Raw genomic sequence first — 113,594 nt, forward strand, 5'->3', positions numbered from 1 at the left:
CTCGGCGTCGCTGTCGGCGACCGTCTGTTCGATCTGCAACCGGTAGTACCCGGCCAGCCGCACGTATTCGGTGGCCAGTGCGGGTGGCAGTTCCTCGCCGTTGACGAGTGTCGCGCCCAGCGCGGTCACCCGGCTCGCGGCCTCCAGGCTGCGCAGCACCTGTTCGGCTTCGGTGAGTTCGGCCGCGGTCGCGGCATCGGGTGCGGTCTGCTCCGCGATCCGGACCCCGGCGAGCACCAATTCGGGCATGCCGCTGTAGAACTGGTAGGCATCGATCATGGGCAGCGTGCCCGCGTCCACGCCCGCGCGAATGGTGGCCAGCTGCCGGCCCAGCCCGCCCAGCGCCTGGCTGCTCTCCTTCATCGACTGCGGACCCAGATCCGAGAGCCGGTTCTGTGCGGGGGCGAGCGCGCGCAGCGCGTCGTCGACCCGCGCCCGCGCCTTGGTCAGCTCGCGCAGATCGGTGTCCATACCGGCGCTGCGCCACAGCGTGATCCGCCGTTCCAGCTGGACCGCGGTGATCATCTCCCGGGTCGGGCCGATCCCGTCGCGCAGTTCGTCGGCCCAGGTCCGGGCGGCACTGGAGTGATCGACGAGCACACCGGTAGCGCTGATTCCGACGACGACCAGGGCCAGGCTCGGCACGAGCGCGATGGCCAGAATTCGTGTCCGCACACCGAGCCGCGGTCTGAGCATTGCTCGAAGCTAGCCATCACCGACCGGCACGCGCGCGACGAGTCCTTTTGAGCAGGACGGCATTTGACCTTCGGAACGGCGGTTCGGTAAGCGGCAACAGCGGCGGAGAAACGAAGTCCCGCCCGCAACCCCTCAGGTACGGGCGGGATTCCGGGTTCTCAGCCGGCCGACATGGCCGAGGCATACCAGCCGAACGAATGCCCCTTGCTGGTGCAGGAGAAGCTGCCGTGGAAGCCCACGGCGCACTTCGCCCCTGCGTGCTCCACCCACGGTCCCCACGTATCGCTTCCGGTCGCCACCTGATCGATGCTCGGATTCCCGCCCGCCATGGTGTACGCCCCGGGTGTGAAACCGGGATGTCCCGGGGCCCAGGGCACGTCGATGACGACCTGGTTCACCTGGAACGGTAGCGGGATGTCGACCTGGCCGACCCTCATCGTCAGCCAAGCGGGGGAGCCGAGATCGCAGCCGACGGTGCCGTCGGAGGCGATGGAGCAGCTGAAGGTGCCGGCCCGGAAATACAGCGGGGCCGGATCTTCGGCCTGGGCCGCGCCCGCGAGGGGAACGGTTGCCAGAGCTGCGGCCGCGGCGAGTGCCGCGACCCGATACGTGGAGCCGTGCATGGATAACAATCCCTTCCGAACGATGAACTCGATGGTTGCTATTCGGTGGTACTGCTGGGGGTTTCTTCGTTACCGGCGGGCCGGTGGTTACAGATCAATTTCGAAACCGGGCAAACCGGTCGGGTCGCCCACCTGTGCGGGACCGACATTTTCGGCCGGAAACCCGATCCGACCGGCCCGAGTCGGGCAGTCGGCGACGTCCGGGTCCACACCGGGGTAGATTTATCCGTACCTGCAAGTAACTTGTAATCAGGAGGCGACGATGCCCGTCCCGGCACCCGCGGTGTTCGAACGTCTGCGCACGTTCGCAGCGGTGGATACGACCCAGGATCGCGAGAACCGAGCGATCACCGAGGTGTTCACCGGGCAGAAGCTGGGCACCGTGCCGGTCGGCACCGCCGAGGACGTCGCCAACGCCATGACGAAAGCGCGTGCGGCGCAGGTCGAATGGGCCGCGCGGTCGGCCAAGGAGCGCGCCGAGGTGCTCGATCGGTATCGGGCGCTGGTAGTGGAGAACCGCGAATTCCTGATGGACATCGTCCAGGCCGAGACCGGCAAGGCGCGGTGGGCGGCGCAGGAAGAGATCATGGGGCTGATGTTCGCGGCCCGGTACTTCACACGTGTCGCTCCGGAGTTGCTGGCCTCGCACAGCGTGGCGGGGGCGTTCCCGGTGCTGAACCGGGCAGCCGTGCGGCATGTGCCCAAGGGCGTGGTCGGGGTGATCGCGCCGTGGAACTATCCGATGCTGCTCTCGGTCGGTGATTCGATTCCGGCGCTGCTCGCGGGCAATGCGGTCGTGGTGAAGCCGGACAGCCAGACCCCGTATTCGTCGCTGGCCAATGCCGAACTGCTGGCGCGCGCCGGACTGCCGCGGGATCTGTTCGCGGTGGTGACCGGGCCGGGCACCGTGGTCGGCACCGCCATCGTCGACACCTGCGACTACCTCATGTTCACCGGCTCCTCGGAGACCGGGCGCACCCTCGCCCAGCAGTGCGGTGCGCGGCTGATCGGGTTCTCCGCCGAGCTGGGCGGCAAGAATCCGATGATCGTCACCAAGGGCGCGAAGCTGGACAAGGCCGCCAAAGCCGCGGTGCGGGCGTGCTTCTCGAATGCCGGGCAGCTGTGCATCTCGATCGAGCGGCTGTACGTGGAGAAGTCGGTGGCCGCCGAATTCACCGAGAAGTTCGTGGCGGCGGTCAAGGCCACGAAACTCGGTGTGGCCTACGACTATTCGACCGATATCGGCAGCCTGATCTCCAACGCGCAGCTCGAGACGGTCACCAAGCATGTCGCCGACGCGGTCTCCAAGGGTGCGAAGGTCCTCGCGGGCGGCAACGCCCGGCCCGATCTCGGCCCGCTGTTCTACGAGCCGACCGTGCTCGCCGACGTCACCGACGAAATGGAGTGCGGCCGCAACGAGACCTTCGGCCCGCTGGTCTCCATCTACCCGGTCGACGACGTCGAAGAGGCCATCGCCCGCGCCAACGACACCGCCTACGGTCTGAACGCCAGCGTCTGGGCCGAGAGCAAGGCCGCGGGCGAGCGCATCGCCGAACGCCTGCACGCCGGAACCGTCTGCGTCGACGAGGGATACGCTCCCGCCTGGGGCACCACCGGCGCTCCGATGGGCGGCATGGGCATCTCCGGCGTGGGCCGCCGCCACGGCCCCGACGGCCTCCTCAAATTCACCGAACCCCAGACCGTCGTGGTCACCCGCTTCCTCAATCTCGATGCGCCCCCGCTGGTTTCGCAAGACAAGTGGCAGCCTTTCCTGATGAGCATCGCCCGCGCGATCCGCTTCCTCCCGGGCCGCTAGGCCATCCCTTTCGACCGCCCCGCCCCTGCGTAGGCTGGGGCGGTCGAAAGGAATGCCGATGCCGGACAACCCCCTCGCCGCCCCCGCACCCTGGGACGACATCGCCGACGGCTACGACGAGGTGATGACCGACCTGATGCGCCCCTTCGCCGTCGAGGCCCTACGCCTGGCCGCCCCGACCCGTTCCGCCCGCATCATCGACATCGCCACCGGCCCCGGCACCCTCGCCCTCCTCGCCGCCCCCATGGTGAAAGAGGTAGTAGCAGTCGACTTCTCCGAAGCCATGATCCGCCGCCTCCGCCACGCCGTCATGCGCTCGGCCACCACCAACCTCCTCACCGGAGTAGGCGACGGCCAAGCCCTCCGCTACCCCTCATCCCACTTCGACGCCGCCTTCTCCATCTTCGGCCTCATGTTCTTCCCCGACCGCCCCCGCGGCTTCGCCGAACTCCGCCGCATCCTCCGCCCCGGCGGCACCGCCGTAGTCTCCAGCTGGGCCCCCATAGCCGACTCCACCCTCATGACCCGCCTCTACGAAGCAGTCCAGGCCGGCAACCCCAATTTCTCCATGCCCCAACCCAACCCCGCAAACCTCGAAAACCCCGAAGTCTTCGAAAACGAACTCCGCACAGCCGGTTTCACCGACGTAACCGTCCGCCCCCACACCGAATCCTTCGCCTACGTCTCAGCCCAGCAAATGTGGGACAAACTCACCCGAGGCAGCGCCCCCATCCACCTGATGCGCAGCAAAACCGACCCGGCCACCTGGAAAGCCCAGGAACAGACCATGATCGACCACCTGTCGGCCCACTACACACCGGGCGAAGAACTGACCACCACCGCCTGGCTCGGCACGGGACGCGCTTAGGCCACGGTGGTGCGGCCGGCCCGGAGAAACCGGCCGCGCCACCGCTTCTCATCCGGTCAAGTCGATGCCTCGGGGCGGGGCGGGAGCCGCTTCCAACGCCGCCGTTTCGGCATCGGTGAAGAGTCTCGAGCGGATGATGAATCGGACGCCTTCGGGGGCTTCGAGGGAGAAGCCGCCGCCTCGGCCAGGGACTACGTCGACGGTGAGGTGGGTGTGGCGCCAGTATTCGTATTGGTCGGCGCTTATCCAGAAGGAGGTGTCGGGGAAGACGCGGCCCAGGAGGACGTCGGCTGCGCCTATGCGGAACTCGCCCAGCGGGTAGCACATCGGGGAGCTGCCGTCACAGCAGCCGCCGGATTGGTGGAACATCACCGGGCCGTGGTGGGCGATGAGCCCTTGCAGCACCTCGGCGGCTGCCTCGGTGATGCTCACCCTGGACACGGAACCCGTTTTCATATCAGAAGAACCCCAGCTTCTTGGGGGAGTAGGAGACCAGGAGGTTTTTGGTCTGCTGGTAGTGGTCGAGCATCATCTTGTGGGTTTCGCGGCCGATGCCGGACTTCTTGTAGCCGCCGAAGGCCGCGTGGGCGGGGTAGGCGTGGAAGCAATTGGTCCAGACGCGACCGGCTTTGATGGCGCGTCCGACGCGGTAGGCGGTGCCGCCGTCACGGGACCAGACGCCGGCGCCCAGGCCGTAGAGGGTGTCGTTGGCGATGGTGACGGCCTCGGCCTCACTGTCGAACGTGGTGACCGCTACGACGGGACCGAAGATCTCCTCCTGGAAGATCCGCATATCGTTGCGGCCCTCGAAGATCGTCGGTTCGACGTAGAACCCGTTGGGGAAGCCCTCGACCTTGCGCATCTCACCGCCGGTGAGCACCTTCGCGCCCTCTTTGCGGCCGATATCGATGTAGGACAAGATCTTTTCGTATTGATCGTTGCTGGCCTGCGCGCCGATCATGGTCGAATCGTCGAGGGGATTGCCGCCCTTGATCGCCTTGGTGCGCTCGATACAGCGGGCCATGAACTCGTCGTAGATGGACGAATGGATCAGGGCGCGTGAGGGACACGTGCACACCTCGCCCTGGTTCAGGGCGAACATGACGAACCCTTCGACCGCCTTGTCCAGGAAGTCGTCGTCGGCCGCCGCGACATCGGGGAAGAAGATATTGGGCGACTTGCCGCCCAGTTCCAGCGTCACCGGGATGATGTTCTCGCTCGCGTACTGCATGATCAGCCGCCCGGTGGTGGTCTCACCGGTGAAGGCGACCTTGGCCACGCGCGGGCTGGACGCCAAAGGTTTGCCCGCTTCGACGCCGAAACCGTTGACCACGTTCAGCACTCCGGGCGGCAGCAGGTCGGCGATGAGCTCGATGACCAGCAGCAGCGAAGCCGGAGTCTGTTCAGCGGGCTTGAGCACGACGCAGTTGCCGGCGGCCAAGGCGGGCGCCAGCTTCCAGGCCGCCATCAGGATCGGGAAATTCCACGGAATGATCTGCCCGACCACGCCGAGCGGTTCGTGGAAGTGGTAGGCGATGGTGTCCGCGTCGATTTCCGCGAGCGAACCTTCTTGTGCCCGAATGGCTCCCGCGAAATACCGGAAGTGGTCGACCGCCAAGGGCAGGTCCGCGGCGAGGGTCTCGCGGACGGGTTTGCCGTTCTCCCAGGTTTCGGCGACCGCGAGCTTCTCCAGGTTCTCCTCGATCCGGTCGGCGATCTTGTTGAGAATATTGGCACGCTCGGTCACCGACGTGACACCCCAGGTCTCCGCCGCCCGGTGCGCCGCCTCCAACGCCATATCTATGTCCGCGGCGCTGGAACGTGCTACCTCACAGAAGGTTTCGCCGTCGATGGGCGAGGGATTGTCGAAGTAGCGGCCCTCTATCGGGGCTTTCCAGTCGCCGCCGATGAAGTTGTCGTAGCGGCGGGCGAACGCGACGATACTGCCGTCGCTGCCTGGTTTGGCATAGATCATGGCGCGGCTCCTGATCCCATCCTGTGGTGACGGGGGTCACTATGAACCCGTGAGGTTGGCGCGAGGTTGCCGCCAGGTTGGTGAAAAGTTGGCAAGTCACTGCAACCTGGTTGGCGCCTGGTTGGCGCCCGAAATGTGTTGTGGCTCAGGAACGTGTGGCGGTGTGCAAACGCGCGGCAGCCAACGCCCGGCGGCTGTCGCCGGGCAGCAGCAGGAACATGGCGTGCTCGTGGATCTCGATATCGTCGGGGCAGCGCTGACCGAAGCGCAAGGCGTGCTCGGGATTGCGGTCGGCCAGCACGGCGGTGCGCAGGCAGACATCGAGATGCTCGCGCCACTGCACGATGCCCGGGATATCCGAATCCGGTAGCAGCGGACCGCGATACAGGCGCACGGCGGTGGTCAGATCACCGGCTTCCAAAGCGGCCAGCAATTCCAGGGCATCGCAGCCGATGGGTTCGGTGAGCATGTAGCGGCGGTCGGCGATCTGACCGTCGGTGGCCTGGCGCAGCCGGGACACATCGGCCTTCAAGGTGCTGGAAGATACAGCCCGGTCGCCATATACGGCCTCGCGCAAGCGTTCGGCGGTGAAGCCCTCCGGTTCCAGGGCCAGCAGCGTGAGGATCTCGAGCTGCCGTGGGCGCATGGCGACCGGCTTGCCCGCCTTGTACAGGTATGGGCGCCCCAGGCACTCCAGGCGGGTCCGCGGCGCGGGACGGGACTGCTCGACGTGCACTCGGGATTCGATCGCGGTGACCAGCGCTCGGACGGTGGTCAGCATGAGCGGATGGGAACGGTCCCAATACGTCGACAGGTCCAGGACACCCAATTGCCGGCCGTCGGCGGCGCGGATCGGCGCGCAGTAGCAGACCCAGCCGTGCAGGGCTTCCACCAAATGCTCTGCGCCCCAGACCGATGTGGGGCGACCGGTATGCAGGGACATGGAGACCCCGGTGGTGCCCATGTACGGTTCGTCCCAGCAGCCGCCGGGCGCCAGGTTGACCGTCTCGGCACGTCTGCGCACCGACCGGTCGCCACAGCTGAAGAGCACGGTGCCGACCTCATCGGTGACCACCGCGATCATCCCCGCGTCCTCGGTGATGGCGCGTAGCTCGCCCGCGAGTTCGGTGACCGGCGTGCGCAGCGGGGATTCGGCCCAGCGCGAACCCAATTCGTCCCGGTCGGTGCCCGGGGCGACCGCGCGCGCGGGATCGACCGTACGCAGCGAACGCTCCCAGGACTCGACCACTTCGTGACGCAGCGTCGGGACCGCATCGAGCTGACGGGGCCGCCCGGTCGCCCTACCCATACCGGTGGCCCAGCGCGCCCACGCCTTCTCCAGCTCGGCACGATGCTCGGAGCGGGCGGGCACCTGTGTCATCGCGCGAACTCCTCGCGGGCAGCCGGACTTGCGATACCCCATGATGGCGCGTGCCCCCACCGCGCGCAGCCCAATCCGCGCACTCCGTACGTCAATTCGTTCGCGGTCGCTTCGCAGTGTTCGCCGAGTGTGCGTCCGCGCAGCCCGCGGGCGGCGAATCAGGCTGGTAGATCGGGCTGGGCGCGGGGTATGTGGAGGCCGAATTCGATTCCGCCGGAATCCCGTTCCCGCCGGCGGGGGAGCGGGTGCGGCATCTCGAGCGGACCGTTTCGGCGTCAACTATTTCACCGTCCTCGAACACAGTATGGAGCGGTTCGCGCGGCTCATTCCGCTACTGCGTGGTGAATACCGGACGGTTCCGGCACGTTTGACGATCTTCATCCGAGGCATTGCGTCGGCAGAACGACGAACTCGGCTAGGAGGATCGGATGTCGGGCGCATTGTGGACGGTCATCGTCATCGTGGTGATCATCGCGGTTTTGGCGGTGGTCGCGCTCGCGCTGCTGCCGCGCATGCGCAGCCGGAAGCTGCGTGAACGCTTCGGACCGGAGTACGACCGGACGGTGGCGCAGGCCCCGAACCGGAAGGTGGCGGAGCGCGAACTCACCGAACGGGAGAAGCGGCACGAGCAGTTGGAGCTGCGGGAACTCTCGGAGGGCGAGAAGCGGCGCTACGGAATGCAATTCGCGCAGGTGCAGGAGCAGTTCATCGACGACCCGGCGGGCGCGCTCGGGGCCGCGGATCGACTGCTGACGCAGGTCATGGGCGAACGCGGGTATCCGACGGAGAGCTACGACCAGCAGGTGGCGGATCTGTCGGTGACGCACGCGCAGCCGCTCGAGCAGTACCGCAGCGCGCACGAAATCGCCGGGCGGGCCGGACGCGGGGAGGTGTCGACCGAGGACATGCGGGCGGCGATCGTCTCCTACCGGGCGCTCTTCGTGGACCTGCTGGACGGACACGACGCCGGACAGCCCGCACATCGGAAGTAGAGGACGGAATCATGAAGATCAGTAGAGAACGACGGAATCAGCCCGAACCCGATGCGGGACAGGCGCAGCCGGCCGAGACCGAACGGATGCGCGGGGACGACGCCCCCGACCGGCAGGTGCTGCGGCCCGGCCACGACGGCCCACAGGGCGCTCACGACGCCGGACAGCGCCCGGCAGGCGGTTACGAGATGCCGCCGGGGCCGGCGGGCGCGCAGGACGATCCGCAGATGACGCAACGTATGGAGCGTGGTCCCGGAGTCGCCCGCCACGAAAACGAATCGGTACCGCCCGGCGCGGGCTACGGTGCCGCGCAATCCGATCCGCACGCCGGGCAGCCCGGACACGCTGGCGCGCAGTCCGATCCGCGGGGCGCGCAGCCCGGACACGGCAGCGGGCGACCCGATATTCCGGCCGCGCAATCGAATCCGCGCGCGGCGGACGGCCGGCACGGCGGCAACGGCGGCGAGCGGGTGCTCGCGGAGGCCGATCTGGGCCGGTTGCGGGATCAGTGGCGCGAGGTGCAGACCATGTTCGTCGATGATCCGCGCGATGCGGTGACCCGGGCGAACGGCCTGGTCGAGGGCACGATTCAGCAGTTGACCGAAACCTATGCGCAGCGCCGGCAGGCCCTCGAGAACAAGTGGGCGCGTTCCGAACGGGACGACACCGAGGAACTGCGGCAGGCGCTGCGCGGATACCGGCAGCTCTTCGATCAGCTGCTGGAAACCGCGGGTGCGGCGACGAACATGTAGCTCTTCTCCTCCACCCGCTGCTGGATGCGCCACCGTCCGCCCAGCCGCACGAAGGTGTCGTGGTACCACAGTCCGCACAGCATGAGCTGCGTGTGACCGTCGGGACCGGCCACGAGCATCGGGTTGTGGCACATGGTGCGGGCGGTGGCGTGATCGCCGTCCACCCGAATGGACGAATTGGCGAGCAGGTGCTGGAAGGCCGAGAAGTGCGGCATCACCCCGGCCAGGAACTTCTTGGTGGATTCCAGATCCCCGGCGGGCCCGCCCATCGCGGTGTAGTCGATGTGCGCGTCCGGGGTGAAGATCTCGTCCAACAGGTCCCACTGGTGGGTGTCGACCGCGTGCGAGTAGCGGACCATGAGGTCCTCGATTTCGAAACGGTCCGAGATCTCCTGCAAGGACAGCATGATGCCTCCGTGGTGCGAAAACGTGTGCTGGGTCGGAGCGCAAGCGTACGGGGTCCCGCGGCTGATCTTGTGGTTTCCGAAAGATACGGGCGTGCAATAGATCTCGATGAGACCGGTCGTCAGCTATTGCCGGGCCGTGGCGAACGAGTAGTCCTCGGCCGCGATGGTGCGGGCGACCTTCTGCGGTGCGCCGCCGATCAGGCCACGCCACGGCAGGTACGGGAGCAGGCGCACATTGAGATCGCGGAAGCGGATCATGGCCTTGCTGGCGGGCGCGTACCAGCCGCCGACGCCCTCGGCGAACTGCAGGCAGGCATCGACCATCGGGCGCATCTTCTCGTTGTACTCGCCGAAGGCGACCGTGTGATCGCCTGCCGCCGCGGCCAATTCGCCCGCCAGCACGTAGGCGCCGACAAGCGAGAGGTCCGCACCCTGACCCGACAGCGGTGAGGCGCAGTACCCGGCGTCGCCGACCAGTGCGACGCGGCCTCGTGACCAGCTGTCCATCTTGATCTGGGTCATGGCGTCGAAGTAGAAGTCCTTCGCGCTCGGCAGCTCCGCCAGCAGGCGCGGGACCTCCCAGCCCTGCCCGGTGAACCGGTCGGTGAGGATCCGGCGCTGCTGGTCCGTATCGCGGTAGTCGTAGTCGAGTTTGTCGGAGGCCCACGCGAAAATCGCTTTGGACTCGGTGTTGTGGCGAGCGCTGTAGCTGCCGGCGATGGTTCCGGGGGTGCTGTAGTCCAGCTCCCAGTGATCCAGGTTCAGCAGGTTCGGGGTCGTATAGATGGCGATGTAGTAGCCCATGTGCTCGGCGAATTCGGACTCCGGGCCGAAAACCAGTTCGCGGGTGTGGGAATGGACGCCGTCCGCACCGATCACCAGATCGAAGGTGCGGGGTGCGGCGTGTTCGAAGGTGACGTGCACGCCCTGCTCATCCTCGCGCAGCGCCGAAATCGAGTCGCCGAAAAGGTATTCGACGTCCTCGCGGGTGGCGTCGTAGAGCACCTGGGCCAGGTCGCCGCGCTGGATCTCGGTGTCGCCATCCGCGCCCACGCCGTTGAAGTTCTCGCTGCTGATGCTGGCGCGGGGCTTGCCGTCGGCGCCCACATACGAGGTGCCGCGCTTGCCCGTGCTCATCTCGTGCACCCGCTCCAGCAGGCCCATGCGCCGGACCACCTCGGTGGCGGTGCCGAGCACATCGATGGCCTGCCCGCCTTCGCGCAGCGCGGGGGACTTCTCGACGACGGTCGGCTCGAAGCCGTAGCGCTTCAGCCAGAAGGCGAGGGCGGGGCCCGCGATGCTGGCACCGGAGATGAGGACGTTGCGGTTCTGCAATTTCGGCATGTCACAACCATAGAACCGAGTTGGGCAATTGCGCAAGACATTTGTCTTAGGCATTTGCGCTACCATGGTGGGCATGGGAAACCGTGAGGATCTGCTCGCCGGCGCTCGGCAGTGCTTGTTCGAGAAGGGGTACGCGCGCACCACCGTGCGGGATATCGCCACCGCGTCCGGGGTGAGCATGGCGGCCATCGGCTATCACTTCGGGAACAAGGAGACGCTGCTGGTGGCCGCGCTCGCCGAGGCGACGCGCGAGTGGGGTGACGAGCTGGCGGGCACGCTTCAGGACGTGAACTCGGAAAACGGGGCGGCGCTGGATCGGCTGGCGCAGCGCTGGGATGCGGTGCGGGCCTCCATCGGCGCCCACCGCGGACTGTGGGCGGCCACCTTCGACGCGCTCGCCCACCCCGAGACCCGGGCGCAGTTGGCCGCCAACACCTCCGAAGCGCGATCCGGTCTGGCCCAGTTGTTCGATGCCCCCGCCGAATCCGGCGAGGACGCCGGGCGCACGGTCGGCGCGCTGTATCAAGCACTGCTCATCGGTGTAGCGGCACAGTACCTGATCGACCCCGAAACCGCGCCTACCGGAAGGGATCTCGTCGCTGGATTACGCACGATCGCTGCTCGGGGATGAGCGCTGCGACGGCAGGATCGCGGCGACGAGCCGGCCGACCGGTACGGCGACGCCCGGTACGGCGGCCGCATCCGGTGCGGAAAGCCCGCGAATGCGGGAAGGTGGGGCGGTGACCGGCATCGTCTTGGAGCAGGTGCGCGTCGATCGCGGCGCACGACCACTGCTCACGGATGCGAATGCGATCTTTCCCGGCGGTCGATGCGTGGCCGTGGTCGGGGCCAGCGGGGCCGGGAAGACGACGCTGCTGCGACTGCTCAACCGTTTCGAGGAGCCCAGCGCGGGGCGCATTCTCTTCGACGGTAGGCCGATTCGCGAACTCGACGTCCTCGACCTGCGCCGACGGGTGGCCTTGGTGCCGCAGCGGCCCATTCTGCTCACCGAGGTGGTGGCCGACGAATTGCGCGTCGGGCGAGCTCTCTCCGACAACCGGATCGGCGCCCTGCTCGAACGGGTCGGGCTCGGCACCGGCTTCCGCGACCGGCGTTGCGCGGAGCTTTCCGGTGGTGAGGCACAACGGGTTTGCCTGGCGCGGGCGCTCGCGGTCGAGCCGCGGATGCTGCTGCTCGACGAGCCGACCTCGGCGCTCGACACCGCCGCCGCGGTAGCCGTGGCTGACCTCGTGCGCGCCCACGCCCGCGCGGGCGGCGGGGTAGTGCTGGTGAGCCACGATCCCGCCTTCGTGGCGGAGGTGGCCGATGAGGTGTGGACGCTGGCGGATCATCGGCTGGTGCGCGACGCCCAGCACCCGGCGGACGGCGGGTAACGATGAATCAGAGTGCGGCGGTGCCGGATTGGACCGGCGTGGCAGCTTCCTTGGTACTGGCGGGGTTGGCGGCCGGGATCGCCTACCGGCAGCGGTTGCTGTTGACGCGGGAACTGGTGGTGGCGGCCTTGCGGGCCGGGATCCAGTTGGTGGCGGTGGGGGCGGTGCTGCTGATTCTCTTTCGGCATACGGGGTTGCCCGGAGCGCTGGGGTGGGTGGTCATGATGGTGGTGATCGCGGGCCAGGTGGCCGGGCGGCGGGGTGCGGGATTGCCGCGGGCGCGGTGGTCGGCGACCGTGGGAGTGGCGGTCGGGGCGTCGATCACGTTGGGAGCGTTGATCGGGTTGGGGATCGTCTCCACGCAGGCCCGGGTGGTGGTGCCGGTGGGCGGGATGATCGTGTCGTCGGCCATGCAGGCGACGGGGATCGCATTGCGGCGGTTGGGGGAGGATGCGCGCGGGGCAAGAGAAATAGTGGAGGCGCGACTGGCGTTGGGGTTGTCGGGGCGGGAAGCGTTTCTGCCGCATCGCAGGTCGGCGTTGCGGACCGCACTGCTGCCCGCGATCGACGGCACCAAGGTGGTGGGGTTGATCAGCCTGCCGGGGGCGATGACGGGGTTGATCCTTGCGGGCGTGGATCCGTTGACGGCGATCCGCTATCAGATCGTGGTGATGTACATGTTGCTGGCCGCTACCTCGCTGGCCGCACTGGCGGCGACGCGGGCGGCCGAACGGACCCTGTTCGACGATGCGCAGCGGCTCGTCGAGTTGCCTGGCGAATAGCCGGCCGGATTGCCGAGAGATCGAACAAACGTCCCGATCGTCTGTATTGTCGTGTTCACTGCAAAATGGCTGGGGCATAGGTGGTTTCAATGGGTCCGTCCGATTTCTTCATGCCGTTCGAACCGGAAGGTCTCAACTCAGCGGAAGCTGCCGCCGAGGCCGGCATGTGGGAGTGGCTCGAGAAGTTCGATCTGATCCCCACCCAGCCGACCCGGCGACGGGTGGAACGCACCCGCCCCGCCCGCATGTACGCGCTGTGGACGCCGCGGGCAGGCATTTCCGAACTGACGCTGCTCACCCGGTTCACCGCCTGGGCGTTCATCGTTGACGACCAGTTCGATATCGAAATCCCGGATCCGCGACGGACTTTGGCCGCCATCACCGCCATCGAAGCGGTCTTCGAATCCGGCACCGACCCCGCCGGCGTGCTCGCGGTCGCCTTCGCCGATCTGTGGCAGCAACTGACCGAGGGACGCTCCGCGCACTGGTGTGAGGCGGTGCGCTCCAAGATCCGGGCTTGGCTGTGGACCTACTACACCGAGAGCGTGGGCCGGCTGTCGGGCAACCTGCCCGACCTGAACGCCTACCGCGCGCATCGGCGAGACGGCGTGGCGCTTTTCGTGTTCCTCGATATCAGCGAGCTCGCCGACGGCGTCGATCTGCCCGCCGGCGCGCGCCACCTGCCCGCCATGCGCGGCCTGCGGGAGGCGGCGGTCGAGCATATGGGTCTGTTCAACGACGTGCTCTCGGTGGCCTCCGATGAAGCCTCCGGATACCTCTACAACTCGGTGCTGCTCGCCGAATATCATCACGGGCACAGTCGATCAGAGGCGCTGGCACTGGTCGACGGCATGCTCACCGAATGCGTCGAGCGGATGCGAGACGCGCTGGAACGACTGCCGGTGGAGCTCGCCGATGCCGGTATCATCGGCTCGGAACGAGACGAAACCCTGGCCACCGCACACAATTACACGATCTACGTGCGCGCCAATCACGATTACCACTATCAGGCCGCCCGCTATACCAGCGCACCCGTGGTAGCCCTCGAACATGGGCTGCCACTGACCTGAGACCCGGACACACCGGCCGTTGCCGAACCGAAACCCGATCACCTCCCCAAGGACTCCGATCCAGGTGGGAGGATGGGCTTCCACGCATGGCCGCCCACGTTTCCCCACCGGGTGGCAGCGGCGGCCGTGTCCGAGCGAGCGGGGCCGAACATGCGAGTGTCGAAATCGACCGAAACCACTGCGGGACAGCGCCTCGACGGCAAACGCCGATGGGGACGATCGCGTCCGGTCGTGACCGCCCACAGCGAAACATGCCAGCGGGCAGGCGAATCCGGAAGTCCATCTTCGGAGAGTAGAGACACCGGTCTCGGCGACCGGGGCGCACGCCGGCAATTGGCGGGCGCCCGGACCGCCATCGAACCGGTCTTGCGCGCGGCGGTGAACTCGCTCGCCGAACCACTGGACCGGATGGCGAGCTACCACTTCGGCTGGTGTGACGAGCACGGCACGGCAATCGAGGGGAAGCAAGGCAAGGCATTACGTCCCGCACTGACCTTCGCCGCGGCGGCGGCCTGCGGGGAAGCCGGCGAGAACGCGGTGTACGCGGCGGCGGCGGTCGAACTGCTGCACAACTTCTCGCTGGTACACGACGATGTGATGGACACCGACCCCATGCGGCACGGACGGCCGACCGTCTGGCGGATCTGGGGCGAGACGAACGCGACGCTGCTCGGTGACGCCTTGCAGGCGCTGGCACTGGGCGTGCTCTCCGACGGCATGCCCGACGAGGTGTGCGCGGAAGCGGTGATCCGGCTGGCGCGCGCGACCGTCACGCTGTGCCGGGGACAGTACGAGGACTGCGCGTTCGAGACGCGGGCCACGGTCAGCGTGGACGAATACTTGAACATGGCGGCGGGAAAGACCGGGGCGCTGCTGGGTTGCGCGTGTGCGCTCGGGGCGCTGTGCGCGGGCGCCGATCATCGCGTGGTGTCGGCCATGCACACGTTCGGAAATCAGCTGGGGCTGGTGTTCCAGCTCGTCGACGACGCCATCGACATCTGGGGTGATCCGGCCGTCACGGGTAAGCCCGCGCACAGCGATCTCCTGCACCGCAAGCAGTCGTTCCCGGTGGTGTGCGCGCTCTCCTCGGGTACCGCGCCGGGGCGTGAACTGGCGCGGATGTACGCCTCCCGGCAGCCGATGACCGCCGCCCGCGCGGCGCACGCGGCCGATCTGGTGGAGGCGGCCGGTGGGCGGCAACGCACCTTGGTGCGGGCGGCCACCGCTCTGGACGCGGCCCTCGGGGCATTGCCCCCGGAGATCGATGCGACCGATCTGACCGCGCTGGCGCAGTTGGTGGCGAATCGAGATCGGTGATGCGCCGCGCCCGGACAGCGGGCGGGTACGCCGGTTTGCGACCGGCGGCATCGGCTATTGCCTGAGCAGGGACAACGACACAACCCGGGCGGTGGAGCAGGCGAGCGCACCGCTGCCGGGGTTGATTCATGCCCGGCTCGGCGTGGAGAGGATCGATCGTGAACGGTACGGGCAGGTCCGGCGGCGGGCAGGGCGGGCCACGCGGCGAACACCCCGAGCCCGTCGATGCCCGCGGCGAACCCCTCGACGAGCACGGCGAACCCGTCGGCGGGCAGGGCGGGCCTTCGGAAGAGCAAGCGGAGGCCGCCGGGCATCGCTCGGTCATCGCCCAACCACATACCCACTCCGAGGGTGAGCCCATTCTCGAAGCGGAAGCGCAAGCGGCGCAGGCGCGTTCGGTATCGCATCCGCTGGGCAGGCCGGGGCGTCCGTTCGACCGGAATTCCCCTTTCATGATCGGCGTGATGGGTGCGGCGGGGGTCGCCACCACCTACGCGCTGATCCAGTCGGTGCTCGCGGCCGGGCAGGTGCTGACGCTGATCGGGATCGCGATGTTCCTGGCGATCGGCCTGGAGCCGGCGGTGTCGTGGCTGGTGCGGCCGTGGTTTCCGCGCTGGGCGGCGGTCACCACCGTTTTCCTGACCGCCGTGGGCCTGTTCGCCGGTTTCCTGGCCGCCGCGATCACGCCGCTGGTCACCCAGGGTGAAGGGCTGATACATCACGCCCCCGATACCGTCGCGCATCTGGGGGAGCGGTATCCGCTGGTGGCAGAGCTGAATACGCGCTTCGAGTTGCAGGAGCGGGTGCAGCGCTCGCTGACCCAGAACTCCGGGGATGTCGCCGGCGGGGTGCTCAACGCCGGCCGCACGGTGTTCAGCCTGCTCACCTCGACGGTGATCGTGCTGGTGCTCACCGTCTATTTCATGGCGAACTTCCCGCGCATCCGGGCGTCGGTCTACCGGTTGTTCCCGCGCGAGCGGCGGCCGCGCGCGATCCTGCTGGGCGACGCCATCTTCGCCAAGGTCGGCGGATACATCCTGGGCAATGTGGTCATCTCGCTGATCACGGCGGCAGCCACGTTCTGCTGGCTGTACTCCTTCCACGTGCCGTATCCGCTGATTCTCGCGGTCCTGGTCGCGGTGCTGGATCTGATTCCGGTGGTCGGCTCCACCCTGGCCGGGGTCATCGTCGCCCTTGTGGCACTGACGGTTTCGCTTCCGGTGGCCATCGCGACGGTGATCTTCTTCATCGTCATGCGGCTGGTCGAGGATTATCTGCTGGTGCCGCGGATCATCGGCCGCACGGTGGAGGTGCCGGGGGTGGTGACGGTGGTGGCGGTCTTGATCGGCGGCGCGCTGCTGGGTATCACGGGTGCGCTGCTGGCGATTCCGGTGGCCGCGGCGGTGCTGCTGCTGTTGCGCGAGACGGTGTTCCCGTCACTGGACAAGGACCGGTCCGGATGAGTGGATGTGAGAAGTTCGCGAAGGAGGAGATTTTAGTGTAACTGCCGGTTACATATAACTCGAACTCCGCGCGAGGAAGATTTCTGAACGCAGCATAGCAGGCCACCGCGCCCGCGGCTCACCCACCCGCTCGATATTCCCGAGAGACCGGTCGGAAGCGCTGACAATGTGTGCCATGCCCAAGCGCTGTCTTCTGTTGCAGTTACGCCCCGAGCAAGCGGCCTCGGACCAGGAGTACCACGCCATCCTGGAGGCCGGTGGGCTGAAGCCGGAGCAGGTGACGCGCATCGAGATGAATCACGAACTGCCCGACCTGGAACTCGACGACTTCTGGGCGGTGATCGTGGGCGGTGGACCGAGCAATATCAGCAATCCCGAGGACAAGAAGTATCCGTATCAGAAGCTGTTCGAACCCAAGCTCAAGAAGCTGCTCGCCGAGGTCCTGCGCCGCGACCTGCCGTATCTGGGCGCGTGCTACGGGCTCAGCGTGCTGGCCGAGGTGCTGGGCGGGCGGGTCAGCGATGAACGCTTCGGCGAATCGGCGGGACCGCTGACCATCGAATTGACCCCGCAGGCTCGCGAGGATCCGCTGACGCGCGATCTCCCGGAGACATTCCGCGCCTTCGCCGGCCACAAGGAAGCGTGCCAGGAGGTCCCGCCGCGGGCCGTGCTGCTGGCCCGCTCACCGGAGTGCCCGGTACAGATGATCCGGGTCGGCGAGAACGTGTACGCCACCCAGTTCCATCCCGAACTCGACGGGCACGGGCTCGCGTTGCGCATCGAAATCTACCGGGACCAAGGCTATTTCGACCCCAACGAGGCCGAGGCGCTGACCGCGATCGGGCATCGGGAGATCATCACCGCCCCGCAGCGGATCCTGCGCGGGTTCGTGGACCGCTATCGCCCGGAATAGGGGCTGACGGTCACCGGCGGCGAGCATCGGGTGGTCTTCGACAGCGGCTATCTCACGCAGACGCGATTCCGCGCGGTGGGTCGGGTTCGTCCCAGGCGAACAAGCGCCAGGTCGGCAAGCCGGGCGGCAGGTTCTCGGCATCGGCCGCGAACGATTCGACCTGGACCCGGAAGTCCGGATTCCATTGCCGCAGGGCCGGGGCGAAGCGGGCGATCACATGCTCCGGAGCGGTGTAGCTGATCGTGGGATGCCTTGGGCCCGAACCGAAATCGATGTGCACTACGAAACGTCTCGGCAACTTCTCGGAGTTCAAAGTGACTCCCGCCGGCAAAGAACCATTCGATACACCCTTCTGGGTTGGTCGCTAGTCCATTGCGGCACGAGGCTACTCGTGATCTCGCTAGCAAACAACTAGTGAACCAGGTGAGTTCGCCGCCACTTACCCAGCGCGCCATCGATAATCGAGTCGATGCCGTAGCGCGCCACCACCTCTGACCTCCACCGATGAATTCCGGCCGGGCACGGCGTCTGTGTTCTCAGGAGGTATTGGCATGTCCGAAATATTGGATGCGGCGCTGCTACGTCAGATCTGCTTGGACGCCGGGGCCGAGGATGTCGGGTTCGTGGCGCTCGAAACCCCCGGTCTCGAAGGCGAGGTCGAGTACGTGCGCGAAGCGCTGCCCAGCACTCGTTCGCTGATCGCGGTGTGCGTGCGGGTGACGCGGGCGAATTTCCGCAGTCGCGCGGCGAGCAGCGTGAACACCGAAATCGATACGGCCATACCGGTGCTGGACCGGATCGGGCATCGGATCAGCCTGGCCCTACAGGATCGCGGATACCGGGCGCTGTATCCCTCGGTCACCTTCCCGGTGGAGGCGCAGCGGTTGCCGAGCCGGGGGTGGACGGTGTCGCACAAGCCGGTCGCGGTGGCGGCGGGGCTGGGGCACATGGGGATTCACCGGTGTGTGATCCATCCGCGGTTCGGGAGTTTCATCGGGCTCGGGACGGTGCTCACCGATGCGGTGATCGCGCCCTACAACGTGCCGATCGATTGGAATCCCTGCCTGGGCTGCTATCTGTGCGTGGCGGCCTGCCCGGTGGGGGCCATCCACAACGACGGCAGTTTCGACTTCAACAGCTGCTACACCCACACCTACAACCAGTTCGTGAACAACTTCGCCGACTGGGTCGAGACCATGGCGGACAGCAGCGATCTCGAGGACTACGGCGAGCGGATCACTCCGCGCGAGACCACCATGCAGTCGCGCCGGCAGTATCGGTCGGGGTATTGCGTGGCGGTGTGCCCGGCGGGCGACGAGGTGATCGGGCCCTACCTGGCCGATCGCAAGGGGCATGTGCAGGAGGTGCTGCGGCCGTTGCAGCGCAAACCCGAGAACGTGTACGTGAGCGCGGGTTCGAACGCGGAAACCCATGTGCGGAAACGGTTCAAGACGAAGATCGTGCGGCAGGTGGACAGCGGGATCATGCCGCCCGACGATGTCGACCCGGCCCCGGAGTCGCGATGAACGACGCGGAGCGGCGATGGAATCGGCTGCATGTGCCCATCGAGCGCGGAACCGCGGAAAATCCGCATCCGAGCGTCGCGGCGGCGCGGGCGCGGCAGACGGAGCAACCCGGTGGCGAACCCGGCCCGCTGGATTCCGGATGGCTGCGCGAGCTGTGCCTGTCCGCCGGGCTCGATGATGTCGGCTTCGCCGCACTGACGACTCCCGGGCTCGAAGGCGAAAGCGATTACGTGCTCGAAGCATTGCCGGGGACCCGGACGTTGATCGGGTTCTGTCTGCGGACCAGCCGGGACAATCTCCAGAGCCGGTCGATCAGCGCCGGTAACCGGGATGTGGCGACCACGCAGGAGCTGGGGCACGAGGCGGCCCGGCACATCTGCCTGGAGTTGCAGCGGCACGGCGTGCGGGCGCTGTATCCGGCCGCGGGGTTTCCGGCCGAGATCCATCGGTTCCCGAACCGGAGCTGGGTGGTGTCGCACAAGCTGGTCGCGGTCGCGGCCGGGCTGGGGCAGATGGGGTTGCACCGCAATGTGATTCATCCCCGGTTCGGCACCTTCATCGTGCTGGGCACCATCCTCGTCGATCGCGAGGTCACCGAGTACTCCGCACCCGTCCCCGCCAACCCCTGCATCGACTGCGGATTGTGCGTGACCACCTGTCCGGTCGGGGCCATCCACGCCGACGGCGGCTTCGACTTCGATGCCTGCTACACCCACAACAATCACCACGAACTGTCGAACTTCGCGGGCTGGGTCGAGGACGTGGTGGACAGCGCGGACGCCGCCGACTATCGGCGGCGGGTGACGCCCAGCGAAACCCTCGCGGTGTGGCAGAGCCTGTCGTTCTCGCCGCAGTATCGCGCCGGATACTGCGTGGCGGTGTGCCCCGCCGGTACCGACGTGCTCGGCCGCTACCTCGACGATCCCGAGCAGCATGCCCGCGATGTGGTGCAGCCGCTGATGCGGAAGCCGGAGTACATCTACGTGGACGCCGGTTCCGATGCCGAGAAACACGTGGTGAATCGGTTCCCGCACAAGACGATTCGGCATGCGCGCCGGGTACAGGTGCCCGAACCGGAGATCGACCCCGGACCGGAGAAGCATGCCCAGCCATAGCGAACTGCGACGCGACCTGCCGATGTTCGAAATCTATTCGGGTGCGAACGGCGCACGGGTGGAACTGCATCCGTGGTTCTTCGTGGCGGGCAAGCAGTACCTCGGCCTGACCCGGGTGCTGCCGCCCGGAACCGGCAGGGGACCGGCGCACGTGCACACCGGAACGGTGCAGCATTCGTTTCTGCTCGCCGGTGAGAGCGCCCGCTACCGGTGTGGGCGCAGGACCGGGAGGCTGAAGGTCGGAGAGCCCCTGATCATTCCGTCCGGCACGCCCCACGTCGATCCGTACAACGACACCGGTCAACCCATCGTCGTGCGCACCCTGTACTCACCCGGGCCCGTTTGGCTGCTGTCGTTCGGCAAGACGCTCGGCCAGTCGATCAGGGACGGAAAGGTCAACTCCCAGCAGGAACTCCACTTCCTGCATCTGCTGATGATGCTGGGTACCCCGGGGTCGGTGACCTTCGCGGCGACAATTCCGGTCGCCTTCCAGCAGCGCGTACTGCTGCCGCTGGCCGGACGCATCGCCCGGCGTCGCGGTTACGGACAGGCAGCGGGGTTACGCGCCCACATCTTTCGGTGATGAACCCGGATAGCGCTCGAGCATTGCCAGGACGTCCTGATAGCTGGGCGCCGCGGGGACGGGATTGCTGTCGCGCACCGCGGCGGCGGCAGCGACGGTCGCCCCGAGCGCTACCCGGTGCAGCAAGGAACCGGTGCTGACCCGCTGCACGCCGAGCTGGGCGAGTTCGGTGAGCGGGCGTTGCGCGAGGACATTGAGGGGGAGCGGCATGGCTTTCACCGCGGCCTCGATGTCGTTGTCGGCGATGAGGCCGGGGATGAAGATGCCGTCGGCGCCGGCATCGGCGTAGCGGGCGGCGCGGTCCAGGGTGGTGTCCTTGTCGCGGTCGAGCCAGTGGGTGTCGATGCGAGCGTTGACGAACAGGGCGGGCGCGCCGTCCTTGCAGCCCTGAATGATTCGTGCGTGCGCCTCCGGGTCGCCGGCGGCGTCCTCGATATTGACGCCCGCGACGCCGATATCCCAGAGTTCGGCGGCCAGGTCGCGGGGGTCGGCGCCGAAGCCGGATTCGATATCGACGGTGATCGGGACCGGCAGGCGGACGAGAAGGCGCGCGAGAGCGAGCGTTTGGTCGCGCGTCGCACCGGCGGCGTCCGGGAGGCCGTGGGCGGCGGCGACGCCGAGGCTGGTGGTGCCGATGGCGGTGAACCCGGCCTCGACGAGAGCGGCGGCGGTCGCGAAGTCCCAGGCACTCGGCAGGACCAATGGTCGCGGGCCGTAGTGCAGGCGGTGAAAGGGACCGGCGGCCAAGGCCGTTGCGTGCGCTCGTCCCGGGCAGGCGTGTTTGCCCGCGCCGAACGGGCGGCCGGTGAGATCTACTTCGGCGATGGATCCGTCGGGGGTCAGGCGGCGGGTCAGCGGGACGGGCGGGTTGCGGCCTGCGATGAGCGCGGTCGTCGCGTCGCACGCCTGGACGAGCAGGCCGATGCGGTTGGCGGTCACCTCGTCGGCGATGCCACCGCAGGCCGCGATGAGGCGGGCCACGGCGGCGTCGGCGGCCGGGGTGACCGGCAGGTGGGGTTGATAGCAGGCGGCGACCGCTTGCACGTCGGCGACCGAGACCGTGGAACCCATTGCCCGGGCCAGGATTTCGACATGGTGGCCGGTGCCGTCGCGCAGGACAGCGGGGTCGATGGCCGCCAGTTCCCGTTCCACGAGCGCGCGCCTGCGCATGTGGTCCGCTCCTTCGCTGAAGCGGACCACATGCGCGCGCAACCAGCTCATACCGGAGTGGCCTTCGGGTACCGGCGGCACCGGGAGATTCAACATGCCCCAACCGTAGGTGCCGGGTACCGAGATGGCCGTCTGATTGCCGCCGTGGGCAACGTCATTCGGCCGCCGGGACCAGCGACAGGTTCCAGAAGTCGGCGTAGCGGCCGCCGCGCTCCAGGAGTTCGTCGTGGGTGCCCGCCTCCGCCAGCCGACCGTGGTCGAGGAAGACGACTTGCTCGGCGCGCCGGACGGTGCGCAGGCGGTGGGCGATCATGACCACTGTGCGGCCGGACATCAGGCGTTCGATACCGGCGTGCGCGGCCGCTTCGTTGATCGGGTCCAGGGCCGAGGTCACCTCGTCGAGCAGCACGATGGGTGCGTCTTTGAGGAGCGCGCGGGCGATCGAGACACGTTGGCGCTCACCGCCGGAGAGCAGGGCGCCACCCTCGCCGACATGGGTCGCCCAGCCGTCGGGGAGCCGGTCGATGACCTCGTCGAGGCGGGCGGCGGTGGCGGCGGCGCGGAGCTGGGCGGCGGTGGCGTCGGGGTTGCCGAGGCGGACGTTCTCCTCGATGGTGCCGTCGAAGAGGTACACGTCCTGGAAGACGATGGCGATGCGGGCGATCAGGTCCTCGGTGGCGAGGGCACGCACGTCGGCGCCGCCGATACGGACCGCGCCCGCGTGGACGTCGTGGAAACGCGCGAGTAGTTGCAGGACAGTGGTTTTGCCCGCACCGGAGGGTCCGACGATGGCGAGGCTGCCGCCTTGCGGGACGGACAGGGACAGGTTGTCGATGACCGTGCGGTCGCCGTGCCGGAAGGTGACGGAGTCCAATTCCAGGTCGTGGCGTCGCGGTTGTACGGGTTCGGCGGGTTCCGGGAGCGGTTCGGTGTTCAGCAGGGTTTCGAGTCTCGTCAGCACCGAACGTGCGCCACGCAATTGGCCGCCCATGCCCGCCAGCGACAGCAGCGGGTCGGCGCAGCGGGCGGCCAGTACCAGGATCGCCAGCACCTCTGCCGCGCCGATGGTTTCGCCCAGCACCAGCGAGGCGGCCAGGACCAGCAGCGCGGTGAACATCGCCTGCACGGTCAGGGTGAGGCCGAGAATGCCCGGCAGGGCCGAGACCGCGGATCGGCGGGAGGCGCGCTCGAGGTCTCGCAGCGAGTCGTCGAGCAGGCCGAAGCGTTCGGTGGTGCGGCCGCCGGCCCGCAGGACCGGTTGCGCCTGAAGGTATTCGATGACCCGGCCGGTGGCCTCGTGGGCGCGTTCGGAACCGGCGGCGTCGGCGGCGGCCGTCGCGCGGCCGGTCCAGACCTGGACCGCCACCACCAGCGGGGCGGCGAGCAGCGCGGCCGAGCCCAGCTTCCAGTTGATGGCGAGGATGACCGCGACGATGGTCAGCGGTGTCACGGTGGCGGCGATGAAGGGGGCCAGCAGATGCGCGATCACGCTCATCGCTTCGAGCACACCGCGACTGGCCAAGACGGATACCTCGCCGGTGCGGGTCGAGCTGTACCAGCCGAGCGGCAGGCGGGCCAGGTGGTCGCCGAGGCGGTGGTACATGCCGCGCAGCAGCGTGGTTCCGACACGGAAGCCGGACAGGTCGCTCAGGTAGCGCAGGGTCGCGAAGGCCGCGACGGCGACACCGAAAGCGGTCAGCCAAGGCCAGGCGGCGGCGGGTTGCGGGCCGAGCAGGGCGCGCAGGACCGGAACCAGCAGGGCGTAGGACAGGCCCTCGGCGATGGCGGTCACCGTCATCAGCGCCACGGTGCGGCGCACCGGGGGCGCGTATTCGGGGCCCAGGACGCGGAGCAGTGTGCGAATCATCGGTGTTCGTCTCCTTGCGTTGCACCGGAACGGATTTCGTTCTCACCGGTGCTTGCCGATCGGTGGGATTGCCAGAATTCGGCGAACTTTCCGCCCCGGGCCAGCAGTTCGGCGGGGGCGCCGCGCTCGGTGATCACGCCGTCTTCCAGCACCGCGACGGTGTCGGCATCGGCGACCGTTTCCAGGCGGTGAGCGATGACCAGGATGGTGCGATTGCCCGCCAGTGTCGAAAGAGCCTCGCGCACAGCCTGTTCGGTGTGCGGGTCGGCGAAGGCGGTGGCCTCGTCGAGGACCAGGACGGGTGCGTCGGCGAGCAAGGCCCGGGCCAGCGAAATGCGTTGCGCCTCACCGCCGGAGAGTCCGGCATCCAACCCGATTACCGAGTCGTAGCCGCGGGGCAGTTCGAGGATTCGATCGTGGATGTGCGCCAGGCGGGCGGCGCGCACCACCGCATCGCGATCGGCGTGCGGGTCGGCCAGGGCGATATTCTCCGCGATCGAGGCGCGCAGCAACCGGACGTCCTGGAAGACGAAGGAGACGGTGCGATACAGCTCTTGGCTGCCGAGTTCGCGCAGGTCGACTCCGCCCAGCCGGACCGAGCCGTGGGTGGGGTCGAAGAAGCGGGGAAGCAATTGCACGAGAGTGGATTTGCCACTGCCGGACGGGCCCACCAACGCCGTGACCGTGCCCGGTTCGAGCTCCAGATCGACCCCGCGCAGTACCTCACGCTCGGTGTCGTAGCCGAATCGGACGCCACGGAACTCCACCCGATGCCCTTGCGGCGCACGCGGATGCGCGGGCTCGGGCAGGGACGGCTCGGCCAGCACATCCCGGATGCGGCCGAGGGCGCGGGCGGCGGACTGCATATCGTCGAAACCGTGGCCCAGGGCGGCCACCGGGGCGGTCAGGCCCAGGCCCAGCAGCAGGAACGGCAGCAGGTCGGCGGGGGCCAGCGAGCCGTCGGTGATCAGCACCGCGCCGCCGGTGAGCACGATCAGCAGCACGAACGGCGGCGAGAGCACCAGTTGCATGGCCGCGGCGATCGGGGCCAGACCGCGGACCCAGCGGAAGAAGGTGGCGACGAAATCGTCCACGGCCGTGCGGAAGGCGTGATGGGCGCGGCCGGAACCGCCGAACACCTTCACCACCGCGATACCCTGCACGAACTCGATCACCGAGCTGGCGACCCGGCCCATCGCGGCGTCGAAGCCTTCCTGTTCGCGCAGGCGGGGCGGGGTCATCATGAGGGGGACCAGGGCTACGGCCAGGACCACCGGAATCAAGGTGATCAATGTGAGCCGCCAGTCGATGCTGAACAGGTAGATCAGCGACACCAACGGCACCACGAACGCCGAGACCACCTCGCCGGGGGTGTGGGCGATGAACGGGTGCACGGCGCTCACGTCGTCGCCGACCAGTTGTGCCAGCTCACCGGTGCGGCGACGCGAGAACCAGCCGATCGGTACCCGGCCCAGCCGCTGCGCCAGCTGCCGGCGCAGCGACAACTGCACGCGGCTGTCCAGCAGATGACCGAGGCCCGACGACGCGGCCGTGAACAGCAGGCGGATCAGTAATCCGGCGGCGCCGGCGAGCACCGCGAGCCACACGTGCCGGTGATCGACCGGGCCCGGCGCCAGCAGCACCCGCCCCAATTCGACCACCGCCAGCAGCGGGGCCAATCCCGCGACCGCACCGATGATCTGGAAGATCACCACGGCCGCGAATCCGCCCAGATACGGGCGCACGATATCGGAAACACGCTCTCCGGCAATGGCATCGGGCTCTCTCGGTGGGTCCGCCCGCCGTGCTTCGGTGACCTCGGTGACGGTCATCGCCGCCCCCATTCCTGCGCGCACATCTCTCGCACGACCGCACTCCAGACTCTTCGGCGGCCACCGCTTCCCGGCGGCCTACCGATACCCTGGCAAGCGTGACCCCCGACGCGCTTTCGGAAACCTGCGGTCCCGCGCGGACCCCGGTGGCTTGGATGCGGCCCGGCCACATCGGCTACATCGGCCCGGACCTGCGCGTCGAACCGCATTCGCCGTCGGTCGCCATGCTCACCATCGGGTTGGAAGCGCCGCTCATCGTGCACACCCCGCAGGGACCGATCACCACCCGCAGCTCCTTCGCGCCCGCCCGCACCACCCAGCGCGCCGTCGCGACCGAGGGCTGGATCCTGACCCTGTTCGTCGACCCGGCGGGCGCGCCCGCCACCGCCATCGCCGATGAGATGCGCACCGCCGCAGGGCGTTTCGGACTCTCACACCGCCGCGAACGCGAACTCGTCGACCTGTGCCACCGCGCGCTGGTGGACCCGGACCACGTCTACGCCCGCGCCATCGCCGGCGCCGCACCCGCCACCGACCCTCGCATCGACCGCATCGCCGCGGTCATCCGCACCGACCCGGCCCGCCCCTTCCGCGCCGACCACATCGCCGCCAACCTCGGCCTGTCCACCACCCATTTCCTGCGCCTGTTCGCCACCCAGTGCGGCACCACCTTCCGCGGCTACCAACGCTGGAACCGCCTGGTTCACACCGTCGCCGCCGCCGTCTCCGGCCAAGACCTCACCCGCTCCGCCATCGACGCCGGGTTCGCCACCCCCTCGCACTTCAGCGAAACCTTCCGCGACATGATCGGCGTCCCCGCCACCCGAATCCTGCGCGCCGGCATCCACTTCGACCTCGGCGACCTTGCCGCCCAGGCCGAAAGTCACGGCATGTGGACCGGTCAGGCAGACTGAGGGGATGGGTTCGTCGCCGACTCGACCTAGTGCCGCTGAGCTGGCGGCCGCGCAGGACAAGACGGTTCCCGATGTGATCGGCCCGGGGTTGCGGGTGTTGTTCTGCGGCATCAATCCGGGGTTGTGGTCGGGGGCGACAGGGTTGCATTTCGCGCGGCCCGGCAATCGGTTCTGGCCGGCGTTGTATCGGTCCGGGTTCACGCCGCGTCAGTTGCGCCCCGACGAGCAGGATGAACTGCTCGGATTGGGGCTCGGTATCACCAATGTCGCCACTCGGACCACGGCTCGGGCCGATCAGCTCAGCAGTGCGGAGTTGCGGGCGGGTGGGCTCGAGTTGGTCGAGCGGGTGCAGCGGTTTCGGCCGCAGGTGCTGGCGGTGCTGGGGATCGGTGCGTATCGCACTGCGTTCGGGCGGCCCAAAACCGCGGTCGGGCCGCAATCGGAGCGGATCGGGGATACCTCGATTTGGGTGCTGCCCAATCCCAGTGGGTTGAACGCGCATTACACACCCGAGGCCCTCGCCGGTGAATTCCGCACTCTCCGTTCGGCTCTCGACAAGGGCGGGCCCGCTACTTCTTGATCGCGTGCCGGGCGGACAGGTCGGCGGTCCAGAGCGGTTGGAGCATGTGCCAGTCGGCGGGATGGGCGGCGATATTCGCGGCGAAGCGGTCGGCCAGGGTTTGGGTGGCGGGTTCGACACCGGCCGAGGTGTCGATGGGCGCGCCGATGGAGAAGCCCCAGCCGCCGGGGGTGAACCAGCAGTGCACGGGCAGCAGTGCCGCGCCCGTTTCGATGGCCAGGCGGGCAGGTCCGGCGGGCATGCTGGTCTGTTCGCCGAAGAAGGTGACGGGTACGCCGTTGCCGGACAGGTCCCGCTCACCGAGCAGGCCGACCACGCGGCCCTGCCGCAGTCGCTGGGCGAGCAGTTCGAACGGGGGAGCGGAACCGCCTGTGAGCGGGATGATTTCGAATCCGATGCCTTCACGGAAGCGGACGAAGCGGCGGAAAAGGGATTCGGGGGCCAGGCGCTCGGCCACCACGGTCGGGGTGCCGATCCGCTGCACCACCCACACCCCGGCGAGATCCCAGTTGCCGCTGTGCGGCAGCGCCAGCACCACGCCGCGGCCCGCTGCGACGGCGTCGTGGACATGTTCGATACCCAGAGCCGAACGCTCGATCTCGTCGGCCAATGCGACCGGATCCATTCCGGGTAACCGGAACGCTTCCCGCCAGTATCGCGCGTAGGAGCGCAGGCTGTCCCTGATCAGTTCGTCGGGCACCTGCTGGGGCGGCACTCCGATCACCCGGGACAGGTTGCGCCGCAACTGTTTCGGCCCGCCGTCACGCCGGGCGGCACGATCGGCCGCGGCGTCGAAGAGCTTGACGGCCAGCCGCTCCGGCATGGCCCGCACCAGCCGCCATCCTGCCGCATATGTCAGATCCGGCACTCGATCGCGAAGGCCCATGCCGCGATTCTCCACCGAAGGCGGCGCCGTTCAGTCGCGTTTCGCGATTGCCGGGGCGGGCGGCCGTGTCGCGGCCACCGCGACCACAGCCATCGGCAGACCTGGCGTGGTGTGCAGGACCGCCGCGCTCAGGCCGCGACCACCGGCCTGGGTCGCGGCAGCGCGGAAGTGGCGGAATCGGGCGTTCGGGGCTCGGTATCGCGGTGCGGCGGTTCGGGATTCACCACCGCGCGCCAGGTGGTGGGTGCGTGCAGTTCGCGGACCCGCAGGCCCGCGACCCGGGCGAGGATCAGGCCGATGGCGAGGGCGGCGAGCGCCGAAACCGCGCCGCCGGCCGCGAATCCCACACGCGCGCCGTAGGTGTCGGTGATCCAGCCGACCAGGGGCGCGCCGATCGGGGTGCCGCCGGTGAACACCATCATGTACAGCGCCATGACGCGGCCGCGCATGACCGGGTCGGTGGCCAGCTGGATCGAGGAGTTGGCGGTGACGTTCACCGTCAGGCCGAACATGCCGATCGGGATGAGCAGCAGTGCGAAGAGCCAGAAGGACGGCGTCAGCGCGGCCACGATCTCGAGCAGGCCGAAGATCAGCGCCGCGGCGACCAGCATGCGCAGGCGTGAGGTGGCGCGGCGCGCGGCGAGCAGGGCGCCGGCCAGGGAACCCGCCGCCATCAGGGTGTTGAGCAGGCCGTATGTCTGTGCGCCCGAATGGAAGACGTTGTGGGTGAAGGCGGTGAGCCAGATCGCGAAATTGAATCCGAAGGTGCCGATGAAACCGACGAGCACGATCGGCCAGAGCAGGTCGGGGCGGCCCGCGACATAGCGCAGCCCTTCGCGCAACTGGCCCTTGCCGCGCGGGGTGCGCTCGACTTCACGCAGTTCGGTGGTGCGCATCAACAGCAACGCCGCGATCGGGGCCAGGAAGGACAGTCCGTTGAACACGAACGCGTACCCGCTGCCGACCGCCCCGATCAGCACACCCGCGACCGCGGGACCGACGAGCCGGGCGGATTGAAAGTTCGCCGAGTTCAAGCTGACCGCGTTCGACAGCTGATCCGGGCCGACCATCTCCGAAACGAAGGTCTGGCGGGCCGGATTGTCCACGACCGTGACCAGGCCGAGCACGAAAGCGGTTGCGTAGACATGCCATACGTGAACTTGGCCGGTGAGGGTGAGAATGCCCAGCGCGAGCCCGGTGGCGCCCATCGCGGACTGGGTGAACAGCAGCAGTGGTCGTTTGGGCAGCCGGTCGACCAGCACGCCGCCGTACAGGCCGAACAGGAGCATCGGCAGGAATTGCAGAGCCGTCGTGATGCCGACCGCGGCGGCCGATCCGGTGAGGCTGAGCACCAGCCAGTCCTGTGCGATCCGCTGCATCCAGGTGCCGATATTGGAGACGACCTGACCGGTGAAGAACAGGCGGTAGTTGCGGATTCGCAGGGAGCCGAAGGTGCTGCGCGGGGGAGCGTCGCCGGGAGTGTGCGGATCGACGGACTGGGGCGCTACGACTCCCGGCCTCACAGGTTTGCCTCCAAAGGTGCGACGGTTCACAGGTGTGCGGGTCTGCGCCCTGCACCGCAACCGCCCCGGAGGGGGTGAAAACAGCCCACGCCCATCGGACGTTCGGACTCGGATATCGCCGCTCGGAGAGAATCGACAGACCCGCATGCGGTCCGGCAAGGGTCCATCCGGACAGGCACTACGACGTCGTCGGCGCGGCCGGGAAACCCAACACTTTCCTTAGGCTAATCAATTTGCTCCGCAGATGCCACCGAATTTGGCGACGCTCACAGCGATGGAAACCGACTCACCGCCAACGCCGGTCGCAAACCCTCGGTAATCATCGCGCTGCGCGGCATAGTTGGAGCCAACCCATCCCGTCACAGCGAAAGGGCTATGCCGTGGCTGCATCCAAGCGCGTCACCGATGCGGGGGAGCTGACCGAAGCGCTCGCTTCGGGGGCAACCGAGATCATCGTCGAAGGGCAGATCACGGGCATGCCGATGATCACCCTGCCGCCCGGCGTGACGATACGGGGCGGAGTATTGCGATTCGGCGCCAAGGGAATTCGATTGACCAGCAACAACACTCTCGACGGTGTCACCGTGCTGACCGAGCCCGACGAGGTCGCCATCGGCAACGACACCTCGGTACCGGCCCTCGGCACGTTGACGCTGCGTGATGTGCGCACCGTCGGGCAGGTGCTGCTGACCGCCGAGCACGCCGTTCGAGCGGGCGACCTGCGGATCGAGGGACTGCGCATCGATCAGGCGGATGTGCGCGGGCGGGTGGACCGGCCGTACGGGTTCGGCGTCGAGGCGCTCCAAGGCGCGCTGACGGTGTGGAACTTGCAGTCCGATCCGGCGGTGACGATCACCGCCGAACTGCTCGATATCGCCGCGGGCACCGCCGGACGCCCGATCCGGGGCAGCGGCGTCTTCGTCGGCGGTCACAGTGCGACGGGTGAGGGCGGCGTCCTGCGCGTCTCGCACCTGCGCACCGGCGAGATCCATACCGACGGCGGCATTCCCACAGGCACACCGGATCTCATCTCCGGCGGCGTATTCGTCATCCACGGCGCCGTAGTAGAGAGGGTGACGAACGCCGGGCCCGTCACCACCCACGGCCAGAACGATATGGTGCTCGACAATTGGGGTGACGTGACGACTTGGACTGCCACCCAGCCGATCACCTCGCACGGCCCCAGCGGTATCGGCTTCGTCAACTTCGGTGCGCTGGACCGGCTCGACGTTCGCGCACCCATCGCCACCCACGGCACCGGCGCTCGCGGCTTCAACCTCTACGACGGAACGCTGCGCGAGGCGAACTTCACCGATATCACCACCACCGGCGACGGATCGGTCGGCGTCCAGATCAGCAAACCCCTTGGGACACTGACGATCTCCGGGAACCTGACCACCCGGGGCGGCACCGGCATCAGCCTGGTCAAGGGCGTGCAGACCCGGCTCAGCGCGGTGGCATTGAGCATCAAACCCGGTGCCAGGATCGATCGCATCGCCGTCGGCGGGTCCATCGAATCCGCCGGTGACGAGGTGACCGCCGTCGAACTCGAGGGGGTGGTGGGCGACTTCTCGGTCACCGGCGGAATCCGTGCCTCCGGCAAGAACTCCGACGCCGTCCATGTGGCGGGCGAGGTGCCAGGACTCGACGCGATCATGCTGACTGTCGCGGACGGGCGACCGATTGTTCGTTCGTAGTATCTCCGGCGCGGAGTGGTTCGCCGACGTGGTGGAGGTGTTTCAGCGCTTCACGGTAGGAGGAGATCAACCCTGTCTCGTGGTAGGCGACCCCGATATCGGCGCAGTAGCTGCGGACGATCACCTGGGCGCGGCGCAGGTTCGGGGTCGGCATGCTCGGGAACAGGTGGTGCTCGATCTGATAGTTGAGCCCGCCGAGCGCGAAATCCGTCCACACCCCGCCGCGCACATTGCGGGAGGTCAGCACCTGGCGGCGCAGGTAGTCGGGGCGATCGTCACCGGTGAGAGTCGGCATGCCCTTGTGGTTCGGGGCGAATATGCAGCCCATGTACAGGCCGAACAGAGCCTGATGCACCGCCAGGAACACAATGGCCTTGCCGGCGGGCAGCACCATGAACAGCCCGGACAGATAGGCGGTGACGTGCACGAAGAGCAGCGCGCCCTCCAGCCCGCGGTGCTTGAGCGAGCGTGATCCGAGCGCACGGACGCCCGCGATGTGGAGGTTGAGCCCTTCCAACGCCAACAGCGGGAAGAACAGGAACGCCTGCATCCGCCCGATGATTCGAGCCGGACCGCGGCTGGCTCGCGCCTGCCGTTGCGACCAGACCAGAATGTCGGGCGCGACATCGGGATCGAGTTCCTCGTGGTTCGGATTGGCGTGATGGCGTGTGTGTTTGTCCTGCCACCACCCGTAACCCAAACCGATACCCGCATTGCCGACCACCCGGCCGACGACCTCCGTCGTGCGCCGCGTCCGGAACACCTGGCGGTGTGCCACATCGTGCATGACGAGCGCGACCTGAGCGAAGGCCACGGCCATGAATGCCGCCACCGCGAGCGTCCACCACGAGTCGCCGATCAGAACGAACGCCGCCCAACCGGCCACGAACCCGAACCCGACCAGGCTCAGCCGGACCGCGTAATAGCCTGGCCGCCGCCGCATCAGCCCCGCTTCGGAGATCCGGCGCAACAGTCGAGAGTAATCCCCGTCCCCACCGCGTCGCGAGGACGGCGGAGCGGGCTCGGGAACCAAAGCAGAGGTCGTCATGAGTCTTCCTGACAGCTGAGTCGCGATGCCACCGTCACCCGGAAATCGGTGCGGGGGAGAACGATTCGAAGCTATCGGCAGAATTCTCGTCCGAAGTAGTACCCGGGTACGGCATGGAGTAGAACCCTGGCGTGATAAACGAAGAAAGCCGCTGCGATGCAGCGGCTTTCGTCTGTGTCCGGAGGGGGACTTGAACCCCCACGCCCTAATACGGGCACTAGCACCTCAAGCTAGCGCGTCTGCCATTCCGCCACCCGGACCGGTGATGTGACACAAGATTAGCCGAGGCTTACGGTGGAATGGAAATCGGTGGGTTGACCTGTGGTTTTGGTGAGGCGGGGGTGGTTACTTCTTGATGAAGATGCCGGCGATGTCGGCGTTCTTGATGGGGGTGTCGGAGTTGGCTTGGATCTGGCAGAGGGTTTGGACGGCGGCCATGGTGAAATCGACTGAGGTGCCGGTGGGTTCGTTGTCGTTGCCGGCCTGCTGCTTGATGAATTTGGTGACGGTGACGCGTTGGGTGTCGGGCTGCTGGGTGAGGTATTCGCTGCACTTGGTGTCGCCGCCCTTGTTGAGCGCCTTCTCTACCTCGGAGCAGCCGGACAACAGGGTCACGGCGAAGGTGGCGGTGGCCGCGGCGGTGGCCCAGCGCAGGGTGTTCATTTTCAGTCCTTCGGATCGTGGCGCGCCGGAGGGGTCGGCGCGATCGCACGTCAGCGTAGAGCGCCGCGATCGCCGGGCAATCCTGGCTGGACCCTGATCTTCGGGAGTCTTGGTGTGAGTTGGGTCACTATTCGGCGGCGAGGGCGGCTCGCCAGACGCGGGCCTCGCTGATCTTGCCGCGGCGCTCCAGGACCGCGGCGAGGCCCGCCATGGCGCGGACGTCGCCGTGGTCGGCGGCGGTGCGCCACCAGTGTTCGGCTTCGGCGAATTCGCCCTGCCGGAAGCGCACCACGCCGAGGTCGTAGGCGGCGCCGAGGTGACCGAAAGCGGCTGCCTGACGCCATAATTCGCAGGCTTGGCGCTCTTCGCCGCGGCCGTGCATGGCCACGCCGAGGTCGTAGAGCGCGCCTTGGTAGCGGCCCGCCTCGACCGGTGGTTCGGGTGGCGCGGCAGTGGGGGCGATACCGAGTTCGACGACCAGTTCCCCGAAGTCGGGCGGCCCGACGCCGGTGCTGCAATGCAGGACCGTGCAGGCGGGTTCGCGGGTGACGAGCATGCCGTAATTGCCCGACCAGGACAGCACCGCGCCGGTGTCGTCGACCCACACCGGGGTCAGGGTGATGGCGGCGTCTGCGGTCGGGCAGATCTGGAGGCCGATGCCGCCGGACATGGCATCGGACCAGACGTCAACCCCCATCAACTGGCGGCCGTGCAACAGGACATGTCCGGCATCCACGGAGAGGCCGATGCCGAGGCTGTGCACACCGCGGCGCGGGGCGGCGGTGCGCAGGTTGAGCGTGACGGTGGTGGGGGAGAGCCCGATCGCTGCGCTGTGCACCGGGTAGACCTTGGCTCCGTTCCAGGTCACAGGCTCGGCGCCGGCATATCGATCGGCCAGGGGCGGTGCGGTCGATACCGGTTCGGCGTACGAGTTCGACCCCTTCATTGCCCCGCCTTCCACCGGTGCGCGCGTGCTGTCGCGGCCCACCGTAGACCCCCTCACGCCCGCTGAACCAGGTATTTGCCAGGTGTCCCCGCCAGATAACTTCTGGTCGGATGACCTGCTCTTTTCGGCGCTCCGACCGTGATCGCTGGACGAGTTCCCCTGGTCCGCGCGGTGTGTCGTAACCGCGTGGCGGCCGGTGTCCTGTTTACTCGACGCCGACGTACCAGCGAACGAGTGAAAGGTAAGGACATATGGCTCTGCCCACCATGACCCCCGAACAACGCTCCGAGGCGCTGGCCAAGGCCGCCGCGGTGCGCAAGGCGCGCTCCGAGTTGATCGCGCAGGTCAAGAAGGGGTCGGTCAGCCTGGCCGAGGTCCTGAAGCGTGCCGACAAGGAGGACCTGGTCAAGAAGACGAAGGTGGCCGCGGTCATCAAGGCCCTGCCGGGCATCGGCCCGGTCAAGGCCGCCAAGCTCATGGACGAGGCGGAGATCCCCGCCGATCGTCGCATCGGCGGACTGGGTTCGCGGCAGCGCGCCGCGCTGCTGGAGGCGTTGAACGCCTGAGTCTCGGGGGTCGCCGCCCGGGTCGGAACTCGACCCGGCGGCAACCGCCCCGACCGCGGACCGGATGAAAAACAACAGGTAGACGGCCGATTTGGTCCAGGCGGTCTGATCCGATAGCCTTGCTGAGCACACCAGTCGGGGTGGCGGAATGGCAGACGCGCTAGCTTGAGGTGCTAGTGTCCTTAGGGACGTGGGGGTTCAAGTCCCCCTCTCGACACAACTGTGAGACAACGGGCGGTTTCGGAAGAAGTTCCGAAACCGCCCGTTTCTTGTTGCCGGCCACCGCGGTATCACCGTCGGCGAATCACCCCAGCGTGAAAGTGGCACTGCCGCTGATCTGTTCCAGCTCCCGCTGCGAACCGTCGTCGTACAGGGTCACGATCTTGGCCTCCACCCGGCCGGCTCCCGGCGCCATCCCGAAACCGGTGATCACCCCGTCGGGAGCCTGCTGGATTTCGCCGCGCTCGTTGATCTGGTGCGACTGGCCGTTGGTATTGCCGGAATCCAGGTTTCGCCAGCGCACCGCGACGCGGTACTTGCTACAGAACTCGCCGTCCTGCGTGATCCGCACGCGGACGCCGAACTGACCGGACTGCGGCTGGGGTACGACCGTGGCATTGATGATCGCCGCGCAGCTGGGGCCCGGGATGCGGGTGAGGGTGGTGGAGAAGATGGTGGCCTGGTCGCTGGGGAGAGCGGTGGCGGGACCGGTGAAGCCGACCAGGGCCGCGACGGCCGATGCGGCGACGACGCCGGCGCGAAGGAGCATCGACGACTTGCGGGCGGGGCTCTGCGTTGTACTCATGACCAGTGCGTCGGTACCGGACCGGCGATCATTAGCACAAGCAACTAACCCGACTTTTGGGGGCACCCTGCTCGTTAACGTCCGAAATACTCAGCGCGACAACGATGTCCGCGCACGCGTGGCCGGGCCCGCCGTCATCCCAGGACCGCGGCGAGGTCGAGGTCGGGCAGGCGGGCGGGGTCGGAGAAGATGTCGATGGCGACGATGCGATCCGCCACGATGGTGAAGCTCATGATCGAGAACGGCTTGCCGTCGACCGTATTGACCAGTCCGGCAACGCTGTTGACCACCGCGGGATGGGTGCGGCTGAGGGTGGCCATGCGCTGGAAGGTGTCGGCCATGCCCGCGACGGCGAGCGAACCGCGGACCGAGCGCAGGGTTCCGGAATCGGCGCGCAGCACCACCTCCGGATCGAGGATGGTCAGCAGCGCTTCGAAATCGCCTTCGCGGGCGGCGGCCAGGAAGGCGTCCACCACGCGGCGCTGACGGGGACGGTCCGGGCTCGGGGCCGGCAGGTCGCCGCGCACCCGGCGGCGGGCCTGGCTGGCCAGTTTCTTGGCGGTTTGCGGCGTGCGGTCCATGATCGGGGCGATCTGCTCGTAGGGCATGGCGAACATGTCGTGCAGGACGAAGGCCAGGCGCTCGGCGGGGCTCAGCGATTCGAGCACGATGAGCAGGCCCGAGCCGACCGAATCGGCGAGCAGCGCTTCCTGTTCCGGGTCCGGGGTGCTGACGCTGGTGACCACCGGGTCGGGGAGCCGCTCGACCTCCAGGGGCTCCTCGTGCCGGGTCTTGCGGGAGCGCAGCATATCCAGGCAGACGCGCCCGACCACCGTGGTCAGCCAGCCGCCCAGATTGTCGATCTCGGCGGAGCCGTTGCGGGCCAGCCGCAGCCAGGCTTCCTGCACCGCGTCGTCGGCATCGGTGAGCGAGCCGAGCATGCGGTGCGCGACCGCACGCAGATGTGTGCGGTGCTCCTCGAAACGGTCGGCCAGGTAGTGGTCGTCGTGCACGGATTCCTCCTCGATCGATACATCCCTCTCGGATGACGGATCAACCCGGCGAAATGTGACAGTCACGTTCTCGCGCCGCCGTACGTCAAGGCAGGAGAACAGGCTGAGCGAGAGGAACGGGACTGTGGGTGCGATCGAGATCAAGGGCACCGTCGCCGACGGATTCGAGGCGGTGCGAACCGAATTCGCCGCCGTGGTGGCCGAGGCGGACGGGGAATCCGGTGCGCAATTGGCCGCGTATGTGCGAGGGCGGCGCGTGGTGGATCTGTGGTCCGGCGCGGAGGTCACCGGTACCACCTTGACCGGTTTGCATTCCTCGACCAAGGGCGCTTCGGGCCTGGTGGTGGCGTTGCTCATCCAGGACGGGGTGCTCGCGGTGGACCGCCCGGTCGCCGAGTACTGGCCCGCGTTCGCGGCGGCGGGCAAGGAGCACATCACGATCCGCGATGTGCTCACGCACCGTTCGGGCGTCATCAATGCCGACGGCGGCTTCACGCTGGCGGATCTGGCCGACGACCGGGTCATCGCCGAACGACTGGTGGCTCAACGCCCGTTCTTCGCACCCGGTACCGCGCAGGGCTATGGCGGATTCGTGACCTACGCGATCATCGGCGAAGTGGTGCGGGCGATCACCGGCAGCACCGTTCAGCAATTGTTCGAGCAGCGGATCCGGGCCCCGTACGAGCTGGATGTGTATCTGGGGCTGCCGGAGGAACTGGACCACCGCTATCTGCCGATCCTGCCTTGGCACGCTACCCCGGAGATGGAGTCCGCTTTCGCCGCGAATTCGCCCAACCCGTACGGGATTCCGGGCATCGCCTACAACCTCAACGCCCGTGGATTCACCCCCGCCGATGTGATGGCGCTGCCCAATGACACCCGATTGCGGCGTCTCGGTCAGGCGTCTGCGGGCGGCGTCGGCAGTGCGCGCGGGCTGGCGGCCATGTACGCGGCGGCGATCTCCGGTCTCGACGGCCGGCCGCCGCTGTTGTCCCTGGACACCATCGCCATAGTCTCCGAGATCCATTCCAGTGGCACCGATCTGGTGCGCGGCGACAATGCCCCCTACGCACTGGGTTTCGAAGCCGAGACGCTGATCCACCCGTTCCTCGGCGTGCACGCCTTCGGGCATACCGGCTCAGCCGGCTCGGACGGTTTCGCCGACCCGCACACCGGGCTGACCTACGGATACACCCGCCGCCGTGCCGCTTTCGCCTTCAACGCCCCCGAAAACGCCCGGCTGGCAGCGGTATTGCAGCACGCCGCGAACGCCACCGCCGGCCCGCGCGCGGCATGAGACGACCGACCCCCACATTCCAGAACAGGAGCAGATACCGATGACCACGAATTCGATAATCCGTTCGCGCGGTGCACGTTTGGCGAAATGGGTGCCCGCGACCGCGGTGGTGGCCGAGACCGCGGTCGGTTCCTATTGGGACCTGGCCCGTATCTCCTATGTCCGCGATGTCTTCGACAAGCTCGGCTATCCGATGTATTTCGCGACCATTCTGGGCGCGGCCAAGGTCGCGGCGCTGGCGGCGATCTTGACTCCGGGCCATCCGCGCACCAAGGAATGGGCTTACGCCGGATTGTTCTTCATCTACGGCGGCGCCGCGGCCTCGCATATCGCCGTCGGTGACGGCCCGGACAAATGGGGCGGCCCCGCGGTGTTCGCCGCTTCCACCTTCGCCGCCCGCGCCGCATTGGCCTGATCCACCCATCAAGAGAGAGAAGGAAACTCATGACCACCACCACGCCGGAACAGACCGGTTCGCGACTGCCCAATCCGGGCCAGCTGGTGCCGGAAATGGGCGAGGTCGGTGCGGCGCTGTTCAAGGCCACCGGCAACAGCTCGGTCCCGCGCAGCACCATCGCCCTGATCCAGCTGCGCGCCGGGCAGATTGTCGGCAGCACCTATCTGGTGCTGCTGCACTCGGGCAATCTGCGTGGCGCGGGGGAGTCCGAGCAGCGCATCGCGGCGGTGGCGACCTGGCAGGACGCCCCGTTCTTCACCGAGGCCGAACGCGCCGCGCTCGCCCTCACCGAAGCCGTGCTGCAACCCTCGCCGCACGGTGAGCGGGTCTCCGACGAGCTGTACGCGCTGGCGCGCGCCCATTACGACGAGAAAGCCCTGGCCACGCTCGCGATGGCGATCGGCCAGGTGAACTTCTTCATCCCGGTGGCGCTGATCGGCAAGCCGATCCCCGGCCGCTCGCCCGCCGAGCAGTGGACTCCCGTAGCGGGACAGTAGGTTTCCGGACCGCGGGAACGGCCCTTCCCGAATCAAGGGAGGGCCGTTCTTTTTACCCTACGAGCGCAGGGCGGCGAACTAGGCTGTTGCGAACAACCTGTAATCGGTCAAGGGCATGAAGCGGTGATGGGATGGACGGGGACGTACCACTGGATCGACCACATACTTCCCGGATTTACGACTACTTTCTCGGCGGCAAGGACAACTACGAGATCGATCGGCAAGCCGCGGAGGAGATCCTGAAGGCGTGGCCGGATATTCGGGTCGCCGCCCGGATCAATCGCCAGTTCATGCACCGCAGCACCCGGTTCCTGGCCGAGGCCGGCATCAAGCAGTTCCTCGATATCGGCACCGGGATCCCCACCGAACCCAACCTGCATCAGATCGCGCAGCAGACCGCGCCGGATGCCCGGGTGGTTTATGTCGATAACGATCCGCTGGTGCTGGCGCATGCGCGGGCACTGATGACGGGCAGCGCACCGGGCGAAATGACCTATATCGAGGGTGATGTCACCGATCCGAACTCCATTCTGCGCGCGCCGGAATTGGCCGAGGTCATCGATTTGAACCAACCGGTCGGCCTGAGCATGATCGCGCTGCTGCATTTCGTCGAAACCGATGTCAACAAGATCCTCTCGACCTTCCTCGACGCCCTCGCCTCCGGCTCGTACCTCGTAATCTGCATAATCACAGGCGATTTCGCGCCCGAGCGGATCTTCGCCGCCCAGGACGTCTACCGTGTCCGGAAGATGCCCGCGCAGATCCGCTACCGGGAGGAAGTCGTCGGCTGGTTCGACGGCCTCGAACTGGTCGAACCGGGCGTCGTGCCGCCGCATCGGTGGCGGCTCGAGGAGGCCGCCGAGATCCCGGCCTCGTTCGATGCCAAGGTCTCCTGCTACTGCGGGGTGGCGCGTAAACCCTGATCGCGCATTCCCGGATGGCCGCGGTGCTAGCGCAATAGAATTCGATTGTCTTTGATCGTGTTCGCACAGCTGTCGAATATCGACCCTCTCGAGAGGGGTGCCGGCCGAATGATCACCAGCAGAATCGCCGCCGCCTTCGCCACCGTCATCACGCTCACCGGGGCCTTGCTCACCGCGGGCGCGGCCACCTCCGACGCCTATGGGCCCTGGTCGTGCGCGGCCGACAATTGGATGGCCCCTACCGCCGAGCTGTTCGGGACCTGGAACACCGCCACCATCACCGACCCGGCCGATGCCCGGATGAACGATCCGCTCACCCAGTTCGAGGTGGAGGTGAACCTCACCGCCGCCATGGAGCTCGGGTTGACGGTGCACTCCCAAGCCATCGACGGGGTGTATTGGTCGCAGGACTCGCAGCAGATCACCTACGAGCCCGCGCGAGTGTTCGACCTGGCCTGCACCGGGCGCGACAATCTCTGCTGGATCGCCGATGACCTGCGGGTGCGCTACAACCAGGAAGCCGTGCTGGGCATCGAATTCCTCTCCGCCGACAACGAGCGGGCGGACGGGTTCCTGGTCGAGGTGCCGGGGGTGGACGTGACCCGACTACACGACGCGCTGCTGGCCGATCCGGCCGCGCGCGAACGACTGGGCGGTGGCGCGGTCACCGAGGACGGCAGTCTGCTGCTGGTCGCCGACCGCGGTGACCTCGACACCGCACGCGCCTTCGTCGAACGGCTCGGCGCGCACTGGGATCCGGGCTCGGTGCGCTACGGCGACCGGCAGCTGGTCACCGGCTACTGCTACCCGGGCGTCTACTTCTGAGTGCGCTCAGGCTCCGGCCGCGGCGCGTTCCAGGGTGGCGATATCGATCTTCTTCATCGGCTCCAGCGCCTTGTTGACGCGGTCGGCGCGCGCCGGGTCCGACGGATCGGCCAGCTCGTAGTAGCGCTTGGGCGTGACCTGCCAGCGCACCCCGTACTTGTCCTTGAGCCAACCGCATGGCATCTCCTCGCCGCCGTCGGCGGTGAGGCTGTTCCAGTAGTGGTCGACCTCGGCCTGATCGTCGCAGTCGATCATCAGCGAGATGGCCTCGTTGAACGCCCAGTCCATCTTGCCGCCGTTGAGCGCGGTGATTTTCTGACCGTTCAGTTCGAAGTCGACCACCATGGTCTGACCGGCCTTGCCACCGAAGGCGTCGCCGTAGGGCACCACCGTATTGATCTTCGAGGTCTTGAAGATGGAGGTGTAGTAGCGGGCCGCCTCCTCGGCTTCGTCATCGAACCACAGACAGATTCCCAGTCCACTCATCGATATCACTCCTGATTCGCATTGGTGTGGGTCGTGCCATGTGTTGAGACCAGCCAGGCGACCGAAATTCATCGGTCCCGCCGGTGTGCGCGGCAGCGGTGCGGTTCGCCCTGGGTGGAGAAACTTTCCGGGTTGCCGAATCGTTGGACGAAAGTGCGCCGGAACTGGCGAGTTCCTCTGCCGCGGACGGCATCTGGACCGGTAGCGTTGACGGTACTGCTGGTCGAGGATGTCCGGCGATACGGGATGTGGTGCGCAGTGTGGGATTTCGAGGTGTCATCGGAATTGTCGATCGGTGAGTCGGTGCTGACCGAATTGCAGGAGCGAGCCGTCGCGGACGGGGTCGCCCTGCGGGTGGGGTTGGTACTGGAGCAGAACGGGGCGGTGCTGCTACTACAGCGCGAGGAGCATCCCTCGGCGCGCAGCCCGCTGAATCTGCCGGGGACCATTGTGCGGGCGGGTGAGCGGCTATCCACTGCGATCGCCCGGGCGCTGTACGAGGAGACCGCGTTGACGGTGGTCGATATTCGGCGGCATCTCGGCAGCTTCGACTATTTGGACAATGCGGGCAAGCATGTGCGCCGCGAGCATTTCGCGGTGGATGCGGCGGCGACCGGACCGATTCGGCTGTCGAACTACTGGGGTTACCGCTGGCTTCCGCTCGACGGTGAGCTGCCGGTGACCTCGTCGATCCGGGCCATTCTCACCGATTACCGTAAGTGACTGCCGGTGCGGGCCCCGGTTCGCGGGGCCCGCACCGCGTTTCGCGCGGCTGCTACGCGTGGCTGTCGCGGCGCACCGCGCCCACGGCCTTGCGTGCCGCCACCAGCACCGGATCCCAGACCGGTGAGAAGGGCGGGGCGTAGCCGAGATCCAGGGCGACCATCTGCTCCACGGTCATGCGGGCGGTCAAGGCGACGGCCGCGATATCGATGCGTTTGCCCGCGCCCTCGCGCCCGGCGATCTGCACGCCGAGCAGGCGGCCGGTGCGGCGTTCAGCGAGCATCTTCACCGTCATGAGGGCGGTGCCGGGGTAGTACCCGGAACGGCTGGTGGATTCGATCATCACAGTGACGTATTGCAGGCCGACCGCTCGAGCGTCCTTCTCCCGCAAGCCGGTTCGCGCGACTTCGAGATCGCAGACCTTGCTGACGGCGGTGCCGACCACGCCGGGGAAGGTCGCGTAGTCGCCGCCGACGCCGGAGCCGATGATCTGGCCGTGCTTGTTGGCGTGGGTGCCGAGCGGAATGTGGCGCAGGGTGCCCGACACCAGATCCAGGACCTCCACGCAATCGCCGCCCGCCCAGATGTTCTCGTAACCGCGCACCCGCATGGCGAGGTCGGTGAGCAGGCCGCCCGCCGGACCGAGCGGGAGGTCGGCGGCGCGGGCCAGGCCGGTGTTCGGGCGGACGCCCAGTCCGAGCACCACCACATCGGCGGGATAGTCGGCGTCCGAGGTGGTGACGGCTTCGACCCGGCCGTCGGAATCGGTACGGATACCGGTCACCTCGGCATCGCCGATGACCTTGATTCCCAAGCCCTCCATGGCCTTCCGCACCACCACGCCCATATCCGGGTCGAGGGTGGACATCGGCTCGGCGCCACGGTTGACCATGGTGACCTCGTAGCCGCGGCTGATCAGCGCCTCGGCCATCTCTACTCCGATATAGCCCGCGCCGACCACGACCGCGCGCCGGCCCGGCGTCGATTCCAGGGTGTCGATGAGGGCCTGGCCGTCGTCGAGGGTCTGCACGCCGTGCACTCCCGGGGCATCGATGCCGGGCAGTGGCGGGCGGATCGGGGTGGCGCCGGTGGCGAGCACCAATTTGTCGTAGCCCAACCAGGATTCGTCGCCGGATTCCAGATCGCGCCAGCGCACCCGCTGCCCGGGCACGTCGAGTTCGAGCACCTCGGTGCGCAAGCGCAGATCGATGCCGCGCGCGCGATGCTCCGCGGGTGTGCGGGCGATCAGATCGTCGCGGTCCTCGACGTCGCCGCCCACCCAGTACGGGATTCCGCAGGCCGAATACGAGGTGTAGTGCCCGCGCTCGAACACCACGATCTCGAGTTCTTGCGCATTCTTCAGCCTCCGGGCCTGCGATGCCGCCGACATTCCGGTCGCATCTCCGCCGATCACCACCAAGCGTTCGCTCATGGGTTCACGTTACGAGACGAGCGGCCGGACGGGCCGGGCCGACACTATTCCCGGCGCGCGTAATCGTCGTCCGGCCGCGGTGTGGGGGTGGTCGCGCTCAAGGGCCGGGCCAGGTCCTCGAGCGAATGTCCTTCCGCGCGAACGCCGAAGAACAACTCGACCAGTCCGGCGAGCATCATGGCCAGCGCGCCGATGGTGAAGGCCAGGGCGATACGGCCCGGGTCGCCGTCGGCGCAGAGTTTGGCGAAGACCAGGGGACCGATGACGCCGCCCGCGATGGTGCCCAGGGCGTAGAAGAAGGCGATGGCCATGGCGCGGATCTCCATCGGAAAGATCTCGCTCACGGTCAGATACGCCGCGCTGGCGCCGCAGGAGGCGACGAACAGCACCGCGCACCAGCAGACGGTCAGGGTGATCGCGGACAGGTGGCCGTCGCGGAACAGCCAGGCGGTGCCGAGCAGCAACAGCGCCGAACCGATGTAGGTGCCCGCGATCATCGGCACCCGCCCGACGGTGTCGAACAGCCTGCCCAGCAAGAGCGGTCCGAAGAAATTGCCCAGGCACAGCAGGGCGAAGTAGTACCCGACGTGATCATCGGGAATGTCGAAGGACTTGGACAGGATGAGCGCGTAGTTGAAGGTGATCGCGTTGTAGAGGAACGCCTGCCCGATGAAGAGCGAGAACCCCAGCACCGCGCGAGTCGGATAGTCGCGGAACACCACCCGGGCGATCTCCCCGAACCCGGTGCGGCGGCGCTGCTGGATTTCGATGCGCTGATCCGAGACGTCCTCCAGTGTCGCGCCGGTCTGCTCCCGCACCTGCGCTTCGATCTCGGCGACGGTGGCCTCGGCCTGCTCGTCCCGGCCGTGGATGAACGCCCAGCGCGGGCTCTCCGGCACATGCCGCCGCACCACCAGAATGATCAGCCCGAAGATCGCGCCGAGCCCGAAGGTCAAGCGCCAGCCCACATTCGGCGCGAACAGATCGGTATTCAAGGCCAGGATCGACAGCAGCGACCCGCCGAGCGCGCCCAGCCAGAAGGTGCCGTTGATGACGATGTCGATGCGCCCGCGCAACCGGCGCGGGATGAGTTCGTCGATGGCGGAGTTGATCGCCGCGTACTCCCCGCCGATCCCGAACCCGGTCAGGAAGCGGAACAGCACGAACCACCACACCGAAAATGACAAAGCGGTCATCGCGGTGGCGGTCAGATACAACGCGAGCGTGATCAGGAACAGCTTCTTACGACCGAACCGGTCGGTGAGCCACCCGAAGAACAACGCCCCGATCCCCGCACCCGCCACATACATCGCCGCCGCCAGCCCCGAAACCTGTGCGGCACTGATGTTCAGACCGCTCCCCGGCTCCGAAAGCCGGCTCGCCACGCTGCCCACCACCGTGACCTCGAGCCCGTCCAGCATCCACACCGACCCGAGCCCCACCACGACCATCCAATGCCAGCGCGACCACGGCAATCGGTCGAGCCGAGCCGGAATATCGGTGGAAATGGTTCGCACCCCGCACCCCTTTCCTCGTCGCCCCGACCGCGCTATACCCGGTCCGCCGCCAGCCAATCCGACGCGCCGAGGCGGGCGATGACGGGATGGCCGGTCGCCGAGCTTTTATCGGCGCAAGTCGGTGCGGCGGTGGCGGGCCAGCTGGATTTCCAGCAGCAGGCGGTCGGCGGGGTCGTCGAGGTCGATGCCGGTGAGATCGGTGACGCGGCGCAGGCGATAGCGCAGGGTGTTGGGGTGGATGCGCAGGGTGGTGGCGGCGCTGCGGACGTCGCCGTGTTCGCGCAGGTAGGCCTCGGCGCTGGCGCAGAAGTTCGCGGCGTGTTCGCGGTCGTAGTCGAACAGGACGGTGAGGCGGGGGTCGTGCAGGTCGGGGCGGGAAGCGACCAGGTCGAGGATTTCGCCGAGCAGGACGGCGGTGCGGGAGTCGGCGAGGGTGGTGACGCGCTGGGGGGTGGTGCCGTTGAGGACGCGGTCCACTTCGTGCCGAGCGGCGGCGACCGCACCGAGGTCGGTGACCGGGAGGGCGATCGCCGCGCGTAACGGCAAGGCGCGCATGACTTCCAGTTGCTCGACGAGCTGGCGGGCCCAGGCGGCGACGGCGGTCGCGGAGTGGTAGGCGGGCAGCAGGACGTAGGCGCGGTCGCCGATCACGGTGGCCAGGGCGTCACGGCGGAAGGCGCTGGCGTGCAGGCGCATGGTGCTGCCGAGCGCGGAATGGTCACGGGCGGTGGCGGAATCGAGGCAGGCGAAGCCGATGACGGCGGCGGGGCCGGTGAGCGGGATGCGCAGGGTGTCGGCGGTGGCCGGGATATCGATCTCGCCGCGGCCCGCACCGAACAGGCGCTGGATGAGCAGCGCCTCCGTCGATGGCGCGGCGAGGCTGCGGGAGATGATGCGGGCGGCGATGGCCGAGGCCCCGCGCAGCACTTCCGCGGCGCCGGGTTTGAACGGCCGCTCGCCCTCCTGGAGCCAGATGGCGCCGAGCATCGTTGTGGGCGTGGGTGTTCCGTCGCTGGGCTGGCGGATGCTGACCACCAGCCGGTGTTTGATGTCGGCGTGCGGTGGCAGGTCGATGACCTCGTCGGTTTGCCGGAGCCGGTCGAACACGCCCCGTTGCCGGAGGACGCGCAGATATTCGCGTGGACCTTCACGGCCCAGGATCGATTGGATCCGCAATCGGTCGGCGGCTTCGTTGGATGCCGAGTAGGCCAGCACATGCGAGCGCGGGTCCTCGATCGACACCATGCCGCCGGCGTGCTGCGCGACGATCCGCGCGAGACCGAACAGGTCGGTGTCGCCGGCGAGTTCGTCGCGCAGCACGCTGCCAGGCTCGTCCGCGGCCACTGTTCCCGCCTCCACTCCGACCGGCTACCGAATAGGCCGAACGTACAACACGAACGGCGGCAGGTTTGGCCGATCGGCTCAATCTCCGGGCGGGGTGCGCGGAGTTGACTCTGCGTACCAACTCGCCGGACCCGGCGATCGCCGGGTCCGGTCACGAATTCGATTGGAGGACCTCATGGATGCCGTCACCAGTCCGCCCCGGCCGGTGAACGAACCGGTCGGCACATTCGCACCGGGGAGCCCCGAACGCGGTCGGCTGCAAGCGAAGCTGAGCGAGTTGGCTGCCGCGCCGCTCGAGGTCAACCATGTCATCGGCGGAAAGCACCGGCGTGGTGCGGGGGCGGTGACCGAGATCGTGCAGCCGCACCGGCATGCGGCGGTGCTGGGCAGTTGTACAGCCGCGACGGCGCAGGACACGCGGGATGCCATCGAAGCGGCGACGAGTGTGGCGCCCGAGTGGCGGGCGATGACGTTCGAGGATCGGGCGGCGGTGTTCTTGCGGGCGGCCGAGCTGCTGGCGGGACCGTGGCGCGAGACCCTGGCTGCGGCAACCATGCTGGGGCAGTCGAAGACCGCGTATCAGGCCGAGATCGACGCACCGTGTGAGCTGGTCGATTTCTGGCGGTTCAATGTGCACTTCGCGCGGGAGATCATCGCGGATCAGCCGATTTCGTCGCCGGGTGTGTGGAATCGGGTGGAGTACCGTCCGCTCGAAGGGTTCGTGTACGCGGTCACGCCGTTCAATTTCACGGCCATCGCGGGGAATCTGCCGACCGCGCCGGCGCTCATGGGCAATACCGTGCTGTGGAAGCCCGCGCCGACCCAGGCGGTGGCGGCGTATTGGACCATGCGGTTGCTGGAGGCGGCGGGGCTGCCGCCCGGGGTGATCAATCTGGTGCACGGGCCGGGGCCGCAGATCTCCGAGGTCGCGCTCGCCGACCGGCGGTTGGCGGGGATTCATTTCACCGGGTCCACCAAGGTTTTCCAGCAGTTGTGGCAGACGGTCGGCGCGAATATCGCCGGGTACGACGGCTATCCACGGCTGGTGGGCGAGACCGGCGGCAAGGATTTCGTGCTCGCGCACAGCTCCGCCGATCCGGAGGTGCTGACCACGGCGTTGATCAGGGGCGCGTTCGACTATCAGGGTCAGAAGTGTTCGGCGGCCTCGCGTGCGTTCGTGCCGAAGTCGGTGTGGGAGAAGATGTCCGGCGACTTCATCGACAAGGTGTCGGCGCTGACCTACGGCGATGTCACCGATTTCGGCAATTTCGGTGGGGCGCTGATCGATCGGCGGGCCTTCGACCGCAATGCCGCGGCCCTGGAGCGCGCCAAGGCGACCGCGAGCCTGACCGTGCTCACCGGCGGCCGCGCCGACGACAGTGTCGGATACTTCGTCGAGCCGACGGTGTTGCTGGGCGACGACCCTGCCGACGAGGCGTTCCGCACCGAGTACTTCGGGCCGATCCTGGCCGTGCACGTCTACGACGACACCGCACCGGGCGGCTTCGACGCGGTACTGGACCTGGTGGATCACGGTGCGCCCTACGGACTCACCGGTTCGGTGATCGCCGACGACCGGGCCGCGGTCACCCGCGCCACCGCACGATTGCGGTTCGCGGCGGGCAATTTCTATATCAACGACAAGCCCAGCGGCGCGGTGGTCGGGCAGCAGCCGTTCGGCGGGGCGCGGGCCTCGGGGACCAATGACAAGGCCGGGTCGGCGCTGAACCTGCTGCGCTGGACCTCGGCGCGGACCATCAAGGAGACGTTCGTGCCGCCACGGCAGCATCTGTACCCGCACCAGGCGATCGAGGGGGAGCGCTGATGTTCGCGACCGTCTTGCGTCCCGGATTGCTGGCCGCCTCGCGTTCGCCGCGGGTGCGGCGCACCGTCACCGGCCTGGCCTCCACGCGGAAACTGGTGGCGCGCTTCGTGGCCGGGGAATCGGAGGCGCATGCGGTGGCGGCCACCCGGGCGCTACGGGATACGGACCGGTTGGTCAGCATCGACTATCTCGGCGAGGACACCACCGATCCGGCGCAGGCCGCCGCCACCGTCGACCACTATCTGCGCCTGCTGGAGCTGCTCACCGCAACCGTGGACACCGGGGAATCCGTTCGCCCCCTGGAGGTTTCACTGAAACTGTCCGCACTCGGCCAGGCCCTGCCGCGCTCCGGGCACGCCATCGCCCTCGAGCACGCGCACAAGATCTGCTCGGCGGCCGATGCGGCGGGTGTGTGGGTGACCGTGGACGCCGAGGACCACACCACCACCGATTCCACCCTGGCGATCGTGCGAGAATTGCGCACCGAGTTCCCCTGGCTGGGCACGGTGTTGCAGGCGTATCTGCACCGCACCGAGGACGACTGCCGCGAATTCTCGGGCCCGGGATCGCGAATCCGGCTGTGCAAGGGCGCCTATCGCGAGCCCGCCGCCGTCGCTTTCCAGTCGAAGGACGAGGTGGACAGCTCGTATCTGCGCTGCCTGGACGTCCTGATGCACGGCCGGGGTTATCCGATGGTCGCCACCCACGACCCCGCCATGCTGGCCGCCGCCCGCGAATCCGCGCGCTCGGCCGCCCGCGAGCCCGGCGATTTCGAATTCCAGATGCTCTACGGCATCCGCGCCGACGAGCAGCTCCGCCTGGCCGCCGACGGGCATCAGGTCCGCGTCTATGTCCCCTACGGCGACGAGTGGTACGGCTATTTCATGCGCCGCTTGGCCGAACGCCCCGCCAATCTCGCCTTCTTCCTGCGCGCCCTGCGCCCCGGCGCGCACCGCTGACCAGCGGCCGGGCGTGTCGCCTGCGGGGCGAGACGCCCGGCCGGTTGTCCTATCGGCCAACCGTTTTGAACTTTATTTAACCAATCGGCCGATCCCAGCCTGTGTCATGGTCGGATTAGCTGAGCCTGCTCGAGTGTGACCTGCGTTACCCGCATCGGCGCGGGGCGCAGCGGAAGGAAAGGATCCCGCATGTCCCTTGCGGAGTTGCGCGGCCAGATCTTGCGCCGCAAACCGATTACGGACCTCGATGACGACACCCCCGCCGATGAGCGGCTGTCCAGACACCTGGGCCTGTGGCAGCTGACGGCCATCGGGGTCGGTGGCATCATCGGCGCGGGCATCTTCTCCCTCGCCGGATCGGTGGCGAACAAGACCGCCGGGCCGGCGGTGCTCATCTCGTTCCTGATCGCCGGCGTCGCCAGTGCGTGCGCGGCCCTGTGCTACGCCGAGTTCGCGGGCATGGTGCCCAAGGCCGGGTCGGCCTACACCTACGGCTATGTGTCGCTGGGGGAGCTGGCCGGGTGGTTCATCGGCTGGGATCTGCTGCTCGAGTACGTGGCGGTGGCGGCGGTGGTCGCCATCGGCGTCTCCGGGTACTTCAACTTCCTGCTCGATCAGATCGGAATCACCCTGCCGGACTGGATGCTCGGCGCGTCCGGGACCGGTGACGGGCATGTGGTGGATGTGTTCGCCATGCTGTTCTGCCTGGGCACCGCGTGGGTGCTCTCACGCGGGATCCGCAGCGTGGGCCGGTTCGAAACGGTGTTCGTGCTGATCAAGGTGGCGCTGGTGCTGCTGATCATCGGGCTGGGCGTGTTCCAGATCGACAGCGCGAACTACAGCCCGTACTTCCCCTACGGCACCGGCGCGGTGTGGACGGGTGCGGCGACGGTGTTCTTCGCGGTGTTCGGCTACGACGCCATGAGCACCGCGGCCGAGGAATCGACCGAGGCGAAAAAGCAACTGCCCAAGGCGATTCTGTATTCGCTGGCCATCGCGATGGTGTTGTACGTGGCGGCGACGCTGGTGCTGACCGGTATGCAGAAGTACACCGAGATCAGCCCGACCAGCGGGTTCTCCACGGCGTTCAAATCGGTCGGGATGCCGGGGATCGCGAATGTGATCGCGGTCGGGGCGATCGTCGGCATCATCACCGTGGTGCTGACGTTCATGCTGGGCGTGACCCGCGTCTGGTACGCCATGAGCCGCGACGGGCTGCTGCCGGAATGGTTCGCCAAGACCCATCCGACACGCAAGGTGCCGACCCGTGTGACCTGGATCGTCGGTTTCGGCTCGGCGATCCTGGCCGGGGTACTGCCGATCAATACCGTTGCCGAACTGACCAATATCGGCATCCTGATGGCGTTCATCGTGGTGAGCGTGTCGGTGATCGTGCTGCGCTACACCCGCCCCGACGAGCCGCGCGAATTCCGGTTGCCGCTGATGCCGGTGGTGCCGATCATCGGCATCGGCTTCTCGGTGTACCTGATCTGGTCGCTACCGTGGGAGACCTGGGTCCGCTTCGCCGGCTGGCTGGTCATCGGCCTGGTCATCTACTTCGGCTACTCCCGCATGCACTCGCGGCTGGAACGCGGTGGTCCGGTGGCCCTCGAGCAGAGCTGAGCGTTCGGTCCGTTCCCGGTCGGCGCCCATCCCCACCAGGATGTCGACCGTGGCCGGGCCGAGAACCGTTGTCACGCTGCGGCCTTCGGCGCCCAGGTTGCCGGCCAGCTCCAGCAGGACGGTGCCGTGCAGCAGCGCCCAGAGCCGGGCGGCGACCTGGCGGGGCGGGTCGGGGCGCAGGTGGCCGCCGGTGATCATGCGTTCGGCGGCGGTGACCGCGGGTTCGAAGGTTTCGGCGCCGATGGCGTCGGGGGGCATGGATTCGGTGAAATCGCAGACGAATTGGGGGCCGCCGACGGCCGGAGCGGTGAGACCGAACATCAGGCGGTAGCGCTGCGGGTTGGCCAGGGCGTAGGCGCGGTAGGCGGCGCCGAGGGCAAAGAAGTCCGCGACGGGGTCATCGGTGGCGGGGACGGCGGTCAGCGCGGCGCCGAAGCGGGCGAACGCCTCGGTGATCACCGCGACCAGCAGGTCGTTCATGCTGCCGAAGTGCGTATAGACCGCCATCGTCGAGACGCCGGCCGCCGCCGCTACCCGCCGGGTCTGCAACGCTTCGGCCCCGTCGGTCTCGAGCAGCCCGATCGCGGCCTCGACCAATTCGGTGCGCAGGGCGGGGTTGCCGCGCCGATTCGGTTGGCGGGAGCGGGAACTCGTCATTGAATCACCTCCATAACAGCGTTATTCTAAGACACATAACGCTGTTATTCATTTGGAGGTCTCCCATGGGCAATCGCTATCTGAACGGCGCCTTCGCCCCGATCGAGCACGAGTACACGCTGACCGAACTGCCTGTCACCGGGCGCATTCCGGAGCATCTGGACGGGCGCTATCTGCGCAATGGGCCCAATCCCATCGGGGAGGTGGATCCCGCGCTCTACCACTGGTTCATGGGTGACGGGATGGTGCACGGGATCCGGCTGCGGGACGGGCGCGCCGAGTGGTATCGCAATCGCTATGTGCGCGGGCCGAGCACCTCGCAGCGGCTCGGCGAACCGATGCGCTTCACCTCGAATCCGTTGGCGGGCATGGGATCCAACACCAATGTCATCGGCCATGCCGGACGCTTCTTCGCCCTGATGGAGGCGGGCGCGGCCAACTTCGAACTCTCCGGCGAACTCGACACCGTCGGCATCTGCGATTTCGACGGCACCCTCGGCGGCGGCTACACCGCCCACCCCAAGCGCGACCCCGATACCGGTGAGCTGCACGCGGTTTCGTACACGTTCATGAAGCCCGGGACCGTGCAGTACTCGGTGATCGGCGTCGACGGGCGGGCCCGTCGCACCCTCGACATCCCGGTCACCGGATCGCCGATGATGCACGACTTCTCGCTCACCGAGAACCATGTCGTCTTCTACGACCTGCCGGTCACCTTCGACACCGGGCAGGTGGCGGAGATGATCGTCCCGCGCTGGCTTCGGCTGCCGGCCCGGCTGCTGCTCTCGGCCATGATCGGCCGCATCCCGATTCCGAGCCCGCCGCGCCCGAAGACGCCGTCCGCGAACCGGCGCCTGCCCTACAGCTGGAATCCGCGCTATCCCGCCCGGATCGGGGTCATGCCGCGCGAGGGAACGGCGGAATCGGTGCGCTGGTTCGAGATCGAGCCCTGCTATGTCTTCCATCCGATGAACGCCTACGACGACGGCGACACCATCGTGCTGGATGTGGTGCGGTATCCGAAGATGTTCGACACCAACCGGACCGGGCCCGACGACGGCGCGCCGACCCTGGACCGCTGGGAGGTGGACCCGGCGGCCGGCACGGTGAGCCAGAGCCGCTTCGACGACCGCGCCCAGGAGTTCCCGCGCATCGACGAACGCCTGACCGGCAAACGGCACCGGTTCGGGTACGCCCCAGCGGTCGGCGAGGGCCTGAGCGGCGAATCGACCCTGCTCAAACACGATCTGGTGAACGGCAAGACCTTCACCCGTTCCTTCGGCGCGGGTAAAGCCCTGGGCGAGTTCGTCTTCCAATCCGCGAGCCCCGACGCCGCCGAGGACGAGGGCGTGCTCATGGGCTTCGTCTACGACGCACCCACCGATCGCAGCGAACTCGCCATCCTCGACGCCGAGACCCTCGATTCCATCGCCAGTATCCAGCTCCCGCACCGGGTCCCACAGGGCTTCCACGGCAACTGGATTCCGGAGACATAGTCACTCGGTGCGGGCGGGCCGGGCGAGCAGCAGCAGACTCACCGCGAGCACACCCATCCCGCACCACGACACCAGCGGCAACCGTTCACCCACGACGGTGACCCCGAGCAGTGCCGCCACCGCCGGTTCGGCCAACGTCAGCGTCGTCGCCGTGGTGACGGTGGTGTGCCGCAGCCCGTAACCGAAGAGCCGGTAGGCCAGGAAGGTCGTGAACACCGCCAGATGCAGGGCCACGGCCGCCCCGCGCGGGCTTGCCAGCCAATGCATTCCGCTGCCCAGCACGACCGGCAGCACCAGCACCGCCGCCCCGCCGAACATCACCCCCATCACCGCACCCGAATCGTGCCCGCGCGCGATCAACCGCCCGCCGAGCATCGAATAGATCGCATAGGTGAGCCCACCGCACGCCGCCAGCCCGACGCCGAACAGGTCTATCTCCTGCCCCTTTCCACCGAGCACAGGCCCCAAAACCATTACCGCACAGCCGCTTACCGCGAGCAGGGTGGCCGCCGCCCATCGCGCGGCCGGACGCCCCTGTCCGGTAAACCATGCAAGCAGTCCCGCGAACACCGGCGCACTGCCGAGCGCGATGACCGTCGCCATCGCCACGCCGGTCCGAGCCACAGCGGGATAGAAGGTCACCGGATATCCGGCCACGGCAACCGCGCCCAGGACAAAAAGCCAACGATCCCCGGCGCGGCGGACCGATCGAGTTCGCGCCGCCCCACGTCGAGTGGTGGCGAACAGCAATGCCCCGCCGAGCAGCAGCCCCGCCGAACCGATTGCGGCAGCGGATGTTCCCGACGGCGCGAACGAGGCAGCGGTCCCGGTGCTGCCCCACAACGCCGCGGCGGCCAGGATCGGAATCGGCCCGTTCCACGCGTACCCGCGCGCGGGCGATGAGATGCGAGTTGAAGTGCTGATAGGCACAGTCGTCCACTCCGTATCGAATTCCATTGGGAAGGAGTCGAAACGGGCGCACGACGAAGTCCGTGCCGTCCGGAATGGATCAGCAGGAGCGTGAAACGAGAGTCAGCCGATGCGCCCGATCAGGCGACAGGCGGCGGAGTGACAGCGTGCCAGTAGGTACCCACACGGGCAGCCTACCCGTGCACCGGCAGCGACGGGCGCGACGGTCACCAGGGCAGAGGATGGCCGCCGCGGAAGAATCCGCCGGCGGGGCCGTCGTCTGGCAGAGTCACGGCCCGAACGACGCCGGTCGCAGGTGTCGTAGGTTGCCATCATCGACGCAGAAAATCTAACCGAGCGGGATCCTGGGTGAAGTTTCTTCGGTAGCGTGCAGTAATGCACAAGGTTCCTTCGATTCCGGCACGCTCATCGACTTCCGGACGGCCGCCAGTCCCGGCTCGGCCGGTGCTGGACGAGATCGACCGGGTTTTGCTGGATCAGCTGGCTCGGGATGGGCGGATGACCAACCAGGCGTTGGCGGAGGCGGCGGGGATTGCGCCGTCGACTTGTTTGGGGCGGGTGCGGTCGTTGGTGGAGCGGGGGGTGATTCGGGGGTTTCATGCGGATATCGATCCGGCTGCGCTGGGGCGGGATCTGGAGGCGATGATCGCGGTGCGGTTGCATGCGGAGGCGCGGGGGGCGCTGGCGGCGTTCGGCGCTCAGGTGGCGGAGTTGCCGGAGGTGGAGAACGTGTATTTCATTGCGGGGGCGGATGATTACTTGATTCATGTGGCTACCGGGAGCTCGGGGGAGCTGCGGGGGTTCGTGCTCGATAATTTGAGTGCGCATCCGGCGGTGGCCTCGACGGAGACGATCTTGATTTTCGAGCATGTGCGGCCCGGGGGGCGGCCGGATCTGTCGTAGCGGGCGGCCGCCCCGTCGAGGTCAGGCAGCCAGGGTGTGGGGGGTGTATCCGTGTGCGGCGGCTACGGATTCGGTGAGCAGGAGGCCGTCGTGGGTGCTGAGGCCGGCGGCCAGGCCGGGGTCGGCGGCGGTGGCGGCGCGCCAGCCGTGGTCGGCCAGGGCGGTGACGTAGGGGAGGGTGGCGTTGGTGAGGGCGATGGTGGAGGTGTTGGGGACCGCGCCGGGCATGTTCGCTACGCAGTAGAAGATCGAGTCGTGGACTCGGTAGGTGGGGTCGGCGTGGGTGGTGGGGCGCGAATCGGCGAAGCAGCCGCCCTGGTCGATGGCGATATCGACCAGGACCGAGCCCGGTTTCATCTGGGCGACAAGGTCATTGGAGACCAGAGTGGGGGCCTTGGCGCCGGGGATCAGGACCGCGCCGATCACCAGGTCGGAGGAGCGCACCAGGTTCTCCACCTCGAGGCGGTTGGACATGATGGTGCGCACCCGGCCGTGGTACAGGTCGTCAATCTCGCGCAGGCGGGCGATGTTCACGTCCAGGACGGTGACTTCGGCGTGCATGCCGTGCGCGACGGCGATGGCATTGCGGCCCGCCACGCCCGCACCGATCACGGTGACCTGGGCGGGGCGCACGCCGGGGACGCCGCCCATCAGGACGCCGCGACCACCGCCGTGCCGCATCAGGTTGTAGGCGCCGGCCTGGGGAGCCAGCCGGCCCGCGACCTCGCTCATGGGAGCCAGCAGTGGCAGCGATCCGTCACGCGCGGTGACGGTTTCGTAGGCGATTGCAGTGGTGCCGGAGGCGAGCAGGGCGTCGGTGCACTCCTTGGAGGCGGCCAGGTGCAGGTAGGTGAAGAGCACCTGTCCGGCGCGCAGCCGCGAATACTCCTCGGCTACCGGTTCTTTCACCTTCAGCACCAGGCCGGCGGTGGCCCAGACCTCGTCGGCGGTGTCGAGTACCTGTGCGCCGGCGACGCGGTAGGAGTCGTCGTCGAACGCGGAGCCCGCGCCCGCACCGGCTTCGATGTACACCTCGTGGCCACGGGAGACCAGTTCGTGGACACCGGCGGGCGTGCAGGCCACGCGGTATTCGTGGTTCTTGACTTCGCGGGGGATTCCGATCCTCATGACATGGAAGTATGAATATTCTGCGAGATCTACTCCAGATACCTGAAGATGATTCTTGAATTGGCGTTCTGATCGTTCATATCACCGAAACAACGTGCTGTCCGTCCAGGTGTGTCGAAGCATCTTCGGCTTCGGCTAGACCTCGGGCGATCCCCAGCCGTCGTCGATCGGCCAGCCACCACCGCGCAAATGCTCACGCACACGCGTCAGATCCGCTTCGCGCGGCATCGCATCGGTGAGCCTGGTGATGAGCACGCCCACATCGACCTTGTCGGCAGGCCAGGCCCCTTGCCGCACCAGCGCTTCGGCCACCGCCTGGATCTCGGCTTCGGACAAGCGGCGAGCCAGCAACGCCACCAGGGGCACATAATCGGCATCCGGCACACCCTGCGGATATCCGGCACGCAACCATTCCACGATCTTGGCGAGCAGTTCGGACAGCCCCATTCCGTTGCCGCGACGCCGATTTCAGAGGTCGCCGGGGCGGGCCGGCGCGGCGATCGGGATCGACCGGTGGGTGGTCACGGATCACTTCTTCCGGGGTTTGGCGCCGAAAATCTGGACATCGAAGGTGTGGCTGATGAAATCCCTTGCGATGAACAGTATTCCGGCCGCTACCACTACAGCCACGAGGGCGAAGCACAGATAGGCGACGGTGCGTTCGAGTGTGCCGCGAGACTGCGCCGGGCCGTGCGCGGTGACCGGTTCCAGCGCCCACAGGCGCACTCCGAGGCCGAAGATCAGGGGCACGCCCGCGCCCAGGACGATGGCGATGGCGGTCACCTCGCCGAGGGATTTCGCGATGGTGGTGAAGGTGTGCACGATCAGCCTCCTCAGTGCGCTGCCTCGGCGGGCTCGCGGGCCGACGGCGGGGCCAGCCCGTCCGCCCAGTCCTCGTTCACGTTGGTGGTGTCCACCCGGTTGCGGCGTGAATGCAGGTACATGTAGGTCGTGGCGGCGATCAGCACGCTCAGATCGATGAGCACGCCGCTCAATCCGCCCGCCAGGTCCGCGACCCACCAGCACAGCGCGCCGACCAGACCGGCCAGCGGCAGGGTCAGCACCCAGGCCACCGCCATCCGGCCCAGCACGCCCCAGCGCACCTCCGCACCCGGCTTGCCCAGTCCGGTGCCGAGGATCGAACCGGTCGCGGTCTGGGTGGTCGAGAGCGGCAGCCCGAACTGCGCGGAGGTGAGAATGATGGCGGCGGACGAGGTTTCGGCGGCGAAGCCCTGCGGGGAATCGATCTCCACCAGACCCTTGCCCAGGGTCCGGATGATCCGCCAGCCACCCAGGTAGGTGCCCGCCGCGATGGCGACCGCGCAGGCCACCTTCACCCACAGCGGGATATCGTCACCGGAGCCGAACGTGCCGTGCGCGACCAAGGCCATGAAGATCACGCCCATGGTCTTCTGCGCGTCGTTGGTACCGTGCGCGAGCGAGACCAGCGACGCCGAACCGATCTGCCCCCAACGGAATCCGGTGCGCACCCGACCCGGCTCGGCACCGCGGGTCAGCCGGTACACCAGATAGGTGCCCAGCGCCGCGACCAGTGCGGCCACGAACGGCGCCAGCACCGCCGGAACGATGATCTTGTTGAGTACACCGGTCTTGGCGTCGCCGCTCCAGATCACCCCGCTGGTGCCCAGCGCGGCCAGCGCCGCCCCGATCAACCCGCCGAACAGGGCGTGCGAGGAACTGGACGGGATACCGAACAGCCAGGTGAACAGATTCCACAGAATCCCGCCCACCAGCCCGGCGAACACGATGTGCAGCAGGGCCATATGGTGCACGCCGCCGATGTTCAGCAGCCCGCCCGCCACGGTCTTGGCGACCTCGACCGACAGGAACGCCCCCAGCAGATTCAGCACGGCCGACAGGGCCACGGCCACCCGGGGGCGCAGCGCACCGGTGGTGATGGAGGTGGCCATCGCATTGGCGGTGTCGTGGAAGCCGTTGGTGAAATCGAAAGCCAGCGCGGTGATTACGACGATCAGAAGCACGATCAGCTCAGCGCTCACGGTTTCAGTGTCGGTTCGAAAGCGTCCGCCGAAACCGCCGGGGGCAGCTGTTCACCCGATGTTCAGCCGCCGGTTCCCAGGTCGTGGGCGCGACGGTACGCCGTGAGTGAACCGGGCACGCGCGGTGCGGGTTCCGGGCCGAGAATGACGGTATTCGATCCGATTGTGGAGGGTATTGATGGATGAGGTACTGCTGACGCCGCCGGATGCGGACGAGGTGCGATTGCTGGCGAGCGGGGTGGTGTCGGCGGCGCGCGGAGAGGCGGGGCTGACGCCGTTGCAGGAGTTGCTGATTCCGGCGTTGTTCCAGTCGATGACCGGGCACACGGTGGAGCTGGCGGAACTCGCGCCGGTGGACCCGGCGCAATTCGCGGAGGGGCTGGCGCGCCGGAACCGGATCTTCCGAGAGCGGATCGTGCAGACCATGCTGCTGTCGGCGCTGGTGGTGCGGCCGCTGCCGGAGACGGTGGCGAATCGGTTGCGGGCGTTCGCCGATGCGCTGCGCGTGGACGACGACATGATCGCGGTGGCGCAGAAGTACGCCGAAGGCGCGGTGGACCTGGCGGCCGTGGACTTCTCGCGCAACGGATACCTGGGCGGGGTGGACGCGGATCGATTGCACGCCTTGCACACCGGTGGGCTGGACAGTTCGTGGAGTGCGGTGGTCGACGATCCGCAGCTGGCGGAGCGGTGGGCCGAGCTGTGGGAACTGCCGGTCGGGACGCTGGGGCGCGGGGTGGCCGACTTCTATCGCGATCGCGGGTTCGTGACACCGGGCAAGCCGGGATCCGCGCCGCCGCTGCTGGCCCAGCACGATTGGGTGCATGTGCTGGCGGGGTACGGGACCACGTTGGAGAACGAGATCGAGGTGTTCGCGTTCATGGCGCGCGCCAATGACGATCCGCGGGCGTTCTCACTGCTGGCCATGGTGATCTCGCTGTTCGAGACCGGGTATCTGCGGGCGGGGGCGGGGTTGTTCGAGGCCGACGAAGGGCATTTGAGCACCAGCGGGATGGCATGCCGGTTGGGTGATGCGATGCGCCGGGGCGCGCTCACCAAGGGCAGTCACGACTTCCTGGACCTGGACTGGTTCGGCCTGGCCGATCGGCCGATCACCGTGGTGCGCAACGAGATCGGGCTGGTGCCCAAGGACGCGGTCGCGGTGGCGGCGGGCTCGGTCGGGCCGTGGCAGCCGGGCGGGATCACCCCCTACCAGCTGCACTCGGCCCAGGCCGCGGCCGAATCCGAAGGGCGCGTCTATATTCCGTGGACGCCCGACGCCTCGCGGGATTGACCGGGCGGGTCGCACGGGACTCGCATCGAACCGGTCAGACCGAGCCCAGTAGGTCCAGCATGCCGGAAACCGCGGCGGGCCAGGTGAATTGTTCGGCCCGGTGGCGGGCGGCCCGGCGGCGCTGCCCCGGCGGTTTGGCCAGCACATCGGTGACCGCGTCGGCGAATGCCCCCGGATCGTCCGCGGCCACCGCGCCGCAGTCGGCGGTGACGATATCCGCGAGCGCGGAGGAGCGGCTGGCGACCACCGGCGTCCCGGCGGCAAGGGCCTCCAACGCGGCCAGTCCGAAGGTTTCGTGCGGCCCCGGCGCCAAGGAGATGTCCGCGGTGGCCAGCAGCGTCGCCAACCGCGTTCTGTCGTCGATGAATCCGGCGAAATGCACCGCGGGCTGCCCGTCCCGCAACGGCGGAATGGTCCGGGCCCGGCGTTCGAGCGCTTCCCGGCGCGGCCCGTCCCCGGCCACCACCAGCCGCGCACCGACCCCCGCCCGCCGCAATTCCCCCACCGCCTCGATACTGCGATCGACCCGCTTCTCCACCGACAACCGGCCACAGTGCACCAGCAGCGGGAATTCGGCGGCGGCGAGATCATCGCGCAACGCCCGGTCGTGCCGAGCCGGCGTGAACATCTCCAAGTCCACCCCCAACGGCACCAACTCCACATTCGGTACGTCGATCCGCTCGAACTCCTCCCGCGCGAATTGCGTTGTGCAAACCACGATGTCGTAATTGCGCGCGGTCCGCCGATTGGCCGCGTCCGCGGCCCGGCGAGCAGCCGGCCCCGGCAGCACCTGCCCGATCAACCGATCCAGCCGCTCGTGCGAGATCATCACACTCGCCACATCCCGCCGCCGCGCCCACCGCCCGAACCCCCGCAACGTCAACCGATCCGACACTTCCAGCGCATCGGGCCGCAACCCGGCCAGCACATCGGCCACCCGCCGTGGATGCGCCGCCCGATACCCCCCGGTCCACGGAATCGCCGGCGCGGGCACCGTAATCCGCACCACCCCCGACCCCAGCACCTCCTCCTCCCGCCCGGCCCCGGGCACGATCAACACCACTTCATGCCCCGCCGCCACATACCCGCTCCCCAGATGATGCAGTGCGGTGCGCAGCCCCCCGGAGCGCGGACCATAGAAATTAGCCAGCTGAACGATGCGCACGCCGCCGATCGTCGCAGTCGCGCGGGTTACCGACGGCACCCGCCGGCCGAACTGCGCGTGAACACCGAGCGAAGAACCAGAGCGCCGAATCAGCCGGTCGTCTGGCCGATCACCAGGCCGGGTCCGAGTGTCCGCGCCATCGCATCGGCGATCGGTGGACACGGATAGCCGTAGTTGCCGAGCTTGTAGCCAACCGACATGAACACCTGCACCGGATGCACCGGGCCGTTGTCCGGATCCGCGCGAGAATCGGCGCAGACGGGCCGATACTGCGGGCGGGCAAGTGCGAAGCAGGTCAGCAGGATTCGACAGTCCTCCCGCCGGAAATAGTTCAGCACTTCGGCATTGGTGAAATCGAGCCGGTCGAAGATGATGGCGATGTCCTCGCGGCCATACGGGGCGGCGGCCAGCGCGGGGGCGATCTCCGCCGGATCGGTCCCACTGGCGAGTACCCGGCCCGATTCCCGGACATCTCCCCAGGGTGCGGGCTGTTCGTCGCACCATTCGGCGCTTTCGGCCATATCAGTGGCCCGCGTGTCGCCCACGGTCAGCGAACCGTCGCGAATGTTCCAGCGAATGCCGCCGAGAATCCCGATATACGGAAGTTCGGCATTGGCGGACAGCTCTCCGGCGACCAGCGTCCACGGCCCGCATGCCACGCCGTACCGGATCAGGCTCGCCGCCATTTTCGCGAATTCCGACACCTCCGGCAGGAACGCCTCATAGGGGGCGATGAATTGGTCGGTCCAGACACCAATACGGAAGACCTTGCCAGGACGAACCCGGCGTACGGAACCGGATTTTCGGTGGCGTCGGCACTGGTCTGGCCGCTTGACCTGTGCGGCGGGTAGCGTCGGGGCATGGCGTTCAAGCGGATCGATCGGCGGACGGTGCCCGACACCGTGTTCGAGCAGTTGATGGGGGAGGTGCTGGACGGGGAGCTGGCGCCGGGGGCGGCGTTGCCGGCCGAACGTCAGCTGGCCGAGGCGCTGGGGGTTTCGCGGCCTACGGTGCGGGAGGCGTTGCAGCGGTTGGCGCATTCGGGGTTGGTGGAGGTGCGGCAAGGTGGGTCTACGACGGTGCGGGATTACCGCAGGCATGCGGGGATGGATGTGTTGCCGCGGTTGCTGGTGCGGAAGGGGGAGATCGATCGGGGGGTGATCGGGTCGATTCTCGAGACGCGGCGGGTGCTGGGGCGGGAAGTGGCGGGGCTGGCGGCGGAGCGGGCGGGGGCCGGGCTGGCGGAGGCTTTGGACGGATCGCTGGATGCGCTTGGGGGGCAACGGGATCCGGTGGGGCAGCAGCTGGCGGCGGTGGCGTTCTGGGATGTGCTGGTGGACGGGGCGGATTCGATTGTTTTCCGGCTGCTCTACAACGATCTGCGGGCGGTGTACGAGCCGGCGATCGAGGCGCTCGCGGGGTTGATGGCGCCCGAGGTGGGGCGAATCGATGCCTACCGGAAGGTCGCGGCGGCCGTGCTGGCCGGTGACGGTGCGGCGGCTCGGGAGACGGCGGCGGACCTGCTGGCGCTCGCGTCGGCCGAATTCGATGCCTTCGTACGCCGGATCGGTGCGAACGAAGGCTGAGCAGGCCGCCCGGTTCGCGGTCGCGCCCGGGTTCGGCGAGGTCGAGAGCGGGTTCTGAAAGTCGGCTGGATTGCGCTGTTGCCAAGTGCCGCCTTGTGACTATATTGGTCTGACCACTTGGCCACCGGGCCAACAAGGGCGTTTTGACGAGGCGGTTGGGCATGACGGCACTGCATGAGGTGCGATCGGGGACGGTGCTGGTCGAGCGGGCGCGGGCGGCGCAGACGGGGTGGGGTGCGCTCGAGGTCGAGGAGCGGGTGGCGATGCTCGGGCGGCTGCCGCGGGTTTTGCTGCGGAATCTGGATCGGATCGCGGATGTGATCGTGGCCGAGAACGGGAAGCCGCGGGCCGAGGCGCTGGCGCACGAGGTGGTGCCGGGGATCGCTCTGGCTCGCCGGCATCTGGGGGCGGCGGTGGCGACGCTCGGTCCGGCGCGGATCAGCTCGTTGACCGCGCCGCATCGCAAAACCGTTCGGCTGCATCGGCCTTACGGGGTGGTGGTGGCGATCGCGCCGTGGAATCTGCCGTTTCTGATTCCGTTCAGCCAGGTACTGCCCGCGCTGCTGGCCGGGAATTCGGTGGTGCTCAAGCCTTCCGAGCTCACGCCGCGAGTGGGCGAGGTGCTGGTGGAGCTGTTCGCCGAGGCGGGCCTGCCGGACGGGGTGCTCCAGCTCGCGCTCGGCGATGGGACGCTGGGCGCGGAATTGATTTCGGCGGGGCCGGACAAGGTGCTGTTCACCGGGTCGCTGGCCACCGGCCGCAAGGTGATGGCCGCGGCGGCGGCGTTCCCGATTCCGGTCGGGCTGGAACTGGGCGGTGTGGACGCGGCGATCGTGCTCGAGGACGCCGACCTGGAATTCACCACCTCGGCGGTCGCGTGGGGCGCGAATTTCAATGGGGGACAAGCGTGTTGCTCGATCGAGCGGGTGCTCGTGCACACCGAGCTGTATGAGCCGTTCCTGGCGCGGCTCGCGGACAAGCTGCGGCGAATCGACGTTCGCACCGATCTCGCGCCGGCCATCGACGAACGGCAGCACCGGGTCTGGCAGCGGCATCTCGAGGCGGCGCGGGCAGCCGGGCTCACCGTGCAGGGCGGTGAACAACTGGCGGACCGGCACATCACGTCCGCTCTGATCAGCGGTGATCAGGTGACCGAGGCCGAGGTGTGGATCGAGGAGACGTTCGGGCCGGTAGTCGCGGTGGCCAGGTTCGACACCGACGCCCGAGCGGTCGAGCTCCATAATGCGAGCGAATACGGGCTGACCGCGAGCGTGTTCTCCGGCGATGTGGCCCGCGCCCGCACTCTGGCGGCGCGACTGCGTGCCGGTTCGGTGGCGATCAATGATGTTGCCGCGACGCTGTACTCGACGCCCGAACTGCCGTGGGGCGGAATCGGGCGCTCCGGGTTCGGCCGCTCGCACGGCGTGGACGCGCTGCTCGACGCCTGCTGGGTGCAGGTGGTGGACGCGCCGCGCGGACCGGCCTTCGGACCGAAACGCCCCTGGTGGTATCCCTACGGGCCCGAATTGGAGGACGCGTTCCGCGAACTCGCCGCCGGGGTCGCCGCACCCGGCCCGGCCGGTTTGGTGGGCGGCGCGCAACGTGCCGGCCGCCGCCTGCTCACCATGCTCAGCCGGCAGCCGAAGCTTTGACCGCCCTGCCGGGCTCATCGAATCAGAGGTCTCGAATCCATGTCTGCTCTCCTACAGAACAATCCGCGCCTGACCCCGGGCGGCGACCATGTCGAATCGTGGTTCGTGCGCGCGAATGATCCGCATTCGCCACGCGCTCTGTGGATCAAGGCCACCGTCCTGACCTCCCGGGACGGGACCGCGATCGCGCAAGCCTGGTGCAGTGTGTTCGACGGGGATCGGGTCAAGGCGTGGTGCGCCGATATTCCCTTGTCGGCGGCGGTTTTCGACGCGGACGAGAAGGGGCAGGACCACACGGTCGGACCGCTGCGATTGCAGTTGAATGCCGACGGCGGTAGTTCGCGCGGTGTGCTGGCGGACGAGTCGGCGCGCGTGGAATGGGGATTCGAGTTCGCCAAGACGCCGATCGTCGGAGAGCCGCTGTCGATGTTGCCGACCGACCGGCTGCTCGACGCGAAGTTCCCGAGCAACAAGCTGGTCACGCCGTTTCCGGTGGCGGCGGTCAGCGGGTACCTGGAATGGGCTGGTGAACGCTGGAATCTCGATGGGTGGCACGGCATGCAGGGCCACAACTGGGGGACTGCGCACAGTCCCGAATACGCCTGGGGGCATTGCGTTTTCACCGATACCAACGGCGGTGAACCGTTCGCCGTGCTGGAGGGTGCGTCCGGCCGGACTCGGATCGGCAGCCGCGTCACCCCGCTGCTTTCCATGCTGGTGATCCGGCGCGGCGACCAGGAGTACCGCTTCGACCGGATCCTCGATCTGTGGCGGCAGCAGCCACGCCTGGATTTCCCCGACTGGACACTGCGCATGCGCGGCCGCGACGGGACCGCCACCTTGCGGATGAGCGGTGCGCCGGAACGCATGGTGTGCCTGGCCTATCGCAATCCGGCCGCGCCGACCAGCTATTGCCTCAATTCCAAGACCGCGACGGTGTCGGTGCATGTCGAACCGATCAACGCCAATGCCTTCCGATTGCGCAGCGAGCACGCGGGCGCACTGGAATTCCTGACCCCGCGACCGCATCCCGCCGTGCGCCCGATCGTGTGAACGGAGTACCTCCGCTATGCCTTTGACCTTCTTCGAAACCATGAGCGGCGAACTGTACGACGCCGACGGGCACCCGCATCACGTGGCCATGGATCTGCGCTGCGAGTCCGGGCGCGCGCTCGGCTTCGTCACCAATGGCCGGGCCCGCATCACCGGAACCCTGCGCGCCGCACCGTGGGTGGAGGGCGCGGCCGTGATCGGAACGCTGATCGCGTTGCCCGTCACCAAGCGCTCGATGAGCTACGAACTGGACTTCCGCGACGACGATGAACGCGCCTGGCGGTTGACCGGCCGCAAGGATGTACGTTGGGGACGCGGCACGCACGCCAGCCTCACCAACCTCGACACCACCCTGTGGTGTGAAGGCCGCGAGATGGCGCACGGGCGAATGCAGTTCTTCGCCAACGACTATCCGAGTTTCCTGCGCTCGTTCCAGCCGTGGGTGTCGCTGCGCGCCGACCTGCCCGACGGGGGCAAGGCCGGGACCGCGTTCAGCGACCGTCAGCGCGCAACCCTGCACGCCCTGGCTGTCACGCTCTTCGCATCCGATGGCGCGGTGCCCGCGGCGGACGCGACCACCGTCGACCGCGCCGAAGCACTCATCGCCGAGATGACCCCGCTCATGCGCTCCGGACTGCGCGTGGCGCTGCGCTCCCTCGAAGCCGCCGCCCGCGCCCGTCACGGCAAGGGCTGGGCCGCCCTCTCCCCGGAGGCGCGGCGCGCACTGCTCGCCGAGGCACGCGGCAACCGCGCACTGCGCCACGCCCTGGACGCCGTCGAAACACCGCTGCGCATCGCCCATTTCAGTGACCGCCGCTACCTCGATGCGATCGGCGCACCCCGATACCCTGCGCCGACCACCGCCCCCGCAGCTCTCGGCAGCCCCGCCGGGCCGGGCGCTAGCACCGGGGCGGGGAGCGACCTCGGTGGATCCGATACGAAGCGCGGACTCGGCATCGGCGCGGTCCAGCCCGGCTGGATGGCCAATGTGTCCGCGCCCGGACAGCTTTCGCGCCAGGACCTGGTCGACTGCGATGTCGTGGTCATCGGTTCCGGTGCGGGCGGCGGCGCGGTGGCCGCGCGCCTGACCGAACAGGGGCTCGGTGTGGTGATCGTGGAGGAAGGTGATTACGCGGGCCGGGCGGAGTTCGCGGGCGAGCTGCTCGATCGGACGCGGAAGTATTGGCGCGACGGGGGATACAACCTCGCGGTCGGCAACACCGTGCTGGGCATCAGTACCGGTCGGATCGTGGGCGGGACCACCGCGATCAATTCGGGGACGGCGTTCCGCACTCCGGACGCGGTGCTGCACGAGTGGCGGGCAAACGGATTCCCCGCCGACTTCGCTCCGGAGAGCTTCGGCGCATTCCTCGACGAAGTGTCGGCCGAGCTGGGGATCGCGCCGGCCGAGCGCAAGCATCTGGGGCGCATCGCCGACATCATCGGGGCGGGCGCGGACGCGCTCGGGGAATCGCATGGACCGTTGCCGCGCAATGCCGTCGGCTGCGATGGGCAGGGGCAGTGCGTGTACGGCTGCCCGACCGATGCCAAGCGCAGCGCCAATGTCAGCTGGGTGCCGCGCGCGCTGAAGGGCGGGGCACAGTTGTTCACGGGCATGGGGGTCACGCGGGTGCTGATGAACGGGCGGCGCGCGATCGGGGTGCTGGCCGAGGGGCAGGACGCGCACGGTGCGCCGCGCATGCTGGAGATCCGGGCGCGGGCGGTGGTGGTGGCCACGGGCACGCTCATGACGCCGTTGTTGCTGCGCCGCAATGGGATCACCCTGCCCGCTCTGGGCCGGAATCTGTCGGTGCATCCGTCGCTGGGCGCGATCGCGATCATGCCGACGGCGGGGGACCCGTGGACCGGTATTCCGCAGGGCTATCACGTCGGCGGGCTCGGGGATCCGCGGGTCACCTTCGAAGGCGTCACCGTGCCACCGCAATTCGCGGCCGCCATGCTGCCCTTCCACGGTGCCGAACTCGGCGAATGGATGAACCGCTGGACCCACACCGAGCAGTTCGGTGCGATGGTCCGCGACACCGGCACCGGCAGCGTCGGACACGGTCCCGGCGGCGCACCCCTGGTGCGGTACAGCCTGTCCCCGCAGGTGCAAGCCTCCCTTCGGCACGCCTGCGCGGGGTTGGCCGAGCTGTTCCTGCGCGGCGGCGCGCAGGCGGTGGCGCTGCCGATCGCCGGACTGCCCGCCGTGCGTGATCTCGCGGCCGCCCGCGCGGTCGCCGAGATGTCCTTGCATCCCCGGCAATTACGCATGATGGGCCCGCATCCGCTGGGCACCGCCCGCATGGGCGCCGACGCCCGCACCGCCGTGGTCGATTTCGAGCATCGCGTCTTCGGCACCACCGGCCTGTATATCGCCGACGGTTCGGTGGTCCCCACCTCGCTGGGCGTCAATCCGCAGGTGACCATCATGGCGTTCGCCCTGCGCGCCGCCGATGCGATTGCCGCCGAATTGCGGTGACCGCCAACCGTTCCCGCTACAACTCCGGGCTGGCGCACTGCCAACGATCTTGGTACACCTAGGAGACCATCAGGGGTGATCCGGATTACTCCGGGGATCGGGGAGCGACAGTGGGATCCAGAGCCGAACTGGAGCAGGAACTGGGCGGCCCGCTGGCCGCCCTGGAGCTGCTGACCGAGGCCGAGACGGCCGATCTGCTCGACATCTTCAAGCAGGCGCAGCGCACCGAGGCCGCGGCGATGGTGGAGGCGGTCGACAAGACCGTGGGCGCGCTGCCCTGGCCGTTGAGCACCGCGGCCAAGAAGATCATGTTCGGGAACAAGCTGGGATAGGCGATGAGCGATCTGGTGACCCGGGCCCAGCTGGAGCTGCTGTCCCGGACTCTGCACGTGCCCGTCGCCCGGCTCGAGCATCTCGAGAAACTCGGCGCGGACCACCTGTACGAACTCAACGAAGCACTCTCGAAAAAGATCTTCGCCCAGCACAATGCGACCTTCTCGCGCCTGAGCATGCTGGTGCCGATCATTCCGCTGAGCATCTCGATGCCGCTGGTGCAGCGCATGGTGCCGCCGGTGATGGCCGGGCGGGCGGCGGGCGCGATCGGGGTCGATCATCCCAAGAAGGCCGCCGAGGCGGTGACCATGCTGAATCCGGCGTACGCGGCCGCGGCGGCGCCGTACATGGATCCGCACGCGGTCGGGCAGCTCGCCGACATCGCACCGGTGAAACCGGTCATGAGGATCATCAACGAGCTGCTGGGGCGCGGTGACTACATCACCGCCGGACCGTTCCTGGCCTATGCCACACCGGAATTGATCCGGGCCGTGGAGACCGATGTGCACGATGACGAGGCGTTGATCCGCTCGGCGTCGTTCTCCTATTCGGCGGAGAACCTCAGCGTTATCGTGCGGCAGCTGCTGGAGGGTCCGGGCCGGCGCATCCCGAAACTGGTGCGCACCATCCTGTCCGGCTCCACCGAACTGCGCTTGGCCGGGCTGTCGGTCTTCGCCCGCTGCGACACCGATGTGATCGTCGGCATCGGCGACATCCTGTTCGATCTGGGCTCGGCCGAGGAGATCGCCGACCTGTGCCGCACCTTCGTCACCGGCGGCGCGATGGCCGAGAGCCTGCGGTTCGTCGGCCAGCTCAGCCCGTCGGCCCTGGACATGCTGGCCGCAAATCCGGTGGTCGCCGAAGCCGAGTACCTGGACGCGATGGCCGCCGCGGTCGACGGCAGCACCGATCCGGCGCTCTGGCGGGGACTGCTGGAGCTGGCCGAACGCACCGAACCGGCGGTCGCGCGCCGCATCGGCGGCAAGCTCTCGCACTTGGACCCGGCGACCGTGACCCAGCTGCCCGTCGTGCTCGGTCCCGGGCATCTGTGGCCGCCGATGCTGAAGGTGCTCGCCGTCGCCGAACCGGACGCGCAATCGCGGCTGGGCGAATTGTGGTCGACGCTACCGGCATTGGAACGCCACGAACTCGAGCAGCGGATCACCGATCTGGGCTTGGGTGAGCAGTTGACGGCACTCACTGCGACCTTGCAGCTGACGCACTGACCTCCCGCAGTTCCTCGAAGACGCGCGCGAACGCCGCCGCCCCGTGCCCGGCCGCCACCTGTCGATCCACCAGCCGGGCCAGCGGATCGAGCAGATCGGTGGCCGTGCCCGCGTCCTGCCCGGCGCGCACGATGGCATCGAGTGCGGCCTTCTGGAACGAAAGATGCTGCACCACGGCCGAATAGTCGCCCGAATCGATGGTCGCGCCGTACGCCGGCAACCCCTGCGCCATCGCGGTCACCCACGGCACGGCGCGGGCCGCGAACTCCGCGGCACTCACCCCGGCCGATCGCATCATGGCCGCACCGTGGAAGAACCCGCCGAACATGGCGTACATGCCCGACAGCAGCGCGAAGTCCCATAGCGCGGCCAGGCCGGCGTCCGCCCCGAAATACTCGGCCGTACCGAGCAGTTCGAGCACCGGCCGCCGCGCTCGGAACACCGATTCCGAACCGCTGTAAAGGATCGAGGATCCGGGTGTGCCGATCATGGACGGCACCGCCATGATGCCGCCGTCGAGGAAATCGATGCCGTGCTCGCCCGCCCAGCGGGCCAGCTCCCGCGATTCCTCGGGCGCGGTACTGGTCAGATTGATCCACTGCTTACCGGTCAGCTCGGCCGCGATCGGGTCGAGCGTTTCGTGGATGGAGGTGTGATCGAGCAGCACCGTGATGATCACGTCCCCGTCGCGCACCGCCTCGGTGACCGACCCGGCTTCCACCGCACCCGCCTCCACCAGCTCACCGGCCTTACCGGGGGTCCGATTCCAGATCGTGGTCGGCACATCGGCTGTGCGGAAGGTGGTCACCAGCGCGCGGCCCATGTCACCGAGTCCGAGTACGGTAACCGTGTTCGGCCGAGTGTTCGTCATTGTGGGACAACTCCTTCGAATCCATTGTGGTCGGTACCGCGCGCGCTGGAATCGAATCTGCCCACACCGGCGTCGGCCGGCAAGTACGCACTATTTGCTCGGGTACTGACCCCGAGGTGAGTATCGAGCCAGCGAGGACGGACAGTGGGCGAGAAGAGATCCGGGCCATACTTCTGCGGTATCGACGCCGCCATGGATGTGGTGGGCGGCAAATGGAAATCGCTCATCCTGTGGGAGTTGCACGAGCACGGCACCCGGCGCTTCGGCGAACTGCGCCGCAACCTGCCCGGCGTCTCGGAGAAGATGCTCAATCAGCAGCTGCGCGAGCTCGCCGAGGACGGCATCGTGCATCGTGAGATCTTCGCCGAGATCCCGCCGCGCGTGGAGTATTCGCTGACCGCGGAGGGGGCGTTGCTCAATGCGGCACTCGCGCCGCTGGGTGAGTGGGGCCGCCGACGGGCCGAGCGCATCGGCGCGAAGCGGGCGTACGCGCCGGGCCACGAAACACCCAGCGGCGAAACGTGTTTCCTACCGAGCGATCCCGCCCCTGACCGGACCGCCTGAGCGCACTCGCTTTCGCTGAATCAGCGGCGGTCTCGCCGCTGACCGGACCGCGTGAGCGCTCTCTCGCTGAATCAGAGGCGATTTCGCCGCTGACCGGACCACGCGAGCGCACTCTCCCTGATTCGGAGGCGATCCCGCATTCGAGCGGAAACCCGCGCCCGATCTTCCGAGGGGAGCCCGGCCCCGAGCCCGCTGGAGTACCGGCGTGTCGTGGGACCGGCCGCTGATGTTCAGGCCGGTGTGCCGAACCAGCGGGTGAGCGCGGACTCCAACCCGTCGAGGGACGGGCCGTCCGCCGCCCACGCCGCGATGCCGTCCGGGCGGATGAGGATCGCCGAAAGTTCGCGCGGCTCAGCGGATTTTGCGGTGAGCAGCTGCACCCGGTCGGCCCAGGGCGCGGCGGCGGCGTGCAGGGCGGGGGAGTCGGTGAGGTCCAGCAGGACCGCGCGGCCGTCACCGAAGTGCTCGCTGACGAAGGTGCCGTCGGCCAGTTCGATATCCGGGGCGAGCCCGCCCAGCAGCGGGTGGCCGGCGCCGAGGTCGTAGCGGTGCAGGACGCCGGAGATCTTCTTGAAGATCTCGGTCGCGCCGTCGCGGGTGCGCAGCAGGCTCGCCATGACCTCGCGCAGGGCGCGCGAGCGGGGATCGGTGCGCATGAGCGCGACCTGGGCGCGGGTCCATTCCAGCACCCACGCGCCGATCGGGTGCCGTTCGGTGGTGTAGGTGTCGAGCAGGTCCGCCGGAGCCCAGCCGCGTACGGCCGCAGCCAGTTTCCAGCCCAGGTTCACCGCGTCGCCGATACCGAGGTTGAGGCCCTGGCCGCCGAAGGGGGAGTGCACGTGGGCGGCATCGCCCGCGAGCAGGACCCGGCCCCGGCGGTATTCGGGTGCCTGGCGGGTGTTGTCGGTGAATCGGGTCGCCGAAAGCACCTTGGAAATCCGGACTTTCACGCCGGTAACCCGCTCGTAGCTGCCTTCCAGTTCGGCGGCGGTGATCGGGGCATCGCGGTCGGCGGGCGGGCCGTCGAGTTCGACGGTGAGGAAGCGGCCCGGCGTGGGACCGTTGACGTAGATTCCGGTGGGCGTGCTGCGCCAGCCGCCGGGCACATGCTCGGCCCCGGTCATCTCGACCACCGCCTGCCGTCCGGTGATCTCCGGATCCAGGCCGGGGAATTCGAATCCGGCCAGTTTGCGGACGATACTGCGCCCGCCGTCGCAGCCGACCAGCCATTCGGTACGAATCTGGTAGTCGCCGCAGTCCACGGTGACCCCGATGCCGTCATCGCTCAATCCGGTCACCGTCGTGCCGCGCCGCACCGGCACCCCGAGTTCCGCGGCCCGCGCCGCCAGCATGGCTTCGATGCCCTGCTGCGGAACGAACCACGCCGACGCGGCCGGCCCCTGATCCGCGAAGGCCGGATCGTCGAGGTCGATGACATCGCCGAAGAACTGGAGGCCCGCGAAATGCCCGCCCACGAACGCCTTTCCGGCCGGGAGAGGCCCGGATTCGCCACTGTCCTTACGGAATACGGCGAACCGGTCGATCATGGCGTCGTGCTGGACGCGCAGCGCGGGCAGCAGACCCCGCCGCGCCAGCGCCCGCGCGGTCGGCACATTGATCGCACCGGCTTTCACGGTCATATCCATCTCGGTCAACCGCTCCAGCACCAGCACATCGACCCCGGTCAGCCGCAGCTCGCACGCCAGCATGAGCCCGACCGGCCCGGCTCCCACTACCACCACTTCGTGTGTCTCGTTCATGAGAATCACTGTGCCGGTGTGCGATTGCCCGGCGCTTGCACCGTCTTGCGCGCCGCTTGCGCCGACCCCCGGCCGGACCGCTCGGTCCACTGGAACCCGCACTGCGCGCGACGGCATCTTCTACCATCGACCTCGTCGATACAGGGAATGAACAGGGGAGAGTCGGATGACCGGCGACGCGGTGGCTGTGGACGTCTCGAAACCGAGCATTGCGCGCGTGTACGACTACCTGCTGGGTGGTCATGACAACTACGAGGCCGATCGCAAGGTCGGCGACTTCTTCATCAACGATCTGCCCGGGTCGGTGGCGATCGCGCACGCCAACCGGCAGGCGCTGGTGCGTGCGGTGGCGGCCATCGCAGAGGATGGGGTGGACCAGTTCATCGATATCGGCAGCGGCCTGCCGACGGTCGACAATGTGCATCAGGTGGCGCAGCGATATCACCCCGAGGCCCGGGTGGTCTATGTCGACAACGATCCGATCGTGCTGGCGCACGGCCGGGCGCTGTTGCAGACCGACGATCACACCACAGTGATCCAGGCGGATCTGCGTGAGCCGGAAGCGATTTCGCAGCATCCGGACGTGGCGCGGTTGATCGACTTCACCAAACCGGTCGGTGTCATCTTCAGTGCGATCCTGCACCATCTCAATGATTCCGAGGATCCGCGCGCGCTGGTGCGCTGGTGGGTGGAGCGGGTGCCCTCGGGCAGCGAGTTCTATATCTCGCACTTCCGCACCGGCAACAACGAGGAGACCAGCGCGGCCGAGGAGAAGTTGCAGGAGACCTTCGGGCGCGGACGCTGGCGCAGCGATACCGAGATCGTGCAGCTGTTCGGCGACGGCCTCGAGATTCTGGAACCGGGACTGGCCTACTGCTCGCAGTGGCGGCCGGCGGCGACCGCCGCGGGTATCGAGACCATCGGCGTGGCCGAGCGGGAGCTGACCGTGTGGGAACAGCTGATCGCCTGCGTGCTCGCGCGCAAACCCTAATCCTCGGGCGGCCAGTGCTCGGCGATCCATCGATCGGCGGCGGCCTTGGCCTCCTCGACGTCGCGCGCGGAGGCTTCCCGCCAGCCCGCACGCCACGAGCAGGTGGTCGCGCCGGTGGCTTTGATGTACGCGCGGGAATCGCCGAACTCCTTGGACAGCCACCACGCCGACCGGTCGCCCTCGAGTTTCCAGCCGTCGGTCGCGTCCGACGGCCGGATCGGCCCGTACGAGCCGTTCGACCTCACATCTCCCACATAGGACATTGTGGCCCAAACGCGATGGAAGTTCGGCCACACGCCGTTCTTCCACCGCCGCAAGCCATCTCGCCGGGGATCAGCCCCAGCCGCGCGAATCCTGTTTGAGGGCAGTGTCGATGGCCAGCCCCGAGGCCACCACCATGCTCAACAGCGGCTGCGGGAGCTGGCGATGGATCTGCACCACATAGTTGTCAGCGGTGGTGAACATGGTCTTCATCAGGCCCTCCCACGTCTTGGTGATGCGGGCGACCTCCTGACCGGTGTGGTCGTGGATCATGAAGTTCCAGGCCCGCCAGTTCTCGGCCTTGATGCCGCCGATCTGCTGGCCGTTGACCACGAAGGCGAAGTTGATCTTGCCGATCATGTTCTCCTGGATGATCTCTCCGATCGGCTGGCCGGTGCCGGCCTCGAGGAGGAACTTCGACTTGAACACCTTGGCCGGACGGGTGACCCGCAGCTGGGTCTGGCCGTGCGTGTCGCGGATCTCCAGCTTGTGGGTCATGAACTGGTCGTAGCTGGACAGGAACCGGACGGCCTTCTTCAATGCCGACTGGCCGACCTCGACGACCGCGCCGAGCTGGCGGCCGTGCTGATCGAATACGCCGTATTCGTTGGCCATCTCGATGAGCTTGACCTTCTGGTTCACCACCAGCACCGGTTCGCTGAACAGGGTGCCGCCGCCGCCCTGGGCGGGCGCGACGCCCGCGCGCTCCTGCACCTGACGCTGGATATCGGCGGGGTTGTCGGCCGAACCGAGCTCGAGCTCCCACGGGCTGGCGTCACCGCGGTGCTGTCCGTACTCCGGCTGCGCGTACTGCTGACCGTATTGGCGGCCCTGATTCGCGTACTGCTGACCCTGCTGCCCGTACTGCTGCGGTTGCTGAACCTGCTGCGGCTGGGACTGCTGCCCGTACTGCCGCTGCGGTTGCTGCGCGTGCTGCGGCTGGGATTGCTGGGCGTACTGCTGCTGCGCGTGGTGCTGTTGCTGAGCGTGCGATTGCCCGGTTTGCTGCGCGGGCTGCTGCTGGGGCTGGGCCGTTTGCTGTTGCGGCTGAGTGTGATTGGTCCACTGCGTGCCGTCCCACCAGCGCATGGTGGTGGAACCAGGACCTTCGGGATACCAACCCGGTGGATGACTCATGGCGGCATCCTAACCATCTCTTGTGAACCTGCACGGTTCGCCGTTTTCGTCGCATTCTCCGCCCTATGATGGGCGGCTGACGCCGAGGCGAGCGGTCCCGGCGGTCGGGAAGCGGGGAAATCATGTCCGGCGCAGGCGAATTCGCATCTCTCGGCGGTCCTTCGACCCGGCCGGTCCTATGACCGATCTGGTCACCCGGGCGCAATTGGTGCTGCTGGCGAGAACATTGCATTTACCCGTGGAGCGGGTGGCCCATCTCGAACGTCTCGGCCCGGCGCGCCTGCACGAATTGCAGGAGCGCGTCTCGGCGCGGCTGTTCGATCAGCACGCACCGGTTTTCGATCGGATCAGCGCGCTGGTGCCGGTCATACCGCTGGCGATCTCGCTGCCCATCGTGCAGCGGCTGGTGCCACCGGCCATGACCGGACGTGCGGCGGGCGCGGTCGGGGTGCGGCATCGGCGCAAGGCCGTGGACGCGCTGCTGCGCCTGGAGGTGGGGTACGCGGCCGATTGCGCGCCGTACCTGGATCCGCGCACCGTCGGTCAGCTGGCCGACGACGCGCCGCCCGCACCGGTGGTGGCCATCCTCAACGAGCTGCTGAAACGGCGTGACTACATTACCGCCGGACCGTTCCTGGCCTATGCCACACCGGAATTGGTGCGCGCGGCCGAGGCGGGTGTGCCCGATGACGAGGGGCTGATCCGCTCGGCGGCCTACGCCTACTCCGGGGAAGCCGTGAGCGCGGTGGTGCGTCAGCTGCTCAACGGGCCGGGGCAACGGGTTCCGCAACTGCTGCGCACGGTCGTGGACGGCTCCAAGGAATTGCGGCTGGCGGCGCTGTCGGTGTTCGCGCGCTGCGCACCCGATGTGGTCAGCGCGGTCGGCGACATCCTGTTCCAGGTGTGCCCGCCCTCGGCGGTCGCCGATCTGATCGTCACCTTCCTGGGTGCGGACGCGACCGCGGAGATGCTGCGCTTCGCCGGGCAGCTCAGCCCGAACGCCCTGCTGAAGCTGGGCATGAACCCGGTACTGGCCGAGATCGCCGGGCAGCTGATCACCACCGTGGACGGCAGCAGCGATATCGCGCTGTGGCGCGGGGTGCTCGAACCGTTGGCGCGCACGCCCGCGCAGGTGCGGCGATTGGCCGGCAATCAACTCGCGGGCCTGGAGACCAGCACTTTGGTGATGCTGCCCGCGATCGCCCAGGCGGGCCGGTTGTGGGCGCCGCTGCTGTGGGTGCTGGCCGCCACCGATGTGGATGTGCAGGCTCACATCGGCGAGCTGTGGGCCACCACCACCCGCCTCGATCCGGACCTGCTGGAATGCCGCATCGCCGATCAACGCCTGGAATCACTCCTCGCCACGTTGACCGCGACAATCCGCTTACTGCGATCCTAATTTCGCGCCCACTCGTCCGGTTTCACGAGGCGACAACCGATTTCGCGAGGTGAGGGCAACTCACCGGGTACCGCCGAAATCGGTTCGGCACCGGACCGCCGGACCACGAACGGGACCGGCCACGGCACCCGAGCCGGGCGCTGAAGTCACGGGCATGCGGGACAGTGGTAGGAATTGATCGTGTCCGAAACCGCCGAAACCCGCACCCGCGCCGTCTCGGAAGTGGTCGATCTGGTCAGTCAGCTGATCCGGTTCGACACCTCCAATACCGGCGAACTGGAAACCACCAAGGGCGAGCGTGAATGCGCGCAATGGGTGGCCGATCAGCTGCATCAGGCCGGATACACCACCGAATACGTCGAATCCGGGGCCCCGGGGCGCGGCAATGTGTTCGCGCGGTTGAAGGGCGCGGACTCCTCGCGCGGGGCGCTGATGATGCACGGGCATCTGGATGTGGTGCCCGCCGAGGCCGCCGACTGGAGCGTGCACCCGTTCTCGGGCGCGATCCGCGACGGTTACGTGTGGGGGCGCGGGGCCATCGATATGAAGGACATGGTCGGCATGATGCTGGCCGTGGCCCGGCAGTTCAAGCTCGAGGGCACGGTGCCGCCGCGCGATATCGTGTGGGCGTTCCTGGCCGATGAGGAGAACGGCGGGCGCTGGGGTTCGCAGTGGCTGGTGGAGCATCGGCCCGATCTGTTCGAAGGCATCACCGAAGCGGTCGGCGAGGTCGGCGGCTTCTCACTGACCGTGCCGCGCCCGGACGGGACCGAGCGCCGGCTGTATCTGGTGGAGACCGCCGAGAAGGGTCTGGGCTGGATGCGCTTGCGCGCCAAGGCCCGTGCCGGCCACGGCTCGTTCCTGCACGAGGACAATGCCGTCACCATCCTGGCCCAGGCGGTCGCGCGGCTGGGCACCCACACCTTCCCGTTGGTGGTCTCCGATTCGGTGGCCGAGTTCCTGGCGGCGGTCGCCGAGGAGTCGGGCCTGCAATTCGATCCCGCCAGCCCCGATATCGAAGGCCAGCTGGCGAAACTGGGCACCATCTCCCGCATCATCGGCGCGACCCTGCGCGATACCGCGAACCCGACCATGCTGCGCGCCGGCTACAAGGCCAATGTGATTCCGCAGACCGCCGAAGCCGTCGTCGACTGCCGCGTGGTGCCGGGCCGGCAAGCCGAATTCGAGCGCGAGGTCGACGCCCTGATCGGCCCGGACGTGGAACGCGAGTGGATCACCAAACTCGATTCCTACGAAACCACTTTCGACGGCCACCTGGTCGACGCCATGAACGAAGCGGTGCTGGCCCACGATCCGCAGGGCCGCACCGTGCCCTACATGCTCTCCGGCGGCACCGACGCGAAAGCCTTCGCCAAACTGGGGATTCGCTGCTTCGGGTTCGCGCCGCTGAAACTGCCGCCCGAGCTGGACTTCACCGCCCTGTTCCACGGGGTCGACGAGCGGGTTCCGGTGGAGTCCCTCGAATTCGGCACCCGGGTACTGGAACACTTCCTGCTGAACAGCTGAGACGAAAGGACCACTCGTGCCCGACTATTCGTACAACCCGTACGCGCCGCTGCCGCAGCTGCCCGAGTTCACCGTCACCTCCACCGATATCAGCGATGGCAAACCGTTGCAGCTGGATCAGGTCAGCGCGCTGGGTGGGGCGGGCGGGCGCGATGTGTCGCCGCAGCTGAGCTGGAGCGGATTCCCTGCCGAGACCAAGAGTTTCGCGGTCACCATGTACGACCCGGACGCGCCGACGGCGTCGGGGTTCTGGCATTGGGTGGTGGCCAATATTCCGGTGACCACCACCAGCCTGGAGAACGGGCAGGGCAGTGCGGGCGGATCGCTGCCCGCAGGAGCCATTCATCTGCGCAATGACGCCGGGCTGCACGAGTACACGGGGGCGTTCCCGCCCGCCGGGCACGGGGCGCACCGGTATTTCGTGGTGGTGCACGCGGTCGGGGTGGAGAAGCTGGAGGTGGATGAGAACGCCTCGCCCGCCTACCTGGGCTTCAATCTGTTCATGAACGCGATCGGACGCGCCACCCTCATCGGCACGCACGAGCAGCACTGAGTTTTCCGCTGCGGCCCTGGACCTTTCGGTCCGGGGCCGTTGTCGTGCGCGGACCGTTCAGCTCGGGCCCAGCAGTCGCGCCAGCCCGCGGATGCCCGCGGTGAGGTCCCCAGCCGTGGGCGCGCGCTGCGGTTCGATGAGGTATTGCACCAGCAATCCGCCGATCAGGGTTTGCAGCACCGCGCCGATGGCCGGATCGCCCTCGCCGAGTATCTGCGCCAAGCCTTCGCGGGCTTTCTGTTGTGCCGCACCGGTTTCCGCGGCCAGTTCGGGGGAGTGCATGGCCTGCGCGCCGCTCTCGATATTCGCCGCCCAGAGCGCGCGGTCGGCATCGAAGGATTCGATCAGTTTGTGCCAGAAGGCGTTCAGGCGTTCGGCGGCAGCGCTGGTGTCGTCCTCGGGCAGCGCGCCGAGCAGTTGCTCCACGGCGGCGGCGGTGGACTCGAGCATGGCTTGATTGAGCAGTTTGTCGCGGGTGCCGAAGTGGTAGTTGATGGCGGCCAGGTTGGCGCCGGAGGCGGCCACGATATCGCGCACGGTGGTGCGGGCGTAGCCGCGCTCGGCCAGGCATTGCTTGGTCGCGGCCAGCAGATCTTCTCGGGTTCCCACGTCGACCAGGGTATCAGCTACCGAACGGATGTTTTTGACAGCCGTTTCAAACAATTGTTTGTGACAAGTGTTTTAAACGTGTGTATGGTCGGGTCGGACAGGATCCCCCGCACGAAGGAACGTCGATATGACCGCGCACCGCCCGCTTTCCCCGTTCGAGATCGGCTATTTCAGCACCGGCGCCCGGCTGGGCAGCGTGCCCATCGGCGGGATGCCGTTGTTCATCGGTTCGCTGGTGCGCGGCAGCGTCGATGCCGGGTTGCTGCGGCGGGTGCTCACGGAGCTGGCGGCCGGGCATGTGCTGTTGCGCAGCCGGGTGGTCACCGGGGCCGATGGGGTGCGCCGGTTCGAGGTCCGGGACGGGTTCGAGCCGCCGCTGCGGGAGTACGCGGGGGAGATCGAGCAGTATTGGGAGCTGGTGAACACCCGGCCGCAATGGCGGGACGGGTTGTTCGAGGCGGTGCTGCTGCGTGGCGCGCGGACGACGCGGGTCGTGCTGCTGATCCATCACGGCATCGGCGATGGGCGTTCGGCGTTCGCGCTGCTGGAGGAGATGTGGCGGCGCTACAGCGCGCTGGCGGCGGGTTCGGCGCTGCCGCAACCGGATTCGGATCGGGAGTTGATTCCCGGCGTGGATGCGCAGCTGGCGGTGATGGTGGAGCAGGCGGAGGTCGACGGCCTGGTGGCTCAGATCCGGGAGATGGCGGCCGGTTACGACGCCGGTGCCGCGCCGCGCACGCTGCCGGTCGACGGTGACGGGGTCGGGGATCCGGATGGGCGCTTCGCGGTGCGGCGCATCGACTCGAGCGAGCGGCAGACCGCCGCCCTGGTCGATATCGCACGCGCACAAGCCATCTCGGTGAACAGTCTGCTGGGGGCGGCGGCGCTCACGGCGGTGCGCGCGGAGTTCGATGCCGCCGGTCCGCTGCCGCTGCTGTGCGGGCATGCGGTGGATCTGCGCTACGAGCTCGCCCAGCGGGTGCCGGAGTCGACGATGCTGAATTGCGCTGCGGGCGCGGGCACGCCGGCGCTGGTGGATCTCGATACCGATCCGGTGGCCCTGGGCCGGGAGATCGACGCGCTGATGCGCCGGACGCTGGAGATGCGGTTCCCGGCCTTGTTCATGCTCGCCTCGCAGCGGGAGCTGGATCCGGTGACGGCGGGGGTGCTGGCGGCGCAGCCGAGTATCGCGCTGTCCAATATCGGCCGGTTGCCCGCGCATGCGCTGCCCGCCGGACTGGAATTCGTGCGTGACGAGGTGTTCGCGATGACGGCCGGGATGCCACCGAAGATGACCATCTTCACCGTGGGCGGACGCTTGAGCATCCAGGTGGAGTACGACACCGCCGAGCACAGCCATGCGCAGATGGGGCGGGTCGCCGAGGCCATGGCGGCGCAGTTGCGGCGGATCACCGCGGGCGTTCGGGTTTGAATCGCTGCGCGAAAAGCCGGTGGGCCTGGACTTTTCGACAGTCCAGGCCCACCGGTGCCGATCGCCGGGGAGGCGATCAGCCCAGGTTGATCACATGCTCCGGGGCCGGAGTGGTGTACAGCGCGGCGATCTCCGTGCCGTACTTGGCGGCGATCGGGTTGCGCTTGAGCTTGAGCGTCGGGGTGAGCTCGTCACCGCCGGGCTCCCAGCCCGCGTCCAGGATCACGAACCGCTTGATCTGTTCCACCCGAGCGAGTTTGGCGTTGGCGGTCTGCACCGCCGCCTTGATCTCCTCGATGATCTCCGGGCGGGTGGCCAGCGCCTTCAGATCGGCGTCGGGGGTGCCCAGCGCCTTGGCCCGCACCACGGCGGTATCGGGGTCGAGCACGATCAGCGCGGCGATGTAGGGCTTGGCGTCACCGATCGCGACCACCTGCCCGACCAGCGAGGACGCGGCCTTGACGGTGTTCTCGATATTGGTGGGGGACAGGTTCTTCCCCGACTCGTTGATGATGAGTTCTTTCTTGCGGTCCACGATGGTGACGTAGCCGTCGCCGTCGATGGTCGCCACATCACCGGTGTGCAGCCAGCCGTCGCCGTCGATGGCTTCGGCGGTCTTGTCGGGCATCTTGCGGTAGCCGCGGGTGACGATCGCGCCGCGCACCAGCAGTTCCCCGTCCTCGGCGAGGCGAAGTTCGGTGCCCTGCAAGGCGATTCCCACGGTGCCGGGCTTGGGCTTGTCGAGCGGGGTGTAGGTGCCGACGCCGGAGGTCTCCGACATGCCCCACACCTCGGTGACGGTGAAGCCCAGGCCCAGCATGTATTCCAGGGTTTCGGGCGGAATGGCGGCCGCGCCGGAGGCGGCGACCTTCAGCTCGTCGAAGCCCAGCGCGTGGCGCAGTTTCGACAGCACCAGCGCATCGGCCAGCTTGTGCTGCACGTCCAGCAGCAGTCCGCGCCCGTTGCCCGACAGGTCGGCGCGCGCGGCATTCACGCCGACGCCGATCGCCCAGTTCGCGAGGGATTTCTTCACCGGGCTGGGTTCGGTGGCGAGCTTGGCGTCGATCCCGGCCTTGATCTTCTGCCACACGCGCGGCACCCCGAAGAAGGCGGTCGGGCGGGCATCGGGCAGCGCGGCGGCGATCTCGCGCGGGTCGGGCACGGTGGTCATCTGCACGCCGGTGAACAGGTTGGCGCAGTGCCCGGAAATCCGGTCGGCCACATGCGCGGCCGGCAGATACGACACCGACCGGTCATCCAGCCCGACCGTGAGCGGCCCGTTGACCAGCCCCACGATCTGCGCGACCACGTTCGCGTGCGTGAGCTCCACACCCTTGCTCGGCCCGGTGGTGCCCGAGGTGTAGATCAGGGTCGCGATGTCTTCGGGCTGCACCGCCCGCCACGCGGCCTCGAAATCGAAATCGGCGGCCGGCGCGGCCTCGACCTCGGCCAGCGTCACGGTCCCCTCGGCCGACCCCTCCACCAGCACGATATGTTCCAACTCGACCCCGGCCCCGCGCACCGCGTCCAGGAACACCGGTTCGGTGATGACGACCTTGTTCTCGGCATTGGTGAACAGATGCGTGATCTGCTCGGCCGAACTGGTGTTGTAGATCGAGAACGGCGTGGCCCCCAAATGCAGCGCCGCCGTATCCACCAGGTTGAACTCGGGCCGATTGGTCAACATGATCCCCACGGTGTCCCCGTGCCCCACCCCCAACCCGGCCAACCCCGCCGCGATCACCTTGACCCGCTCCCCGTACTCCCGCCACGTGATCGTGGTGGTTCCCCCCACCGTCCGCAACGCCACCTGCTCAGGCCGCAGCGTCACCGTCTCCTGAAACGCCTCCGGAATCGTGAAGACCGTTTTGCCCGATTTGTGCGTATAGCCGATGTCTGTCGTCATATCCCTTTTCCCGCTGTGCCTCTCGCTTCACCCGCCACGCGCACCCATCCAACCCGCGCGAACCCCGACGTCCGAGAGAACGACAACCCGACCCACGCATCATTGCGGCACGCCGGTGTGGCGCGGCTCACTCATCGTAGCCATACATTGACAGTTGTGTCTCGGGCTACATCACCCGGTCCGCCGAGTTCACTCCTCGACGGCCAGGTGCAGCACCCGGTCGATCTGATCGACGGTGGGCATCGCTCCGGGAGATTCGAGGTAGTTCTGGGTGGCGATCATCGCCGCGGTCGCCCAGCGGAAGTCCGCTGTCCGGGCGGGCTGTTTCGACAAGGCCAAGCGGTAGGCCAGGGCCGCCGCGAAAGCCGAACGGGCGCCGGGCGAGTCCTCGAGGGTGGCCGCGCGCGCCGCGGAAATACTTGCCCGCAATGCACCGGCCCGCACGATGCACCGGTAATTCTCGATCACGCACACCACCGCGACGCCGAGTCCGTGCATGCGTTCGGCGATCGTCTCAGGATCGATCGGCCCGAACGTGTCCGGCAGCATCTGCCGTAGCTCGCTCGTGGTTCCGATGATGTAGTCCACGGTGCCGATGACCCCGAGCAAGCCGCGCAGATGCTCCGCCGATCCCACCGGCGGTGAGGGATGCAGGATCACCAGCGGGCCGGCACTGGATCGCCGCGCCGCCCGCAGCGCGGCGACGATCACTTCCACCGAATGCTCGAAGGTCACCAGCATCGCCGCGGCCGCCGCGAGGGCGGACTGGCACGAGCGCCCGGCCAGGTCCCGCTCGGTCAGGCGCACTCGTCCCGCAATCGGAATGTAGAGGGCGGTGCCGTCGTCGGCGACGATGACCTCCGTCTCCGGCGCCGGCGCCCCCTCGACGATCTTCACCAGGCTGGTGCCCACCTGGCAGCGATGCAGGAATTCCAGAATCCACCGGCTGTCCGCGTCCGAGCCGACCGCGGCGATCAACTCGACATCCAATCCCAGCTGCGCGGCGCAGACTGCGCGGTAGAAGCCTTTGCCCCCGGGGTGTCTGGCGAGACGACCGGATTCTCCGGTCCCGGCGGTCGGAATGCGGGGCACCCGCAGGATGCGATCGATCACCGCCTCCCCGACGACCACCACCGATCCGATGCCGTCGCCGGGAATCCGCGCACGCGCCACCTGTTCCTGCTGCATAGTCCGATCGGCCGGGACATCCATCAACAGCCGTCCGGCGAGCATGCCGATTGCCTCGAGTTCCGGACGGGCGCGAATGGATCGTTCGGTCGGCGGGGGCGGAATCGTTTGCGCGCCAAGGGCTTCGTGCAGGGCCTGCCAATTGGCGATCAGATAGGACCGGCGGTCACCCAGATTCGGGGCATACAGGCGCTGCGTCTCGATTCCTTCGGCGGAATGCTGCGCGAACAGCTGGAGGGCGAGTGCGGCGTCGGCGATCAGGCGGGCGGTGACCGGCAGCCCCGCCGCCGCCTGGCGCACCACTTGCACGGTCGCGGCGGCGGCGCTCGCTCCCGTTCGCGCGCACTCGCGTTGCACCGCGGGCAACGCCAGCAGGGCGCGCGCATCGATGGCACTGGTGGAGAACCGATCCGCGCGCAACCCCGACCAGGTACAGAGCCGCCGCAGCAGATCGCGCAGGGCAACCACCTCGGCACTGTTGCCGTTCTTCTGCATCGCACCCTCCGCGGACCTTTTCGCGGTCAGGTTTCCATTGGAACGCCATTCTCCGGGTATGTCAATTGACATGGAAATAAAGACAATTGGCATCTGCTGCATGCCAGAGCCATACTGGTGCCAGGCATTTCGACGCCCCGAGGGGATTTTTGAAGGAACAGGGTGAGCAAATGACAATGCACCCACTCGACACAGCCGGTGGCGATTTCGATGTTGTATGAATCGAGCAGGACGATCACCAGTAGTGTCAGTCCGGAATGGGCGGCCCGGCGAACGACAGAAAAGCCGAGTTCGCAGTGGATATCGAGCTGGTTGCCACTGCGCTGCATGGATCATGAAACCGCCAAGGCCACAATGGAACTCGCGGAGCTCATGAGCGCGCAGGAGTCACCTGAGGACACCATAGCGGCAGCGCAGGCGATCATCCTCGCCGACCGACTCGGAATCACCGTCGAGTATGCCTGCGCGGTGCTCTACCGCCGCGATTACGAACGCGGGCACCGTTAACGATCGAGGTTCTCCGAACACCATCGATCGTATCGTGCGGCAACACGATTCGCCGTCGACCGCAGCAGGGCCCGCGTCCGGAATCGCGCGGAAGTACGGACCGGATAGCTCGCTGCGAATACGGTCAATATCAGAAACTGGCTGGCGACCACGATCTCACGCTCCGCCCATATCGACGCCCCGCCGGCGCTGGCGACGAGCAATGCCAGCGAGGTGCGCTTGGCCCAGGCGCCGCGCACCCACACCGTGCGCGGGAGCAGATCGTGACCGCGCTGGATGCGCTTGGCCTCGAGGTATTTCCGCGCCCATTCGCTGCGCGGTCGAGTGTGCAGCGCCACCGGCGAGACCTCGATGCCCGCGTTCCGCAGTGCCACCACCTTGTCCGGGTTGTTGGTCAGCAGCCGGACCGAATCCATCCCCAGTTCCCGCCGCAGCAGTTCGGCGGCGCCGCCGAACAACCGCAGGTCACCCTCGTACCCCAGCTCCCGGTAGGCGGCGAAGGTGTCGATGTTCGACAGCTGGGTCAGGCGCAACCCGAGGGCCTTGACCATCAATCCCGCGCCGCGGCCCTCTTGTTCCAGGTAGATCAACACTCCCGCGCCTTCGCCCTGGATCATGTCCATCGCCCGGTCGAGCTCGGACCCGCAGTCGCAATCGTCGGATTGCAGAGTGTCGCCGTACAGACATCGCGAATGGATCCGAACCAGCGGGTCGAACCGTTTCTCCGCGTCGCCGAAGACCAGGGCGTAGCCGCTGTCGGGTCCGGGAACAGGAAGAACCCGAACGGGTATCTCCGCACCTTTACGAGTCAGCACATGAGCGTTGGGAACACCCTCGCCGTCGCCCGGCGCACCCGCGGGGACGCCGGTGTCGCACGAATTCCCGATCCGGAGCCACGCGTCGCCGGGCCACCGCCGGGTTCGCGCACCACCTCGAACGACCACCTGACCGCCTCGTAGAGATCAAGCAGCGGAGTACCCGCCGCACCGACAGATTTCCGGCCCGGCCACAGGTCGGGTGGGGGTGTGACGCAGGAAGGCTACCGCTCCACGCAGCCGGGGGAACGAACTTCCGACCGCGGCATGTCAGGTGCGTTGCAGATGCCGGCGGCCCAGCACCACGGCCACGCCGCCCGCGGCGAGGGCCAAAGCGACGGCCACCGAGTCCCGCTGCGCGTGATCACCGCGCGGAGCCGGATCCCGCAGCCAGTGCCTGCGGTGTCGCACCGGAAGGGTGTGCCCGCGTAGGCGTTTCGCCTCGAGGTAGCGGCGCGCCCGTTCGGTGCGAGGCGCGCAATGCAGCGGTACCACGGTCACCCGCAGTCCCGCGTCGGTGAGAGCCCGGACCTTGTCCGGGTTGTTGGTGAGCAGCCGGACCGAGGTAAGGCCCAATTGCCGGAGCGTATCGGCGGCGCGCGCGAAACTGCGTGCGTCCGTAGGGTATCCGAGCGCTTCGTAGCTGGCGAAGGTATCGGCGCCGGTGTGCTGGCTGTACCGGTAGCCGCGCGCTTTGGCGATGAGCCCCGCGCCGCGCCCTTCTTGATCGAGGTAGATCAGCACCCCGGTCCCGGCGGCCCGGATCAGTTCGAGGGACCGGTCCAGTTCCGCACCGCAGTCGCAATCGTCGGATCCCAGCACCTCGCCGTAGAGGCAGCGTGAGTGAATGCGGACCAGGCAATCTTGTGGAATCTCGGTACCGAACACGATGGCGTGCCCGGATTCGTCACCGGAGATCCGCAATACCCGTACCGACAAGCTTCGGCCTCGGCAGGTGAGAAGGTGACTCGACTCCAACTCGCACGACTCCAAGTCGAGATCGTCGGGCGGTCGCGGCATCCTGGCTCCCTACGTCACTGCCCCGCGTCGCCTCCGCTGCGTGCCGTTCGGAGTGCCCGGCGGGTCAGCATTTCATCCAGGCTACCTTGTGCGACAGTCGAATACGCGCGCACTGCCCGAGGTCAGGAGGTGACGGTGCGCTCGATCTCCGAGGTGCTCGGCATCGACTCGGGAATGTTGGCGGCGGTCTGCCGTGCGGCCATCGCGGCTGTCGCCCATTCGAAGTCGTCCCCTTCGGCCGGACGGCTCACCGCGATCAACCGGTAGGTGAGCGCGGCCGAGAAGGCCGAGGACGCACCGGCGGAACCGGCCATGGCGGTATCGAAGCGCGATACCGACAACTGCCCGGCACGAGATCGCACCGTGCAGTGCGAGCCCTCGATCATGCACACCGCGCCGACACCGAGTTGCAGTAGCCGTTGTGCGCTGTCGGTCGCCGCGCAGTCCGGCCAGAGACCGGCGACCTCGCCGCTGGTCCCGATGACGTAGTCGACCGCGGAGAGATGCTCGTAGATCGACCGCGGCAGCGGCGCGGGGGGCGAGACATTGAGGATCACCCACGGCGGATCCGGTGTGGCACCGGCGGTGGCCAGGACCTGGGCGACGATCTCGCCGGGTTGTTCGAGGGTGATCAGCACCGCGGCCGAGGATTGCAGCGCCTGGAGAATCGCTCCGGTCTCGAGATCGCGGACCGTCAGGCGGATCCGGTCCTGTTTGAAGGCGATCGTGGCCGATTCTCCGCTGCGCGGCAGGATCACGGTGGCCACCGGTGTCCGGGCGCCGACCACTTCTTTGATCAAACTCGTGTCGATGTCCTGCTCGCGCAAGTACTTCAGGATTTCGTCACCGTCGCGATCGGCGCCGACCGCCGCGATCATCCGGGCATCGATGCCCAGCCGCGCCAGGGCTACCGCGCGATTGAGTCCCTTGCCGCCGGGGTGCCGGCGGAAATCGCCCCATACGGAGGTGCCCGGGGACGGGATCTCGTCGACGATATTGATCTGGTCCATCGCCGCGTCACCGACGACGGTCACCGTATTGCGGCGTGAGGCGATGGGCACCGCGCCGGACACCAGCAGCCGCGCGAGTGCGGTGAACGCCTCGGTCTCCGGGGCATCGCGCAGAGCGCGCGCGGTCGGTCCCGCCCCGGTCTCGGCGACGCCCAGCGCCGCGTGCAGCCGGCGCCAGTGCTGTGCGAGATAGCGTCGGCGGTTGTCGAGGTTCGCGCCGTAGAGCAGTTCGAGGTCGATGCCTTCGGGTGGTTCGTCGCGGAGCATCTCCAGGCAGAGTTCGGCATCGACGATCAGTCGGGGTGTCGGAGGTAGCTGCCGGGCCACATGAGTCATCAAGTCCGGCAAGGCCTCCGCGGGGGTTATGCCGTGCAGATGCGCGTACCGCTTGGTGACGCTGAGTTGCAGCAGTGCCGCGGTGTCGATCTCGGTGCTTCGAAGACGAGCCGGGCTGAGTCCGGATCGCTTGCGCAGACCGATCAGAATGCTCCGCACCGCAACCACGCCGGGATCCTGCGGCTCCTGCGCAGTATCGGCTCGCCCTGAAGTGTGGTTCTTCGCCATGCGTTCCCAACGATACCGGCGGTTCCGGGCGCGATCAGGCAGAATGTCAAATCCCTGCTTGCCCCGGCAAATGCCAACCCGGCCATAGCAACTGCCGTAGGCTCCGCACCGGAATGCGAGTCTCCCAACCGGTTCGAATGCAGACCGCACTCGGTAGCCCCGCGGCTGCCGACGCACCGAACAGACCGTTGACCCGGTTTATCCCACAAGCAACCGTCAAATCCCTTGTCATAACGGCAAATGCCGGAGATTGTCGGCAAATGCCATACTGGGCTTGGCGAAATACAACCCTGCCAGACGGGTTCGGGAGGTTCTGGTGATGGGATCGATACTGCTGATTCGGCGGTTCCGGAGGGGAACGCGCGCCGCGGCGCGCGACGCGGAATGCGATGGCGCGCGAGCCGAGTTGGATTGATTCGCCCCCTCGAATTCCATTCGCCCAGTCGTCGCCGATCGCTCGGCGGAAACGATCCGCCGGCGGCGTAATCGATTGCTCACCTTGATGATCGATTGATTCCACTCAGTACGAGAACGGTCACCCGTAGCGACGACGCTTCACCCCTTGGAGAAAGTCGTGATCTACGAAAGCAGCCGATCGATCACCAGCAGCATCACCCAGGAATGGGCGCGCCGCCGCGCCGATCACGAGGAGCCCGCCTGGGAGTTGAGCTGGCGTCCGGAGCCGCTACTGGACCGCGAGGCGGCCAAGGCCGCCATGCTGCTCACCGAGATGTGCAGCGGCCGGGAGGAACCCGGCGCCGGAGCCGAGGCGATCGCCACGGAACTGGGGACCACCGTGCAGCATGTGCTGGCCGTACTGCACCGGCGGATGCTGGAGCGGGGGGACATGCCGTGACCATCTACTACTCCGACTGGCAGATGACCGAGCTTGCGGAGATCTTTTCGGGTAATCACTATCAGCGAGATGTGATTCTGGCGGCGAGGGCGATCGCGAGCGCGGGGGAATTGGGCATGGCGGTGGAAGACGCTGTGGCCGTGCTGGAGGGGAGACGGCGGAGTCGATGATCTTGATTCCGGCATATCGGGCGGATGTCGGGGTAGTAGAAGTACCAACCGTCCGGAATCGATGAGGGATGGAACAACTCCGGCGCGGGCAATCGCCGGCGGCGGGAGCAGCACGACGCGAGCGGGCGGTGGATCTCGTCGGCTCGTGTGGACGGCCCGAGGAGGACCCCTGTGACGATCGATATCAGCAATCGCTCCATGGTCAGCGATGTGACTCCCGAATTCGCGTTTCGCGCTTACGGATTCGCCGAGGAGGTGTGGCGGTTGAGTTGGCTGCCCGAGCATCGGCTGACCTGGGAGCAGGCGTGGGCGGGGATGGAGCTGGACGAGATACTGTCCGATCCCGCCGTCGTCGATGATCAGCGCGCGCATGCCACGGCCGCCGATCGGGCGGCGCGGCTGGGCATCGGGGTCGAGCACGCGGTGATCGTGCTGGCGCGCCGGATGGCCGAGCGGATGCATCGGGAGACGGGGGTGGTGGTTCCCACCGACGAGGTGCCGCTCGATCCGGAATTGGAGCAGCGGGCCGGGGGCGGGCGCCTGCCGAGCGGGTTCGGGGCGCGCTCGCAACATCTTTGGCGGTGAGTCGCGCCGGGCTGCGCCCAGGGGACTGGACAGCGGCGCCGGGCGCGCGGGGTGGAAAAGAGTGCACCCCGTGCCGAATGGCACGGGGTGGCAGGCCGGGTCAGGCGCGCGTGGTGTGTCCCGCGCCGACCGCCTCGGACAGGCTGGAGTAGCCGTGCTCGCGCAGTTTCGCCGCCAGGCCGCGGTGGATGCGCCGCGCCCAGAACGGGCCACCGTAGATGAAACCGGTGTAGCCCTGCAACAGGGAGGCTCCCGCCAGGATGCGTTCCCAAGCCTGGTCGGCGGTTTCGATGCCGCCCACCGAGATCAGCACCAGTTTGTCGCCGACGCGGGCGTACAGGCGGCGCAGCACTTCCAGGGAGCGGTCGGCGACCGGGGGGCCGGAAAGCCCGCCCGCGCCCAGGGATTCGACCTCGGCGGCGGGAGTGGCCAGGCCGTCGCGGCGAATGGTGGTGTTGGTGGCCACGATTCCGGCCAGGCCCAGTTCGACCGCGAGGTCGGCGACGGCGTCGATGTCCTCGTCCGACAGATCGGGGGCGATCTTGACCAGCACGGGGATGGTCACCGAGTCCAGGACCGCTTGCAGGATGGGCCGCAGCGACTCCACCGCTTGCAGGTCGCGCAGTCCGGGGGTGTTGGGGGAGGAGACGTTGACGACCATGAAGTCGGCCAGCGGGCCCAGCAGTTGGGCGCTGATGGCGTAATCGGCTGCCGCGTCCTGAGGTTCGGTGACCTTGGTCTTGCCGATGTTGGCGCCCAACGGGACTCCGCCGGGCAGGCGGCGCGCCAGATGCTCGGCCGCAGCGGCCGCACCGAAGTTGTTGAACCCCATGCGGTTGATCAGCGCGCGATCGGCGGGCAGGCGGAACAGGCGCGGGGCCGGGTTGCCCGGCTGCGCCTGCGCCGTCACGGTGCCGATCTCGGCGTAACCGAAACCGAGTGGGCCCCAGGCGTCCGCGCCCTCGGCGTTCTTGTCGAAGCCGGCGGCCAGGCCCAGTGGCGCGGGGAAGTCCACGCCGAACACGCGGGTGCGCAGGACCGGATCGTCGGCGACGAGAAGTCTCGCGGTCACCGCGCGGCCCGGGGCGAACCGGGTGGCGAGTTTCATGGCCGCGAAAGCCAGATGGTGAATGCGTTCCGGGGAAACCAGGAACATCACCTTGAGCAGCAGGGCGTACAGACGCTCGGACATGCGGGTTACATCACCGCCTCAGGGGTCGGGGCTAGCAGGGAGCTTTTGCGCCGGCGTAGGAGTACCCGCCGGCTGCCGTCGGTATAGGCGCGGACTCGCGACAGTTCCCAGCCGCCGTATTCGGCCTGGATGGCCAGGCGCATGGCGGTCGTCACGCGGTTGACTTCCGGGGGTAGTCGCAGGGGGACGTATTCCCATTCGTCACTGGATTCCTCCCAGCCGGCCGGTAATGTGCGCGAGTGTCGCGCCGAATGTGAGGCCCGAGCCATCACTGCCCTCTCTTCCGCTGGTCCGCGCCGATCCGTTGCAGACCGTCACCGGTCGCGGATCCCACGAACATCTCGCCGCTGGCGTTGTCGATGGTCACGGTGTCGGGTTGGCGCACTGTCGGGAAACGCCCTACCTCTACCGGTATACCCGTCGACAGGTCGTAGCCGACGACTTCGTTGGTGCCTGTCAGCGTCACCCACACGGTCTCGGATCGATCGTCGTAGGCGAGTGCGTAGGGCGAAGAGCCTACCGGGAAACGCTGGTGCAGGACCAAAGGATCGGCGGTGTAGACCAGCAGTTCCCCGCCCGCGGTGTCCAGCACCACACGCCGGCCGAAGTGGTCGCCGATCATGTTGGTGGCGCCTTCGCCCGCGCGCAGGGTCAGCCCGAGGCGGTGCTCGGACAGGTTCAGGGCGGTGATGGTGGTCTGGCGGCGATCGAGCACCACCACGGCGTCCTCGCGCGCGTCGATGGCGTCGGCGGAGACCAGGCCCGAAATGGTGTGGCGCACAGTGCCGTCGGGGTCCAGCAGCAGCACTTTGCCGTTGCCGAGCCCGGCGGCCAGGCTGCCGTCGGCGCGCAACGCGACCGAGCGCACGTCGCCGTCGATGCCGATCTCGCTGATCGCGGCGGTGTCGGTGTGCACCCGCAGCACCTTGCCGGTGGCGGCGATCAGCAGCTCGTGCGAGGTACCGGGCGCCAGGGAGTTGGCGGGCGCGGGCAGGGTCAGCGTGCGCACGGTGCCGTCGGCCCCGCGCAGGCGCAGCTGGGTGCGGTCGCCGCCGACCAGCGCGAGCGTCCCGGTGCCGGGCAGCGCCAGCAACTCGGTGATGGCCGAATCGGGGGTGACGGTGCCGGCGGGGACGGCGGTCGCGGCGGGGGCGCTCGCGGGTGTCGCGGGATCGCGCTGCGCCTTGTCCTCGACGCCCTCGCCGGAGGAGCATCCGGCCAGTAGCGCCACTACCGCCGCGCCCGCGAGGGCAGAGGTCATCCAGCCGCGACGGCGCATGCAGCGAGCTCCTTACCTAACCGACTTACCTACCGAGAAAATCATGCGTGCTCTCTAATCTGACCATGATGACCGACGCGGCCCGGTCGGCGGGGGTAGCGCGGGCGGCGCGCCGCCGCCGGGATTCCCCGCACCCGATGCCGTATTGCATGACGTGACACCGGGTTTCGGGCCGGTGTCGGCGGCAACGGTTACCGTGGAAGGCAACAACGGGCTGGGACAGGGAGTTTGTGTTGGAAGGCGACCACACTTCGGGCTTCATCGTCGAAGACGTGACCGTGGGTCGTTGGGCGCACGGGTTCGGGGCGGTCGGGGACGGGCGGTCCTTCGCGTTCCGGACGGTGCGCGCGACGTTGACGCTGGAGATCTATCGCGAGGATCTGGAGACCGCGGTGCCCGCCGCCGAGGACGTGGTCGCCGTCGCGACCGCCCAGGTCACCGATGTCGATCTGGACGACGAACGCAGCGTGGTGGCGCTGGTGCGCGACCTGGTGCCACTGGCGGTGCCGGTGCCGGCGGCGCAGCCGCGCGAAGCCACCACGGTGCGGGCGCTGCTGGGACGGCTGGGTGCGGTCATCGACGGCATGTGAGGCGCGGATCACTGCCGACTCGCTCGCATGACAAACTAACGGCACACAACCGCAGTTCGAGCATCCGAGGAAGTCGATGGCACTCGCACGACCGGCCGCCGCCGCATTGATGATCGCCGTGCTGGGCGCGGCCGTGACCGCCTGCGGTGGGAGCTCCGACGAGGAATCGGTCGCCGCCGCCCGCTCCTCGGCGTACGCGGCCCTGAGCTCCTCCTCGGCCGCGGCCGCGGTCTCCTCGGCCCATCGCGCGCCGCTGCCGACCGCCGCGGAATTGGACGCCCAGATCAAGGCGGCGTTGAATCCGTCACTGCCCGACAGTGATCGGACCGCGCTGATCGAGGACGGGGAGGCGTTCAAGGACGCCATCCCCGACATGTACAAAGCGTTGCAGGACAATCCGAAGGCCGTGTACGGGGTGCGTGATCCGGTGTTCGACAATCACGACGGCACCCTGACCGCGACGCTGAGCCTGGACAAGGACGGCACCGGCTCCAATGTGCGCACCACGGTGGTGCATTTCGTGTACAAGGACGAGCGCTGGAAGATCTCGCGCACCGATCTGTGCGGGATTCTGCGTTCGGCCGACTACACCACCGCGGCCTGCGGGTAATGCTCGAGGCGGGATCCCTGCGGTGGGGGCGTGTGATCCACCGCTACCGGTTCGTGGTGTTCGCGCTCTTCGCCCTGGCGGTGCTGGGGTCCGGATTCTACGGCCGTGACCTGGGTGATCATCTGACGCAGGAGGGCTGGTTCGACGAATCCAGCGAATCGGTGGCGGCCTCGAAGCTGGCCGATTCGACCTTCGGGCGCGACACCGACAGCGACCTGATCGTCATCTACACCGCACCCGCGGGGCAGACGGTGGACGCACCGGCGGTGCGCGCCGCGGTCGGCGCGGAGCTGGACCGGCTGCGCACCAGCGAATCCGCGCGCATCCTGAAGATCGACTCGTACTTCGACGGTTCGATGATGGGCCAGTTCGCCGACGCCGACCGCACCCACGCCTTCGCCAGCATCGGCCTGCGCGGTGACGGCGGCACCGACACCGTCGAGAACTATCTGGCGATCAAAGACGAATTCCGTTCCGGTACACCGGGTTCCGGCCCGGGCGGCACGACGGTGCAGTTGGCGGGCATGCAGCCGGTGGTGGAGGGCATCAACACCGGGATGCAGCGCGATATCGAGCGCGCGGAGCTGATCGCGCTGCCGCTGGTGGCGATCCTGCTGTATTTCGTGTTCGGCGGCGTGGTGGGGGCGCTGCTGCCGGTGCTCATCGGCGGTATGACGATCCTGGGCACGCAGGGCATCATGCGCATGCTCACCAACCATCTCCAGGTCAACGTGTTCGCCTCGGCGGTGGTCACTCTGGTGAGTCTGGGGCTGGCCATCGACTACGGGTTGTTCGCGGTGACCCGGTTCCGGGAGGAGCTGGCCGCCGGGCGCAGCGTGGAAGAGGCGACCGCGCGCACGGTAGCCACGGCCGGGCGCACGGTGCTGTTCTCGGCGGCGATCATCGCGGTGTCGCTGGGGGCGTTGTTCATCTACCCGAACGGGGTGCTGCGCTCGGTGCCGCTGGGCGGTATCTCCTCGGTGCTGCTGGCGGCGGTGCTGTCGGTGACGGCGCTGCCGGCGGTGTTGAGCATCGTGGGGCGGCGCATCGATCTGTGGGGCTGGCATCGGCTGGCCTCGATCCGCACCGCCGAGCAGATCGATCGCGGATTCTTCTCGCGGCTGGCGGTTTTCGCCATGCGCAAGCCGTGGCTGGTGATCGTGCCCATCGTGCTGGGCCTGCTGGTGCTGATCATCCCGTTCCGGAATATCGAGTTCGGCGGGCTCAGCGAACGCTATCTGGCCTCGGACAATGCGGCGCGGGTGGCGCAGCAGGACTTCGACCGGCTGTTCCCGTCCTTCCGCACCGAACCGCTGAAACTGGTGGTGGTGGACGCGAACCCGCAGCAGCTCTCCGATATCCGGTTCGAAGCCAACCAGGTCACCAAGACCTACATGACCGGCCCGTTCGATCCGGCCGCACCCACCAGGGACGGGGTGACGGTGCTGGCCGGCGGGCTCACCGACAAACGCGACGCCGACACCGTGATCGCGGCCCTGCGCGGCATCGAGGCTCCCGAGGGCGTGCGGGTGATGGTGGCCGGGGTGCCCGCTCTCGAACGCGACAGCATCCACGGCCTCATCGAAGGTCTGCCGCTGCTGGCCGCGATCCTCGTCGCCGCCGCCCTGGCGTTGATGTACGCGGCCTTCCGCTCGATCGTGCTGGCCCTCAAGGCCGTGGTGATGAGCGCTTTGAGCCTGGCCTCCACCCTGGGCGTCCTGACCTGGATCTTCGTCGAAGGCCACGGCGCGTCCCTGTTCGACTTCACCCCCGGCCCTTTGATGTTCGCGGTCCTGGTGCTGATCGTGACCGTCCTGTTCGGCCTATCCACCGACTACGAGGTGTTCCTGCAATCACGCATGGCCGAGGCCCGCGCCGACGGCGCCGAACCCGCAGAGGCCATCCGCTACGGCATCGCCCACACCGGCGGCGTCATCACCTCCGCCGCCGCCATCCTGATCGTGGTCACCGGCGCATTCGGCTTCTCGGACCTGGTGTTGATGAAATACATCGCCTACGGCATGATCGCGGCATTGTTGTTGGACGCCACGGTGATTCGCATGCTGCTCACCCCGGCGGTATTGAAACTGGTGTGGCGATGAGCGTGCTCAAAGGCGCGAACCTGCTGTTGATGTTCCTGCTCGAACTCGGTGTGCTCGCCGCGGCCGCCCGGTGGGGTCTTTCCCTGGATGCTCCGCTCGCGCTGCGCATTCCGGCCGCTCTGGTCGCCCTCGCGGTGTTCGTCACGGTGTGGGCGCTGTTCGGTGCGGCCAAGGATGCCCGCTTTCCGCAAACCGGATGGCGGCGTGTCGCACTGGAACTGCTGTGGTTCGGCACCGCCGCGCTCCTGCTGGGCGTCGCGTGGGCGGCGATCGCGGGTGCGGTGTTCTTCGCGATCTGGGTCGTGAACGGGCTGCTGCGCGTGTATTGGCGGCAGGAACCGGCCCGGCAAGATCGATGAGCCCGAACGCCGGACCGCCGCGAGGTGACCGCCGGCGGCTCGGATGTGCTGGCGTTCAGCCGCGCACCGGCAGGACCAGTTGCGCGCCGGTCACCGGATGGTCGAAGACATCGACCGGGTGCCGGTAGACGCGGGTGAGCAGTTCGGTGGTGAGTACCGCCCGGGGTGGGCCGTCGGCGACGATGCGGCCCGAGTCCAGGACCGCGACACGGTCGGCGTAGGCGGCGGCGACACCGAGATCGTGGACGACGACCACGACGGCCGCGCCGGCGGTGGCGCGGTCGCGGGCCAGGCGCAGGATTTGTTCCTGGTGGCCCAGGTCCAGGGCGGCGGTGGGTTCGTCGAGCAGGATGGTGGGGGCGTCCTGGGCCAGTACACGGGCCAGGGCGACGCGGGCACGTTCACCACCGGACAGGGCCGGGAAGGCGCGGGCGGCAAGGTGTGCCACATCGGTGGCGGCCATGGCGGCGGCGATGGCGTGCTCGTCGTGGTCTTGGCGCGGCGTGCGGGCCCACGGGGCGCGGCCCATGGTGATGATCTCGCGCGCGGTGAAAGGGAAACCGACGGTGTGGGATTGGGGCAGGACGGCGCGGCGGCGGGCCATGTCCAGATGGGACCAGTGGGTCAGGGGTTGGCCGTCGAGTTCGACGGTGCCGGCGGTGAGGTCGAGTTCACCGGCCAAGGCGGCCAGCAGCGTGGACTTTCCGGCGCCGTTGGGTCCGACCAGGGCCACGATCTCACCGGCCGCGACGGCGAAGTCGACCCCGTCCAGGACTTTGCGGCCGGTGCCGCGTTCGGCGCTGACGCCACGCGCTCGCAGCGTCACCGCACCCGGCGCGGGACGATCGGGCAGGGCGTGCCCGCGCGCGAAAACCGTTCCGAGACCGCGTTTCACAGCACTCATGCCCAGCCTCCGGATCGGGCGCGGGTGCGGCGCAGCAGCCAGAAGAAGAAGGGGGCCCCGACCAGGGAGGTGATCATGCCCAGGGGCAGGTCGGCGTTGTGGACCAGGGAGCGGGCGCCGATGTCGGCGGCCACCAGGACCAGGGCGCCGATCAGCGCCGAGAGCGGGATCAGGACGCGGTGAGCGGGACCGACGAGCATGCGCACCAGGTGCGGGACGATCAGGCCGACGAACAGGATGATGCCGGTGAAGGCCACACCCGCGGTGGCCAGGATCGCCACGACGATGATCACGTTGCGGCGCAGCCGTTCCACGTCGACGCCCAGGTGGCGGGCCGCGGATTCGCCCAGGGCCAGCAGGTCCAGTTTCGCGGCCATCGCCATCGCGGCCAACACGCCCAGCAGGGTCAATGGGGCCACGACCGCGACCGATTGCCAGGTGGCGCCGTTGAGGCTGCCCATCTGCCAGAAGACCAGCTGGTCGCGGGCGGCGGGGGAGGCGCTGAAGAGCAGGAACGAAATCAGCCCGCCCGCAAAGGCGTTGACGGCCACACCGGTCAGCACCAGGGTCACGACCTCGGTGCGCCCGTTGGAGCGCGAGAGCAGATACACCAGCACGGTGGTGCCGAGCCCGGCCACGAACGCGCCCGCCGCGACCGACCAGGCGGCCGCGAACGCGCCACCGACCACGATGACGGTGCCCGCGCCGACGGCCGCCCCCGCCGACACCCCGATGACACCGGGCTCGGCAAGGGGATTGGCGAACACGCCCTGCAACAATGCACCCGCTGTAGCGAGCGCCGCACCGACCAGCACGGCCAGCACCACCCGCGGGAATCGCACTTCCCACAGCGTCACATAGCCGGCCGGATGCGCGGGCATGGGACCCCAGTCCAGGCCCATGCGATGAAACACGCTGCCCGCCACCTCCGCCGCCGTGGTCGGCACCTGCCCGATGGTCGCGGAGAGCAACGCCAGCAGCACCAGCCCGGCCAGCGTCGCGGCGAAGATCAGCGTGATGCGCGACCAGCCGCGCTCACGGCGTGCACCGCCGGGCATCGAGTCCGGCTGCGGTGCATGCGGTTCCACGGCCGTACCGGCGGCGGTCGCGTGCGCGTTCACTCCTACGCCTGCGGGCTCGGCGGCGGATCGGTTCGTCTCCACTCCCACGCCCGCGGGCTCGGTGACCGAATCGGGGTGTGCGGGTGTGCGATCGACGGGATGGGCGGGCTCGCTCATGCGCTGGTCTGGCCGTAGACGGCTTTGACGAGTGCGGCCACGACGCGGCCGGTGTTGGGGCCGAAGGACAGCAGCACGGTGTCGGCCATGTCGATGACGCGGCGGTCCTTGCCGGCGGGGGTCTGGGCGATGCCGGGGATCTTGCTCAGCCCGTCGACGCCGCCGACCGAGGCCAGGCCGTCGGTCATGGTGAGGATGATGTCGGGGGCGGCGGCGATCATGGCTTCGCTGGTGATGGGGACGAATTCCTGCTCCACGCCCGAGGCGGTGGCCGCGTCCACGCCACCGAGGGCGGTGATCAGCGAATCCGAACCCGATCCGGGACCGAACATCATGGTGATGGCCGAGCTGCGCAGGTACAGGAACGCGATCTTGGGCTTGGTGTCCTGTTTCGGCACCGAGGCGGTCGCGGCTTTGATCTCGTCGCTGGTGCGCTGCGCCAGTTTCGCACCGGCCTCGCGCACCCCGAGCGCCCCGGCGACGGCCTCGATCTGCGGCACCACACCGTCGATGGTGCGTTTGGGATCGAAGTAGACCACGGTGATCCCGAGCGCCTTCAACTGGTCCCGCAGGGCGGGGGTGACCGCGGTGGTGTCGGTGAGGAACACCGTGGGCCGCAGGGCCGCAACGGCTTCCACGCTCAAGGTGCCCGATCCGCTGGAGACGGTCGGCAGCTTCTCCACCGCGGGGAAGGCCGCGGAGTTGGAGCGTCCCACCAGTTTCGAGCCCAGCCCGAGCGCGACCACGGTCTGCGCGAGCGTCCCGTACCGGTCGGCGGCGATGATGCGGCTGGTGTCGGTGATCGTCACCTCGCTGCCGTCGAAGGATTTCACCGTCGCGGGCAGTACCGCGCTCGGTTCGGGTCCGATGGCCACCGGATCCAGGTCGCCGACGCTCGCGGTCACCGGCCCGTGCCCGCCGCTGCCACTGCTGCCGCCCGAGGTGCATGCGACGCTGCCCGCGACGAGACCGACTCCCAGCAGTGCGATCACGACATTGCGCAGGGCGGCGGAGCGGGCTTTCACAAGACACCTCATGCAGGTAAGGCTAGCCTGGCAGTTTCTGGTCGCGCACGCGCGTCTCCCCGGTCGATGCCTGCCTCGCGCGCTCGCAGATCTCACCGTCGGCCCGGAATCGCCCACCGCGACCGGCGTGCCGAGCGCACCCGCCGGACCGGGCGGACTGGCAGCCGCGCAGCCGCGGCGCGGCTTGGGCACCGGTGCGGTCATTCGGTGCGCGCGCTCACATCGCCGAGGGCGGCGGCGATCGCGCGCGGCAGTTCCAGGGTTTCGGCATTGAGCACCCCGGTCAACTGCCCGATATCGCGTGCCCCGACGAGCAGGCTCGCGATGCCGGGTTGATCGCGCACCCACGCCATCGCCACCGCCAGCGGCGAGGTGCCCAATCCGTCGGCGGCGGTCACCACCGCATCGACCACCCGCACCGCGCGATCGTCGAGCCCGGCGGTGATCTCCGCGGCGGTGGCCTCGTCGGCGCCGCGCGAGTCCGCGGGCACCCCGTCCCGGTATTTGCCGGTGAGGATGCCCCCGAACAGCGGCGCGGTGGCGATCACGCCGATGCCGTGATGCTGTGCGGCGGGCACGAATTCGTGTTCGGGGCCGCGCGCCAGCAGCGAGTACGGGGTGTAGGCGGCGGTCATCGGCGCGGCGGCGGCCAGGGTCGCCAGCTGCCAGCCGTCGTAGCCGCTGGCGCCGGCGTAGCGCACCCGCCCGGTGCGCACCGCGTATTCCAGGGTGCCCGCGATCTCCTCCAGGGGCGTGTGCGGATCCCAGGCCGCCACGTTCCACAGGTCGAGGTGATCGGTGCCCAGCATCGTCAGGCTCTCGTCGAGTTGGCGCATCATGGTGCGCCGCGAAGCGTCCACCGCCCACCGCAGCGGGGCGGGCGCGGGCCCGGCCGCGGGGTCCGAACGCATCGGGGTGCGCCCGGAGTGCACGCTCAAAACCAGTTCCTCACGCCCGATTTCACGCACCAGGTCCCCGAGGATGCGTTGCGCGGCCCCGTCCCCGTAGGCGGGGGAGGCATCCACCAGGGTCCCGCCGGCCTCGGCGAACGCCAGCAGCTGCGCCGCGGCATCGTCGGCGTCGGTCTCCCTGCCCCAGGTATGAGTGGCCAGGCCCAGGCGCGAAACTCGCAGTCCGCTGCGGCCCACCGTCCGCTGTTCCATCACCGCGCTTGCACTTTCGTCACACGCGTCAGCCTAAGCGCACCCGTCACCGATCCCGGGGTAAGACCGCGCGAGGGCCTGGGCGGGTTGCAGTGTTCACCCGTTCCGGTGTCGGGGTTCGCATCCCAGGCGGTAGGGTCGCTGCGGTGTTCACGGCGCGCGTCACCGCAGGTGTCTGCTCGCGCCGCCGTGGGTGGGCGAATTGTCCACCGGCAGCCGACGATTGACCGATTCTGGAGGGCGTGTGGGCGAGGCGATGACGTGGGTGCAGGCCCTGACTTTGGGTCTGGTGCAGGGCTTGACGGAGTTTCTGCCGGTTTCCTCGTCGGCGCATATGCGCATCGTGTCGGGTGTGTTCTTCGGCGATGACGCGGGCGCGTCGTTCACCGCGGTCACCCAGCTGGGCACCGAGGCGGCGGTGCTGGTGTATTTCGCCAAGGACATCTGGCGGATTCTGGTGGCCTGGTTCACGACTCTGTACTGGAAGGCCACCAAGCGCGAACCGGTGCCGGTGCACTGGCAGGACGCGCCGACGGTGGTGCTGCCCGCCTACACCGGCGGTGAGCCGCCGCTGGATGAGGATGCGCAGCGCCGCTTGGACTACCGCATCGGCTGGTATGTGATCATCGCCACCATCCCGATCGGGGTGCTGGGGTTCCTGTTCAAGGACCAGATCCGTACCGGCGCAAGGAATCTGTGGTTGATCTCGACCATGTTGATCGTGTTCGCGCTGGTGATCGCGGCCGGTGAGTACTACGGCCGCAAAGAACGCGCCATCGACCGGTTGACCACGCGTGACGGCCTGGGTATGGGTTTCGCCCAATGCCTGGCCCTGATCCCGGGCGTGTCGCGTTCGGGTGCGACCTCGACCGCGGGCCTGTTCCTGGGCCTGACTCGTGAAGCGGCCATGCGGTTCTCGTTCCTGCTGGCCATTCCGGCGGTGGTGGCCTCGGGTCTGTTCTCGCTGCCGGACGCCTTCGAACCCGCCGGTGAGGGTCTCAACGCCTCGGGCCCGCAGATCCTGGTCGCCACGATCATCTCGTTCGTGGTCGGTTACGCCTCGGTGGCGTGGCTGCTGCGTTTCGTGTCCGACCATTCGCTGAACTGGTTCGTCGGCTACCGCATCGCGCTCGGCTTCACGGTGATGGGCCTGCTGGCGACCGGCGTCGTCTCGGCGACGTAGCGACTAGGCTGTCACGGTGACGGTGATCCTCTTGCGGCACGGCGTGTCCACGTCGAACACGGCCCACACGCTGGCCGGTCGCAGCGCGGGTGTCGATCTGACCGAGCGGGGCCGCGAGCAAGCCCAGGCCTTGGTGCAGCGGCTGGGTTCGCTGCCCATCGAGACCATCGTGTGCTCGCCGCTGTTGCGCTGTCAGCGAACAGTGGCGCCGCTGGCCGACAAGCTCGGCTTGGAAGCCGAACCCGACGAGCGGCTGCTGGAGGTCGATTACGGCGACTGGACCGGGCGCGCGCTCTCGGAGCTGATCAGCGAACCGTTGTGGAAGATCGTGCAGCGGCAGGCTTCGGCGGCGGTGTTCCCGAACGGAGAAGGCTTGGCGCAGGTGCAGTTTCGCGCCGTGCAGGCCATCCGCGAACTCGATCGCCGGCTCACCGAGAAACACGGCGGCGACGTGCTGTGGGTGGCGTGCACCCACGGTGATGTGATCAAGTCGGTGCTGGCCGACGCCTTCGGCATCCACCTCGATGGCTTCCAGCGCATCGTGGTCGAACCGGCGTCGATCAGTGTCGTCCGCTACTCCCCGGTGGCCCCCTACATTTGGCGGGTCAACGACACCGGAGGCGATCTGTCCACCCTCGCTGCGATTTCGCCGCGAACCGGTAGCGAATCGCGCTCGGGACCGGTGCCCGGAGGTGAAACGGGTACCACCGGGAGTACGGATAATGGGGTAGCGGAACGCCCCGATTCATAGTGTGAGTGAGCTGTCAGGAGGTGCAATGGGCCGAGCAATCCATATTTTCCGCACCCCCGATCGTTTCGTCGCCGGCACCGTCGGCGAGCCGGGCGACCGCGCTTTCTACCTGCAAGCCGTGCAGGAACCGCGCGTGGTGAGCGTGCTGCTGGAGAAGCAGCAGGTGAAGGTGCTGGCCGATCGGATGGGGTTGCTGCTGGACGAGGTGGCGCGCCGCTTCGGCACCGAGGTGCCTCCCAAAGCGTCCGATGTGGCCGACAATGCCCCGCTGGTGACGCCCATCGACGCCGAATTCCGGGTCGGCACCATGGGTTTGGGCTGGGATGCCGACGCGAACGCGGTCGTGGTGGAGTTGCTGGCGTTGACCGAGACCGAGGTCGACGAATCGGTGGTGCTCGATGACACCGAGGAGGGCCCGGACGCGGTGCGGGTGTTCCTGACCCCGATCCAGGCGCGGGAGTTCGCGTTGCGCTCGACGCTGGTCATCGCGGCCGGGCGGCCGCCGTGCCCGCTGTGCGGGGAGCCGCTGTCGACGCAGGGGCATATGTGTGTGCGCACCAACGGCTACAAGCGCGGCGACATCTTCGGCGCCACCGGCATCGAGGACTGAGCATGAGCAGCGACCCGCTACGCACCGCCGAGCTGACGGTGATCGGGCAGGTCACCACGGCCTCGAATGTGACGCTGGTGTGCGAGGTGGCCGGCACGCCGCTGCGGGCGGTGTACAAGCCGGTGCGCGGGGAGCGGCCGCTGTGGGATTTCCCCGACGGCACCCTGGCCGGGCGTGAGGTGGCCTCGTATCTGGTGTCGGATGCGTTGGGCTGGGGCGTGATTCCCGAAACCGTGTTGCGGGAGGGTCCGCTGGGGCCGGGCATGGTGCAGCGGTGGATCGATATCGAGGAGGATCCGGCGGTACCGGATCTGGTGGATCTGTGCCCGGCCGGGGAGATTCCCGGCGGGTACCGGGAAGTGTTGCGGGCGTTGGATCCCGCGGGTCATCCGGTGTCGCTGGTGCATGCCGACGATCCGCGGTTGCTGCGCATGGCGGTGCTGGATGTGCTGATCAACAATGCCGACCGCAAGGGCGGGCACGCGCTGCTGGGCGCCGACGGCGCGGTGTACGGGGTCGATCACGGGATCTGCTTGCACAGCGAACCGAAACTGCGGACGGTGTTGTGGGGGTGGGCCGGTGAACCGATACCGGCCGAATTGCTCACCGACATCACGGTTTTGGTGAAAGCGCTGCCCGGGGAGCTGGGTGAGCGCTTGGGCGAGCATCTGACCGGCGCCGAGATCGAGGCCCTGGAAGCGCGCGGGCGGGCACTGCTGGATGATCCGGTGATGCCGTTGCCGGGCTCGGCGCGCCCGATCCCCTGGCCCGCGTTCTGATCCGCTCGCCCGGTTCCTCGCGTCCGGCGAACACTCGGAAAACGTTGCCAGCATCATGATTTCAACCCTTGACGTCTTCCCGTCGTTCACTAAGGTGCAGGTCGACACCCCTCTACACCCGGTATGCCCGATTCGTCTGGGCGGGGGTGGGCGGGGTCGACCTGCCACACAGGGTTAACCTCGATCCATGCAGTCCTGGTCCGATACCGCTGTCCCGACCGTCCCCGGATCCGGACCAGCGTTGCGTCTGTTCGACACCGCCGACAAACAGGTCCGCCCGGTCACCCCCGGCGCGCAGGCCACCATGTACGTGTGCGGCATCACCCCCTATGACGCCACCCACCTCGGGCACGCCGCCACCTATCTGGCCTTCGATCTGGTCAACCGGGTGTGGCGCGACGGCGGGCACGAGGTGCATTACGTGCAGAACACCACCGATGTCGACGATCCGCTGTTCGAGCGGGCGCAACGCGACGGCATCGACTGGCGGGAGCTGGGCACGCGCGAGATCGAGCTGTTCCGTGAGGACATGCGCGAGCTGCGGGTGATCCCGCCGCGCGACTACATCGGCGCCATCGAGTCGGTGCAGGAGGTGGTGGAGCTGGTCGACAAACTGCTGGCTTCGGGCGCGGCGTATGTGGTCGATGACGCCCAGTACCCCGACATCTACTTCCGGCACGACGCCACCGAGCAGTTCGGTTACGAATCCGGGTACGACCGCGCCACCATGGACCGGCTCTTCGCCGAACGCGGCGGTGATCCGGCCCGGCCGGGCAAACGCGATCCGATCGACGCGCTGCTGTGGCGGGCCGAACGCCCGGGTGAACCGTCCTGGCCGGCTCCCTTCGGTGCGGGCCGTCCGGGCTGGCATATCGAGTGTGCCGCGATCGCGCTCAACCGGATCGGCACCGAGTTCGATGTGCAGGGCGGGGGCAGCGACCTGATCTACCCGCATCACGAATACTCCGCCGCGCACGCCGAAGCGTTGGTCAAGGGCCGCCGTTTCGCCCGCCATTATGTGCACGCGGGCCTGATCGGCCTCGACGGCGAGAAGATGTCGAAGTCGCGCGGCAACCTGGTGTTCGTGTCCAAGCTGCGCCGCGCCGGCACCGACCCGGCCGCGATCCGCCTGGGCCTGTTCGCCGGCCATTACCGCAGCGACCGCGAATGGTCGGATGCGGTGCTCGCCGAAGCCCTTTCCCGTCTGGAGCGCTGGCGCAGCGCCGCGGCCCTGGTTTCGGGCCCGGACGCCACCGACACCGTCGCCCGCCTGCGCCGGCATCTGGCCGACGACCTGGACACCCCCAAAGCCCTTGCGGCCGTGGACGCCTGGGCGCAGCAGGCGTTGAACTACGGTGGCCCCGACGCGGCCGCCCCGGGTTTGATCGGCGACGCGGTCGATGCCCTGCTCGGCATCCGCCTGTGAGCTGAACGCGCTGACCCGCTGAGTGTGACGACGGCCCCGGAGGTTCCGGGGCCGTCGTGCTGTCCGGTCCGGTCTCCGGCACTGCTGCCGACCTGCCGGGGATCGGCATGGTGGAGGTGCTCGGCTCGGATGCCTGACACCGGTAGTCCGATCGCCGCATGTCACCGGTCTGCCGCGCCTGGGAGGCGAGCAGAGGGCGTGACTGCCCTGCACAGGCAGCCGGGCGGGCACGACGGGCGGCGGCGCTGGGGGTGCCGCGACGCGCATCGTCTCGACTTCTCGGCGGATTGATAGCCGGAAGCGATTGTCACGCGGCCGAATTCATCGATCCCGGACGGCGGTGGCCGCGTTACGGTGGGGCCCTGACCCTCGACGAGGAGGTAGATGGTGGACGCGATGCCTGGATTCGGGCGATTCCGTGCGGTGCGCAAGCAGTTGCGGGCCGGTGGGCAGCTGCTGGGGGCGGTGCGGCGGGATCCGCGCATCGTGCGCGAGCTGGTGGCCGCGATGACCGGCGGGGCGCGACCGGAGCCGGAAGCGGCGGGCGCGCAGCCGGAAACGGTGGGGGCGGGTGTGCATGTGCCGCCGGCGGGGCTCGGGGAGTACACGCGGACCGCGCACGCCCATCAGGACTTGGCGGCCGAACCGGGTGTGGTGGCCGCGTATCTGGCCGGGCTGGAGCGGCTTCCGCAATGGGTGAGCTTCCATGCCGGCTGGCGCGGTGACCCTCCAGGACAGGCGGTGGCGGGCACCGAGTTCGTGCAGGTGGCCGAGTTCATGGGGATTCCCGCCGATATCGCGTGGACGGTCGCGGCGGTGAGCGCGTCCGGGCTGGAGATGCACGGCAGCGGACCGCAGGGATTGCGGTTGGGGTTGTGGCTGTCGGTACTGCCCGCCGGCGGTGGGTCGAGGGTGTATCTGGATGCGGGACTGGCCGGTCCGCCGATCGATGGGCCGCTGGGTGCGACGGTGGTGCGCGGTCTGGGTGAGGCGTTGCGGGAATCGCTGGCGGGTTTGCCCGCCGCGCTCGAGGCCCCCGGTCCGCGGACCGGGGAGCGTGCGCCGGTGGCGCGCACGCCGGTACGTCATCACGCATCCGGGGTCATGCTGGCTCCGGGCACCCCGGTGTTGATCGGTGCCGGCCAGGTGGTGAACCGGGTGCCGGATCCGGGGTATGTGGATCCCTCGCAGCTGGCGGTGCGGGCGCTGCGGCGCGCGGCGGTGGATGCGGTCTGCGATTCCGGTGCCGCGCTAGCGGATATCGAGCAGCGGGCCGATGCGGCCGAGTTGCCCGAGGCGGCGCGGCGGCTGCTGGCCGGGGCGCAGGCGGTGTATGCGGTGGCGCCGACGTCGTGGCAGTACCGGGATCTGGGTGCGCTGGTCGCGGCCGCGGTGGGTGCGAGCCCGGTGCAGACGGTGCAGTCGAGTCCCTTCGGCGGGGACGGCGGCCAGCTGGTGATCAACGAGGCGGCCGCGGCGATCGCGGCCGGCGAACTGGATGTGGTGCTGGTGACCGGCGCCGAAGCCGGCGCCACGCAGGCGGCGGCGCAGCGGGCTGGCATCGAATTGGATTGGCCCGCACAGGATTCCACGGTGACGCCGACGCGCACGGTGGGGATCGACAAACCGGCCAACAATGCGGCCGAGACCGCGGCGGGCCTGCTGGCGCCCACGACGATGTACGCGCTGCTGGAGTCGGCGAACCGGCATCGGCTCGGGCGCACCCCGGCCGAGCATGCCGCGGCGGTGGCCGAGCTGTGGGCGCGGTTCTCGGCGGTGGCGGCGGACAACCGGTATGCCTGGCAGCCGCAGCAGTTCACGCCCGCCCAGATCGCCACGCCCGGCCCCGACAATCGGGTGATCGCGGCCCCGTATCCGAAGCTCGAATGCGCGAACCTGACCGTCGATATGGCGTCGGGGCTGATCCTGTGCAGTGCGGCGGCGGCCGAAGCGGCGGGTATCGCGCAGGACAAGTGGGTGTTCGTGCACGCGGGCGCTTCGGGCACCGACGAATGGTTCGTCAGCGAACGCACCGAACTGGCGGCCTCCCCGGCGATCCGGGCGCTGGGCGCGGCGGTGCTCGCGCATGCCGGGGTGGGCATCGAGCAGATCGCGCATGTGGACCTGTACGCGTGTTTCCCGGTGGCGGTGCAGATCGCGGCCCGCGAGCTGGGGTTGGCGCCCGAGGATCCGAAACGGTCGTTGACGGTGACCGGCGGGCTGACCTTCGGGGGCGGGCCGGGCAACAATCACGGCGGGCACGCGGTGGCGAACCTGGTGCGGCGGCTGCGCGCTGAACCCGAAACCTATGGTCTGGCAACGTCTTTGGGCTGGTATTTGACCAAGCATGCGATCGGGGTGTATTCGGCGGTGCCGCCGCGCACCGGGTTCGCGCATCTGCGGCCGGTGATCGAGCATCCCCCGGCGCGCCCGGCCCGCACCGGGTATGACGGTCCGGCGGTGGTGGAGGCCTACACGCTGCCCTACGACCGCGAGGGCGTCCCGGAGGCGGCGATCTTGAGCCTGCTCACCCCCGCCGGTGCGCGAGTGCTGGTGCGCAGCACCGATTCCGGGCTGCTGGATGCGGCGACCGAGCAGGATCTGCTGGGGTTGCCGGTGACGGTGAGCGGGGACCGGGTGAGTGTCGAGGGCACCGAGCGGGTGCGGCTGCCCGCGCCGCCACCGGCTCCGGTGCTGGTGGAGCGCCGCGGCCACATCATGATCATCACGATCAATCGCCCGCACGCCCGCAATGCCATCGACCTGGCGACCGCACTGGGTTTGGAACGCGCCGTGGACGCCTACGACGCCGACCCGCACGCCCGCATCGCCATCCTCACCGGTGCGGGCGGATACTTCAGTGCCGGAATGGATCTCAAGGCCGCCGCCCGCGGCGAGGTCCCGATCACCGAGAAACGCGGCATCCTGGGCATCGTGTCCCAGCCGCCGCGCAAACCGTTGATCGCCGCCGTGGAGGGGCCCGCGCTGGCCGGTGGCTGCGAACTGGCGCTGGCCGCCGATCTCATTGTCGCGGCCAGTGATTCGAGCTTCGGTATCCCCGAGGTCAAACGCGGCCTGGTCGCGGTCGGCGGCGGGGTGCTGCGCCTGTCCCAGCGGCTGCCGCGCGCGCTGGCGATGGAGCTGGCGTTGACCGGCGATCCGATCACCGCCGCCCGCGCCGCCGAGATCGGTTTGATCAACCAGGTCACCGCGCCCGGCGGCGCGTTGGAGGCGGCGCTGGCGCTGGCCGAACGGGTGGCGGTGAACGCGCCGTTGAGCATCGATGCCAGCAAGCAGATCATCGAACAGGCCCCGGACTGGTCGGTGGCGGAAGCCTTTGCGCGTCAGGGGCAGGTGGCCGCGGCGGCGGTCTCCTCCGAGGACGCCGGGGAAGGGATGCGCGCGTTCGTGGAGAAGCGGCCGCCGGTGTGGAAGGGTCGCTGAACCGTTCCCGTCCGGGCGCGGTGGTCCGGTGCACGATGGCTGGCAGTTGCCTTGCCGCCCACGCGAACTCGTGTCCGGATTCCCGCCCTCCGGCTTCGGCGGCAGTGCGACGCCCTGGTCCGGGCCGGCACCGAAGCCCGGTGCGGGCCCGGACCGAGCGGGTGCGCGGCCGCCGCGCCGGTGCGGGCGAGGTTCCCGGTGGGTGGGACGGTCGGACGCCGACCGGCCACGGGGAGCCCCTGTTCTGATGCAGTAGGTGCGGAATGAGGCGCGCTCTCGCCCTGCGCCGGTGACAAGGAGTGAGTGACCGATGACATCTGCCGATACCGAGGCCAGGGTACGGACGCTGCGGCGTGACGGACTGGTGTTGTCGGCGCGGCATTTCGGCCCCGATGACGCGCCGCTGGTGCTGCTGCTGCACGGGTTCCCCGATACCCCGCACAGTTTCGACGGGCTGATTCCGGCGTTGCTCGAGGCCGGGTATCAGGTGCTTGCGCCTTGGCTGCGCGGCTATACCCGTGCGTCCGCGGATCGGCGGGCCCGCTACGACCTGATGGCGGTCAGCGCCGATATCGCCGCCTGGCATCGGGAGCTGGGGTCGCCGCCCGCGCATCTGGTGGGGCACGATTGGGGTGCGTTCGCGGCCATCGTGCTGGCCAAACAGGCTCCCCGGCAGTGGCTTTCCCTGACGCTGCTGGCGATTCCGCCCTTCGGGGACGGGATGCCGGCGGCGGCGCTGCGCTATCTGCCGCGGCAGCTGCTGATGTCGTCCTACATTCCGGTGATGCAGTCGGGCGCCTCCCCGCGCCTGCTCACGCGCTCGGGTGCGGCGTTCGTGCGCGGCCTGTGGCGGCGCTGGTCGCCGGGCTGGGCGTTCACCGACACCGAATTCGCGCCCACCGCGGCGGTTTTCACCGATCCGGGCCGGGCGTGGGCGGCGACCCGCTACTACCGGTCGTTGTTCACGGTGCATCGGCGCGCGTCGCGGGAGTTCCAGCGGCTGCTGGTGGCCTCGCAGCCCGCGCTGCCGATCCTGGCGTTGGCGGGGGCGCGCGACGGCTGCCTGTCCCCGGATCTGCAACGGGTGCTGGCCGAGCGCGCCGGGGCCACCCACGCCGCCCTCGCGCAGGCGGGGCATTTCCTGCATGCCGAACGCCCCGCCGAGGTGGTCGCGTATTTGCTGCCGCATCTGCGTGCGGCGGCGGACTCGGCGGAATGAACTTCTAGAGCGCGCCTCGGGCGGCCCGCACCGGGGCTCGGCGTCAATGTCCGCCGTGCGCACCGTTTTCGGGGCCCGCGTGCTCCATCGGCATGGTCATGGGTGTGGGTGCCTGGCCGGGGTCGAGGATGAGGAATTGGCCCATCATGCCCGCGTCTTCGTGGTGGAGCAGGTGGCAGTGGAACATGTACGGGTAGGTGGGGTCGGCGGGGCCGGGGAAGGACAGCACGAGTTCGTAGGTGCGGCCGGGTTCGGTGTAGACGGTGTCCTTCCAGCCCGAGAGGTGCGGTGGCGGCGGGTTGCCGTCGATGGCGCGGATGCGGAGCCTGGTGTCGTGGACGTGGAAGTTGTGCGGCCAGTCCTCGAGGTTGCGGACCGCCCAGACTTCGGTGGCGCCGGTGGGGATGGTCATGTCGATGCGGTTCATGTCCATCTTGCGGCCGTTGATCATGAACCATTTCAGGTCGAAGCTGCGATCCACTCCGGCTTCGGGGTGGGCGGGCAGCGCGGCGGTCAGTGCGGCCGGGAGTGCGGGGACGGCGCCAGGGCGGGCGGCCGCGCGCAGGGTGAGCACGTCGAAGCTGTCGTCGAAGCCGAAACGTTCGGGCCGGTCGAGGCCGGCGCGCATCTGCACGGGCACCGCGCGCAGCCCCACCGATTCGCCGCCGCGCACCCCGACCACGATCTCGGCGCGCTCGCCGGGACTGAGGGTGAGCTGTTGCAGCGCTACCGGTTCCGGTAGCAGCCCGCCGTCGGTGGCGATCAGTTCGATGCGGCGCTCGTCGGCGAACGCGAGCTGGAACACCCGGCTCGAGGAGCCGTTGAGCAGCCGCAACCGCACCCGTTCGGTCCGCACGTCCAGGTGCGCGCCGGTGATCCCGTTGACCACCAGGGTGTCTCCCAGCAGCCCGTAACTGTTGGGCCGCCGCTCGTCCAGTGCCCCGTCGGCGGTGAAACTCTTGTCCTGGATGATCACCGGGATGTCGTCGATCCCGTACTCGCGTGGCAGGTCCAGGCGGTCGGTGTCGGCGTCCTCGATCAGGAACAGTCCCGAAAGCCCGCGGTACACATGCTTTTCGGTGTTCCCGTGCGGATGCGGGTGATACCACAGGGTCGCCGCGGGCTGTTCGATGCGCCAGCTGGGATCCCAGTGTCCGCCGGGCGCGATCATCTGATGCGGTCCGCCGTCGCACGCGGCCGGTACGTGCATGCCGTGCCAGTGCACGCTGGTCGCCTCGTCGAGGGTGTTGTGCACGCTGACCGCGACGGTTTCCCCTTCCCGTGCCCGCAGCGTCGGCCCCAGGATCGCTCCGTCGTAACCCCAAGTGGGCGTGGACTTTCCGGGCAGGATCTGCGAGCTCCCGGCCTGCACGCGCAGCGTGAACCGCCGCACCCCGCCCGCGTCGAGCGTGCTGGGCGCCAGCGGCGGGATCGGCAACGGCCGGGTGGCGGCGCCGGTGGTGGCGGTTGCGGCGGGGCGTGCGCATCCGGTGGCGGTGAGCGCCAGGGGCAGCGCGGTGGCGGCGACGAGCAGGCGTCGTCTCGAGAGCACGAATTCTCCTCGGGTCGATGAACTCCTCCACCCTCGCCGCCGGGCCCCACCCCGCACCCCCTCCGCCAGGCCGCATCCTGCCCCCGCGATCGGGCCCGCAGGGATCTTGCGCACCGCTGTGTCGTCTGCTAACTGCCGCCCGTGACCCCGTACGCGGTGGCGGCCACACACAGCGGCGATCGACCTGCACCGGCTGCGTGTCCGGTTGGGCGGGCGGACCCGGCCGCCCGGTTCGACATTCCCGGTTCCCGACTCCGGTTCCCGACTCCGGTTCCGATTGCGGGACACGGTGCGCGACGGTCCGGCATGCGGTGCGCGACGGTCCGGTGTGGAGTGTGGCGAGACCACCGGCGGGGTGGGTGGCGGGCGGTTCTCTAGGGTGGACGGGTGCCTTTCTCCCGTGCTTCCCGCGACCTGTGGCAGGCCGGTCGGTTGCTGCCGTTGGTGTTGACTCCGGTGTTGCTGGTGGTGAGCACGTTTCCGGGTGAGTATCGGGTGCCGGTGAGCTATTGGGTGTTGGCGATGACGGCGGCCGCGGTGTTCGTGGCGGGCGCACGCCGGCCGCTGCCGGTGTCGTTGATGCTTTCCGCGCTGGCTGTGCCGATGTTCTTGATTCCGGCGTGGGGGTTGTCGGGGCTGGTGCCGTTCTTGGGGGCGGTAGCGCTGGTCGAGGTGGTGGTGCGGTCGGGCCGGGGCGCGGCAGCCCTGGCGGCGGTGTGCTGGATGGTTGCGGTTCTGGTGGGCCGGTGGGGTGGACATGCGCCGTCGTTCGGGCGGGTGAGCGCAGTGGTGGAGGCGGGCACCTATGTGGGGTTGCCGGTGTTGCTGGGGTTGTATCTGCGCGGGCAGCGTGAGTTGACGGCCTCGTTGCGGGCGCGGGCGGTGGAAGCCGAGACACGGACCCGGGCCGAGGAGCGCACGGCGTTGGCGCGCGAATTGCATGATCTGGTGGCGCACCATATGGCCTCGATCGTGTTGCGGGTGAAGGTGGCCCGGCAGGTGGTGGTGGCCGAGCCGCCGGTAGCGGCGGTGCTCGATGATGTGGCCGAGACCGCGACCGGTGCGCTCACCGATATCCGCCGCTTGCTGGCGGCGCTGCGGGATCCGGTGTTGAGCGAGGTGACGCTGGTGGATGCGGCCGCGATCCGCCAGGAGCTGACGGCCGCGGTGGAGCGGGTGCGGGCGGCGGGTTTCACCGTCGAGGCCGATCTGGGGGCGTCGGTGGAGGGTTTGGATGCGATCGGCCGGTTGACGTTGCTGCGGTTGACGCAGGAATCGCTCACCAATGTGATGAAGCACGCCGATCGCCGTCGGACGGTGCGAATCACCTTGGCGCAGAACGCGTCTGCTGCCCGTTTGGAGGTGCGTAGCGGCCTGCTCGCGCGTGACCCGGGTCCGGGGTCGGTGCCGCCCGGTCACGGCATGATCGGTATGCGGGAGCGCGCCGAACTCGCCGCCGGCACGCTTTCGGTCGGCGTGCTCGGCCGCGAATGGCAGGTCCTGGCCGAATTACCCACCGCCACTACTGATCTCACCACCACCGGTCTCACCACCACCGATCTGCCCACCACCGATCTGCCCGCTACTGATCTGGCCGCTGCCGCTTTCGATGCCGGGGCGTGCCGGGCCGATCCGGCGGCGACCGCGCCTGGTCCGGCTTCGGGTGGTGCGGGGTGATGCGGATTCTGCTGGTCGATGATCAGCGTCTGGTGCGGGCGGGGTTGCGGATGCTGGTGGAGGCGGCCCCGGATCTCGAGGTGGCCGGGGAGGCCGCGGATGGGGTGGCGGCGGTGCGGGCGGCCGCGGAGCTGCGCCCGGATCTGGTGTTGATGGATCTGCGCATGCCGGGTTTGGACGGGGTGGGCGCGACCCGGCAGATCCTGGCCGCGCACCCGGAGTCGAAGGTGCTGGTGCTGACCACCTTCGACGATGACGAGCATCTGTTCCCGGCGTTGGCCGCGGGCGCGTCGGGTTATCTGGTCAAGGACACCGAGCCCGCGGATCTGCTGGCCGCGATCCGCCGGGTGCGTGCGGGTGAGTTGTTGTTCTCCCCGTCGTTGTTGCGCCGCCTGGTCGATCGCGCGGTGGCCGCACCCACGCATCGGCGGGCGCCGGCGATCGAGTTGACCGGGCGCGAGCGTGAGGTCCTGGGGTTGGTGGGTGCGGGTTTCGGTAATCAGGAGATCGCCGACCGCCTGCATCTGGGTGTGACGACGGTGAAGAAGCACATCACGGCGTTGCTGGAGAAGACCGGTTGCGATAACCGGGTCCGGTTGGCCGTCTACGCCGTCGACCACATCCGCTGACCGGTTCAGGGCAGGGTGAGCGCGGTGATCGCGGGCGCGAACATGACGTTCTTGATGGCGGCCGCGGTTCCGGGGTCTTTGGCTCCGAGCGGGGTGAGCAGTCCGGTCGCGGCATCCAGGAGTCCGTCCAGGTCGCTGAGCCCGTCGACGATGTCGTAGGCGAGCGCGTCGAGTCCGCCGAAGCGCCGCCCGGTGGTCATCGCCGCCATCGCGGCGCGGGGCGGGAGTTTGGCTTGGATGAGCGCGGCCATGCCGGCGGTGAACGGGATGCGGATGTCGGCTTCGGGCAGGCAGAAGAAGCCGCGGTCTTCCCGCATCAGCCGGAAGTCGTGGGCGAGGGCGAGCATGGCGCCGGCGCCGAAGGCGTGTCCGGGCAGGGCCGCGAGGGTGGGCATGGGGAAGGTGAGCAGGCGCGCGAGCAGCGTCTGTACCTGTGCCACATACCATTCGGCGCGGTCGCCGTGGGCCGAGAGCCAGTCCAGGTCCAGGCCGTTGGAGTAGAACTTGCCGCGCGCGGTGGTGATCAGCGCGTGCGCGCCGTCGGCCAGGACGGCATCGAGGTGGGTGTTGATCTCGGTGAGGGAGTCGGGGGTGAAACGGTTCTCGCTGTCGCCGAGGTCCAGGACGGCGATCTTGTCACGGTAGCTGAGGGCGGTCATCGGTTTTCCTTCGTTTCAGGGTGGGGTGGCACGGTTTTCGGGCGGCGCGGGGCGGGTCCGATATCCAGGACCGCGCGTACGGCGGCCCGTAGTTGGGTGCGGGCGGTCCGGTCGGTGAGGCGGTGGCGTTCGAGCAGGATCGCGGTGGGCAGGTCGACCACGCAGATGGTGATGGTGTCCACCGCGCGGGCGTCCGCGCGCCCCCACATGCCGGTGGCGAGGCGTTTCAGCAGTTCGATCAGCCCGCGGTCGAGCCGGTCGAGTTCGGTGCGTACCGGTTCGGGCAGGTCCTCGCCCAGGAAGTCCTCGCGTCGCACGCTGAACAGCAGGGCGCACGAGTGGGGGTGGCGCTGGGCGAAGACCACGGGTGCGTCGGCGGCCGCGACGACGGCGGCGGCGGGGTCGGTATGCGCCGTTTCGTGCTCGACCAGTTCGGCTTGCACGGTCAGGAAGCGGGTGGCGGCGCGAATCCAGGTGCGGCCCAGCAGTTCCGCGCGGGAGGTGAAGGTGTGGTAGATGGCCCCGTTGGAGATGCCGGTGGCGGTGGCGACGGCGCGGATGGTGACCGCGGCGGCGCCGGCGCGCACGGCGAGTTCTTCGGCGGCGTCCAGGACGGCGTCGG

At 68.3% G+C, this 113,594-nt stretch carries 109 protein-coding genes, 2 tRNA genes and 1 pseudogene (2 of these 112 only partly in view); 61 read left to right on the top strand and 51 right to left on the bottom strand.

The genetic code is table 11. The features are described from left to right. On the bottom strand, positions 1 to 696 hold the beginning of the coding sequence (locus NI1_RS17115) for a sensor histidine kinase (protein WP_067821294.1). The gene continues 1,695 nt to the left of window position 1, outside the view; the window shows 696 of its 2,391 coding nt (coding positions 1-696); it begins with the start codon at positions 694 to 696; its stop codon lies beyond the left edge, outside the window. A 158-nt stretch (positions 697 to 854) separates the two neighbouring features. Then, the gene (locus tag NI1_RS17120) at positions 855 to 1,319 is read right to left on the bottom strand and encodes a hypothetical protein (protein WP_067821297.1); all 465 of its coding nucleotides are present in this window, start codon (positions 1,317 to 1,319) and stop codon (positions 855 to 857) included. A 232-nt stretch (positions 1,320 to 1,551) separates the two neighbouring features. Between NI1_RS17120 and NI1_RS17125 the strand changes: the two genes are divergently transcribed. After that, entirely contained in the window at positions 1,552 to 3,135 is a 1,584-nt protein-coding gene (locus NI1_RS17125) for a succinic semialdehyde dehydrogenase (protein WP_281179504.1), read from the top strand. Between the two features lie 58 nt (positions 3,136 to 3,193). After that, entirely contained in the window at positions 3,194 to 4,003 is an 810-nt protein-coding gene (locus NI1_RS17130; protein WP_067822465.1) for a class I SAM-dependent methyltransferase, read from the top strand. A 48-nt stretch (positions 4,004 to 4,051) separates the two neighbouring features. Here NI1_RS17130 and NI1_RS17135 read toward each other — a convergent pair whose 3' ends face one another. The 3 genes from NI1_RS17135 to NI1_RS17145 all read right to left on the bottom strand — a co-directional run bounded on the left by NI1_RS17135 (position 4,052) and on the right by NI1_RS17145 (position 7,359). Continuing rightward, a complete protein-coding gene (locus NI1_RS17135) occupies positions 4,052 to 4,459 on the bottom strand; it encodes a DUF779 domain-containing protein (RefSeq protein WP_067821303.1) in 408 nt (135 codons plus the stop codon). A gap of 1 nt (position 4,460) precedes the next feature. Next, positions 4,461 to 5,978: an aldehyde dehydrogenase gene (adh, locus tag NI1_RS17140; protein ID WP_067821306.1), complete on the bottom strand. Its 1,518-nt coding sequence runs from the start codon at positions 5,976 to 5,978 to the stop codon at positions 4,461 to 4,463. A gap of 145 nt (positions 5,979 to 6,123) precedes the next feature. Beyond that, positions 6,124 to 7,359, bottom strand: a complete 1,236-nt coding sequence (locus NI1_RS17145) for a helix-turn-helix domain-containing protein (RefSeq protein ID WP_067821309.1) — start codon at positions 7,357 to 7,359, stop codon at positions 6,124 to 6,126. Between the two features lie 428 nt (positions 7,360 to 7,787). Here NI1_RS17145 and NI1_RS17150 point away from each other — a divergent pair, with 428 nt between their 5' ends. Then, positions 7,788 to 8,351 carry a hypothetical protein gene (locus tag NI1_RS17150; RefSeq protein WP_067821312.1) on the top strand — a complete coding sequence of 188 codons (564 nt, stop codon included), beginning with the start codon at positions 7,788 to 7,790 and terminating at the stop codon, positions 8,349 to 8,351. A gap of 11 nt (positions 8,352 to 8,362) precedes the next feature. Then, positions 8,363 to 9,103 carry a hypothetical protein gene (locus tag NI1_RS17155; RefSeq protein WP_067821314.1) on the top strand — a complete coding sequence of 247 codons (741 nt, stop codon included), beginning with the start codon at positions 8,363 to 8,365 and terminating at the stop codon, positions 9,101 to 9,103. Here the strand turns inward: NI1_RS17155 and NI1_RS17160 are convergent. Together NI1_RS17160 and NI1_RS17165 are read right to left on the bottom strand one after the other, a co-directional pair. Then, the gene (locus tag NI1_RS17160) at positions 9,064 to 9,510 is read right to left on the bottom strand and encodes a nuclear transport factor 2 family protein (RefSeq protein ID WP_067821317.1); all 447 of its coding nucleotides are present in this window, start codon (positions 9,508 to 9,510) and stop codon (positions 9,064 to 9,066) included. The genes NI1_RS17155 and NI1_RS17160 overlap by 40 nt on opposite strands. A gap of 123 nt (positions 9,511 to 9,633) precedes the next feature. Beyond that, positions 9,634 to 10,854, bottom strand: coding sequence for an FAD-dependent monooxygenase (locus tag NI1_RS17165; RefSeq protein WP_067821320.1), 1,221 nt, complete (start codon positions 10,852 to 10,854; stop codon positions 9,634 to 9,636). 73 nt (positions 10,855 to 10,927) lie between these two features. Here NI1_RS17165 and NI1_RS17170 point away from each other — a divergent pair, with 73 nt between their 5' ends. From NI1_RS17170 to NI1_RS17200, 7 genes are all read left to right on the top strand, one after another. After that, on the top strand, positions 10,928 to 11,485 hold the full coding sequence (locus tag NI1_RS17170; protein WP_067822468.1) for a TetR/AcrR family transcriptional regulator: 558 nt from the start codon (positions 10,928 to 10,930) through the stop codon (positions 11,483 to 11,485). 109 nt (positions 11,486 to 11,594) lie between these two features. Beyond that, positions 11,595 to 12,248 carry an ABC transporter ATP-binding protein gene (locus NI1_RS17175; protein ID WP_245663266.1) on the top strand — a complete coding sequence of 218 codons (654 nt, stop codon included), beginning with the start codon at positions 11,595 to 11,597 and terminating at the stop codon, positions 12,246 to 12,248. A 2-nt stretch (positions 12,249 to 12,250) separates the two neighbouring features. Further along, on the top strand, positions 12,251 to 13,030 hold the full coding sequence (locus NI1_RS17180) for an ABC transporter permease (protein WP_067821326.1): 780 nt from the start codon (positions 12,251 to 12,253) through the stop codon (positions 13,028 to 13,030). A gap of 89 nt (positions 13,031 to 13,119) precedes the next feature. Further along, a complete protein-coding gene (locus NI1_RS17185) occupies positions 13,120 to 14,100 on the top strand; it encodes a terpene synthase family protein (RefSeq protein ID WP_067821329.1) in 981 nt (326 codons plus the stop codon). Between the two features lie 333 nt (positions 14,101 to 14,433). Then, on the top strand, positions 14,434 to 15,417 hold the full coding sequence (locus tag NI1_RS17190; protein WP_067821332.1) for a polyprenyl synthetase family protein: 984 nt from the start codon (positions 14,434 to 14,436) through the stop codon (positions 15,415 to 15,417). Positions 15,418 to 15,575: 158 nt separating this feature from the next. After that, the gene (locus tag NI1_RS17195; protein ID WP_439957267.1) at positions 15,576 to 16,880 is read left to right on the top strand and encodes an AI-2E family transporter; all 1,305 of its coding nucleotides are present in this window, start codon (positions 15,576 to 15,578) and stop codon (positions 16,878 to 16,880) included. Between the two features lie 175 nt (positions 16,881 to 17,055). Beyond that, a complete protein-coding gene (locus tag NI1_RS17200; protein ID WP_067821335.1) occupies positions 17,056 to 17,793 on the top strand; it encodes a glutamine amidotransferase in 738 nt (245 codons plus the stop codon). Positions 17,794 to 17,845: 52 nt separating this feature from the next. On the opposite strand, the gene NI1_RS17205 is transcribed toward NI1_RS17200, so the two are convergent. Continuing rightward, positions 17,846 to 18,073, bottom strand: a complete 228-nt coding sequence (locus NI1_RS17205) for a hypothetical protein (RefSeq protein ID WP_067821338.1) — start codon at positions 18,071 to 18,073, stop codon at positions 17,846 to 17,848. A gap of 271 nt (positions 18,074 to 18,344) precedes the next feature. Here NI1_RS17205 and NI1_RS17210 point away from each other — a divergent pair, with 271 nt between their 5' ends. The 3 genes from NI1_RS17210 to NI1_RS17220 are packed head-to-tail and all read left to right on the top strand — an operon-like array spanning position 18,345 to position 21,017. Continuing rightward, complete coding sequence (locus tag NI1_RS17210) at positions 18,345 to 19,319, top strand: 4Fe-4S binding protein (RefSeq protein ID WP_067821342.1); 975 nt, start codon at positions 18,345 to 18,347, stop codon at positions 19,317 to 19,319. Beyond that, positions 19,316 to 20,434, top strand: coding sequence for a 4Fe-4S binding protein (locus NI1_RS17215; RefSeq protein WP_067821345.1), 1,119 nt, complete (start codon positions 19,316 to 19,318; stop codon positions 20,432 to 20,434). The genes NI1_RS17210 and NI1_RS17215 overlap by 4 nt, the downstream gene beginning before the upstream one ends. Beyond that, entirely contained in the window at positions 20,421 to 21,017 is a 597-nt protein-coding gene (locus NI1_RS17220) for a cupin domain-containing protein (RefSeq protein WP_067821348.1), read from the top strand. Before NI1_RS17215 ends, NI1_RS17220 begins: the two co-directional genes overlap by 14 nt. On the opposite strand, the gene NI1_RS17225 is transcribed toward NI1_RS17220, so the two are convergent. Genes NI1_RS17225 through NI1_RS17235 form a run of 3 tightly spaced genes read right to left on the bottom strand, consistent with a single transcriptional unit; the run spans position 20,994 to position 25,886 of the window. Then, positions 20,994 to 22,283, bottom strand: coding sequence for an isocitrate lyase/PEP mutase family protein (locus NI1_RS17225; RefSeq protein ID WP_067821351.1), 1,290 nt, complete (start codon positions 22,281 to 22,283; stop codon positions 20,994 to 20,996). The two genes, NI1_RS17220 and NI1_RS17225, sit on opposite strands and share 24 nt — an antisense overlap. A 58-nt stretch (positions 22,284 to 22,341) precedes the next feature. Continuing rightward, entirely contained in the window at positions 22,342 to 24,054 is a 1,713-nt protein-coding gene (locus tag NI1_RS17230) for an ABC transporter ATP-binding protein (protein WP_067821354.1), read from the bottom strand. Further along, positions 24,051 to 25,886 carry an ABC transporter ATP-binding protein gene (locus tag NI1_RS17235; RefSeq protein ID WP_067822473.1) on the bottom strand — a complete coding sequence of 612 codons (1,836 nt, stop codon included), beginning with the start codon at positions 25,884 to 25,886 and terminating at the stop codon, positions 24,051 to 24,053. The genes NI1_RS17230 and NI1_RS17235 overlap by 4 nt, the downstream gene beginning before the upstream one ends. Before the next feature lie 98 nt (positions 25,887 to 25,984). Here NI1_RS17235 and NI1_RS17240 point away from each other — a divergent pair, with 98 nt between their 5' ends. Next, the gene (locus NI1_RS17240) at positions 25,985 to 26,800 is read left to right on the top strand and encodes an AraC family transcriptional regulator (RefSeq protein WP_157535164.1); all 816 of its coding nucleotides are present in this window, start codon (positions 25,985 to 25,987) and stop codon (positions 26,798 to 26,800) included. Positions 26,801 to 26,804: 4 nt separating this feature from the next. Then, positions 26,805 to 27,380: a G/U mismatch-specific DNA glycosylase gene (gene mug / locus NI1_RS17245; RefSeq protein ID WP_067821360.1), complete on the top strand. Its 576-nt coding sequence runs from the start codon at positions 26,805 to 26,807 to the stop codon at positions 27,378 to 27,380. Here mug and NI1_RS17250 read toward each other — a convergent pair. Then, positions 27,370 to 28,266: a phosphatidylinositol mannoside acyltransferase gene (locus NI1_RS17250; RefSeq protein ID WP_067822476.1), complete on the bottom strand. Its 897-nt coding sequence runs from the start codon at positions 28,264 to 28,266 to the stop codon at positions 27,370 to 27,372. The two genes, mug and NI1_RS17250, sit on opposite strands and share 11 nt — an antisense overlap. Positions 28,267 to 28,394: 128 nt before the next feature. Then, positions 28,395 to 29,789 (bottom strand): MFS transporter, encoded by a 1,395-nt coding sequence (locus tag NI1_RS17255; RefSeq protein WP_084523348.1) that lies wholly within the window; start codon positions 29,787 to 29,789, stop codon positions 28,395 to 28,397. 380 nt (positions 29,790 to 30,169) lie between these two features. Here NI1_RS17255 and NI1_RS17260 point away from each other — a divergent pair, with 380 nt between their 5' ends. Further along, positions 30,170 to 31,486, top strand: a complete 1,317-nt coding sequence (locus NI1_RS17260) for a hypothetical protein (protein WP_067821363.1) — start codon at positions 30,170 to 30,172, stop codon at positions 31,484 to 31,486. On the opposite strand, the gene NI1_RS17265 is transcribed toward NI1_RS17260, so the two are convergent. The 4 genes from NI1_RS17265 to NI1_RS17280 form a co-directional block, all read right to left on the bottom strand. Next, positions 31,443 to 32,534: a fatty acid desaturase family protein gene (locus NI1_RS17265; RefSeq protein WP_067821366.1), complete on the bottom strand. Its 1,092-nt coding sequence runs from the start codon at positions 32,532 to 32,534 to the stop codon at positions 31,443 to 31,445. The two genes, NI1_RS17260 and NI1_RS17265, sit on opposite strands and share 44 nt — an antisense overlap. Positions 32,535 to 32,709: 175 nt before the next feature. Continuing rightward, positions 32,710 to 32,794, bottom strand: a tRNA-Leu gene (locus NI1_RS17270). Positions 32,795 to 32,879: 85 nt separating this feature from the next. Beyond that, positions 32,880 to 33,197 carry a hypothetical protein gene (locus NI1_RS17275; RefSeq protein WP_067821369.1) on the bottom strand — a complete coding sequence of 106 codons (318 nt, stop codon included), beginning with the start codon at positions 33,195 to 33,197 and terminating at the stop codon, positions 32,880 to 32,882. A gap of 127 nt (positions 33,198 to 33,324) precedes the next feature. Next, on the bottom strand, positions 33,325 to 34,143 hold the full coding sequence (locus NI1_RS17280) for a hypothetical protein (protein ID WP_157535165.1): 819 nt from the start codon (positions 34,141 to 34,143) through the stop codon (positions 33,325 to 33,327). Positions 34,144 to 34,394: 251 nt separating this feature from the next. On the opposite strand from NI1_RS17280, the gene mihF reads away from it, so the two are divergent. Continuing rightward, a complete protein-coding gene (mihF, locus tag NI1_RS17285) occupies positions 34,395 to 34,709 on the top strand; it encodes an integration host factor, actinobacterial type (protein ID WP_067708976.1) in 315 nt (104 codons plus the stop codon). Between the two features lie 134 nt (positions 34,710 to 34,843). Beyond that, positions 34,844 to 34,926: transfer RNA gene (locus tag NI1_RS17290), tRNA-Leu, on the top strand. An 87-nt stretch (positions 34,927 to 35,013) separates the two neighbouring features. On the opposite strand, the gene NI1_RS17295 is transcribed toward NI1_RS17290, so the two are convergent. Then, entirely contained in the window at positions 35,014 to 35,514 is a 501-nt protein-coding gene (locus NI1_RS17295) for a hypothetical protein (RefSeq protein ID WP_245663267.1), read from the bottom strand. Positions 35,515 to 35,648: 134 nt separating this feature from the next. Continuing rightward, positions 35,649 to 36,527, bottom strand: coding sequence for a sigma-70 family RNA polymerase sigma factor (locus tag NI1_RS17300; RefSeq protein ID WP_067821378.1), 879 nt, complete (start codon positions 36,525 to 36,527; stop codon positions 35,649 to 35,651). 124 nt (positions 36,528 to 36,651) lie between these two features. Between NI1_RS17300 and NI1_RS17305 the strand changes: the two genes are divergently transcribed. The 5 genes from NI1_RS17305 (at position 36,652) to NI1_RS17325 (ending at position 40,526) form a co-directional block, all read left to right on the top strand. Beyond that, positions 36,652 to 37,824, top strand: a complete 1,173-nt coding sequence (locus NI1_RS17305; protein ID WP_067821380.1) for a serine hydrolase domain-containing protein — start codon at positions 36,652 to 36,654, stop codon at positions 37,822 to 37,824. Positions 37,825 to 37,864: 40 nt separating this feature from the next. After that, positions 37,865 to 38,239: a DoxX family protein gene (locus tag NI1_RS17310; protein ID WP_067821383.1), complete on the top strand. Its 375-nt coding sequence runs from the start codon at positions 37,865 to 37,867 to the stop codon at positions 38,237 to 38,239. Positions 38,240 to 38,268: 29 nt separating this feature from the next. Then, positions 38,269 to 38,778, top strand: a complete 510-nt coding sequence (locus NI1_RS17315; RefSeq protein WP_067821386.1) for a carboxymuconolactone decarboxylase family protein — start codon at positions 38,269 to 38,271, stop codon at positions 38,776 to 38,778. Between the two features lie 131 nt (positions 38,779 to 38,909). Next, positions 38,910 to 39,701 carry an SAM-dependent methyltransferase gene (locus NI1_RS17320; RefSeq protein ID WP_067821389.1) on the top strand — a complete coding sequence of 264 codons (792 nt, stop codon included), beginning with the start codon at positions 38,910 to 38,912 and terminating at the stop codon, positions 39,699 to 39,701. A gap of 108 nt (positions 39,702 to 39,809) precedes the next feature. Then, the gene (locus tag NI1_RS17325) at positions 39,810 to 40,526 is read left to right on the top strand and encodes a hypothetical protein (RefSeq protein ID WP_084523349.1); all 717 of its coding nucleotides are present in this window, start codon (positions 39,810 to 39,812) and stop codon (positions 40,524 to 40,526) included. A gap of 6 nt (positions 40,527 to 40,532) precedes the next feature. On the opposite strand, the gene NI1_RS17330 is transcribed toward NI1_RS17325, so the two are convergent. Beyond that, positions 40,533 to 41,012, bottom strand: coding sequence for a VOC family protein (locus NI1_RS17330; RefSeq protein WP_067821392.1), 480 nt, complete (start codon positions 41,010 to 41,012; stop codon positions 40,533 to 40,535). Positions 41,013 to 41,285: 273 nt separating this feature from the next. Between NI1_RS17330 and NI1_RS17335 the strand changes: the two genes are divergently transcribed. After that, positions 41,286 to 41,735, top strand: coding sequence for an NUDIX hydrolase (locus NI1_RS17335; RefSeq protein WP_169815588.1), 450 nt, complete (start codon positions 41,286 to 41,288; stop codon positions 41,733 to 41,735). 52 nt (positions 41,736 to 41,787) lie between these two features. Here NI1_RS17335 and NI1_RS17340 read toward each other — a convergent pair whose 3' ends face one another. From NI1_RS17340 to NI1_RS17350, 3 genes are all read right to left on the bottom strand, one after another. After that, positions 41,788 to 43,167, bottom strand: a complete 1,380-nt coding sequence (locus tag NI1_RS17340) for an FAD-dependent oxidoreductase (protein WP_067821394.1) — start codon at positions 43,165 to 43,167, stop codon at positions 41,788 to 41,790. A gap of 44 nt (positions 43,168 to 43,211) precedes the next feature. Further along, a complete protein-coding gene (locus NI1_RS17345; protein ID WP_245663268.1) occupies positions 43,212 to 44,684 on the bottom strand; it encodes an MFS transporter in 1,473 nt (490 codons plus the stop codon). A gap of 105 nt (positions 44,685 to 44,789) precedes the next feature. Next, complete coding sequence (locus tag NI1_RS17350; RefSeq protein WP_369690141.1) at positions 44,790 to 46,028, bottom strand: PucR family transcriptional regulator; 1,239 nt, start codon at positions 46,026 to 46,028, stop codon at positions 44,790 to 44,792. A gap of 175 nt (positions 46,029 to 46,203) precedes the next feature. Here NI1_RS17350 and pruA point away from each other — a divergent pair, with 175 nt between their 5' ends. The 3 genes from pruA to NI1_RS17365 all read left to right on the top strand — a co-directional run bounded on the left by pruA (position 46,204) and on the right by NI1_RS17365 (position 50,435). Continuing rightward, positions 46,204 to 47,853 carry an L-glutamate gamma-semialdehyde dehydrogenase gene (gene pruA / locus NI1_RS17355; protein ID WP_067821396.1) on the top strand — a complete coding sequence of 550 codons (1,650 nt, stop codon included), beginning with the start codon at positions 46,204 to 46,206 and terminating at the stop codon, positions 47,851 to 47,853. Next, on the top strand, positions 47,850 to 48,812 hold the full coding sequence (locus tag NI1_RS17360; protein ID WP_174564510.1) for a proline dehydrogenase family protein: 963 nt from the start codon (positions 47,850 to 47,852) through the stop codon (positions 48,810 to 48,812). Before pruA ends, NI1_RS17360 begins: the two co-directional genes overlap by 4 nt. Positions 48,813 to 49,001: 189 nt before the next feature. After that, on the top strand, positions 49,002 to 50,435 hold the full coding sequence (locus NI1_RS17365) for an amino acid permease (RefSeq protein ID WP_067821402.1): 1,434 nt from the start codon (positions 49,002 to 49,004) through the stop codon (positions 50,433 to 50,435). A 93-nt stretch (positions 50,436 to 50,528) separates the two neighbouring features. Here NI1_RS17365 and NI1_RS37210 read toward each other — a convergent pair. Continuing rightward, positions 50,529 to 51,092: pseudogene (locus tag NI1_RS37210) on the bottom strand (TetR/AcrR family transcriptional regulator); the annotation flags it as partial. Between the two features lie 65 nt (positions 51,093 to 51,157). Here NI1_RS37210 and NI1_RS17375 point away from each other — a divergent pair. After that, positions 51,158 to 52,588, top strand: a complete 1,431-nt coding sequence (locus tag NI1_RS17375) for a carotenoid oxygenase family protein (RefSeq protein ID WP_067821408.1) — start codon at positions 51,158 to 51,160, stop codon at positions 52,586 to 52,588. On the opposite strand, the gene NI1_RS17380 is transcribed toward NI1_RS17375, so the two are convergent. Further along, a complete protein-coding gene (locus NI1_RS17380; RefSeq protein WP_174564503.1) occupies positions 52,589 to 53,545 on the bottom strand; it encodes a DMT family transporter in 957 nt (318 codons plus the stop codon). Between the two features lie 348 nt (positions 53,546 to 53,893). On the opposite strand from NI1_RS17380, the gene NI1_RS17385 reads away from it, so the two are divergent. Next, a complete protein-coding gene (locus tag NI1_RS17385) occupies positions 53,894 to 54,421 on the top strand; it encodes an Lrp/AsnC family transcriptional regulator (RefSeq protein WP_067821411.1) in 528 nt (175 codons plus the stop codon). Between the two features lie 21 nt (positions 54,422 to 54,442). On the opposite strand, the gene ald is transcribed toward NI1_RS17385, so the two are convergent. From ald to NI1_RS17405, 4 genes are all read right to left on the bottom strand, one after another. Then, positions 54,443 to 55,549 (bottom strand): alanine dehydrogenase, encoded by a 1,107-nt coding sequence (gene ald, locus NI1_RS17390; RefSeq protein ID WP_067821414.1) that lies wholly within the window; start codon positions 55,547 to 55,549, stop codon positions 54,443 to 54,445. A 135-nt stretch (positions 55,550 to 55,684) separates the two neighbouring features. Then, positions 55,685 to 55,996, bottom strand: coding sequence for a DUF3349 domain-containing protein (locus NI1_RS17395; protein ID WP_067821417.1), 312 nt, complete (start codon positions 55,994 to 55,996; stop codon positions 55,685 to 55,687). Positions 55,997 to 56,077: 81 nt separating this feature from the next. Beyond that, positions 56,078 to 56,371 carry a hypothetical protein gene (locus NI1_RS17400; protein WP_067821420.1) on the bottom strand — a complete coding sequence of 98 codons (294 nt, stop codon included), beginning with the start codon at positions 56,369 to 56,371 and terminating at the stop codon, positions 56,078 to 56,080. 11 nt (positions 56,372 to 56,382) lie between these two features. Beyond that, positions 56,383 to 57,570, bottom strand: coding sequence for an inorganic phosphate transporter (locus NI1_RS17405; RefSeq protein WP_067821424.1), 1,188 nt, complete (start codon positions 57,568 to 57,570; stop codon positions 56,383 to 56,385). Positions 57,571 to 57,748: 178 nt separating this feature from the next. Between NI1_RS17405 and NI1_RS17410 the strand changes: the two genes are divergently transcribed. Further along, positions 57,749 to 58,864, top strand: coding sequence for a hypothetical protein (locus NI1_RS17410; protein WP_067821427.1), 1,116 nt, complete (start codon positions 57,749 to 57,751; stop codon positions 58,862 to 58,864). A 34-nt stretch (positions 58,865 to 58,898) separates the two neighbouring features. On the opposite strand, the gene NI1_RS17415 is transcribed toward NI1_RS17410, so the two are convergent. After that, positions 58,899 to 60,029: a glycosyltransferase gene (locus NI1_RS17415; protein WP_067822492.1), complete on the bottom strand. Its 1,131-nt coding sequence runs from the start codon at positions 60,027 to 60,029 to the stop codon at positions 58,899 to 58,901. 89 nt (positions 60,030 to 60,118) lie between these two features. Continuing rightward, entirely contained in the window at positions 60,119 to 60,733 is a 615-nt protein-coding gene (locus NI1_RS17420; protein ID WP_067821430.1) for a hypothetical protein, read from the bottom strand. 156 nt (positions 60,734 to 60,889) lie between these two features. Here NI1_RS17420 and NI1_RS17425 point away from each other — a divergent pair, with 156 nt between their 5' ends. The 6 genes from NI1_RS17425 to NI1_RS17450 all read left to right on the top strand — a co-directional run bounded on the left by NI1_RS17425 (position 60,890) and on the right by NI1_RS17450 (position 68,361). Further along, on the top strand, positions 60,890 to 61,615 hold the full coding sequence (locus NI1_RS17425; RefSeq protein WP_067821433.1) for a FadR/GntR family transcriptional regulator: 726 nt from the start codon (positions 60,890 to 60,892) through the stop codon (positions 61,613 to 61,615). 161 nt (positions 61,616 to 61,776) lie between these two features. Further along, positions 61,777 to 63,267 carry an aldehyde dehydrogenase family protein gene (locus NI1_RS17430; RefSeq protein ID WP_067821436.1) on the top strand — a complete coding sequence of 497 codons (1,491 nt, stop codon included), beginning with the start codon at positions 61,777 to 61,779 and terminating at the stop codon, positions 63,265 to 63,267. 39 nt (positions 63,268 to 63,306) lie between these two features. Beyond that, positions 63,307 to 64,320 carry a hypothetical protein gene (locus tag NI1_RS17435; RefSeq protein WP_067821439.1) on the top strand — a complete coding sequence of 338 codons (1,014 nt, stop codon included), beginning with the start codon at positions 63,307 to 63,309 and terminating at the stop codon, positions 64,318 to 64,320. Positions 64,321 to 64,336: 16 nt separating this feature from the next. After that, positions 64,337 to 66,802, top strand: a complete 2,466-nt coding sequence (locus NI1_RS17440; protein ID WP_067821442.1) for a GMC family oxidoreductase N-terminal domain-containing protein — start codon at positions 64,337 to 64,339, stop codon at positions 66,800 to 66,802. Positions 66,803 to 66,912: 110 nt separating this feature from the next. Continuing rightward, the gene (locus NI1_RS17445; protein ID WP_067821445.1) at positions 66,913 to 67,134 is read left to right on the top strand and encodes a hypothetical protein; all 222 of its coding nucleotides are present in this window, start codon (positions 66,913 to 66,915) and stop codon (positions 67,132 to 67,134) included. A gap of 3 nt (positions 67,135 to 67,137) precedes the next feature. Further along, positions 67,138 to 68,361 carry a hypothetical protein gene (locus NI1_RS17450; RefSeq protein ID WP_067821448.1) on the top strand — a complete coding sequence of 408 codons (1,224 nt, stop codon included), beginning with the start codon at positions 67,138 to 67,140 and terminating at the stop codon, positions 68,359 to 68,361. Here the strand turns inward: NI1_RS17450 and NI1_RS17455 are convergent. Next, positions 68,333 to 69,289, bottom strand: coding sequence for an NAD(P)-dependent oxidoreductase (locus NI1_RS17455; RefSeq protein ID WP_369690146.1), 957 nt, complete (start codon positions 69,287 to 69,289; stop codon positions 68,333 to 68,335). The two genes, NI1_RS17450 and NI1_RS17455, sit on opposite strands and share 29 nt — an antisense overlap. Positions 69,290 to 69,424: 135 nt before the next feature. Here NI1_RS17455 and NI1_RS17460 point away from each other — a divergent pair, with 135 nt between their 5' ends. Beyond that, the gene (locus NI1_RS17460; protein WP_084523411.1) at positions 69,425 to 69,796 is read left to right on the top strand and encodes a winged helix-turn-helix transcriptional regulator; all 372 of its coding nucleotides are present in this window, start codon (positions 69,425 to 69,427) and stop codon (positions 69,794 to 69,796) included. 230 nt (positions 69,797 to 70,026) lie between these two features. On the opposite strand, the gene NI1_RS17465 is transcribed toward NI1_RS17460, so the two are convergent. Beyond that, entirely contained in the window at positions 70,027 to 71,556 is a 1,530-nt protein-coding gene (locus NI1_RS17465; protein ID WP_157535166.1) for an FAD-dependent oxidoreductase, read from the bottom strand. 166 nt (positions 71,557 to 71,722) lie between these two features. Between NI1_RS17465 and NI1_RS17470 the strand changes: the two genes are divergently transcribed. Next, positions 71,723 to 72,547 carry an SAM-dependent methyltransferase gene (locus NI1_RS17470; protein WP_067821455.1) on the top strand — a complete coding sequence of 275 codons (825 nt, stop codon included), beginning with the start codon at positions 71,723 to 71,725 and terminating at the stop codon, positions 72,545 to 72,547. Here NI1_RS17470 and NI1_RS17475 read toward each other — a convergent pair. Beyond that, the gene (locus NI1_RS17475) at positions 72,544 to 72,801 is read right to left on the bottom strand and encodes a hypothetical protein (RefSeq protein WP_157535167.1); all 258 of its coding nucleotides are present in this window, start codon (positions 72,799 to 72,801) and stop codon (positions 72,544 to 72,546) included. The two genes, NI1_RS17470 and NI1_RS17475, sit on opposite strands and share 4 nt — an antisense overlap. A 79-nt stretch (positions 72,802 to 72,880) precedes the next feature. Continuing rightward, positions 72,881 to 73,945: a phospholipid scramblase-related protein gene (locus tag NI1_RS39350; protein ID WP_067821462.1), complete on the bottom strand. Its 1,065-nt coding sequence runs from the start codon at positions 73,943 to 73,945 to the stop codon at positions 72,881 to 72,883. A 178-nt stretch (positions 73,946 to 74,123) separates the two neighbouring features. Here NI1_RS39350 and NI1_RS17485 point away from each other — a divergent pair, with 178 nt between their 5' ends. From NI1_RS17485 to NI1_RS17495, 3 genes are all read left to right on the top strand, one after another. After that, positions 74,124 to 75,344 (top strand): hypothetical protein, encoded by a 1,221-nt coding sequence (locus NI1_RS17485; RefSeq protein ID WP_067821464.1) that lies wholly within the window; start codon positions 74,124 to 74,126, stop codon positions 75,342 to 75,344. Between the two features lie 180 nt (positions 75,345 to 75,524). Continuing rightward, on the top strand, positions 75,525 to 76,871 hold the full coding sequence (locus NI1_RS17490) for a M20/M25/M40 family metallo-hydrolase (protein WP_067822498.1): 1,347 nt from the start codon (positions 75,525 to 75,527) through the stop codon (positions 76,869 to 76,871). A gap of 16 nt (positions 76,872 to 76,887) precedes the next feature. Further along, positions 76,888 to 77,424, top strand: a complete 537-nt coding sequence (locus tag NI1_RS17495; protein ID WP_067821467.1) for a YbhB/YbcL family Raf kinase inhibitor-like protein — start codon at positions 76,888 to 76,890, stop codon at positions 77,422 to 77,424. Between the two features lie 57 nt (positions 77,425 to 77,481). Here the strand turns inward: NI1_RS17495 and NI1_RS17500 are convergent, their stop codons facing one another. Beyond that, positions 77,482 to 78,033, bottom strand: coding sequence for a TetR/AcrR family transcriptional regulator (locus NI1_RS17500; protein WP_067821470.1), 552 nt, complete (start codon positions 78,031 to 78,033; stop codon positions 77,482 to 77,484). A 127-nt stretch (positions 78,034 to 78,160) separates the two neighbouring features. Here NI1_RS17500 and NI1_RS17505 point away from each other — a divergent pair, with 127 nt between their 5' ends. Continuing rightward, positions 78,161 to 79,465 carry a phthiocerol/phthiodiolone dimycocerosyl transferase family protein gene (locus NI1_RS17505; RefSeq protein ID WP_067821473.1) on the top strand — a complete coding sequence of 435 codons (1,305 nt, stop codon included), beginning with the start codon at positions 78,161 to 78,163 and terminating at the stop codon, positions 79,463 to 79,465. A 76-nt stretch (positions 79,466 to 79,541) separates the two neighbouring features. Here the strand turns inward: NI1_RS17505 and NI1_RS17510 are convergent, their stop codons facing one another. Then, positions 79,542 to 81,371: an AMP-dependent synthetase/ligase gene (locus tag NI1_RS17510; RefSeq protein WP_067821476.1), complete on the bottom strand. Its 1,830-nt coding sequence runs from the start codon at positions 81,369 to 81,371 to the stop codon at positions 79,542 to 79,544. Positions 81,372 to 81,560: 189 nt separating this feature from the next. Beyond that, positions 81,561 to 83,156 (bottom strand): carbohydrate kinase family protein, encoded by a 1,596-nt coding sequence (locus NI1_RS17515; protein WP_169815589.1) that lies wholly within the window; start codon positions 83,154 to 83,156, stop codon positions 81,561 to 81,563. A gap of 225 nt (positions 83,157 to 83,381) precedes the next feature. Between NI1_RS17515 and NI1_RS37965 the strand changes: the two genes are divergently transcribed. Further along, a complete protein-coding gene (locus NI1_RS37965; RefSeq protein WP_067821482.1) occupies positions 83,382 to 83,561 on the top strand; it encodes a hypothetical protein in 180 nt (59 codons plus the stop codon). Here the strand turns inward: NI1_RS37965 and NI1_RS17525 are convergent. Continuing rightward, positions 83,558 to 84,376, bottom strand: a complete 819-nt coding sequence (locus NI1_RS17525) for a GTP cyclohydrolase II (RefSeq protein WP_067821485.1) — start codon at positions 84,374 to 84,376, stop codon at positions 83,558 to 83,560. The two genes, NI1_RS37965 and NI1_RS17525, sit on opposite strands and share 4 nt — an antisense overlap. Between NI1_RS17525 and NI1_RS38515 the strand changes: the two genes are divergently transcribed. Further along, positions 84,377 to 84,520 (top strand): hypothetical protein, encoded by a 144-nt coding sequence (locus NI1_RS38515; RefSeq protein ID WP_169815582.1) that lies wholly within the window; start codon positions 84,377 to 84,379, stop codon positions 84,518 to 84,520. 126 nt (positions 84,521 to 84,646) lie between these two features. On the opposite strand, the gene NI1_RS17530 is transcribed toward NI1_RS38515, so the two are convergent. After that, positions 84,647 to 85,396 carry a GTP cyclohydrolase II gene (locus tag NI1_RS17530; protein ID WP_084523352.1) on the bottom strand — a complete coding sequence of 250 codons (750 nt, stop codon included), beginning with the start codon at positions 85,394 to 85,396 and terminating at the stop codon, positions 84,647 to 84,649. 122 nt (positions 85,397 to 85,518) lie between these two features. Further along, a complete protein-coding gene (locus NI1_RS17535) occupies positions 85,519 to 86,910 on the bottom strand; it encodes a PfkB family carbohydrate kinase (protein ID WP_169815590.1) in 1,392 nt (463 codons plus the stop codon). Between the two features lie 634 nt (positions 86,911 to 87,544). Here NI1_RS17535 and NI1_RS17540 point away from each other — a divergent pair. From NI1_RS17540 to NI1_RS17545, 3 genes are all read left to right on the top strand, one after another. Continuing rightward, positions 87,545 to 87,826, top strand: coding sequence for a hypothetical protein (locus tag NI1_RS17540; protein WP_157535168.1), 282 nt, complete (start codon positions 87,545 to 87,547; stop codon positions 87,824 to 87,826). After that, positions 87,823 to 87,996 carry a hypothetical protein gene (locus NI1_RS37970; RefSeq protein WP_157535169.1) on the top strand — a complete coding sequence of 58 codons (174 nt, stop codon included), beginning with the start codon at positions 87,823 to 87,825 and terminating at the stop codon, positions 87,994 to 87,996. The genes NI1_RS17540 and NI1_RS37970 overlap by 4 nt, the downstream gene beginning before the upstream one ends. 171 nt (positions 87,997 to 88,167) lie before the next feature. Further along, positions 88,168 to 88,581 (top strand): hypothetical protein, encoded by a 414-nt coding sequence (locus NI1_RS17545; RefSeq protein ID WP_067821497.1) that lies wholly within the window; start codon positions 88,168 to 88,170, stop codon positions 88,579 to 88,581. Between the two features lie 100 nt (positions 88,582 to 88,681). Here NI1_RS17545 and NI1_RS17550 read toward each other — a convergent pair whose 3' ends face one another. From NI1_RS17550 to NI1_RS17560, 3 genes are read right to left on the bottom strand one after another with little or no spacing between them, the layout of a single operon-like run. After that, positions 88,682 to 89,761: a quinone-dependent dihydroorotate dehydrogenase gene (locus tag NI1_RS17550; RefSeq protein ID WP_067822502.1), complete on the bottom strand. Its 1,080-nt coding sequence runs from the start codon at positions 89,759 to 89,761 to the stop codon at positions 88,682 to 88,684. 17 nt (positions 89,762 to 89,778) lie between these two features. Beyond that, the gene (locus NI1_RS17555) at positions 89,779 to 90,042 is read right to left on the bottom strand and encodes a DUF5703 family protein (RefSeq protein WP_067709072.1); all 264 of its coding nucleotides are present in this window, start codon (positions 90,040 to 90,042) and stop codon (positions 89,779 to 89,781) included. Continuing rightward, positions 90,042 to 91,052, bottom strand: a complete 1,011-nt coding sequence (locus tag NI1_RS17560; RefSeq protein WP_067821500.1) for a YncE family protein — start codon at positions 91,050 to 91,052, stop codon at positions 90,042 to 90,044. Before NI1_RS17560 ends, NI1_RS17555 begins: the two co-directional genes overlap by 1 nt. Positions 91,053 to 91,285: 233 nt before the next feature. Between NI1_RS17560 and NI1_RS17565 the strand changes: the two genes are divergently transcribed. The 4 genes from NI1_RS17565 (at position 91,286) to NI1_RS17580 (ending at position 94,713) form a co-directional block, all read left to right on the top strand. Beyond that, positions 91,286 to 91,642, top strand: coding sequence for a hypothetical protein (locus NI1_RS17565; RefSeq protein ID WP_067822505.1), 357 nt, complete (start codon positions 91,286 to 91,288; stop codon positions 91,640 to 91,642). A gap of 76 nt (positions 91,643 to 91,718) precedes the next feature. After that, positions 91,719 to 92,252, top strand: a complete 534-nt coding sequence (locus tag NI1_RS17570; protein WP_067821503.1) for a WKL family lipoprotein — start codon at positions 91,719 to 91,721, stop codon at positions 92,250 to 92,252. 32 nt (positions 92,253 to 92,284) lie between these two features. Next, on the top strand, positions 92,285 to 94,354 hold the full coding sequence (locus NI1_RS17575) for an MMPL family transporter (RefSeq protein WP_245663269.1): 2,070 nt from the start codon (positions 92,285 to 92,287) through the stop codon (positions 94,352 to 94,354). After that, positions 94,351 to 94,713 carry a DUF2568 domain-containing protein gene (locus NI1_RS17580; RefSeq protein ID WP_067822508.1) on the top strand — a complete coding sequence of 121 codons (363 nt, stop codon included), beginning with the start codon at positions 94,351 to 94,353 and terminating at the stop codon, positions 94,711 to 94,713. Before NI1_RS17575 ends, NI1_RS17580 begins: the two co-directional genes overlap by 4 nt. A gap of 55 nt (positions 94,714 to 94,768) precedes the next feature. On the opposite strand, the gene NI1_RS17585 is transcribed toward NI1_RS17580, so the two are convergent. From NI1_RS17585 to NI1_RS17600, 4 genes are all read right to left on the bottom strand, one after another. Further along, a complete protein-coding gene (locus NI1_RS17585; RefSeq protein ID WP_067821509.1) occupies positions 94,769 to 95,617 on the bottom strand; it encodes a heme ABC transporter ATP-binding protein in 849 nt (282 codons plus the stop codon). Then, positions 95,614 to 96,675: a FecCD family ABC transporter permease gene (locus NI1_RS17590; protein WP_084523413.1), complete on the bottom strand. Its 1,062-nt coding sequence runs from the start codon at positions 96,673 to 96,675 to the stop codon at positions 95,614 to 95,616. The genes NI1_RS17585 and NI1_RS17590 overlap by 4 nt, the downstream gene beginning before the upstream one ends. A gap of 176 nt (positions 96,676 to 96,851) precedes the next feature. Next, on the bottom strand, positions 96,852 to 97,892 hold the full coding sequence (locus tag NI1_RS17595) for a heme/hemin ABC transporter substrate-binding protein (protein ID WP_067821511.1): 1,041 nt from the start codon (positions 97,890 to 97,892) through the stop codon (positions 96,852 to 96,854). Between the two features lie 188 nt (positions 97,893 to 98,080). Further along, positions 98,081 to 99,043, bottom strand: coding sequence for an aldo/keto reductase (locus NI1_RS17600; protein WP_067821514.1), 963 nt, complete (start codon positions 99,041 to 99,043; stop codon positions 98,081 to 98,083). A gap of 244 nt (positions 99,044 to 99,287) precedes the next feature. On the opposite strand from NI1_RS17600, the gene NI1_RS17605 reads away from it, so the two are divergent. The 7 genes from NI1_RS17605 (at position 99,288) to NI1_RS17635 (ending at position 108,455) form a co-directional block, all read left to right on the top strand. Continuing rightward, positions 99,288 to 100,226: an undecaprenyl-diphosphate phosphatase gene (locus NI1_RS17605; RefSeq protein ID WP_067821517.1), complete on the top strand. Its 939-nt coding sequence runs from the start codon at positions 99,288 to 99,290 to the stop codon at positions 100,224 to 100,226. Positions 100,227 to 100,242: 16 nt separating this feature from the next. Beyond that, positions 100,243 to 100,977 carry a histidine phosphatase family protein gene (locus tag NI1_RS17610; RefSeq protein WP_067821520.1) on the top strand — a complete coding sequence of 245 codons (735 nt, stop codon included), beginning with the start codon at positions 100,243 to 100,245 and terminating at the stop codon, positions 100,975 to 100,977. Between the two features lie 25 nt (positions 100,978 to 101,002). Then, the gene (locus tag NI1_RS17615) at positions 101,003 to 101,587 is read left to right on the top strand and encodes a DUF3090 domain-containing protein (protein WP_067821522.1); all 585 of its coding nucleotides are present in this window, start codon (positions 101,003 to 101,005) and stop codon (positions 101,585 to 101,587) included. A gap of 2 nt (positions 101,588 to 101,589) precedes the next feature. After that, positions 101,590 to 102,366, top strand: a complete 777-nt coding sequence (locus NI1_RS17620) for an SCO1664 family protein (RefSeq protein WP_067821525.1) — start codon at positions 101,590 to 101,592, stop codon at positions 102,364 to 102,366. Between the two features lie 187 nt (positions 102,367 to 102,553). Then, a complete protein-coding gene (mshC, locus tag NI1_RS17625; protein ID WP_067821529.1) occupies positions 102,554 to 103,792 on the top strand; it encodes a cysteine--1-D-myo-inosityl 2-amino-2-deoxy-alpha-D-glucopyranoside ligase in 1,239 nt (412 codons plus the stop codon). 396 nt (positions 103,793 to 104,188) lie between these two features. Continuing rightward, positions 104,189 to 107,236 (top strand): crotonase/enoyl-CoA hydratase family protein, encoded by a 3,048-nt coding sequence (locus NI1_RS17630; RefSeq protein ID WP_067822514.1) that lies wholly within the window; start codon positions 104,189 to 104,191, stop codon positions 107,234 to 107,236. Between the two features lie 310 nt (positions 107,237 to 107,546). Beyond that, positions 107,547 to 108,455 (top strand): alpha/beta fold hydrolase, encoded by a 909-nt coding sequence (locus NI1_RS17635; protein WP_067821533.1) that lies wholly within the window; start codon positions 107,547 to 107,549, stop codon positions 108,453 to 108,455. A gap of 43 nt (positions 108,456 to 108,498) precedes the next feature. Here the strand turns inward: NI1_RS17635 and NI1_RS17640 are convergent, their stop codons facing one another. Then, positions 108,499 to 110,007, bottom strand: coding sequence for a multicopper oxidase family protein (locus NI1_RS17640; RefSeq protein WP_067821536.1), 1,509 nt, complete (start codon positions 110,005 to 110,007; stop codon positions 108,499 to 108,501). Between the two features lie 387 nt (positions 110,008 to 110,394). On the opposite strand from NI1_RS17640, the gene NI1_RS17645 reads away from it, so the two are divergent. Then, positions 110,395 to 111,684, top strand: a complete 1,290-nt coding sequence (locus NI1_RS17645; protein WP_067821539.1) for a sensor histidine kinase — start codon at positions 110,395 to 110,397, stop codon at positions 111,682 to 111,684. After that, a complete protein-coding gene (locus tag NI1_RS17650) occupies positions 111,681 to 112,313 on the top strand; it encodes a response regulator (protein ID WP_067822518.1) in 633 nt (210 codons plus the stop codon). The genes NI1_RS17645 and NI1_RS17650 overlap by 4 nt, the downstream gene beginning before the upstream one ends. A 5-nt stretch (positions 112,314 to 112,318) precedes the next feature. Here NI1_RS17650 and NI1_RS17655 read toward each other — a convergent pair whose 3' ends face one another. After that, a complete protein-coding gene (locus NI1_RS17655; RefSeq protein ID WP_067821542.1) occupies positions 112,319 to 112,972 on the bottom strand; it encodes an enoyl-CoA hydratase-related protein in 654 nt (217 codons plus the stop codon). Continuing rightward, positions 112,969 to 113,594 carry the 3' portion of a TetR/AcrR family transcriptional regulator gene (locus tag NI1_RS17660; protein ID WP_067822521.1) on the bottom strand. Its footprint extends 25 nt past the window's final position, so only the last 626 of its 651 coding nucleotides appear in the window; its start codon lies off the right edge, out of view — the gene reads right to left on this strand; the stop codon is at positions 112,969 to 112,971. Before NI1_RS17660 ends, NI1_RS17655 begins: the two co-directional genes overlap by 4 nt.

Source organism: Nocardia inohanensis NBRC 100128 (assembly GCF_001612945.1).
GTDB classification, from domain to species: domain Bacteria; phylum Actinomycetota; class Actinomycetes; order Mycobacteriales; family Mycobacteriaceae; genus Nocardia; species Nocardia inohanensis.

Coding starts and splice junctions, on each gene's coding strand:
- NI1_RS17315 (WP_067821386.1), top strand. CDS start 38,269: ATGACCACCACCACGCCGGAACAGACCGGTTCGCGACTGCCCAATCCG.
- NI1_RS17165 (WP_067821320.1), bottom strand. CDS start 10,854: ATGCCGAAATTGCAGAACCGCAACGTCCTCATCTCCGGTGCCAGCATC.
- NI1_RS17585 (WP_067821509.1), bottom strand. CDS start 95,617: ATGAGTGCTGTGAAACGCGGTCTCGGAACGGTTTTCGCGCGCGGGCAC.
- NI1_RS17185 (WP_067821329.1), top strand. CDS start 13,120: ATGGGTCCGTCCGATTTCTTCATGCCGTTCGAACCGGAAGGTCTCAAC.
- NI1_RS17325 (WP_084523349.1), top strand. CDS start 39,810: ATGATCACCAGCAGAATCGCCGCCGCCTTCGCCACCGTCATCACGCTC.
- NI1_RS17120 (WP_067821297.1), bottom strand. CDS start 1,319: ATGCACGGCTCCACGTATCGGGTCGCGGCACTCGCCGCGGCCGCAGCT.
- NI1_RS17580 (WP_067822508.1), top strand. CDS start 94,351: ATGAGCGTGCTCAAAGGCGCGAACCTGCTGTTGATGTTCCTGCTCGAA.
- NI1_RS17380 (WP_174564503.1), bottom strand. CDS start 53,545: ATGGAATTCGATACGGAGTGGACGACTGTGCCTATCAGCACTTCAACT.
- NI1_RS17200 (WP_067821335.1), top strand. CDS start 17,056: ATGCCCAAGCGCTGTCTTCTGTTGCAGTTACGCCCCGAGCAAGCGGCC.
- NI1_RS17600 (WP_067821514.1), bottom strand. CDS start 99,043: ATGGAACAGCGGACGGTGGGCCGCAGCGGACTGCGAGTTTCGCGCCTG.
- NI1_RS17330 (WP_067821392.1), bottom strand. CDS start 41,012: ATGAGTGGACTGGGAATCTGTCTGTGGTTCGATGACGAAGCCGAGGAG.
- NI1_RS37965 (WP_067821482.1), top strand. CDS start 83,382: ATGGATCATGAAACCGCCAAGGCCACAATGGAACTCGCGGAGCTCATG.
- NI1_RS17615 (WP_067821522.1), top strand. CDS start 101,003: ATGGGCCGAGCAATCCATATTTTCCGCACCCCCGATCGTTTCGTCGCC.
- mug (WP_067821360.1), top strand. CDS start 26,805: ATGGGTTCGTCGCCGACTCGACCTAGTGCCGCTGAGCTGGCGGCCGCG.
- NI1_RS17630 (WP_067822514.1), top strand. CDS start 104,189: ATGCCTGGATTCGGGCGATTCCGTGCGGTGCGCAAGCAGTTGCGGGCC.
- NI1_RS17340 (WP_067821394.1), bottom strand. CDS start 43,167: ATGAGCGAACGCTTGGTGGTGATCGGCGGAGATGCGACCGGAATGTCG.
- NI1_RS17210 (WP_067821342.1), top strand. CDS start 18,345: ATGTCCGAAATATTGGATGCGGCGCTGCTACGTCAGATCTGCTTGGAC.
- NI1_RS38515 (WP_169815582.1), top strand. CDS start 84,377: ATGAGCGTTGGGAACACCCTCGCCGTCGCCCGGCGCACCCGCGGGGAC.
- NI1_RS17460 (WP_084523411.1), top strand. CDS start 69,425: ATGGATGTGGTGGGCGGCAAATGGAAATCGCTCATCCTGTGGGAGTTG.
- NI1_RS17280 (WP_157535165.1), bottom strand. CDS start 34,143: ATGAAGGGGTCGAACTCGTACGCCGAACCGGTATCGACCGCACCGCCC.
- NI1_RS17230 (WP_067821354.1), bottom strand. CDS start 24,054: ATGATTCGCACACTGCTCCGCGTCCTGGGCCCCGAATACGCGCCCCCG.
- NI1_RS17515 (WP_169815589.1), bottom strand. CDS start 83,156: ATGCAGCAGATGCCAATTGTCTTTATTTCCATGTCAATTGACATACCC.
- NI1_RS17150 (WP_067821312.1), top strand. CDS start 7,788: ATGTCGGGCGCATTGTGGACGGTCATCGTCATCGTGGTGATCATCGCG.
- NI1_RS17570 (WP_067821503.1), top strand. CDS start 91,719: ATGGCACTCGCACGACCGGCCGCCGCCGCATTGATGATCGCCGTGCTG.
- NI1_RS17425 (WP_067821433.1), top strand. CDS start 60,890: ATGGCGTTCAAGCGGATCGATCGGCGGACGGTGCCCGACACCGTGTTC.
- NI1_RS17430 (WP_067821436.1), top strand. CDS start 61,777: ATGACGGCACTGCATGAGGTGCGATCGGGGACGGTGCTGGTCGAGCGG.
- NI1_RS17170 (WP_067822468.1), top strand. CDS start 10,928: ATGGGAAACCGTGAGGATCTGCTCGCCGGCGCTCGGCAGTGCTTGTTC.
- NI1_RS17215 (WP_067821345.1), top strand. CDS start 19,316: ATGAACGACGCGGAGCGGCGATGGAATCGGCTGCATGTGCCCATCGAG.
- mihF (WP_067708976.1), top strand. CDS start 34,395: ATGGCTCTGCCCACCATGACCCCCGAACAACGCTCCGAGGCGCTGGCC.
- NI1_RS17485 (WP_067821464.1), top strand. CDS start 74,124: ATGACCGATCTGGTCACCCGGGCGCAATTGGTGCTGCTGGCGAGAACA.
- NI1_RS17620 (WP_067821525.1), top strand. CDS start 101,590: ATGAGCAGCGACCCGCTACGCACCGCCGAGCTGACGGTGATCGGGCAG.
- NI1_RS17235 (WP_067822473.1), bottom strand. CDS start 25,886: ATGACCGTCACCGAGGTCACCGAAGCACGGCGGGCGGACCCACCGAGA.
- NI1_RS17510 (WP_067821476.1), bottom strand. CDS start 81,371: ATGACGACAGACATCGGCTATACGCACAAATCGGGCAAAACGGTCTTC.
- adh (WP_067821306.1), bottom strand. CDS start 5,978: ATGATCTATGCCAAACCAGGCAGCGACGGCAGTATCGTCGCGTTCGCC.
- ald (WP_067821414.1), bottom strand. CDS start 55,549: ATGAGGATCGGAATCCCCCGCGAAGTCAAGAACCACGAATACCGCGTG.
- NI1_RS17435 (WP_067821439.1), top strand. CDS start 63,307: ATGTCTGCTCTCCTACAGAACAATCCGCGCCTGACCCCGGGCGGCGAC.
- NI1_RS17265 (WP_067821366.1), bottom strand. CDS start 32,534: ATGACGACCTCTGCTTTGGTTCCCGAGCCCGCTCCGCCGTCCTCGCGA.
- NI1_RS39350 (WP_067821462.1), bottom strand. CDS start 73,945: ATGAGTCATCCACCGGGTTGGTATCCCGAAGGTCCTGGTTCCACCACC.
- NI1_RS17410 (WP_067821427.1), top strand. CDS start 57,749: ATGGATGAGGTACTGCTGACGCCGCCGGATGCGGACGAGGTGCGATTG.
- NI1_RS17220 (WP_067821348.1), top strand. CDS start 20,421: ATGCCCAGCCATAGCGAACTGCGACGCGACCTGCCGATGTTCGAAATC.
- NI1_RS17180 (WP_067821326.1), top strand. CDS start 12,251: ATGAATCAGAGTGCGGCGGTGCCGGATTGGACCGGCGTGGCAGCTTCC.
- NI1_RS17395 (WP_067821417.1), bottom strand. CDS start 55,996: ATGGGGCTGTCCGAACTGCTCGCCAAGATCGTGGAATGGTTGCGTGCC.
- NI1_RS17440 (WP_067821442.1), top strand. CDS start 64,337: ATGCCTTTGACCTTCTTCGAAACCATGAGCGGCGAACTGTACGACGCC.
- NI1_RS17295 (WP_245663267.1), bottom strand. CDS start 35,514: ATGAGTACAACGCAGAGCCCCGCCCGCAAGTCGTCGATGCTCCTTCGC.
- NI1_RS17155 (WP_067821314.1), top strand. CDS start 8,363: ATGAAGATCAGTAGAGAACGACGGAATCAGCCCGAACCCGATGCGGGA.
- NI1_RS17470 (WP_067821455.1), top strand. CDS start 71,723: ATGACCGGCGACGCGGTGGCTGTGGACGTCTCGAAACCGAGCATTGCG.
- NI1_RS17635 (WP_067821533.1), top strand. CDS start 107,547: ATGACATCTGCCGATACCGAGGCCAGGGTACGGACGCTGCGGCGTGAC.
- NI1_RS17375 (WP_067821408.1), top strand. CDS start 51,158: ATGGGCAATCGCTATCTGAACGGCGCCTTCGCCCCGATCGAGCACGAG.
- NI1_RS17655 (WP_067821542.1), bottom strand. CDS start 112,972: ATGACCGCCCTCAGCTACCGTGACAAGATCGCCGTCCTGGACCTCGGC.
- NI1_RS17135 (WP_067821303.1), bottom strand. CDS start 4,459: ATGAAAACGGGTTCCGTGTCCAGGGTGAGCATCACCGAGGCAGCCGCC.
- NI1_RS17250 (WP_067822476.1), bottom strand. CDS start 28,266: ATGGGCCTTCGCGATCGAGTGCCGGATCTGACATATGCGGCAGGATGG.
- pruA (WP_067821396.1), top strand. CDS start 46,204: ATGGATGCCGTCACCAGTCCGCCCCGGCCGGTGAACGAACCGGTCGGC.
- NI1_RS17320 (WP_067821389.1), top strand. CDS start 38,910: ATGGACGGGGACGTACCACTGGATCGACCACATACTTCCCGGATTTAC.
- NI1_RS17590 (WP_084523413.1), bottom strand. CDS start 96,675: ATGCCCGGCGGTGCACGCCGTGAGCGCGGCTGGTCGCGCATCACGCTG.
- NI1_RS17275 (WP_067821369.1), bottom strand. CDS start 33,197: ATGAACACCCTGCGCTGGGCCACCGCCGCGGCCACCGCCACCTTCGCC.
- NI1_RS17130 (WP_067822465.1), top strand. CDS start 3,194: ATGCCGGACAACCCCCTCGCCGCCCCCGCACCCTGGGACGACATCGCC.
- NI1_RS17365 (WP_067821402.1), top strand. CDS start 49,002: ATGTCCCTTGCGGAGTTGCGCGGCCAGATCTTGCGCCGCAAACCGATT.
- NI1_RS17450 (WP_067821448.1), top strand. CDS start 67,138: ATGAGCGATCTGGTGACCCGGGCCCAGCTGGAGCTGCTGTCCCGGACT.
- NI1_RS17160 (WP_067821317.1), bottom strand. CDS start 9,510: ATGCTGTCCTTGCAGGAGATCTCGGACCGTTTCGAAATCGAGGACCTC.
- NI1_RS17465 (WP_157535166.1), bottom strand. CDS start 71,556: ATGAACGAGACACACGAAGTGGTGGTAGTGGGAGCCGGGCCGGTCGGG.
- NI1_RS17560 (WP_067821500.1), bottom strand. CDS start 91,052: ATGCGCCGTCGCGGCTGGATGACCTCTGCCCTCGCGGGCGCGGCGGTA.
- NI1_RS17145 (WP_067821309.1), bottom strand. CDS start 7,359: ATGACACAGGTGCCCGCCCGCTCCGAGCATCGTGCCGAGCTGGAGAAG.
- NI1_RS17505 (WP_067821473.1), top strand. CDS start 78,161: ATGACCGCGCACCGCCCGCTTTCCCCGTTCGAGATCGGCTATTTCAGC.
- NI1_RS17530 (WP_084523352.1), bottom strand. CDS start 85,396: ATGCCGCGACCGCCCGACGATCTCGACTTGGAGTCGTGCGAGTTGGAG.
- mshC (WP_067821529.1), top strand. CDS start 102,554: ATGCAGTCCTGGTCCGATACCGCTGTCCCGACCGTCCCCGGATCCGGA.
- NI1_RS17310 (WP_067821383.1), top strand. CDS start 37,865: ATGACCACGAATTCGATAATCCGTTCGCGCGGTGCACGTTTGGCGAAA.
- NI1_RS17385 (WP_067821411.1), top strand. CDS start 53,894: ATGCACAAGGTTCCTTCGATTCCGGCACGCTCATCGACTTCCGGACGG.
- NI1_RS17595 (WP_067821511.1), bottom strand. CDS start 97,892: ATGAGGTGTCTTGTGAAAGCCCGCTCCGCCGCCCTGCGCAATGTCGTG.
- NI1_RS17225 (WP_067821351.1), bottom strand. CDS start 22,283: ATGTTGAATCTCCCGGTGCCGCCGGTACCCGAAGGCCACTCCGGTATG.
- NI1_RS17555 (WP_067709072.1), bottom strand. CDS start 90,042: ATGGCTCGGGCCTCACATTCGGCGCGACACTCGCGCACATTACCGGCC.